Below are 113,698 nucleotides of genomic sequence, written 5' to 3' on the forward strand. Positions count from 1 at the left end.
TGGCGCCGCTCGAAGAGCTGCCGGCGCCGCAGCACCTGACGTTGTCGACGCGCGTGTGGATGGGCGTGCTGCGCACCTACCTCGTCGTCGCGGTAGGTCTCGTGATCGTGAAGGTCGTGCAGATGGCTATCCATTAACGTGCATCGGGCAGACGCAAGTCTGCCCCTTCTCTAGTGCGCACGGCCCCGTCTTTTTCGTGCAAGCGTATGCATACGGGCACGTGACGCGGCTTCTGCTCTCGACATGTCTTCATTTGCGGGGACTTCGATGCTCAGCCACCATGAGATTGGCACGCTGCTAACGCTTGCGAACGGGGAAATGCGGGTACGCACACTGGACCCGAACATGAGGGCATTGCAGAGTCGGAAGCTTGTCGAAACTCAGGAGCGAGCGCCTGACTGGATCACCGTGCGATTAACCGAGGCAGGACGGGCTCTGCTACGGCGCCTGCGGGTCGGGTCGTGATGGTTGACAGTCATTTGAAGCGATACATTTCGTACGCAGTTCGCAGCAGGTATCGGCTCCGGGACCGCGACTCTTCGGCGCGGACGGCCCGAGAGGGCCGCGTTAATGCTCAAGTATCCTGGCGGTCCGAATGGACATGGACAACGGCGTATCTAGCTTCGATTGGTCGACAGGCCCACGAATCTGCGCCCGAATGAAATGAGTGGAAGCGCGGACAGCGCGCCGAGGTACATACTCCGCCGTGCAAGTCAAATGACGCCACGGCGGCGCAGAGCAACGTCAGGTTCATTTGGCGAACGTGGCATAACAGGTCACTCAGTGGCATGAACTGAGAGCGAGCTCCGCCGCACCTTGGCAGGGCGTTTCGGGTTACCGTATCAGGCACCGACGATGAAAAAGCACATTCCACCGATATGCATGGTTTTTGCTCTGGTCTTGGTCATCGCATTCCAGTCCATAAATCAAAACCGTCCGGTTTTCACAACGAACACGACACGGGCTGTTACTGGCGTTTTCGCTGAAAACGCATTGCCGAATGTTGGAATTCACCACTGTTTGGTCTACGGGAAATACTGCCTTAGTAACGCATTACGCAGCCGATGACAGGAAACCGGTACTGAACGTCATGACGCGTATAGACCCTGTTTGCGGGCCGACGCTCGTAGAGGTAAATATTAATCGCCACTAACTCGCGCTTCGCTTGTCAAGCTGACCCAAGTAGTCAGTCCTCTACTGGAATCGAGCCGGTTCCAGGGTTTGTGCTCGGCGTCGGCTACCACGATGCCGTAAGCCCATGAACAGGTATGCGCCACGTCAGCTACTGTGTCGTTGCCCGTCGCTCATTCGCGTGCGTCAATGTAATGACACTCTGCTAACCTGAAAAAAGCCATGGGTAGCTCTGGAACCCGTTACGGCTCGATCACGCAATTCCTTCACTGGTGTACGGCAGTTCTTGACCTCGTCGCATCGTCTACGAGCCAGGCGGACGCGAACGGCGCGTGTATTCGTCCGTCCACGAGATAGACCGGCGATTCCACGAGACGCTTGGATCGTGTGTGTTCATGCTCGCCGTCATGGAACTCGGTGGCAATCCGTGGACTGCAGCGGGATTTTCGTTTCCGTTGTTTGCGGTCGGAGCCATCTTCCCGGCGATGCCATTCCTGTGGACGTCCGGCACCCCGGCGATCGTGCAGTGCGTAGGTCTGAGTACTTTTTGCATTGGCGGCCATCGGGGTGTTCACGTCACTGTTCAATGGCTGGCGCGTCATGAATGACCTCGCTCGAGTGTGGGGCTGGCGCGCCGGACGCAGGAGCTTTCGGGCAGACGTTTGCAAGCATGCGACCAGTGGCGCTGTATTCCGATGAGCCGCAGCGAACGCGACTGCGCGCGGTAGGCTGACGGGGCCAGACAGTTGCAGGCTCCCGATGGGATCTGTTTCACCTGGCCATGCGCCGCCGCGCTGCGGAGATGGCAATCCGTCGAGTCCAACCTTTCATGACGCGTCCGTGCGCAGCTGATCGTCCGAGTGCGGTCAACTGCCTGTGCGGAACCCATGAATTTAGTACGCTTGCCCGCGCCGGACCGCATCCTATACTTCGAGCGCTTCACAGACGCGGCGTTCTTCGCGAATGGCGAGGACACTCCGCTCTGTCCCCAAGCCTCCGTGTTCCTTGACATCAAGATCTTCTGCCTTCGTGAAAAGTATCGTGCGACGCCTGGCAGTTGCGCATCGAAGGCAATGCAGGGGCAATGAAATGATTTGCGATCCATCACATCTTTGCGCGTCCTGCAGTCTTCTGCTGAGTCATCCCGATTTCGATGTGACACACCCTCTGCGCGATGTCGGCGAACCGGCATATCTCGGCAGCATCCGCATCGAGTACTACCGCTGCCCGGGTTGCGGAGCTGAATGGTGCTGTTCATGTAGTCCTTTCGAAAACAGGGACGTTCATTGGACACTTCGCTGACATCGTAGGGCCTGCGGCGTGCCATTGCCCACGTCGCGCTGCTGCTGCAACGGCCGCGGGAGCTCGCATGGCGTTCACAAAAGCCCGCTGGCGAATTACCTCCCAACTGGACATGCGCGTGCCCACGCGTATGGCGCGGCCCGTGTCGATGTAATGCAACAGGCAAAGTGGGTTCCGATGAGTTCCGGTTCGTTTGAGCGGCTGCACCCGGGACGACGCACTGGACTTGTGTGATGACGGACCCGCGGCATGAAGGTTGCGCGCCATATTGCGGGACCGCTATCGGAGTATCAAATGAGACACAGCGTGACAGGGATTATTGTGCTTGCAGCGCTGCTGGCGCTGCTATCGGCTGCTGGATGCAAACGTGCCGACAACACCAGGGCACAGAGCGACACTGGCATGAGCAGTTCGCCTGCTGCGGCGAGCAGCGCTGCCGGCGCCAGTCAATGAGAGATGGCGCGCCGCTTCGGGCGAACGTTCCGCGGTGAGTCCAGCCACGCCAGTCCGAGCGATGAGCCGTCGCTCGGGTCATATGCGGACGGTGAATCAGGCTGGTACAAGTTGCAACGGGGCAGCAGGCCTTACCAGGCCTGAGCGACGCTTGCGGCGATCTATTGGCCGCTCCGGCCCGTGCTAGCCCGTGCGGTTGGCAAGCGTGCTGCGAAGGATTCACTGCGTTCAAAGTGATCCGGTCAGTTGTAACGCCTGCAGAAAACGGTCGCCGTAAGGCGGCTGCGATTGTGACGGACCCGCTCGCGCAAGGCTTGCGCGAGCAATGCCTCGCTGCGGGCCTGCGAAAGGATCATCATTCCGTAGCGCGGATGCGCGCCAGCGAACTCGAGTTCTGCAATCAGTTTCCAGTCCTCATAAAAGCGCGTGCGGTGGATGGCACGCCCTTGCGCGACCATCGCCTGCGCGACGCCCGTGGACTCCAGCAGTTCGAGTGCGCGGGGATTCACGACCTGAGCGCGCGATTCGGTGGCAGCCTGCGGAGCGGCATCGACGATGCGGGTGCGTATGCCCTGGTCAGCAAGAAAAAGTGCGGCCGCGAGACCGACCGGTCCAGCACCGATGACAGGCGTCGTGTCATTCATGGTCCATCTCCGCACGGTCACACCGCCGCGGGCGCGCATTCCATAACGTAATAAAAGCAGGGTCTTTGGCGGCCCTGACACGGGGCGCCCTCTCAATGGCAGCCCATCCAGGACTCATGAGGAGAGTGTCCGGCGCTTCCCGGTTTTGTCGGCGTGACGTTCTGCTCGCAACTATTGATCGCCTTGAACTTCAATGGAGGACGCTCAAGGTCGCTCTTAGGGAAAATGATTCGGCCGGCTAGCGGTGCCCCTTGTAATACGCATCAGCCTTGATCACTTCTACGCCGCGCCAGCCCCAATACACGCGATGCCGACTGATCCGACCGTTCTCAACGTCCATCGCTTCAACAAAGTCCATTTGCTCGCCGTTGGGCGTCGCGCGCGGGTATTCCCATATCAACCGGCGACCGTTCGTGAAATAGCCCTCGCGATGGAAGGAGCGGGCATCAGGCTTACGCGGCGCCGCGCTGTCAAGCAGTGAACGGATTCGCTCGCGCCCTTGAAGGACACCGTCGCTGCCGCCGAGCAGGTGAGGAACGAGTGGGCTTTCGAGTACCGCCTCCGGTGCATAGAGCGCGACCATCGCGTCGAGATCGTCGGTCGACCATGCGAGGTCCCATTGCTGGTAGATACGTTCGATCTCTGCGGCCACATCAGGAGGCAGAGCGGTTCGATTCAGATTGTCGGTCATCGTGAACTCCGGTTGAGCGGCGGCCAGTGCGGCGTTCGGCCGCCGACGTTCATTGATCGCGCCAGTGCCTCATTGCGGCGCTGCCGCGCGCGGAAGAGACTCCAGGGGTCTCGCGTTTCCCGCTGGCAATGGAAACAGGCGCGCATCATCTGATCCTGCCAGCCGCGACTCGCACTGCAAGGAAGGTGCGGAGCGCGTATCTGATGCCGCCGGAGGCCCCGGAAACTTTTGATCCCGGGCATGTGTCGCGAAGCTCTCGCAAGTACGGCCAGTTTGGGTGCGCGTTGAGTGGTGGGTCAGTCGAGACGAACCTGGAAGATGTCGGCCCTTCGAGCCCTTCTTTGCCCGCATTGACCCGGCCCAACACCGGGATAGCAGATATGAGGCTATGCGATTTCATCGGGTCCAGCATGGACGTCCTGGTCGACGACTGGATCGGGCAGATCCGTCCTCCCGGATTGATCTTGCGGCCGGCGACGGACCTGGAAGACTCTGGGTCTGGTGGCGCTAGCCGCCCTTGCCGGACGATGACGCGCCGTACATGGGCGGCGATGCAGGCAGGTAATGAAGATGCTGCGCCACGGACACCGGAACTTAGGGCGAAAGCATACCGACGATGGTAAGTGCGTAGACGATGGCCGCGATCGTTGCCACTATGCGAATCGGTCGCGCAACCGCCGAGTGGCCAACGACGATGTTGAGATAGAACCGGATGCGGAGCAGTCCGAGCAGCAACAGACGGGGCTTCTTCGGAGTGTGCAATCAACGTGCCTTGTCGCGGTCGCTGCAATGGAGCCTTGAATCGAATTCAATGCGGGATCGAGATAGATCATAACGGCGGGACTCCGTATTAAATGTGAAGCGAGCGCGTGAGCCGGCGCAACAGAAAGCAATCGCCATACACATCTTTTCGCGATCAGTGCAGGTCCAGAGACTCTTCAGGGCAGCGGTCACTCCGCCGCCCGCTCGCGTGCGCCGTCCGACACGCCGCCTCCACCAGGCTGCCGGGCTGTCAGGACTGCGGGCAACGACGGGTTCTCCGGTTGCGTGTAACGTGCCTGAATAGCAGCGCGAATGCGCAAACGGCTCTCGCAGGCATCCAGCGAGTCGTCCCGCTCTATCGCACGCGCTTCCGAGGCCAGATCGTCATCGCCGATCTGCTCTTCGAACCAACGCGAATAGTCGCCCTTCAGGCGATGGAATTGCCACGTGTCGACATCGATGCCTTCTGCCAGTTCGATGAAGAGCACCAGGTTATGTGCGCGCAGATTCAGCTTGCCCTGCGCGCCGCGAAAATAAAAACTGCGCTCGGGAATCAGCAAGCCTTCCGCGTATTTGCGGTGATGGCGCCGCTTTTCCTTGTTCCCCGGTTCGAGGCAAACCGCCTGCGGTGCGGCTGCGTCATTGACACGCCACAACAGCGCCTCGCCACGCTTAAGCAGCGCAGTGCCCGTACTTGCCCCTGGTGCCATCGAGGCCGGCAGCGGACGTGCGCTTACCGACGCGAAACTGTGCAGAGCCTCTTCGGCGTCATCGCCCATTGCCAGTACGACGCCGACTTGACGCAAGAATGCCGGCGCGAGCTGGTCGGGCGATACCGTTACGGCCAGCGCGGTTTCGAGCGTTTCGGGGATCGCCTGGCTCGCGCCTTCCCAAGCTGCCGGAAACAGATGATGTGCTTCGTCGAAAACGACCCAGTGCGGACGACCGGTGCGCGTGCGCAGGCGCTGAACGTGCAACAGCAGGTTCGCGCAGAAGACGGGGCGATCCGCCTGCGGCACGCGCAAAAGGTTGACGGCGACTACGGGTCGCGCTGGGCGGGTCAACAACTGCATCAGTTCTTCGACCGAAGGCGCGCTGTGCGTGTCGCCGAGCACGATAGTCATGTCGTCGTTGGCATAATCGCCCTCGGGATCGATCACGCACAACTGGCAGCCCGCGCCTGCGAGCCGCTCCAGCATGCCCGCCGTCACGGTAGACTTGCCGCAACCTGACGGGCCGACCAGCAGTGAGACGCTCCCTTGCAGCGGTAGCCACTCCCGGTTTTTCTCACGGTCTTGCTCGTGGCTCTTCTGATTGTCCTGCAAGGAACAGCGTGTCCCCAGCAGGACGCGACGGCGCGGCGATACGGCGGCGATGGCGCGCAGATCGTCGGCGAGCAGCATCCCGATCAACTCCGCGACGCCCGATCCGGCCGCCTCATGCATCACGGCGTCGGCATGCGTCTTCAATGCGGGCAGCGCGTTTGCGACTGCGATGCTCAGGCCGCATGCGCTGAGCAGGGCGTGATCGTTTTCCGCGTCACCGACACCAACCACGTTCAGCGGCGCCAATTCGAGTTCGTCGAGCGCCGCGTTTAGACCGCTTGCCTTCGAAACACCCGGCGCCAGGATCATCACCGCATCGCCGTTGAAAACGATCTGCAAGCCCAGACCGAGGTCGCGGATCACGTCGAGCGCGACGTGCTCGTGCGGCTTCACCGTCGCGACCAGCGTCTCGCCGATGCTGAACGCGCCGGGCGCGCGCCGCCGCAATTCGGCGACGAAGGCTTCCGGCGGGGCGGGCGAGAGCAGACGATGAGAGCCAGTGGCGGGGCAATAGAGGACGCCTCCGTTCTCGGCCACGACGCGCGAGAAAAGGTCGAGGCGCGGGCAGATCGCGAGAAGATCGTCGAGCTCGCGGCCGCTCGCGAGAACGGCGTGACGGCCCGATGCACGAAGACGTTCGACGGCGTCCCACGTCGAATCGGCGACGCGGCCGTCACTCGCCAGCGTATTGTCGTAGTCGGTGGCAAGCGCAAAGAATTGCATCGGGCCCTCCTGCGGGTCTTGGCGGAGCGCCTGACGATTACTCGTTACCGACGCCCTTTGATACGTCGGCGGCCCTCTGAAATTCCTGCGCGGGCAAATCATCGAGGCGTTACATCACGTCGTCGCACCGTTTGCTCTAGGGGTTTCAATAGGCACTCTTCAGCGCTCTCTGCATATCGAATTCACGAACACGCATCGCGCGTACCTAAACAGCCTCGAGGCACGCTTCGCCCCATCTTCTACTTCACCCAGTTCGCCGCGATAGCGCAAGCGGCCGAGCGGAAGCTTCCCGATCTCCGGGAAAGCGCAGGGCCCATCGAATGGCGCGGTTTCCGGAACCGGGCAACGCTTAGTCGACCGCCAGAAACCGCGCATCGCCGGAAAGGCTGTGTTTCGTACAGCCAGGCCTTGCACATGCGGAACGTCGTTTGCTGATCGAGCGACGTGTCGGCTGAGGGAATCAACCGGCAAGCAACTGAATCGGACAGTCTGACCGCCCGCATCAGAGACATTGGAAAGGAGGGGGTATGAGAATTCAATGTATAGAAATGGCGGAGCTGTCGATAACGCCGACGGTCGAATTCGATTCCGAAGGGCGATTCCTGTGGGTTGTCCGAGTCGCTCGGCGCGCGGACGGGTGTGACCGGTTCATCGAGCGCAAGGGAACGTGTGGCGCTGTCTCGCGTGACGACGCCCTTGATACCGGGCTGGATCAAGGTCAAGCTAGAGCCGTGATGTCCGTGCTGACATGTGCCGGCGCACACGTGCTGGCTCCGCGCGATGGGCAACACCGTTCGGCAATGGCGCGAGTTTGCGTAGATCTGAAGCGCGAGCGCGAGGCACGACATCGCCGCATCGTTGCGGTCTTTTGGGAGCCGGCGGTCGCGGACCGCCTGCCCGTCGTCCTCGCTCCGGCCTTGCCCCCAATGACCGTCGCCATCCGTTGAAGGCGCGGCACAGCCCGTGCTCGATTAGATGTGTCCTTTTCAACGTTTGGGAGAACTAAGTGAAGACGATTAAACGTATTGTCACAGTCACCGCGATTTTGACGTTTCCTGCTGCCGCTTTCGGGCAAGCTGCAGTGTCCACAAGCGATTCCCTGACCCGCGGCCAGGTCGGGCAGGATTTGATTCAGGTGGAGCAGGCGGGTTACGAACCGTCGGCGGGCGACCGGGCGTCTTATCCGCGCGACCTGCAGGCGGCTGAAGCGCGCGTTAGCGCCCAGCAGGTGGGCATCGCGGGCAGCGGCTATGGCGGCGTAAGCGCGGGCTCGTCGGAGTCGGCCGCGAAGCGGGCGCAGCCAATGAACGCCCCCGCTGGAATCAAGCCGGTCCACTTTGGGCACTGACACATAGGCTGTCACCTATACGTGCGCACTGCGGCGGTGCTCGCGCGGCGCAGCGGGCCGGGCAACAGGCCTGGCGCCTCGGTCGTGCCCAAGGCACTTTCGCGAATGAAGGCTGGCCACGCTCAGTGCGAAAAGCAACGCGCCTCGATCCGCAGCCGCGCGGAAGCCTGCTTGGGCGCAAGCGGCTCGAAACCGAGGGGCCGGATCACTTGCCCAGGCGCTCGATCAGCGCGTTGAGCAGTTCGATCGGCAGCGGGAAGACGATGGTGGAGTTCTTGTCGGCGGCGATGGTGGTGAGCGTCTGCAGATAGCGCAGTTGCATGGCCTGCGGCTGCTTCGCGAGGCATTGCGCGGCTTGCAGCAATTTTTCGGACGCCTGCAGTTCGCCTTCCGCGTGAATCACCTTGGCGCGGCGCTCGCGTTCGGCTTCGGCCTGACGGGCAATTGCGCGGATCATCGTTTCGTTCAGGTCCACGTGCTTGATCTCGACGTTCGACACCTTGATGCCCCATGCGTCCGTTTGCGCGTCGAGCACTTTCTGGATGTCGGCGTTCAGTTGCTCGCGCTCGGCGAGCAGGGCGTCGAGTTCGTGTTTGCCGAGCACGGCGCGCAGCGTGGTTTGCGCGAGCTGGCTCGTCGCGTCGATGTAGCGCGCGACCTGAATCACGGCCTTTTCCGGGTCTACCACGCGAAAATAGACCACGGCGTTGACCTTCACCGAAACGTTGTCGCGCGTGATGACGTCCTGCGAAGGCACGTCGAACACGACAGTGCGCAGGTCGATGCGCACCGCCACCTGCACCACGGGAATGATGAGCACGAGGCCCGGCCCCTTGACCTTCCAGAAGCGCCCGAGCATGAACACGACGCCGCGTTCGTACTCCTTGAAGATGCGGATGGACGACAAGGCGATCAGCACCAGCAGCGCGATCAGAAGGCCCGTGAAGCCGAACGTGAAGCCGATCATGAATGTTCTCCCTTCTCGTTTGCCTTGTCGTGTGCCGCGCCGTGCAGCGGGGTCACGGTGAGCGTGAGACCGCTGCGCGAGCTCACTTGCACGCGGCTGCCGGCGGCGAGCGGCGTGGCGCATGCCACGCGCCAACGCTCGCCGTGCACGCGCGCCCAGCCCGTCGACAAAGCTGCGTGGCCGGGCCGCGGGTCGGGGTGCAGGCCCTCGTCGATTACTTCGCCCGTGGCGCCTACCATCGCCTCAGCGCCGGTCACCACGGGCCGGCGCCGCGCGCGCAGCGCCACGCTCGAGACGGTGGCGACGAACGCCGCGCCGCCTAGCGCTAGGCCCGCGATGAGCGGGATGGGGATGCCGTAGCCGGGCGCGCCGGTGTCCATCAGCATGAGCGCGCCGATGGCGAACGCCACGATGCCGCCGAAGCCCAACACGCCAAAGGTCGGCAGAAATGCCTCCGCGATGAGGCATGCGAGCCCGAGCAGCACGAGCCCGAGGCCCGCGTAGTTCACGGGCAGCAGCTGCATGGCGAAGAGGCCCACCAGCAGGCAGGTCGCGCCCGCCACGCCGGGCAGCACGAAGCCTGGGTTGGCGAACTCGAAGAAGAGTCCGTAAATGCCGATGGTCAGCAGAATCAGCGCGACGTTCGGGTCGGCGACGATCGAGAGGAAGCGGTTGCGCCAGTCGGGCGCGACGACTTCGAGCGGCGCGTGCGCGGTGGCGACGCGCAGCGTTCCCGCCGTGGTTGTGACGGTGCGGCCGTCGAGCTGGCGCGCGAGATCGGCGGGGTCCAGCGCGATCAGATCGATCACGTGCTGGTCGCGTGCTTCTTCATCCGAGAGGCTCACAGCCTCGCGCACGGCGCGCTCGCCCCACGCGGCGTTGCGCCCGCGCAGTTGCGCAAGGCCGCGAATGTAGGCGGCGGAGTCGTGCATGACCTTGCGGGCTTCCGTCGATTCGTTGTCGTCGGCGTGCGTGGCCGAGGCGCCGGAGGCGGTCTCGGGAGCGCCTGGCGGGCCGCCTGGAAAACCACCGCCACCGCCACCGCCACCGCCACCGCCACCGCCACCGCCACCGCCACCGCCACCGCCACCGCCACCGCCACCGCCACCGCCACCGCCGCCGCCCACGCCGAGCTGCACCGGCGATGCCGCGCCGAGGTTCGTCCCCGGCGCCATGGCTGCGAAGTGGCTTGCGTAGACGATATAGGTGCCCGCGCTCGCGGCGCGCGCGCCGCCGGGAGCGACGAAGGTCGCTACGGGCACCGGCGAGGCGAGAATCGCCTTGATGATCTGGCGCATCGACGTGTCGAGGCCGCCGGGCGTATCCAGTTCGAGGATCGCAAGCGGCGCGCGCTCGCGCGCGGCTCGCTCCAGCGAGCGGACGATGAAATCGGCGCTGGCGGGCCCGATCGCGCCGTTCACCGTCATGACGACGACGGGGGGGCTCGGTGCCGCGAACGCAGCCGGCACGGCTAGCGCGGCCGCCACAGCGGCCCACGCGACCAGCAAGGCGACGAACACAACGGCGCGAGCAAGCCGCGCGGTGAGCGGATGGTGCGGGTGAGCGTGCGGCGCGTCGTGCACCGCGGCATGCGAGGGGCGATGATCGCGCATCGGAAGTCCGGAAGGTGGCGCACGTTCCGGCTCACAGATGGGGCAAGAGCCGATACCTCAAGATTAGGCGCTTTCCGCCCAAAGCGCGAACCGGCCCGAATGGCGGGAAAACGCGCCGAATGTTGTGCCGCACACGGATTGCACGGCTCCGAAAGCAATGGAGGAATCGGGATTTGGCGCGCCGCGCTGCGGCGCGAACATCTTGCGGCCGGCAAGTCGTTGCTATTGCAACTAAACGGCAAGAGGGCTGCGGAAGCGCACGGACCCATACGGCGACGAGCCCTATGGTCGCGCTTCGCTGCGGCGAGCTTCGAGGACGAACGGGATGTGGCCGCGTACCGCTCGAACGCGGTCGCGCATTTCATGCTTGTGCGCTACCAGGATTCGGTGCGGTGGCCATGGTGAAAGCTACGCGCTCACCCCCGGCGGGGTCTGGACGACCGGCCGGTCACGCGGGAACTGCGTGGCGTTGCGCAAGCCTATGACCGCGCACGCGCATTTCTGGCTGCGCCGGGATCACGGCCCGATGCGGCGCGCACGGATGCCTCCCGAATCGAGGCACGGCTGGGCGCCGCATAAAACCCGACCGCTCGATGCGGCCGCGTGTTACTTCTCGTCCCTCGTTTGTACGGGCAGGGACGCTTGCTGCAGTCAGGCGCGGATTAGTACCAGCGGCGCTGAGCTTCTGCGAGCAGTTCGCAGTATTCGAGGTGACGGTTCAGCGCTTCGGCGCCAAGACGACGCAGTGCAGCCAGAACTTGAGTCAGTTTTTCGACGATTGCACCCATGATTTCCTCTTTGCTAGGGTTAGTGCCTAAGGGATAACCCTTATTATAGAGATTTCAGGGCAGAATGCAAGGCGCGGGGAGCTAAGTGTGCGGTGCAGCAACACTTTTGATTCGCCCCTTATTGTCGTGTTAGCCGGCCCCGCCAACGCGACACCATGAAGCTCGCACACTCGCTCGTCGCCGCCGCACTTGCGGCCCTCGTTGCCGTTCCTGCGTTCTCGTTCGCCCAGTCGAGCCAACCGGTGACCCGTGCCGAAGTGAAGGCCGAACTCGTGCAACTCCAGAAGGCCGGCTACAACCGCGCCAGCGACAACACGCGATCCCCCGCGAACCTGCTGTTACCATGTGCTTGCGTGGCTACGCGGCTCACGCGAACGCTTTCACGTTCGAGTTCAAGGCGCATCCATGCGCATCAAGGCGCACTTCGCGCCCACACCCCGAAGCTCGCACGAGGTCAACATGCCGGGAACCCAGATCCCCACTTCCGCTCGTCCGCGCATGATCCTGTTCAGCGCGCGCCAGTACGACGTCGATACGTTCGCCGAGGCGAACAGCGCTTTCGAATATGAATTGCACTACCAGGAATCGCATCTCGACGCCGATACCGCCGTGATTGCCGATGGCTACGAGGTGGTGTGCCCTTTCGTCAACGATACGGTCGACGCCGCCACGCTCGAGCGCCTCCACAAGGGCGGCACGCGCCTCGTGGCGCTGCGCTCGGCAGGCTTCAATCACGTCGATCTGGCAGCGGCGCAGCGTCTTGGCATCACCGTCGCGAGAGTGCCCGCCTATTCGCCGCATGCGGTGGCCGAGCATGCCGTCGGGCTGATCCTCGCGCTCAACCGCAAGCTGCCGCGAGCCGTGTCGCGCACGCGCGAAGGCGACTTCTCGCTTGCCGGGCTGCTCGGTTTCGATCTGCATGGCAAGACGGCCGGCGTGATCGGCACGGGCATCATCGGCCGGTGTTTCGCGCGCATCATGGCAGGCTTCGGCATGCAGGTTCTCGCCCATGATCCCGGCCCGCCGGCCGCAGACTTGCTGGCGTTCGGCGCGCGTTACGTGCCGCTCGATACGTTGCTAGCGCAGTCCGACGTAGTGAGTCTGCATTGCCCGCTCGTGCCCGCAACCCGGCATCTGATCGACCGGCACGCGCTCGCGAAGATGAAGCGCGGCGCCATGCTCATCAATACCGGCCGCGGCGGCCTGGTGGAAAGCACCGCGCTCGTCGATGCGCTCAAGAGCGGCCAGTTGGGGCATCTCGGCCTCGACGTGTACGAGGAGGAAGGCGGCCTGTTCTTCGAGGACCACTCGGATGCGCCGCTGCAGGACGACGTGCTCGCGCGTCTCCTGATGTTTCCGAACGTGATCGTCACGTCGCACCAGGCGTTCTTCACGCGCGAGGCGATGAACGAGATCGCGCAAACGACGCTGCGCAACGTGGAGGCCTGGCGCAGCGGTTCGCCAGTCAACCTCGTGGACGCGCCGCACGGCTAGCGCGCAGCGCGCACGGCAACACATAAAAGCGAAGCGGGGCGCGCAAGCCGCCCCGCTTTTTTGCTTTCTTCTGCTCCGCGATCACGCCTCGACGACGCTGAGCGTGACGTCGATGTTGCCGCGCGTGGCCTTCGAGTACGGGCAGATCTGGTGTGCCGTTTCGACGATGCGCTGTGCCGTCTCGCGATCGACGCCCGGCAGGGTCACGTTCAGACGGCCGCGCAGCTTGAACGCGTCGTCCGCGTTGATGAGGTCGATCTCGGCGTCGACCGCCACGTCGCGCGGCAGCGTCGTGCCGAGTTTCGTGGCGGCGCGACCCATGGCGCCGATGAAGCACGCCGACCAGCCCGCCGCGAACATCTGCTCCGGGTTCGTGCCAGGTGCGCTCGATCCGGGCGGCGAGAGCTTCACGTCCAGACGCCCGTCTTCGCTGCGGGCCGCGCCATCGCGGCCGCCGGTGGTGTGGGTCTTGCCGGTGTACAGCACGTTTTCTGCCTGACTCATGGTATTTATCTCCTGGGGTTAGCGTCGTTGGGACAATGAATTAGCTGCCGCGGTACAGTTGCTGGATCGCGGCGAGCTGGCCGTCGTGCTGCGCCTGAACCAGTTCCTGGCGAACCTGTGCACGCGTGATCTTTGCGTTGGCCGCATTGCTGGCGGGCATCCATGCCGGACTTTGCTGTACCGAGGGTTGCGCGGCGACCGACTGGGCGGGCATGGCGGCGAAGGCCGGAGCGGCGGTGAGGACTGCGGCGCTGGCGGCGAAGGCGAGGGCGAGCTTCGAGACGTTCATGACTTTCTCCTGGGAAGGGTTCGGAAATCCGTCCGGTCAACAGCAAGTTCCGGCGTTGATGCATTACAACCACCGGACGTATCTGCCGTGTTTCATGAACGCCGCGTTTTGCAAGGGTATGTGTCTGGGGCCTGCGCTTATACATTGCGATACAAACGCGCCGCTCGTGCAATCCCGCTCACGCCGAATTGATCCTGGCACGCCGACGCTTTTTTGATTCGTTTTGTGTACGCGCTCGCAACAGACACATTGGGATACATGGCGCTTTTGCTGCCCGGTTATAAATTCACCGGGGCGTTTTGCCTGCCGCCGCGAGCGTGATCGACCGGTTCGAACGATCTGCTGCCGCCGGCTCATCAACGAGGCCAAGCCGTTCGGGCGCGGCCTGCATGCACAACAAGGAGAAATGGTCATGTCAGATCCCGTCAACGTCCGGCGCCGTCGCCTTCTCGGCACGTCGCTTGCCGGCCTCACGCTCGCGGACTTCGCATTCGGCGGTCTCGCGCACGCACAGTCGGCCGGCGGCACGGAAGGCAACTCGCGCACGGGCAACGGCGTCTCGTTCGGCCCGATCAAGCAGGTCAACGCAGGCCTGCTCAATGTGGGCTACGCCGAAGCGGGTCCGAAGAACGGTCCGGTTGTGATTTTGCTGCACGGTTGGCCGTACGACATTCATAGCTATGTCGAGGTCGCGCCGATGCTGGCCGCGTCGGGCTATCGCGTGCTCGTGCCGTATCTGCGCGGCTACGGCAGCACGCGCATTGTCTCCGACGACACGCCGCGCAACGGCCAGCAGGCCGTCACCGCCGTCGATCTCGTCGCGTTCATGGACGCCCTGAAGATCGATCAGGCCGTGCTGGGCGGCTACGACTGGGGCGCACGCACGGCGAACATCGTCGCGGCGCTGTGGCCCGAGCGCGTGAAGGGGATGGTCTCCGTGAGCGGCTATCTGATCGGCAGCCAGGAGGCGAACCGCAAGCCGCTGCCGCCGCAAGCCGAGCTGCAGTGGTGGTACCAGTTCTACTTCTCGACCGAGCGCGGCGTGCAGGGCTATGCCGCGAATCGCGATGCGTTCAACAAGCTGATCTGGCAACTCGCCTCGCCGAAGTGGAACTTCGACGACGCGACCTACGAGCGCAGCGCAGCGTCCTTCCAGAATCCGGACCACGTGGCCATCGTGATCTCCAACTACCGCTGGCGCCTCGGGCTCGTACAGGGCGAAGCGAAGTACGACAGCCTCGAGCAGCGTCTTGCCGCCGCGCCGGCCATCACCGTGCCGACCATCACGCTCGAAGGCGACGCCAACGGCGCGCCGCATCCCGCGCCGGCCGCTTACGCGAAGAAGTTCACGGGCAAGTATCTGCACCGCGATCTCGATGGCGGCATTGGCCACAATCTCCCCCAGGAAGCGCCCAAGGAGTTCGCGCAGGCCATCCTGCAAGTCACGCATCTGTGACGGGGGCCGCGATGCAAGCGCGTTTTCTCAAGCATCGCGCGCCCGTCGTGCTCGCACTGCGCGCGGCTCTCGCGCAGGTTCCCGCTGCGTGGGCCCAGTAAGGTACGCAAGCGCCGGGGCAGGCCGCATCGCCGGTCTACGGCTTGACGATTGCGCCCGGCTACCGCAAGTGGGAAATGATCGCGACTACTTGTTTACTCGATTTGCACCTTGACAGGGTGCAGGGGCTCCTGATTCAGGATCGGTGACATAATTCCGCAGTTGTCTTCACACTGATCGGGAGAGCCCCATGCAGCGGACATACCGTGGAAGTTGCCATTGCCAGTCGGTGAAGTTCGAAGCCCTAATCGATTTCAGCAAGGGCACGGGAAAATGCAACTGCAGTTTCTGCGGAAGGCTCCGCCTCTGGCTCGTCCAGGTTCGCCCGGAAGCATTCGTCCTGCTTTCGGGCGAAAGCGATCTCACGCATTACGAAGGGAAGAACCCGGTAGCCCACCATCCGTTCTGCAAACACTGCGGCGTGCATGTATTCGACCGCGTCGATATGCCGAATGGAACGGGTTACCCTTACATCAACGTGAATATCATGTGCATCGACGACTTCGACCTGAACGAAGCCCTCGATGCACCGATCTCCTATGCCAACGGTCTCGCGAATGATTGGGGCAATCCGCCTCCGGAGACGCGGCACCTTTGAGTGTCTCAGGGCGCTCGTCCCGCATGTTGAGCAATGCCGGGCTCGCGGGCGTCCAGCTGATGCCGCTCAGACGTGAACTGAACGAATTCGGCGCGAAACCGTGAAGGGTCATCGAGCGATCCGGCGTAGATCGTCACGATATCCGGCGCATGCTGTGGTGTGCCAAAGAGCAGGCTGCCGCAATGCGCACAGGAATTTCCTGTCGTTGGCATGCCGCTGCCGCCCGTTATTGTGTAAGAGCGGATTTCGCCTTCGAACGAGAATTCGGCCGCACTCACTACGACTACCGGCAACCCGGCCGATCCGGAAGCGCGCTGGCAATCGCGGCAGTGACAAACGAGCTGCGCGAACGCTGCGCCGCGAGCCTCGTATTGCACCGCGCCACACAGGCAGCGGCCTTTCCAGTCTGTCGACATCGGTCTTCTCCGTTTTTGCGGGTACGCGCGCATGTTACGCGTATAGTCGGTCTCTTCGCGCGCTGCTGCCGGATCTACGCGGGCAAACGCGTGATCGCCGCCGCCCCGCCAGCCGGAGCGGCGCCGCGCCAGCCGATCATCCCTGCTTGCCCTGAATGCCCAGCAGATCGCGAACTTTCTGCTCGGTCTGCGCGTAGTCGCCCTCGCCGAAGTGGGTATAAACGAGCTTGCCGTTCTGGTCGATGAGGTAGACCGCCGGCCAGTACTGATTGCCATAGGCGTTCCACGTCGCGTAACCGTTGTCCTGCGCGACAGGGTACGTAATGCCGTATTGCTTGATCGCCTTCTGCAGGTTGCCGGTGTCGCGCTCGAACGAATATTCGGGCGTATGCACGCCGACCACCACGAGACCCTTGTCGCGATAGCGCGCGTCCAGCTCCTTGATGTGCGGGATAGTGTGCGCGCAGTTGATGCAGTCGAAGGTCCAGAAGTCGACGAGCACGACTTTGCCGTGCAGTTGCTTGAGGTCGAGCGGCGGGCTGTTGAGCCAGTTGTTGATGCCGGTGAAGTCGGGCGCCTGCGCGCCGGTCTGCAGCGCGGCCGAGCCGCCCGACGGCGCTTCGCCCGAAGCGTACGCGGCGAGCCCGGCGGTGGCAGCGAGGCCGATGGCAACAGCGGCTATCTTGAGACGAGAGATCATGAGAGTTCTCCTTGTGTGGACGACGAGCGTATTGGACCGCTCCCACGTATCTGGCTCGTGTCCCGCTTGCGGCACTGTTGAAACGTAGTGTGTCGCCGGCGGGACGCGATACGTAGGGATACAAATCGTCCACTGCGCGGCCACAGCTTCGCGGGCCGCTGCACGCCGTGCGCGTGTTTGTATCCCTATGTATCCAGCCGCGTGCGCGATACATGACGATGCACGACGCCCGCGTTCCGGACATTCCCCGGATACATGCCCGCGCTGAAATACGGCACATGGCAAGTCCGCCGACATTCGTCTGGAGACCGAACTCATGTTACTCATCGTCATCGCATTCGTGGGCGGTGCGTTCACCGTCCTGAGCCCCTGCATCCTGCCGGTCGTGCCGTTCGTGTTCGCACGTTCCGAGGAGCCTTTCCTCACTGGCCGGCTGCCCATGCTGCTTGGCCTCGCGCTCACGTTCGCGCTGCTCACGGGGCTCGGCGCCGCCGGCCTGAACGGCGCGGCGCAGCTGAGCGAGTACGGCCGCTGGATCGCGCTCGGGCTCTTCGCGCTGTTTGGCGCGGCGCTCCTCTTTCCCGCGCTCGCCACGCGCCTTTCCGGCCCGCTCACGGTGCTCGCCGACCGCTTCATGGCGCGCTCGCAGGACGACGGCGCGTCGCGCCGCATCGGTTCCGCCGTGCTGCTCGGCGCCGCGACTGGCCTGCTGTGGGCGCCGTGCGCGGGGCCGATCCTCGGTCTCATCATCACCGGCGCGGCCCGCCACGGCGTGACCTGGCAGACGTGGGCCGCGCTCGCGGCCTATGCCGTGGGCGCCGCCAGTTCGCTCGCGGTGGTGGCGGGGCTCGGCCATCGCGCGATGGCTGCGCTCAAGCGCTCGCTCGGCGTGGGCGAGCATGTGCGGCGCGCGATGGGTGCGCTCGTGCTCCTCACGGTCGGCGCGATCGCGCTGGGCGTGGATACGCGCCTGCTTGCGCTGGTGCCGGGCGCGCCGACCAATGGCGTGGAAGCGCGCCTTGTCGATCTGCTTGCGAGCCCCGCTGCGGCACGGCAGACGCCGAGCGCGGAGCCAGCGCGTCATGAGGAGCGGGTAGCCCAGGCTCGTCCAGCGGTACGAGACGAACCAGCGGCCCACATCGTGCGCGTGTCGCTGCCGGCCCCGGCGCCCGCGGTCGATCTTCCGGTGGAAGGCCGCCTGCCGGCGCTCGACGGCGCGAACGCGTGGCTCAACTCCGCGCCGCTCACGCCCGAAGCGCTGCGCGGCAAGGTCGTGCTGGTCAACTTCTGGGCCTACTCGTGCATCAACTGCCTGCGAACCCTGCCGTATCTGAAGACGTGGGCCGATCGCTACCGTAACGACGGCCTCGTCGTGATCGGTGTGCACACGCCGGAATTCGGTTTCGAGCACGACACGGGCAACGTCAAGCGCGCGCTGGCCAATCTCGACATCCGCTATCCCGTCGCTGTGGACAGCGACTACCGCATCTGGAACGCCTTCGGCAACCAGTACTGGCCGGCGTTCTATCTCGTCGATGCTCAGGGGCGCGTGCGCTATCACCACTTCGGCGAAGGCGACTACGCGCAGGCCGAGCAGGCGATCCAGCGACTGCTGGCCGACAACGGCCGCGCCGCGCCCGCCGCCACGCCGACAGCACCGCAGTCAAGCGGCGCGCTGGCTCCCGCGGATCAACGCGACATCGGCTCGGGCGAAACGTATGTGGGGTATCGCGAGGCGCAGGGCAATGCGAACGCGCAGCGCGTGCAGGCCGATACGGCCGCCGCGTACACGTTGCCGGGGCAGCTCGGCTTGAACCAGTGGGCGTTCGGCGGGCAGTGGAACGTGGGCGCCGAGTCCGCCGTGGCGGGCGCGCCGCAGGCGAGCATTGCCTATCGCTTCCATGCGCGCGACCTGCATCTGGTGCTCGCGCCCACTGCCGACGGCAAGCCCGTGCGCTTTCGCGTCAGCATCGACGGCGCGCCTCCGGGAGCCGCGCATGGCGCCGACGTCGCAGCGGACGGCACCGGCGTCGCCACCAGCGCGCGCCTGTATCAGCTCGTGCGGCAGTCCGGCCGCATTGGAGATCACACCTTCGAGATCCGCTTTCTCGACCCGGGCGCGCACGTCTACAGCTTCACGTTCGGCTGATAAGCGCCACGCCACGCCGCACCGCCGTGCCCTCGCGGGCCGGCGGCGTTTGCGTTATGGCTGTGCCGCGCATCGCGGAGGGCTTTTTGTAGCGCAATGTATCTGCGCGCAATTCGGACACGTTCATATGCAAACCGCGCCCCAAATGGAAACACGGCAGATACATCGGGGCGTTCAAATACACCTACGCCAGCTCGATAAACCCCTCGCGCTGAACTGAACCCGGTTTGAACCCGATCGCTGTCTACCCCTTCCTCTTTGGAGAACCTCATGAAAGCCCTCAAGCTCCTCGCCCTCGCCGCTCTTGCCGCCGCCCCGGTTCTTTCGTTCGCTCAGTCGAACGAGCCCGTCACCCGTGCGCAGGTGCGCGCCGAACTCGTGCAGCTGCAGAAAGCCGGCTACAACCCGGCCGCCGACGAAACCCAATACCCGCGCAACATCCAGGCCGCGCTGGCGCGCGTGGAAGCCACGCAGGTCGCGCAGCAAGCCGCTTCGTCATCGTATGGCGGTGTGACGGCCGGCTCGTCCGATGCGTCCGCTCCGCGCAAGCCGCATCACGCCATGAACGGCACGAACGCCGCGCGCGCTGCGCAGGACGATATCCCCGGCCTCGGCCCGATCTACGCGCATTCGTAATCCGCCTTTCCCGACCCACCGAACGACCCGATAAGAGAAGAGAGAAAAACGATGGCTTCGATCAAGCAGATTTTTACGTCCGTGGCGTTCCTCGGCGGCCTCTTCGCGCTGCAAGCGGCGCATGCCGCGCCGCCGCAGGACCTGAAAGGCACCAACGTCGTGCTGGTGCACGGCGCGTTCGCCGACGGCTCCAGCTGGAACCGCGTGATTCCGCTCCTCGAAGCGCGCGGCCTGCACGTCGTCGCCGTGCAGAACCCCCTCAGCTCGCTCGCCGACGACGCTGCCGCAACGAAGCGCGTGATCGAGCAGCAGAAGGGCCCGGTCGTGCTGGTCGGCCACTCGTGGGCAGGCGTCGTGATCAGCGAAGCCGGCAACGACGAGAAGGTGAAGTCGCTCGTGTACGTGGCGGCCTTCGCGCCCGACAACGGCCAGTCGATCGCCGATATCACCCAGGGCCAGCCGGACGCGCCCTGGGCGAGCGAACTGCGCAAGGACTCGGCGGGCTACCTGACGCTTTCGGACAAGGCGATCCGCGAGGACTTCGCGCCCGACCTGCCGCCCGCACAGCAACGCATCGTGGCGGCGACCCAGGGCCCGTGGTTCAGCGGCGCCCTCTCGCAGAAGGTCACGCAGGCCGCGTGGCACGACAAGCCTTCGTACTTCGTCGTGACGACGCGCGACCGCATGATCTATCCCGCGCTGCAGGAATCGATGGCGAAGCACATCGGCGCAAAGGTGACACAAGTGAACGGCAGCCACGTCTCGATGCTGAGCCAGCCGAAGGCCGTGGCCGACGCGATCATCGACGCGGCGGAACACGCGCAGCAGGACGCAACGTAACTTGCCCGCGGCGGCCGTGCGGTGGAAGCGCTTCCACCTGCGCGACCGCTCGCCCGCCGCCGACATCGCACCCGAGGAGCACCTGAATGCAACGCTGGGTACAGGGACTGATAATCTGCACACTTCCGTCATCGTCCGGAAGGCCCGCCGTGCGCCCATTCAGTGCCCTCATCATGCTCGTCGGCGTCCTGCTCGCATCGGCAGGCTATGGCGCGACGTTCCTGTTCTCCATGCACGTGCGCGCCATCGGCGGGAACGATATCAACACCGGCGTGGCGCTCGCGGGCGCGGCGCTCGGCACCTTCGTGGGCGTCTCGCTCACGGGCTGGGTCGCCCAGCATGTGGGCGCGGCGCGCATGGCCGCGCTCGCGGCGCTCTGCGTGGGCGCGGGCGTGGTGAGTTTCGCGCTCGTCGAGCAGGTGAGCAGCTTCGACGTCGTGCCCGGCTTCCTCGTGGGCTTCGGCTGGGGCGCGTTCTGCCTCGCCGCGCCCATGGCGCTCGCCGAGCGCACGAACGACGCCGAGCGCGGCCTGTGGTTCCTGCGCTTCGCCACCATGCAGATGACGGGCATCGGCGGCAGTCCGGCGCTGGCGGGCTTTGCGATCCGCTTCTGGCGCATGCCGCTTGGCGGCGTGCTCTACACGATCGGCGGCCTGTGCGTGCTGGCGGCCGTCCTGCTCGAGCTGTTCGGCCGGCTCGCGCCGCACGTGCGCTCCAGTACCGCGACGCAAGAACCGGCCTCGCCGGACCCGTGGCTCCTGAAGATGGGCGTGATCGCCCGCACGCGCGCGGTGTATCCCATCGTCATCATCGCGCTGGGCGGCTGCGTGTTCTCGGGCCTCATGACGTTCCAGATGTCGCTCGTGCAAGGCACCGAGGCGAAGGCGACGACTTTCTTCAGCGTCTACACGGTGACGGTCATCGCCACGCGCTGGCTGCTCTCGCGCGTGGTCATCAAGATGCGCTCCGAAACCGCGACGAAAGTGCTGCTCGTCATGATGGTGATGGGCAGCGCGGCGATGTTCGTCGTGCCGTTTCACGTGCTGTTTCAATCGGCAGCCGCGGTGCTGCTGGGCACCGGGTACGGGCTCGCTTACCCGATCGTCCAGCTTCAGGCCGTCAACGACTCCGTCGCCGCGCACCGCCGCGCCGCGCTCACGTGGTTCGTCGCGGCGTACTTCGTCGGCGCGTTCGGGTTTCCGACCGTCGGCGGCTGGGTGCTGGTGCACGGCGGCCGCGCGGCGCTGCTCGCGCTCATCGCGGCATGCGGACTCGCGGCGCTCGGGCTGGCGGTTCTGCGCGACCGGCAGCGTGTCGAGACCTTATCGGCCAGCGCCTGAAAGGCCTGGCCACTCCCAATTTCCTAACGAACCGGAGGGATCGTGACTGAACTATGGCGTTTATCCGCAACTGAACTCGCCAAGCGGGTTCGCGCGCGCGAGGTGTCTGCACGCGAGGCCGCGAAGGCCGCGCTCGAGCGGCTGGAGGCCGTCAATCCACTCATCAACGCGGTGATCGACTACCGGCCCGAGTGGGTCTTCGAGCAGGCCGACAGAATCGACGCGGCGATAGCGCGCGGCGAAGACCCGGGGCCGCTCGCGGGGGTGCCCGTCACTACGAAGATCAACATCGACCAGGCGGGCTTCGCGACGACCAACGGCACGCGTCTGCAAAAGGATCTGATCGCGCAGGTCAACAGCCCCGCCGTCGAAAACCTCGTGCGTGCGGGTGCGGTGCTGCTCGGCCGCACCAATTCGCCGACCTTCGCGCTGCGCTGGTTCACGAGCAACCAGGTCCACGGGCATACGAAGAACCCGCGCAACGCATCGCTCACGCCGGGCGGCTCGAGCGGCGGTGCGGCGGCGGCGGTCACGGCCGGCATCGGGCATATCGCGCTCGGCACCGACATTGGCGGCTCGGTGCGCTACCCGGCCTATGCGTGCGGCGTGCATGGCCTGCGGCCCAGCATCGGGCGAGTGCCGGCGTTCAACGCGTCGTCGCCGGAGCGGCCGATCGGCGCGCAGATGATGTCGGGCGCGGGCCCGATGGCGCGTACGGTCGAGGACCTGCGCGTGGCGCTCGCGGCGCTTGCCGCGCCCGACCTGCGCGACCCGTGGTGGACGCCGGCGCCGCTCATCGGGCCCGACGCGCCGCGGCGCGCGGCGCTCTGCCTGCGCCCGGGCGGCATGAGCATCACGAAGGAGGTGGAGGATGCTTTGCTCGACGCCGGCCGCCGACTCGCCGACGCGGGCTGGACAGTCGAGCGGATCGACGACGTGCCGCTCCTGCGTGACGCCGGCGAAGTGCAGGAACGCCTGTGGCTCGGCGACGGCTTCCCGGCGCTCGCCGACGCCGTGGCGCGTGACGGCGACCCGGGCGCGCAGGCGGTGGTGGACGGCGTGCGCGCCAAGGTCGCGGCGATGCCCGAGAACGTGGTGGTCCCGTCGCTGGTGCGCCGCACGACGCTCACGCGCGCATGGCGCTTGTTCCTTGCGGAATATCCCGTGCTGCTGCTGCCGGTTTCGGGCGAACTGCCGTTCCCCGATAACCTCGACATGCAGGGCGCGGCGGGATTCCAGCGCGTGTGGGACGCCCAGCTGACCATGCGCGCATTGCCCGCGATGGGCTTGCCGGGGCTCGTCGTTTCGACGGGCATGGTGAAGGACGTGCCGGTTGGCGTGCAGATCGTCGCCGGGCACTTCCGCGAAGACCTGTGTCTGCTGGCTGGCCAGGCCATCGAGGAACGAGGCGCGCCGCCTTCGCCCATCGACCCGGCCATGTAAGCCGGGCGGGCGTTATGCGGGCTTCTTGACCACGGTGTCGTGAGGGGTGAGCGCCTGCCCTTCGCGGGTCTGCGGAAACATGGACAGCAACGGCTTGCCCGTTGCTTTGTCGATCAACCACGAATGCCGTTCGCCGCGCTCGAACAAATGGCGCTCGCCCCACTGCTGAAGCGCCACAATAACGGGGAAGAGGCTTTCCCCTTTCTTCGTTAGCACGTACTCCTGATAGGTCGTGCCGTCGGAGGCAGGCCGGGTTTCGAGAATGCCGGCCTCGACGAGATGGCTCAAACGGCCTGACAGGATATTGCGCGCCACGCCCAGATTGCGCTGAATGTCACCGAAGCGGTGAATGCCGTCGAAGACATCGCGCAGGATCATCAGCGACCACCGGTCGCCGATCACGTCGACCGAGCGCGCGACGGGGCAGGTTTCCTTCTGCATGGATTTGCGGCTTGCCATGGCGATTCTCTCTCTTGCTGGAACGTATTGACGTAATGCGTACGCCTCACGTAGTTGCATTTTAAAACCAGTCGACATACCATTCAATCAGTTTTGTTTTGAAACTGGATTGAAGATCATGGACGCGGATTCCGTTGCGCTTGCACCGCCGGCCCGCGGCGCTCCCGTGCAGCCGCGCGCGCCGTTGTCGCGCGGCCTCGTACTGCTGTTCGCCGTAGCCAGCGGTTTGAGCGTCGCCAATGTCTACTATGCGCAGCCCTTGCTGGACGCCCTGGCGCGCGATTTCGGCATCACGCGCGCCGCGGTTGGCGGCGTGGTCACGGCGACGCAGGCCGGTTGCGCGCTGGCGCTGCTGCTACTCGTGCCGTTGGGCGACAGGGTAGAGCGTAGCCGCCTGATGATCGTGCAATTGCTGGCGCTGGCGGGCGCGTTGGGCGTGGTCGGTCTCGCGCGATCCGTAACGGTGCTGCTGGCCGGCATGCTCGGTGTGGGTATGCTCGGCACGGCCATGACGCAGGGTTTGATCGCCTATGCGGCGGCCGCCGCCGCGCCCGACGAGCGCGGGCGCGTGGTGGGCGCAGCGGGCAGTGGCGTGTTCATCGGCCTGCTGCTGGCTCGCGTGTTCTCCGGCGGCGTGAGCGATCTTGCTGGCTGGCGCGGCGTGTATGGCTGTTCCGCCGCCGTCATGCTCGCGCTTGCCGTGCCGCTATGGCGGCGGCTTCCGAAACTGGCACGCGGTGAGCCAGGCACGATGAGCTATGTACAACTGATCATCTCGATGTTCGCGTTGCTGCGCTCGGATCGCGTGCTGCAGACGCGCGGCGTGCTCGCGCTGCTGATGTTCGCGACCCTCAATATCTTCTGGAGCGCGTTGGTGCTGCCGTCGAGTGCGCCGCCCTACAATTTTTCTCATACGGCGATCGGGGCCTTCGGCATAGCCGGGGCGGCGGGCGCGCTGGCCGCTGCGCGCGCGGGCCACTGGGCCGACCGGGGTTGGGGCCAGCGCACCAGTGCGGCCGCGCTGGCGCTGCTGTTGCTGGCGTGGTGGCCGCTCTCGATGCTGGGACACTCGCTATGGATGCTGCTGGTCGGCATCGTGCTGCTCGATCTCGGCGGTCAGGCGCTGCACGTGACCAATCAAAGCCTGATTTTTCGCAGCAACGCGCAACTTCATAGCCGGCTCGTGAGTCTTTACATGCTGTTCTATGCGGTTGGCAGCGGGCTGGGCGCGATCGGCACGACGGCGACGTATGCCGCGGCGGGCTGGCATGGTGTGTGTACGCTGGGCGCGGCCGTGAGTTTGCTGGCGCTCGTGTTCTGGGCCGTCACGGTGCGCAGCATGCCGCGCGTCCCCGTGCGCCTGTACGTCGAATTGAAGCCTGAATGGAAACTCGAACCGGGAGACATGGATGGATGAACTGAAACTGCTGGCGGATGCCGACGCACGCGGCCTGCGCTATCTCGAAGGCAACGCCACACGGCGTGTTTTCCCCTCGAACGAAGCCATCGCGGCGCTCAGTGCGTTCGACGAGCCGCTGCCCGCGAGCGGATTACCCGCCGAAGACACGCTGTCGCTGCTCGACCGCGTAGGCTCGCCGGCGACGACGGCTTCGAACGGTCCGCGCTATTTCGGCTTCGTGATCGGCGCGGCGCTGCCTGCAGCGGCCGCGGTCGAGCGGCTCATGCTGGCGTGGGATCAGTGCGCCTCCACGTTCGACAACTCGCCGGTCGCAGCCACGGTGGAACGCATCGCGGGACGCTGGGTGCTCGAAGCGCTCGACCTGCCACGCGAAAGCGCCGTGGGCTTCGGCACCAGCGCGACAGCGTGCACGCTCGGTGCGCTCGCTACCGCCCGGCGCGCGCTGCTCGCACGGCAAGGCTGGGACTTCGACCGCCAGGGGCTGATGGGCGCGCCCGAAATTAAGGTCGTGGTCTCGGAACTCGCTCACATTACGGTAAAGAAGGCGTTGCGCATCCTGGGCTTCGGGCTGGAGCGCATCGTCTACGCGGCCGTCGATGCTCACGGCGGCGTGGATGCGGCGCGACTCCCGCCGCTCGACGACCGCACGATCCTGTGCCTGCAGGCCGGCGAGGTGAATACCGGCGAATTCGACCCGTTTGCGCCGATCATCGCGCGTGCGCGGGAGGCCGGCGCGTGGGTGCATGTCGATGGCGCGTTCGGCCTGTGGGCGCGGACCTCGTCACTGGCGGCGCTGACCGAGGGTATCGAAGGGGCCGATAGCTGGACGACCGATGCGCACAAGTGGCTGAACACGCCGTACGACTGCGCCATGGTCATTTGCCGCGATGCAACGGCGCTCGCCGAGGCGATGAACAGCGACGCGGCCTATTTGTCTGCGAGCGCCGACGCGCAGAAGAACCTCACACTGGAGTTCTCGCGCCGCGCGCGCGGCATTCCCGTGTGGGCGGCGCTACGCACGCTCGGTCGCGAAGGTGTCGCGGCCATGGTCGAGCGCCATCACGCGCAGGCGCAGCGCATCGGCGCCGAACTCGAACGCCTGGGCTACGAGGTGCTCAACCGGGTCGTGCTGAACCAGGTGCTGTTCCGCGGCGCAACGGATGCCCAGACGCTGGCGCTGCGCAGCGCCGTGCAGGCTTCGGGCGAAACGTGGTTCGGCGGCACGATCTGGCAAGGGCGGCCTGCGTTGCGGATCAGCGTGTCGTCGTGGCGCACGCGGGATGAAGACATCGAGGCGCTCGTGCAGTTGCTGGCATCGCTGCGCGGCGATTCGCGTGCGCCGTAGCGAACACCGGCGACAACGTTGCGCGCACAGCGAAAGCCCATTCTCGAGTCAACGTAGCAACGCGAGACTCAGCGCGATACCGGCCGCGTAAGTGCCGAGCGCGCCGATAAATCGGGCGGGATTGGGTTTTGCCATCGAGGGAAACGCGACCAGCCCGACGACGAGCAAGCACCGGCAGACGGTCGCGGTCACGATCAGCGCGAGCGTTGCCGGCGAGGGCGAGTGTGTGCCCAGATAGAGAAACAGCGCGGCCAGGAAGGGCGCATATTCGGCCGTGTTCGCATGCGCGCGCACGAACTTGTGCAGCAGGCTGGCCGGGTCCGGCGCGCATCCCGAGAGCGTGCCTTCGCGAAAGCGAAGCATGGAAATGGACAGGCCGAGGCCAAACAGCAAAAGACCCAGCACGGCCACGCAGGCCAGCGCAATTCTGTCCATGACGGCCTCCCTGGCGAAAGAACGCGATGCGATTGTGGCGCGCGCTAGCCGACTTCCACGCGGTTGCGTCCGCTGTCTTTGGCCCGATAGAGCGCCACGTCCGCGCGTTTGACGATCGCACCGAAGTCATCCTCGCCCGGCAGGCGCTCCGTTACGCCGATGCTCACCGTAAACGGAACGGGCTTGCCCAGCCGCCATTGATGCTCGAAGTCCTGCTGCTCGATGGTCTGGCGCAATTCCTCGGCCACGGCCGTTGCCTGCTCGATATTGAACTCAGGCAGCGCGGCGACGAACTCTTCGCCGCCCCAGCGCGCAAACACGCCAATGCGCCTGTCGCTGTTCATCACGACTTTGGCCAGCACGCGCAGCACTTCGTCGCCGATGTCGTGCCCGTAGCTGTCGTTGATCTTCTTGAAGTAATCGATATCGAGAATAAAGACGGAAAGCGTTTTGTCGGCTTCGAGAAGCTGTTCAACGGTATCGGCAAATTCTCGGCGGTTCGGCAGGCCGGTCAGCTCGTCGGTGACGGCCTGCTTCTGAAGCAGATCCATCAAGCGAACGCGGTCGGCGATATCGCGAATCACGGCGGTGAATTCGATCAGCCCGCCCACGTTGATTTTCGAAATCGCAATTTCGACGGGCAACAGCGACCCATCCCGATGCAGCCCATACACGCGGTTGCGCTCGTCCATCTGCCGCGAGCGCACGGGCGAGCGCGCAAACAGGTGGACGTATTGCGAATGATTGGCGCGGTAGCGCTCGGGCAGAAGGTCCGTGATCGGTTGGCCGAGCATTTCTTCGGCAGAGTACCCGAACAGGTTTTCCGCGGCACGATTGAATAGCGTGATGCAATGCTGCTGGTCGATCGTGATGATGGCGTCGTAGGCTGCATCGACGACCGAACGAAAGCGCGACGTGCTGACTTCCAGTTCGTGCGTCAGCAACATCTTCGTGGTGATTTCAAGGCCTGTGACCATGATTTCGAGTACGGAGACACCGCTTTCGGCGTGGCGTATCGGCTTCAACGACAGGCGCCACCAGTGCGTTCCGTCCCTCAGGTCATAGGCTTGCTCGAGTTCCCGGGCGACGCCGGATTCGAAGCACTGGGTCAGCTTTTTGCGGAATTCGGTTCGGGCGTAGTTGGGAATGAGCGAATCGAACGGTGCCGGGAACGACTTGATCGCGCTGCGCCTGCCGCCCGTCATGCGCATGAAATGATCGTTGCAGGCCGAAACCACGAACTGGCCCCGCTCGTCGCGGCCGATCATGGCCACGCTCGCAGCGATTTCGTCGACGAAATCGCGCATCATGTTCGACCAGTCGGCCATCGAGCCTCCTTTGCCCGGTTGCCCAATACACTGACGATATAGTAGACCGCATTGCGCGGCGCGGCAGCGTAATGTGTCCCACGGACGTTTTCGAACATGCGGGTTCGCGCGCGTTCGGGCAGACCCCAGCGCGAAATCGGGGTGATTCGAAAACGCGAAGAATGCGAACGCCGAAGTCAGAATGGGAGGTAAATGCCGCGCTTTTTTACGGCATTTTTTCTTGTGCGAAGAAGAACGCCGCACCTACACTGGCGCGTCGACTTCGCCCGAGTCATTGCCATGTTTTGCCGCCCGCCGTTCAATCCTGTGTTTCTCCGCTAATCATGCCGATGCGTTTTCGAGGCTGGTTGAAGCTCGCGCTTCTCACGTTTTCCGTCGACCAGATACTGACCGCCGTGTTCGGCTACGTTACCGAGCAGATCGATCCGGGCATTTCGCACATCGAGACGGTGATCTTCAGCTGCATTACGTGCCTGCTCGTCAGCAACTGGCTGGTGACCGATGCGCGCGCCGCGTGGGCCACGGCAAAGAAGCAGGGCTTCATCGGGCCTGTACGAAGCGGTGGAAGTGCGCACGAAGCGCCACTCGAAATTGCCAACGCGTGCCCGCGACGCTGGCTCGTCGTGCTGCATCTCGAGTTGAATCCGCAGCTCGCACAAGGCATGTGAGATTTAGACACGACGCACCGCTATTTTTAACACCACTTTTACGCGTTCGGGAATACGCTGAAGTTGTGTTCACAACCTGCGAATAGCAATTCAAATCTCATGGCTTGCGCAAATCCCATCCCCCGTTACGAGATCGTGGCGCCGGCTCCGCGCCCGCGTGCAAAGGTCGTTCCGTTGCGGGCCCCGCGTGCCTGGCTCGAAGTCATGCTGACCGCGAATACCGAAGAAGCCGCGCGGGCGCATCTCGCGGCGCTGCTGCATTCCCCGCTCGGCGTCTACGTCGCGCAAACTGCCTTCGCGCGCGGCGCCATGCGTGTGCTACTCGATATCGCGCCCGAAGACATCGACTTCACGATGCATACGCTGTTAGGCAGCGTGCCGGAAGCCACGATCGGCGCGTTGCGCCCGCGCACCGGCAACAAGGGGGCCTGATATGTTCGAGGGAATCCGGTTGCCCATCGTGACGCCGTTGCGCGATGGCGAGTGGATGTCGAGGCGTTGTAACTCCTGACCGACAAATACGCGAGTGACGGCGTTGCCGGCATCGCCGTGCTCAGCACGACTGGCGAGGCGGCGCTCCTGAACGACGTGGAGCGCGTGACCGCCGCGCCTTCGCCCTGATTTCGCTTCGCGCCCGCGCCCACGCGGATTTTTTTTCGCGTTTTCGAACTTTCATCTTGTCGCGCTACTATCCCCCTACTGTGTCATGGGGAAACCACGAAGATGAAGTACGAGAACGCTCTGCAACGAGCGATCAAGGAGCGCCTCGAGCGCGCTATGGAGCTGGCCGAACTGTTCGGTCTGTTGATCATCGGCATTGGCACCGTGGCCGCCATGGGCGCCCTGATCTGGCATATGGTGCATTCGGACGGCGTGACGCTGACCGACCTGCTGCTGATGTTTCTCTACCTCGAGATCTTCGCCATGGTCGGGCAGTATCTCAAGGCTGGACAGCTGCCCGTTCGCTTCCCGCTGTATATCGCCATGGTGTCGATCGCGCGGGACCTCATCCTGCGCGCGGGCGCGAACACCGAGCTGCATTTGCTGGCGTCTGCGGGCGCGATCGTGCTGATCGCGCTGGGCGTGCTGATCATCCGCTTCGGGCAGGCGAAATATCCCAGCAACACCGATGAACGGCGCGTGGAAGAGGCGAAGTAGGCCGGTCCTGCTGAAGTCGTGCCGTTTTGAGTTATCGCAAGCAAACCGGCCCGAGCCGTGCGGCAATGGTGCGGCACGCGGCGAGCAGGGGTTCGATGTAGCTCTGCTGCGCATCCGCCTGGCGGCGGAACATCGGCATGCTGACGCTCACGCAGCCCACTGCGTGACCATCGGCGCCGAGAATCGCCGCGCCGTAACACCAGATCGACTGTTCGTTTTCTTCGCGGTCTTCCGCGTAGCCGCGTTGCGCCGTGAGTTCGATCTCGTCGCGGATCGCGTCGAGGTCGGTCATCGTATGCTCGGTGAAACGCACGCGCGGCGCCTGTGCGAGCATTGGCTCGCGCTCGGGCGGCGTGAGCGTGGCGAGCCAGGCCTTGCCGACCGAACTCGACGTGAGCGCCACGCGCGTGCCGATACGCGAAGCCATGCGCACGGCGTGCGGACTTTCGAGCTTTTCGATGTACACCATCGCGCCGTCGCTGGGCACGGCGAGGTGCACTGTTTCCGAGGTGGTGTTGCGCAGTTCCATGAGCGCGTCGACGGCGGCGATGCGCAGGTCGGATCGCTCCCAGCTGCGGCTCGCGAGATTCACGAGACGCGGCCCGAGCGCGAACGTATTGCCGCCGCCCACCGCCGCGACGAGACCTTCGGCTTGCAGCGCGGCGACGATGCGATGCACGGTCGGGCGCGGATAGCCGCTCGCGGCCACGAGCTTCGCGATGTTCGGCGGCGTGCTGGCATCAGCGATGAGCTGCAGCACGGCGATGAACTTCGAAAAGGCGGCCGTGCCGGCAACGCCCTTGGCGTCGCCGGATTGGGAGGAGGTGGGGGAATCAGTGGTCGACATCGGAAAGCTAGCGGGCGCCATGTGTGGCGCCATTATGCCCGCAATTCCTGCGGATCAGGCGCACAGATAGCCGCCGTCCACGGGCACGATCGCGCCCGTCATGAACGAAGCGGCGGGCGAGCAGAGAAACGCGGCCACGTTCGCGACTTCTTCGGGCTGCCCCCAACGCTTCATCGGCGTACGCTCGAGGATGCCCTGCGAGCGGCCGCCGTCGTCCTGCAGCGCCTGGGTGAGGGGCGTCGCGATCCAGCCGGGCGCGAGTGCATTCACACGGATATTGTCGGGCGCATAGGCAATGGCGAGCGAGCGCGTGAGCTGCGCCACGCCGCCCTTGCTGGCGCTATAGGCCGGCACGAGACCGCCGCCGAAAAAGCTCAGCATCGAAGCCGTGTTCACGATGCAGCCGGAAGAAGCCCTGAGCAGCTCGCGCGCGCTCGAACACACACGCATGGTGCCGTTGAGATTGATATCGAGCACGCGCTCGAACGCCTCGATCTGGTGCTCTTCGCCGCGGCTGATCACACCCGCGCAGTTCACGACGATATCGAGCCGCTCGAAGCCATTAACCAGTCGCGTCACGTCTTCGCTCGAACGCACGTCGAGCGAGGTGCGTTGCACGCCGGCATCGAGTACGTCTGGCGTGCCGGCGGGAGGCGGCAGGCCGGCGGCCGTGGTGTGTGCGCCGAGTTGTGCGAGCCGGTTGGCAATGGCCGCGCCGATGCCGGAGTGGCCGCCCGTCACGAGCGCGACCTTGCCCGCGAGAAAATTGTCCTTGAATGTCATGATGCGTAGTGCGTATGAACAGATGAATCAGGTGGGTTGGGTCGCTGCCGTCCGGCGCTCGTTTTCAGGCACGACTTCCCTGACGACGAAGAGATAGACGAACGCGGCGGCGAACGCCACCGCCGCGCTGATGAGCAGGGCGTTCACGAACGAATGCGTCTGGTCGACCACGATGCCGGTGATGACCGGCGCAAACGAGCCGCCGAAATAGCCGCCGAAGTTCTGCATGCTGCCGAGCGACGCCACGAGATGGCGCGGGGCCGCCACGCTCACGAGGGCCCAGGCTGCGCCGCTCGACATGTTCACGAAGAACATCGCGACGGAAACATAGGTAATGGCGAGCGCGGTGCTCGGCGTGTAGGCGGCCGGCACGGTGAAGGCCGCCGCGCCGATCAGCCCGACGCACAGCGGCCACTTGCGGCTGCGGATCGGCGCCATGCCGCGCTTGAGCAGGTAATCGGAAATAAAGCCGCTGCTGGCCATGCCGATCGTCCCGAACACATAGGGAATGGCGACGAGCCAGCCCGTATGCGCGATGGAGATATGGCGCTCCTTCTCCAGATAGCCGGGCAGCCAGGTGAGATAGAGCCACACCATGTAGATCACGCCCATGAAGCCGAAGATCATGCCCCACGTGTTGCGCTGCTTGAGCAGCATGCCCCATTCGGCGAAGCTCAGTGCGCTCTTCTTCGGTGCTTCGGTCGCGCCGTCTTCGAGCCATGCCGTTTCTTCGGACGTGAGCACGACCTGATCGCGGTTGCGATAGACCACATACCAGCCGACCGAGACGAGCACACCCAGCACACCCATGATGATGAACATCGGACGCCAGCCGAACGAGAGCATCAGCGCGGTGAGCAGTGGCGGCGCGATCATCGGCGCGATGGTCGAGGAGGAGACGAACGTGCCGGTTGGCGCGCCGCGTTCGCGCACGGCGAACCATTCGTGAATGACCTTGGCGCCCGCCGGAAAGAGCGGCGCTTCGGCGATGCCCAGCACCACGCGCGCCGCCAGAAAATGATTGAGCGTTTGAATGAAGCCCCCCGTGACCTGCGCGAGCGACCACACCAGCATGCCGAGCCCGAGCATCACGCGCGAGCCGAAACGGTCGAGCATCGCGCCCACCGGCAATTGCGCGAACGCATAGGCGAGCGAGAACGCCGAAAGCAGCAAGCCCATTTGCGAAGCGTTCAGATGCAGTTCCTCCGCCACCGAATGGTTGGCGATGGAAAGCGTGCTGCGGTCCAGATAGTTCACGATGCCCGCTATCGTCAGAAAGGCGATGGCGATCGTCTGGGTGCGTTTGAGCCGTTGCGATTTTTTGATCATGGGTCGTCTCCTTTTGGCTGTTATCGTGTGGGTGTCTTTGGGCGTGTATCAGTACGTGGCGCGGCCGCCGGAAAGATCGAATATCGCGCCGGTGCTGAACGTACAGGAATCCGAACAAAGCCATAGCGCGAGATCGGCGACTTCATCCACGGTGCCGAGCCGCCCGAGCGGACTCTTGTCGATCATCGTCTGCACATGGGCGGGCGCCATCTGCGCGAGCAGCGGTGTTTCTACGGCAGCGGGCGCAATGCCGTTGACGAGAATGCCCATCCGCGCGAGTTCCTTGCCGAGCGATTTGGTGAGCGCGATTACACCGGCCTTCGCCGCGCTGTAGGCGGACGCGTTCGGCGTGCCCTCCTTGCCCGCGAGCGATGCCACGTTGACGATGCGCCCCGAACCGGCGCGGCGCATGGCGGGCACGACGAAGCGGCAAACGTGATAGGTGCCCACCAGATTGACGTCGACGATGCGTTGCCATTCGGCGGGATCGTACGCATCGAGCGGCACGGTCGAACCGGCGAAACCCGCGTTGTTCACGAGGTAGTCGATGCGCCCGAACTCGGCGAGCGTCGCTGCCAGCGCCGCTTCGATCGTCTCGGGGCGCGTGACGTCGGCTTCGATGTGACGGGGCGCGTCCTGCGTATCCAGCGGGCCGGGCACGCGGTCCCAGTTGACCGTGCGCGCCCCGCCGCGCGCGAACGCATTGCAGATCGCGCGGCCGATGCCGCCCGCCGCGCCGGTCACGACGGCCACGCGCCCCGCGAAATCGTACCGGGCGCGGGTCATCGGATGAACTGGTCCACGTAATCCTCGCCAAGACCCACCGCCGCGTAATGCTTGCGGCACATGTCGATCTTCGTGAACACGTCCTCATAGCCCGTGTAGTTGCCCCACGGATCGCAATAGAACATCACGCCGTTGACCTGGAAGTAGGTGATCATCTCTTCGACGTCTTCCGGTACGTAGAGCGTATGCGTTTCGCCGGGCGGCTCGAACACGTAGCTGCCTTCGGTCGCTTCCCAGTCGTGCTCCAGATAGCGCCAGCGGCCCTTGAGCACCATGCCGTGAACGGCCTGCGGATGCCGATGCCTGCTCAGGACACCTGATTTACGCACGCGCAGCAAATTCATCCAGTAGCCCTGTGCCGTGTTCAGGCACAGCGGACGGAACCATACGTTCTCGGCCTGGGGTACCCACACGCGCTCGTCGGTGGGAATGGCGTGGGGAATGACGATTTCCTGCTGCGCTTCCTTGGGGAACGGAAGCTGATACGGCGTCATGGGGGAATAGGGCTTGTCCGTCATCAATTGCTCTCGTTATGTCCATAATATGGACGATAAGTCCACGATATGGTTCATTGTGCGGGAGGGATTTGATTAAGGTCAATGCCAGGGTTTCCCCGGGGCCGGCTGTCGTGCGCTTCAGAATTCAATGCCTTGCTTGTCGCACAGCGTTTCGATGAGCAGCCGCGCCGCGGGGGCGAGCGGCGCACCCTGGCGCGTGACCAGCTCATACGGTTCGCTGCGGGAAGCGAGGCGTAGCGGCAGGATGCAGGCCATCTCCTGGCTCGCGAAGAACTGCGCAACGTCGATCGACACCAGCGCGACGAACGAGGGATTGCCTTGCAGCAGCGCCAGCGTGGCGAACGCGGAGGTCGTTTCGAGCAGATGCGTGGGAAAGCGCAGTTCGGCCTCGCGAAACTCGCGTTCGAGCAACAGCCGCATGGGCATGTTGGCGCGGTAGACCACCCAGCGATACTTCTCCGTGTCCTTGAGCGTGAGCTTCTTCGCGCGGTGCAGCGGATGCCGCACGTTGGCGATCACGGCGAGCGTTTCGTCCTGCAGCTTGAGGCTCTCGTAGAGATGCGGCGTCTGGCTGACCGTGGTGCGGCAGATCGCGAGATCGAGCCGGCCCGCATCGATCTGGCTCAGCAGCGCAGCACTCGTGTCTTCGACGATTTCAACCGACATTTCCGGATGCGCCGCGATCAGCGTGGAAATCGCATCGGTCAGCAGCGGCACCGCGCCCATGATGACCCCCACCGCTACGCGTCCGCCACGCCCGCGCGAGAGTCCGACAAGCTCCTCGCGCAAATGCGTGAGATCGGTGTGGATCAGGCGCGCGTAGCGGATCGCGCAGTGACCGGCCTCGGTGGGCTCGAGACCTCGATTGGTGCGATTGAAGAGCGCGGTGCCAAAGGTCGTTTCGATCTCCTGCAATGCCTTGCTGGCGCCGGGCTGCGTGAGTGAGACCTGTTGGGCGGCCTTCAGCAGCGAGCCGTGATCGCCCAGGGCGATCAACAGCCGAAGTTGCTTCACATGGAGGCGGGAGATGATCGAGTTGAGCGACGGGGTCATGGGGTTGAGGAAAAGTTATAGCTGTATCAAATCTTCTCAATTACCGCGTATAAGGTGTCTCCCTATACTGGCCCAAAACAATAGCACCATGCGGCCGAAATGCGGTAATTGCATTGCCGTTGTCAGCGTTTGCCGCCGCAACGGCCAAATTCACTATAACTGAAGCTCAATCCTATGTCCCTCATCAACTACGTCACGCAAATCCAGTTCGATTTCGGCGCCATTCATTTGCTCCAGAACGAATGCGAACGTGTGGGCATCAGCCGGCCATTGATCGTCACGGACAAGGGCGTACGCGCGGCGGGGATCGTCGATAGGGTGCTGGGCGCGCTGGCAGGCGTTGCGCCAGCAACGATCTACGACGGTACCCCGCCCAATCCGAGCGAAGCGGCCGTGCGTGAGGCCGTGGCGGCCTATCTTGCAGGGGAGTGCAACGGCATCGTCGCCGTTGGCGGTGGCTCCGCCATTGACCTCGCCAAAGGCGTCGCCGTTTGCGCGACGCACGAAGGACCGCTGCAGCGCTTCGCGGTGATCGAAGGCGGCGCGGTGAACATTACGGCGAAGACGGCCCCGGTGATCGCCGTGCCGACGACCGCGGGCACCGGCAGCGAAGTGGGGCGCGGCGCCATTCTGATTCTCGACGACGGTCGCAAGGTCGGTGTGATCTCCCCGTACGTGGTGCCGCGCGTGGCGATTTGCGATCCGGAACTCACGCTGGGCTTGCCGCCCGGTTTGACGGCGGCGACGGGCATGGATGCGATCGCGCATTGCATGGAGACTTTTCTCGCGCCCGCCTTCAATCCGCCCGCGGACGGCATTGCGCTGGACGGCTTGTGGCGCGCGTGGCGTCACATCGAGCGCGCGACGCATGACGGCGGCGACCGCGTGGCGCGGCTGAATATGATGAGCGCATCGATGCAGGGCGCGCTTGCGTTCCAGAAGGGTCTGGGTTGCGTGCACAGCCTGAGCCATTCGCTCGGCGGCATCAACCCGCGTTTGCATCACGGCACGCTGAACGCGATTTTCCTGCCGGCTGTGCTGCGGTTCAACGAGGCAGCGCCTTCGGTGCGCGAGGAAGGCAAGCTCGACCGCCTCGCGACGGCAATGGGGCTAGGCAGCGGCGCCGAAGTGGCGCCTGCCGTGCGTACGATGACCGAGCGCCTGGGTTTGCCGACGGGCCTCGCGCAACTCGGTGTGAACGCCGGGCTGTTCCCCGAGATCATCAAGGGCGCGCTCAAGGATCACAGCCACAAGACCAATCCGCGCGAGGCCTCCGAAGACGATTACCGCGCCATGCTCGAATCGTCGATGTAAAGCGGCGCGGCGTTTTAGTCCCACGGCGGGGCGAGGCCCGTAGGGCGCACTTCACGACCGTTGCGTTCGAGCGCGGCGATCTGCACCATGTCGTCATCGTGAGTTCCAGCGTTTGCGCGAGCAGGTTGCTGGTCAGGTTCTCGCGCTTCGTCGAAGCGGGAATGATGGAGTAGTTCAGGCGCAGTGCCCAGGCGAGCGCCACCTGCGCGGGCGTGGCGTGGCGCCGTTCGGCAATCGCGCCGACGACCGGATCGCCGAGCACCTTGCCGTAGGCGAGCGTCATGTACGACGTCACGTGAATGCCTTCCTGCTTCAGGAACTCAACGAGCTTGCGATTCTGCAGATAAGGGCTCAACTCGATCTGGTTGGTCGCGATGTTTTCCTTGCCGACCACTGCGACAGCCTGCTTCGTCAGCTCGATATTGAAATTGGAAATGCCGATCTGTCCGGTCAGCCCTTGCAATTTCGCCTCGGCCAGTGCGCGCATGAATTCTTCGAGCGGTACGCCGTTGTTGGGCACGGGTCAATAAATCAGCGTGAGATCGACTGCGTCAGTGCGCAGCTTCTTCAGGCTCTCCTTCAGGCTCGGCACCAGCTTTTCACGCGCGTAGTTGTCGACCCAGATCTTGGTCGTGAGAAAGAGATTGTCGCGCGCGATGCCGGAAGCGGCGATCGCTTCGCCGACTTCGGCCTCGTTGCGGTAGATCTGCGCGGTATCGATGGCGCGGTAGCCGACTTCGAGGCCGTTACGCAGGGAGTCGATCACAGCCTGGCCTTGCAGGCGGAACGTGCCGAGGCCGAATGCGGGAATCTTGCGCATGTTGCTCTCCACAAAAAATGATTGGGTAACCTAATCGAAAATAGTGATTTAACGCGAGCGCCGGCTCATGACGATCCAGGACGAGGACGAGTGCAACGCCGCCAAGCGCGACGAACGCTGCAGCGTAGACCGAGGTCGCGGTCGAGCATGGCATCGTGCCTGGTGGGGCACCGGCTAGTTGGGCCACTTAGCCCGAAGCGTTCGCATGAGCGGAGTCCGGCGTTACCGCGGCTTCAACACTGTCGTCATATATTCCGTCGCGAATTCTGTGAATGCCTGCACGCGCAGCGGCAGCCGCCTTTGAACGGGATAGACGATTTGCGCGGCGAGTGGTTTCGCCTGCCATTTCGGCAAGACGCGCACGAGGCGGCCCGATATCAGATCCTCCTCGATCAGCCATTCCGGCAACACGGCCAGGCCCAGCCCCATGCGCGCGGCCTCGCGCATGCTTGTCACCCCCTCCGAGATCATCACGGGCTCGATCTGCAACGTATACGTTGCCGCGCCCGAATACAGCGTGACATCTCTCGAACCGCCGAATTGCCGGCTCGAAAGTGCGATCCACGGTAAGGCCTGGAGACTTTCCGGTTTGCTGGCGAACTTGTGATCCTTGAGGAAGGCGGGCGAGGCAACCGGATAGCGGCGGATCTCGCCCAGCGAGCGCGCCACGACGCGATCGTCAGTGAGCACGCCAGCGACGATACCCGCGTCGCAGCCCTCTTCGATCATGTGCAGCGGGCGGTTCGAATAGGCCAGCTCCATTCTCACTGCCGGGTGCGCCTGGATAAAGCTGCTGATCATCCGGCTCACCACGGACTGGCCAAAGTCGATGGTGGAGAACACGCGGATATTGCCGCTCAGCGCGCTCTGGTCGCGCCGCATGCGCTGCGCGGACTCCTCGGCTAGCGCGAGCAGCGCCTGGGCGTCGGCAAGGAATTGGTGGCCGGTTTCGGTGAGGCTCATGCGGTGCGTGTCGCGCCGCAGCAGCGCCGCGCCGCATTGATCTTCGAGCGAACGCAACTGGCGGCTCAGCGTGGGCTGGCTCAGATTCAGCTTGCGGGCCGCCGCGGAGATGCTGCCGCTCTCCACGATGGCAACGAAGGCCTGCAGCAGGCCCAGGTCGTTGAATATGGTCATACGCCGGGAGCATAACCGATATTCTGGCTATGCGGCTACCGTGGAGCGTTGGCTGGCGGGAAGATGCACCCATCGCATCACGTTGCATCACCCACCCAACCGGAACGGAGAGTCACCATGAGCACGCAAGCCAACACCAGCAAAGTCGCGATCGTCACCGGCGCTTCCCGCGGGATCGGCGCATCGATCGCCAGACGCCTCGCGGGCGAAGGCATCGCAGTCGTCGTCAACTACGCCGGCCGCGCCGCAGACGCCAATGCGGTCGTGGAGGACATCAAGGCCGCGGGCGGTCGCGCCGCGGCGATTCAGGCAGACGTGGCCGTGCCCGCCCAGGTGGCCGCAATGTTCGACCAGGCCATTACGCTCTTCGGCGGCGTGGATATCGTGGTGAACAACGCGGGCATCATGCAGCCGGGCCTCGTCAATCTGGCCGATACCGATGACGCCCTGTTCGACCGGCTCGTCGCGATCAACCTCAAGGGCACCTTCAATACGCTGCGCATTGCCGCGAAGAAGCTGCGCCAGGGCGGCCGCATCGTCAACTCTTCGAGCAGCATCCAGGCGCTCGCGCTGCCGGGCTACTCGGTGTACGCCGCCACCAAGGCTGCCGTGGAAGCGATGACCAACATCTTCGCCAAGGAACTGCGCGGCCGCAATATCACGGTGAATGCGGTCGCCCCCGGGCCTACCGCAACCGAACTGTTCCTCAAGGACAAGACGCCCGAGCAGATCGAACGCCTCGCAAAGATGCCGCCGCTCGAACGGCTCGGCCAGGCGGACGACATCGCCGAGGTGGTCTCGTTCCTTGTCGGCAACGGCGCAGGCTGGATCGACGGTCAAACGATCCGTGTGAACGGCGGCATTGTTTGATGTCCTGATCAAGCGTTTCATGACGAACAAGGAGCCCATCATGAAGAAGGTCATTGTCGTTACCGGCGCATCGAGCGGTTTTGGCCGCCTCGCTGCCGAAGCACTCGCGAGCGCCGGTCATACCGTCTACGCGTCCATGCGCGCGAGCGCCGGGCGCAACGCCCCGGTCGTCGCGCAGATGGCGGAATTTTCGCTGCACAAGGGCGTGGATCTGCGCACCGTCGAACTCGACGTGCAGTCACAGGCGTCCGTGGACGCGGGCATCGCCCGCGTAATTGCCACAAGCGGGCGTATCGATGTGATCGTCCACAACGCGGGCCACATGGCCTTCGGGCCGGCCGAAGCGTTCAGCCCGGAGCAGTATGCACACCTGTACGACATCAACGTGCTGGGCACGCAGCGGGTGAACCGCGCGGTGCTGCCGCACATGCGCGAGCGGCGGGAGGGCCTCGTGGTGTGGGTGTCGAGCAGCAGTTCCGCGGGCGGCACGCCGCCTTATCTCGCGCCGTATTTTGCGGCGAAGGCCGCCATGGATGCGATTGCGGTGCAGTACGCACGCGAGCTTGCGCGCTGGGGCATCGAAACGTCGATCATCGTGCCGGGCGCCTTCACCTCGGGCACGAATCACTTTTCGCATGCGGGCAGCCCGGAAGACAAGGGCGTCGTCGCCGCCTATGAAGCCGGCCCCTATGCCGGGTTCGGCGAGCAGATCCAGGAGGCGTTTGCCGCCATCGTGCCGCCGCAAGCCGACGTGGGCCTCGTGGCCGAGGCGATCGTCGATGTGGTCGATGCCCCCTTCGGGAAGCGGCCCTTCCGGGTGCACGTGGACCCGACCCAGGATGGCGCGGACGTTGGCTTTGCCGTACTGGACCGCGTGCGGGCGGAGATGCTGCATCGCGTGGGCCTCTCCGACCTGCTCGTGCCGCGCGGGCACGGCGACGCGTGATGCCACCGGCGGCGGGCGGCGGGGCGCGCTTACTCCGTGAGGCACTCCGACGCCTCGAGCCCGCGCAATGCCGCTTCGAACTCCTCGACAGGAATCGGGCGGCAGAACAGATAGCCCTGATACGCGTAACACCCGGCCGAGGCGAGGAAGGCGCGCTGCTCTTCGGTCTCGACCCCTTCGGCGATCACGCCGAGGCCCAGGCTGTGCGCGAGCGCCACGATGGTGCGGGCGATCGCGGCGTCGTTCGGGTCGACGAGGACATCGCGCACGAAGGATCGATCGATCTTCAGTTGAGCGAGCGGCAGGCGCCTCAAATACGAAAGCGACGAATAGCCGATGCCGAAGTCGTCGAGCGCGAAGACGACGCCGTTCGCCTTGAGCGCCTCCATCTTCTCGATGATCTCCTGCACGTTGTCGACCAGCACGCTTTCGGTCAACTCGAGCTTGAGCCGGTCCGCTCTTGCGCCAGTCTGTTCGAGCGTGGCCAGCACGCTTTGCACGAAGTCGGGCTGGTGCAGCTGCTGCGCGCTGACGTTGACCGCAATGGTCAGATGCTCCGTGTCGGGCTGCGTGGCCCAGCGCGCCAGCTGGGTGCAGGCCGCGCGCAGCACCCAGCTGCCCAGCTCGGCGATGAGCCCGGTTTCCTCGGCCACGGGAATGAAATCGGCCGGGTACACGAGCCCGCGCAGCGGATGACGCCAGCGTACCAGCGCCTCGACGCCGGTGACCCGGCCGCTGTCGATCTGCATCTGGTAGTGAAGCACGAACTCTTCGTTCTCGATGGCTTCGCGCAGTGCCGCTTCGAGCGCGGCACGTTCCACCACGACCGTCTGCATGTCGGGGTCGAAGAGGCGCACCGCGTTGCGTCCGCGTTCCTTGGACTTGTACATGGCGAGGTCGGCCTGCTTCATGAGGTCGTCTGTCGTCGCCTGCAAGCCCTTGAATACGGTTGCGCCGATGCTCGCCGTGCTGCGGTAGTCGATCTCGTCGAGTCGATAAGGATTCCCGAGCACGGCGAGAATCCGCTCGCCCAGGGCCTCGGCCTGGCGGGCCGCTTCGCAGGGAACGGGGTTCAGGTTCCCCACCACGACGACGAACTCGTCGCCGCCCACGCGCGCCACGGTGTCGCCCGCGGGTATGCTCGCCGCCAGGCGTTTGGCCACTTCCTGCAGCAGCAGGTCGCCCTTGTCGTGACCCAGTGTATCGTTCAGCGTCTTGAAGTGATCCAGATCGATGAACAGCAGGGCGCCGCTCGTGCCGTTTCTTGCGCTGTCGGTCAGGGCGTCTTTCAGGTTGTCGAGCAGCAGCGTGCGATTGGGCAAGCCGGTGAGCGCGTCGTAGAAGGCCAGCTCCTTGATGCGCTGGTCGGCGATCTTGCGCTCGGTGATGTCGCGCCCGCTCGTGCGGAAACCGATGAAGTCGCCTTTCGAGTCGGTAATCGGCACCCACGAGGCGCAGAGCCACATGAGCGAGCCGTCTTTGCGTACGCAGCGGAACTCCAGATTGTCGCCACGCGAGCCCAGTTGCGCGCCCCGGAACTCGGGCGCGACGTAGGAGGCATCGCCCGGATAGATCACGGTGCAGGCGAAGTCGCTCATGGCCATGCATTCGTCGACGGTATAGCCGATGTACTGCTCCACCGCCGAATTGATCCAGCGCGGCTTGCCTTCCGGCGACCACCAGATTTCCCAGTTGACCGTACAGTCCGCAATGGCGCGGAATTTTTCCTCGCTTTCGCGCAGTTCCTTCGTCATCGACGAGGCAAGACGTATCGCGCGGCTGCGGCCCGTCATCATGAGGCGCGTGAGCAGCGCGAGCAGCAGGCTCAGACCCGTTCCGGTGATTGCGATGAGCGTTGCCGCGTCGCGGCCGAAGCGCGCCTTGAAGCCGTCGCGCGCCATCAGCTTGAGCATCCAGTCGTGTCCGCAGACCACCAGATATTCGGTTGCCGAAAGATCGCTGGGCAGGTGAGGGGCCGGGGCACCCGACGTTCTGTAGAGCAACGCGTCCGGCGACGATTCCACGCCGTCGTAGATGGAGACCGAAAGGCCGGGCGGTTCCTCGCCGTAAAGGCTGGCAATGACGTCGTGCATGCGAAAGGACGCATAGACCCAGCCTACCAGCTGCGCCTGGCGTTCCGTGGCGTTTTCCGGCGCGGAACCGCGTGCGTAGACGGGCATGTACATCACGAAGCCGGGGTCGGCGCCGGGATCGGTGTCGACCGAGAGGCGCACCTTTCCTGAAATGGTCGCCATGCCGGTGTCGCGCGCCTGCTCCATGGCGCGCCGGCGCACCGGGTCGGCCCAGGCGTCGAAACCGGGCGCCGCGCGGTTGGCGCCGATATACGGCTCGCGCTGGATGATGGGTGCGTAGTTCGCGCGCGGACCGTCGGGCTCGATCGAGTAGCCCGGCACGCCGCGCTGCTGCATGGCCGCGATATGTGCGGCCTTTTGCGTTTGCGGCACCCACGCGACGATGCCGATGGCCTGGATGCCGGAAAAGTTGGCGTCGAGAGTGAGTGTATTGACGTACGCCCGGAACGCGTCGCGATCGACCTCGCCGGTGGCGGCAAAGAGGCTCTGCACGCCGCGCAGCAACAGCTGGTAAGTGCCCATGCGCTGTTCGATGCGGCTCACGACGTCGCCGAGTGAGTAATCGAACTGCGTCAGCAGTTCGTGGCGAGCCGCTTCCCGCTCGTGGTTCCAGAGCGTCCAGGTCACGCCGAGCGCGGCGGCGAGAACCAGTAGCGGGAGCAGAACGAGGCGCGTCCGGGTCATGGCGGCGTCTAGAAGGGGACCATCGAATCGGCGAGGTCAGGCTTGAAATACTTCGTGAAGATGCGCCGCACCGTGCCGTCCGCGATCATTTCGTTGACGAGGGCGCGCCACTTGTCCCGCTCCTCGGGCGAAAGCGCCTTCTTCGACATGATGAGTCCATGCGGAATGGGTGGATCGTCGAACTCCACGATATTGGTCACGCTCCGAATCTTCGCTTCATCGATGGCGGGATAATCGAACGGCTCGATGATCATTCCCTGAATGCGGCCAAGGATCAGCGCCTGGTAAAGCGGCTCGAGGCCCCCGGCCTGACTCACGCGGTTTTCGGCCGAGAGCGAATCGACCAGCCGGTTGGCCGACTCGCTATAGCGGAAGCTGCGGATCACGCCGAGCTGAAACTTGTCGTTGTGCTCGAAATCGGCCAGTTGATGAATGCCTGAATCCTTGCGAACCAGCAGATAGTACTTGTTGCTGAAGTACCAGGCAAAATCCGCGTATTGATTGCGCTCTTCGTTGGCAATGCCCGACAGACTGAAATCGAGCGCGCCCGATTCGATGAGCTTCCAGATGCGTGCGCGCGACATCAGGCTCACGCGAATCTGGCAGCCGCTGCGCCGCGCGAGGGCGTCAGCGAAGTCCTTGTCGATTCCCGTGTCGGTGTCGACGGAGTAGAGCAGCCCGTGATCGTGTAAGGCGAGCGTAAATGAGCGCGAGCAGTCGGGGCCCGCGGCAACCGCGGTGCCAATGCAACCGAGCGCGAGCAGCAGGCCGCCAAGGCAGGTTCGAATCACAGCGTCTCCGTTGCGTGTCAATGGCCCGATAGCGGTGCACTGGGCGGAAAACAGACTCCACGTCTTATCGGCAGCGTGCTTCAATTCTTGAGACAATTCCAATTGTTTTTTTTGCACGCTTTTCGTGCGGGCGCTGGGGTGTTCAGGTGGGACGATTGCCCGTGACCGCCAAGCGCAGAGGCCAAAAAAAAGCGCCGGCGCAAGGCCGACGCAATTTTCAAAACGGGTTCGTGTAAGGAGGGCCCAGCCGGAAGGTGGTGGAAGGTGGCCCTCGCAACGGACGATCTAGCCGATTCGCATAACGTTCAGTTCTCTTCCACCGGGTCGCGGTTCAGCATGCTTTGCGGAATCGACAGAATCAGAACGCAACTCACGAGCAGACAGGCGCCCAGCGCATAGGTGCCGTTGTTGATGTCGCCGGTCAGATCCTTCGCCACGCTGGTGATCATGGAACCCGTGAAGCCGGAGAGATTGCCGACCGAGTTGATGAGCGCAATACCGGCCGCCGCGGCCGTGCCTGAGAGAATCTGCCCTGGGAACGTCCAGTAAATCGGCATGAGCCCGAGAATCGCGCAGGTGGCGATCGTCAGGAATACGATCGAGAGCGGCACGTTGTGCGCGAAGAGTGCGCTCAGAATCAGGCCGCCGCCGCCGATACAGGCCGGAATGGCCGCATGCAGGCGGCGCTCGCCCGTCTTGCGCGAGTGTGACGCATTCCAGATCATGGCGACGACGGCGCTGAGATAGGGAATGGCGGTCAGCAAGCCGATGTTGAACGTGCTCTTCACACCGGAAGCCTTGATGATGGAAGGCAGCCAGAATGCCAGGCCATAGAAGCCGGTATTGAAGGTCAGCAGGATGAACGTCAGCAGCCAGACACGCGGGCTTTTCAGCGCTGCCACGGCGCTATGCGTTTTTTTCGCGCTTTCCTGTTCGAGATTCTTTTGCAGCACGGCTTTTTCGGCGGCGCTCAGCCATGTCGCCGACTGAATGCCGTCGCCCATGCGCAGCAGCACCACGAAGGCGACGAGAATCGAAGGAATGCCCTCGAGCAACAGCATCCACTGCCAGCCGCCCAGGCCGAACAGTCCATGCGTGTTTTCCATCAGCCAGCCCGAGATAATGCCGCCGAGCGTGAGGCTCACCGGAATGGCGATCAGGAACCCCGACATCGCGACGCTCTGGCGACGCGCCGGAAACCAGTAGTTCAGGTAAAGAATGATGCCGGGGAAAAACCCCGCTTCGCAGACGCCGAGCAGAAACCGCAGGATGTAGAACATCGTCGAGGTCTGCACGTGAAAGAAACTCGCGAGCGGCGCGATAAAGGCGAGCGACGAAGACACGATGCCCCACGTCACCATGATGCGCGCGATCCAGAAACGCGCGCCATAGCGATGCAGGAGCAGATTGCTCGGCATCTCGAAGAGGAAGTATCCCCAGAAGAAAATGCTTGCGCCCACCGCATAGATACTGTCGCTCAAACCGAGCGAATCGAGCATCTGCAGCTTGGCAAAGCCGACGTTTACGCGGTCGAGGTAGGCGACGACATAGCACAGAAGCAGAAGCGGCAAGATGCGCTTCAGTACCTTGCGGTACAGCCGTTCTTCGGCTTCGTTGACGGCGGCCGGCGAGTCCGCAATCTGGGTCAGGGTTGGCATGGGATGTGTCTCCTTTCACATATGCCTTTGAACGCTCCCGGTACTGGGGAGGCGATTCCACGAGCTTCGTGGTGTGCTTGCTGGATCTCTGCGCTGGCTGTGAACAGCGCATTGTTTGTTATCGGTAACACAGCGGGCGCTAAATTAGCATGAGACGAGGCGCCACGGCAAGTCGGTCGCCAGCGCCGAAGTCGGGAAAACGCGTGGTCTCACCTGGTGCACAGGGCGCGTGCAAAGTGCTAAGATCCAGAAATGTTACCGATAACAAATGGCGCGGACCTGCGTGCCACATCGTCGAGACAAGGAACAAGCAAGTGAGTGATATGACCCAGCCCAACGCACGGCGCCTGCGCAGCCAGGAATGGTTCGACGACCCGGCCCATGCGGACATGACCGCGCTCTATGTCGAGCGCTTCATGAATTACGGTCTGACCCGGGAAGAACTGCAATCGGGCCGCCCCATCATCGGCATTGCGCAAACGGGGAGCGATCTCGCCCCTTGCAACCGTCACCATATCGAGCTGGCGGCCCGCACGAAGGCGGGCATTCGCGACGCGGGCGGCATCCCAATGGAATTTCCGGTCCATCCGCTCGCCGAGCAGAGCCGCCGGCCCACGGCAGCGCTCGACCGCAATCTGGCCTATCTGGGTCTCGTCGAAATTCTTCACGGTTTCCCGCTCGATGGCGTGGTGCTGACCACGGGCTGCGACAAGACCACGCCTGCTTGCCTGATGGCCGCGGCAACGGTCGACATGCCCGCCATCGTGCTGTCGGGCGGCCCAATGCTCGACGGCTGGCATAACGGCCAGCGCGTCGGGTCGGGCACGGTCATCTGGCATGCGCGCAATCTGCTGGCAGCAGGCGAGATCGACTACGAGGGCTTCATGGAGCTCACGACGGCCTCGTCGCCCTCCATCGGCCACTGCAACACGATGGGTACGGCGTTGTCGATGAACAGCCTCGCCGAAGCGCTGGGCATGTCGCTGCCCGGCTGCGCCAGCATTCCGGCCGCTTACCGCGAGCGCGGCCAGATGGCGTACGCAACCGGCAAGCGCATTGTCGACCTCGTGCGCTATGACATGCGGCCTTCGCGCATCATGACGAAAGAGGCGTTCGAGAATGCCATCGTCGTGGCCTCTGCGCTGGGTGCGTCGACCAACTGCCCGCCGCACCTCATCGCGATCGCGCGGCACATGGGCATCGAGCTGAGCCTCGAAGACTGGCAACGCGTCGGCGAACAGGTGCCGCTCATCGTGAACTGCATGCCGGCAGGCGAGTATCTGGGCGAGAGCTTCCACCGCGCGGGCGGCGTGCCCGGCGTGCTGCGCGAACTCGATCGCGCGGGTCTCGTGCATCGCGAATGCCTCACGGTATCGGGCCGCACCATCGGCGCCATCGCCGACGGCACGCCCGAGCCCGATCGCGAAGTCATCAGGACAACCGATGACCCGCTCAAGCATGGCGCAGGCTTCATGGTGCTCTCGGGCAACTTCTTCGACAGCGCGATCATGAAGATGTCGGTGGTCGGCGACGCCTTCCGGCAAACCTATCTGAGCGAGCCGGGTGCGGAAAACACCTTCGAGGCACGCGCCATCGTGTTCGACGGTCCAGAGGACTACCATGCACGCATCAACGACCCGTCGCTCGAAATCGACCAGCACTGCATTCTGGTGATTCGCGGCACCGGCACGGTCGGCTATCCCGGCAGCGCCGAAGTGGTGAACATGGCGCCGCCGGCGGAACTCGTGCGCCAGGGCATCACGTCGCTGCCCACGCTGGGCGATGGCCGACAGAGCGGTACGTCGGCGAGCCCGTCGATCCTGAACATGTCGCCCGAGGCGGCGGTGGGCGGCGGCCTCGCGCTGCTGCAAACAGGCGACCGCATTCGTGTGGATCTGAACGCGCGCAGCGTGAACGTGCTGGTCGACGAAGCCGAGCTGGCGCGCCGCCGCGAGACGGCGCACTTCGAGGTGCCGCCTGCACAGACGCCCTGGCAGGAGCTTTACCGCAAGACGGTGGGGCAATTGTCCACGGGCGGATGCCTCGAACCCGCCACGCTTTATCTGAAAGTGATCGCCGAGCGCGGCAACCCGCGCCATTCGCATTAACCGGACACTCAACTGGACGCACCATGACCTCGAACACCCCCTCAAACTGGCTTCCCGGCGATGTCGGGCAGGCGCTGCTCGTTGGCCGCGTGTGGCGCAAGGCAGGCGAGCATGAAGGCCCCTCCGTCGTGCTCGTGCGCAACGGCGAAGTCATCGATATCACGGCCAGCGCGCCGACCACCGCGGATCTGTTCGACCGCGAGGACCTCGCGCAATTCGCGCGCACCGTGAGCGGCGAATCGCTCGGCCCGGTGGAAAAGCTGATCGAAGCGAATCTGCCCGGCAGCGGGGAGCCAGCGCTGCGTCTGCTCGCGCCCAACGACGTGCAGGCCATCAAGGCCTGCGGCGTGACGTTCGCGGTGAGCCTGATCGAGCGCGTGATCGAAGAGCAGGCGGGCGGCGATCCCGCGAAAGCGCAGGAAGTGCGCGAAACCATCGCGGCCACGATCGGCACCGATCTCTCGAAGATCAAGCCGGGCTCGGACGAAGCGATGAAGCTCAAGGCGGAACTCGAGCGGCGCGGCGCGTGGTCCCAGTACATGGAAGTGGGCATCGGGCCCGACGCGGAAGTGTTTTCGAAGTCGCAGCCCATGTCAGCGGTGGGCTTTGGCGCGGCTGTCGGCTTGCTGGCCGCTTCGGTCTGGAACAACCCCGAGCCGGAAATCGTGCTGGCCGTGAACAGCCGCGGCGAGATTGTCGGCGCGACGCTCGGCAACGACGTCAATCTGCGCGACATCGAAGGCCGCTCGGCGCTGCTGCTCGGCAAGTGCAAGGACAATAACGCCTCGTGCGCGATCGGCCCGTTCGTGCGTCTGTTCGACGAGTCGTTCAGCCTCGACACGGTGCGCAAGACGAGCGTCGCGCTGCGCGTGGAGGGCACGGACGACGACTTCGTCCTGGAAGGCATCAGCCACATGAGCGAAATCAGCCGCGATCCGGCCGACCTCGTGGCGCAGACGTGGGGCCCGCATCACCAGTATCCCGACGGCTTCATGCTGTTTCTCGGCACCATGTTCTCGCCGATCAAGGATCGCGACACGCAAGGCGGCGGCTTTACGCACCACCTTGGCGACAAGGTCACCATTTCCGCGCCGGAACTCGGCGCGCTGATCAACACCGTGCAATTGAGCACGGCTCTCGCGCCGTGGAACTTCGGCGTGCGCGCGCTCTATCGCAATCTGGCCGCGCGCGGATTGCTGTGAGCCACTGAATCGGGAAACGCGACATGAACCAGTTCGACAATTACATCGGCGGCCAGTGGGTGCGCGGCGCTACGGCATCCACCAACATCAATCCCTCCAATCTCGACGACGCGATCGGCGAGTTCGCGCAGGCAGACGACGCGCAGACGCGCGACGCCATCGCCGCCGCGCGCAAGGCCTTTGCGCAATGGTCGCTCTCCACGCCGCAGCAACGCTTCGATCTGCTCGACCAGGTGGGCAGTGTCATTCTCGCGCGCAAGGCCGAGTTGGGCCGCGTGCTGGCGCGCGAAGAGGGCAAGACGCTGCCCGAGGCCATCGGCGAGGTGGGCCGCGCGGCGCAGATCTTCAAGTTCTTCGCCGGCGAGGCGCTGCGCCTTGGCGGCGAGATCGTGCCTTCGGTGCGGCCCGGCATGACCGTCGAGGTGACGCGCGAGCCGATCGGCGTGATCGGGCTCATTACGCCCTGGAACTTTCCGATCGCCATTCCCGCCTGGAAGATCGCGCCCGCGTTGGCCTATGGCAACACGGTCGTCATCAAGCCCGCCGACCTCGTGCCGGCCAGCACGTGGGAGCTCGTGAAAATCATTGCGGAAGCGGGCGCGCCGGCCGGCGTGATCAACCTCGTGATGGGGCGCGGCTCGGTGGTGGGCGAGGCGATCGTCAGCTCGCCCGATGTCGATGCCGTGAGTTTCACCGGCTCGGTCCCGACGGGCCGCGCGATCGGCGCGAAGTGTTTTGCAACGGGCAAGAAGTTCCAGCTGGAAATGGGCGGCAAGAATCCCATGGTCGTGCTCGACGACGCCAATCTCGACGTCGCCGTGGACGCCTGCATCAACGGCGCATTCTTCTCGACGGGGCAGCGCTGCACGGCGTCGAGCCGCCTCATCGTGACCGAAGGCATTCACGACCGTTTCATCGAAGCGATGAAGGCGCGCATGAAAACGCTGAAGACGGGCGACGCGCTGGCGGACGGCACGCATATCGGGCCGGTGGTGGACGACAAGCAGCTTCAGCAGGACGAGCGCTACATTGCGATCGCGCGTGAAGAGGGCGGCGAGGTGTACGGCGGCGAGCGTGTGGAAGGCGCCACGCGCGGCTACTTCCTTGCCCCCGCGCTGATCACCGGCACGACATCGCAAATGCGCATCAACCGCGAAGAAGTGTTCGGCCCCGTCGCCTCGGTCATCAAGGTGAAGGACTATCACGAGGCGCTCGCCGTGGCGAACGACACGGAGTTCGGTCTGTCGGCCGGCATCTGCACGACTTCGCTCAGTCATGCCAACCATTTCCGCCGCCATGTGCAGGCCGGCATGGTGATGGTGAACACCGCGACGGCGGGCGTGGACTATCACGTGCCGTTCGGCGGCCGCAAGGGTTCGAGCTACGGCCCGCGCGAGCAGGGCAGCTACGCTCGCGAGTTTTACACCACGGTCAAGACGGCGTACGTCAATCCGGGCGCAGTGTGAAGCCGCGCGGGCGGCGTACGGAAGACGCCGCCCGCGCCGGTGTTCAGATCATGCCGTGCACCACGGAGTGGGCGAGCCGCAGAAGATCGTCGAATTGCGTGACCAGTTCGAAACACACGAGAAATGTGAATGCGGCAGCCGCCCCGGGAAAGCGCACCATCAGGCGCAGAGCGGGCTCGGCGGTCCGCTTCCTGACTGCGTCGCGCGTCATCAGCCAGGTAATCACCACGCCGATTGCGGCGCCCGCGATCAAATCCGTGGGGTAGTGATAGCCCAGATACGCACGCGGCAGGCAGATAATGAGTACCACGTATAACATCACCAGCGCGCCGACCACACGCCATACCAGCAAGATCCCCATCGCAATCGCCACCCACAGCATGGCGTGATCGCTCGGGAACGAACTGAAGTCGGTGAGCCCGGCCGCCCGCAGCGACGACGAGGCGAAATGCAGATGCAGATCGGGATTGAATAGCGGCCGTTGGCGGAACGGCAGAAAACGCGCGAGGAGGCGTCCCACGGCGAGCGCGATCAGGCCGCTCGTCACCGTGGCGATCATCATCTCGCGCCGCCACTCGCGCCGCTCGTTCGGCTGAAACCAGATCCACCAGATGAGCGGGATGAGGAAATACCCCTTGAACGTATAGAGTCCCACCATCACCCGGATCGCATGATTGAGCAGTGGCGGCAGATCGACTTGGGTGAGGGCTCCCAGAATGACGGTATCGAAGCTGTTCATTTATTGTGGGCCATTCCGCTGACTTATTTACGAATGAGCAAGGCGGCCGGAAACGGAGGTCTCCGGCCGCCTTGGGGCCCGATGTTCCAGGCGCTAGCCATCGTAAGTTTCAATTCAGCGCGCATAGGTAAAGAATCGAAAGCAAGTGTAAATCGTGCTTGCTCCCCGCCCTCACTGCGCCGCAGCGGCAGGCATCGTCCTGTGCGGCGTGCCTGCCGGCCCGCTGTTACGCCCCGTCACATATCGTTTCGTTTCAAAACGAACCTTGCCGCACAACGTGTCCGTTATCGGGCATGACCCCACATCGTTTCGGGCGATTTGCCCGGTTTCATCGCCTAGCCAGGCAGCAGGGAGCCGCTGCGCAGCGGCGTGGCGCCTGCCACCCACGCCACTTCCATCCCCGCCGTGGCGAAGCGCGTGCGTTGGCGTGCGTACAGCATGCCGGTCACGGAGCTCGTGATCGTGACGACGCGATCGGTCAGCGGATCGACCACATCGGCAATCGGCTGACCCGGTTCGACCCTCACGCCAACCGGCGTGCGGAACACGAGCACGCCGGAGGCCGGCGCAATGAGCGTTTCGGCGCCCGCGAACGGCGTGGCCGCGTATTCGAGCGCAGGCAGCGGCGCGGGCGTGCCCTCGATCACACCGCGATGCGTGAGGTAGTTGACGATGGCGTTCGCGTCGCGTTCGGCGAAGTCGTAGCTCACGTCTGCCTGGCCGCGCAACTCGATCGTCACGGACACCGCACCGTTGGGAATCGGAAAGCGTTCGCCGTAGCGCTCGCGCAGCGCGGACCAGCAGAAGCTGTGAATCTCGTCGAAGGGACTGCCGTCCGAATTGAGCGCGAAGAGCGACGCCTTCGCTTCGAGATAGCGCGCGAGCGGCTCGACATCGGCCCACAGGTCGGGGTTCGTGTAGAGATGCATCGCACCTTCGAAGTCGCAATGCAGGTCGAGCACGACATCGGCGTCGTACGACAGGCGTTGAAGCGCAAGACGCTGCGAGCCGAGTTCCGTGGTGGGCGTCTGTTCGTCGAGCGCCTCGCGCATCGCAGCGCGCACGACGGCCACGTTCTGCTGTGCGTCGCCGCTCAGGCGAGAGCCGACACGCGGGAGCACGAGTTCGGCGAGATCGTGGAAGTGGCGGTTGAAGTTGGCCGCGGTGCCGCTTTCGAAACGGCCGAGCAGCTGACCGAGCAGGCGCTGATTGAGGCCGATAGGATTGGGCACGGGCACGACGACGACCTCGCCGCGCAGCTTGCCTGCGGCTTCGAGCGCGGCGAGGCGTTGGCGCAGGGCCCAGGCGACGAGCATGCCCGGCAGTTCGTCGGCGTGCAGCGACGACTGGATGTAGATCTTCTGTGCGCCGGTGGGGCCGTAGTGGAAGCTCGTAAGGTGCCGCGCGGTGCCGAGCGCCGGCGAAATGAGCGGATGGGTCTGGATCTGCATGATGGCGTGAGGACGGAAGTTGCGGGCGGCGGAAAGGGCAAAAGGCGCGGGAGTGTCCCGCGCCTTCGTCGCTAATCGTGTGCTCCGGTCAGACTCAGGAACCGTACACGTCGAATGCGAAGTAGCGCGATTCGATCTTCTTGTACGTGCCGTCCTTGAGCATGTCCGCGAGTGCCTTGTCGATCTTTGCCTTCAGGTCGGCGTCGTCCTTGCGCAGGCCGATGGCGGCGCCGTTGCCGAGAATGCCGCTGGGATCGCTCAGTTCGCCGTTCGTGAACGCGAAGCCTGCGCCGCGCGGGGTCTTCAGGAAGCTCAGGTCGGCTTGCACGGCGTCTTGCAGCGCGGCGTCGAGGCGGCCCGAGAGCAGGTCCGCATAGACCTGGTCCTGATCCTGGTAAGGCACGATCTTCACACCGTTCGGCGCCCAATTGGCTTTTGCGTAGGCTTCCTGGGTCGTGCCCTGTTCGACGCCGACCGTCTTGCCCTTCAACGAATCCGCCGTGGGCTGGAGGCTCGAGCCCTTCTTCGCGACGAGACGGCTAGGCGTGTGGAAGACTTTTGAGGAGAACGCGATTTGCGCTTCGCGCTGCGGCGTCATCGACATCGAGGAGAGGACGGCGTCGAACTTCTTCGCCTTGAGCGCCGGAATCATGCCGTCGAATTCGCTTTCCACCCACACGCACTTCGCGTTGATGCGTTTGCAGATTTCGTTGCCGACGTCGATGTCGAAGCCGACCAGCTTGCCGTCCGTGCTCTTCGATTCGAACGGGGGATAACTTGCGTCCACGCCAAAGCGGACGGTGGTCCAGTCCTTCGCACAGACCGAGGTGGCGACGGCGAGCATCGCAATGCACAGGGCAAACTTCTTCATTGACGTGGAGTCTCCAATATATCTTTCGACGCCGCCATGACGGATGGCGGCATGGTCAACAGCGGGCTGTCACGTCAGCCGTGTTGTATAGACAAGATAACGGCTCTCACATATTGAGACAACTAGGGTTTTTGCTGGCGGAAGGTGTAAACGTGCTGACACGTGCGCGGTGCACGTGGGAAAGGACGGCGGCAGGCGGATTGGAGCGTGCGTTGTAAGTGCTTATTGGCTAGACAACTTTGATGGGCCTAGCCTGGCATGGCCGAACAGGACTGCTGTCGCAGGGAGGGAGCGACGGACTTTGCACACGTAGGGAGAGGCAGGCGCGCGCATGAGGTTGCGCGCGCAACGAACAAGAGCTGGCGGGCGCGCCGATCAATCGTCGTCGCCGTGGTGATGTTCCCAGCCACGATGACGGCCGTGGTCGTGCCAGTGGTGTTCGCCTTCGTCGTGGTCGTAGCGGTAGTAGCCGTAGGCCGGGGCCGGTTCGTAAACCGCAGCGGGCGGTGCCGCATACACGACGGGCGGCGGTGCCTCGTACACCGGCTCGGGCGCGGCATAGACCGGACCGGGAACGCCGAGATAAACACCGATATCGGCATGGGCGGATGCCGCTGTGCTGACACACGTCCCTGCGAGTCCTGCGAGAAGATAAAACGTCAGGCGATTCATGATGATCTCTATTCCAGTCAACGGACGCGGTTGCGATGGAAGCGGATTCTAGTCGCTGGGCTTACGGACGGGATGCGCAGATTTGTCAATCGTGTAACCGCTGGTAAGGCCGCGCGAAAAAATAGCGAGCTTAAGGTTCTCATAAGGTAGTTGCGCGGATCTGAATGTCCGGTTGTGTGGGGCCGCCGCTTTGGGGCCATTACACGGTTGTGCCTTTGCCATTACCCTATAGAGGTTGCTCGCGTCCGGGACAGGTTGCCCATGTGCACCGACGATCGAACTGCTACGCAAGCCTCCATGCCTGAATTCCGGACGCAGGGCGATGTCTGCTCGTTCGGGAATCAAGCCGTTGCATTGCGCTGGACACTCGAGGACGAACACCTCACTCGCTTCTCGCTCGTCGATTGCGCAAGAGCATGCGAGCTGCCGATCGTCGCGCCGTTCACGCTGACGTTCGCAGATGGCACCACGCTCGGTCTGGCCGGATTGCGGGTGCTTGCACCAGTACGGGAAGACGCGCTCGCGGCCAACCCGCACGCATCGCGCCTGGCCGAACGCGTTGAGGGCCAGCGCGTGAGCATCACGCTGGGCGACGCCCAGGGGCGTCTCGCGATTCAATGGAGCGTAGAGCAGCGCGACGGCGCGCGATATCTGCGCATGACGCTAAACGTGACGGCCCTGCGCCTGGACGAAGCCATTGGCGTCGTTTCATTGCTGCAGGCGCGCGCTGCCGCCGCGCAGACCGGCAGTGAACGCAAGGGCACGCCGGTCGTCGCGGGCAGCTTCTATCTGGGCTTCGAGTTGCCGCTTGCAACCAGCCACGTGGAGGCAGATAGCATCGCTTTTACGCTGCATCGCGCGTTGCCGCTGGAAAAGAACCGGACGCTGACTTACTCCGCCGTGGCCGGCGTGGCTCGCGACGGACAGTTGCGGCGTGATTTCTCCACATACCTCGAGCAGGAGCGCGCTCGCCCATATCAGCCGTTTCTGCACTACAACAGCTGGTGGGATATCGGTTATCTCACGCCTTATACGCAGGAGCAGGCGCTGGAGCGTATCGACGCAATCGGCCACGAGTTACATACCGCGCGCGGCGTGCAGATCGATTCGTTTCTTTTCGACGATGGCTGGGACGACCTTGGCGGCGGCTGGCATTTCAGCCAGGCGTTTCCTCATGGCTTTGCGCCGCTGCGCGACGCGGCGGCGCGCTATGGCGGCGCGCCCGGCGTTTGGCTGTCTCCCTGGGGCGGCTATTGCGCGCCGAAGGACGAACGCGTCACGCACGGCCGCGCCACGGGCTATGAGGTCATCGACAATGGCTTTGCGTTATCGGGGCCTCGCTATTACGAGCGCTTTCACGAAGTCGTGATGAGCCTGCTCGCGACAGACGGCGTGAACCAGTTCAAGTTCGACGGCACGGGCAACGCGGACCGTGTATTTCCAGGCAGCCTTTTCGATAGCGACTGGGACGCGGCAATCCAGCTCATCGGCGACATTCGCGCGGCGAAACCGGCAACCTTCATCAATCTCTCGACCGGCACGCATCCCTCGCCGTTCTGGCTGCGCTACGTCGACGCGATCTGGCGGGGCGGCGGTGACGACGGTCAGGCGGGCAGCGGCACGAACCGCGAGCGCTGGATCACGTATCGCGACGCGCAGACGTACCGCAACGTCGTGCTGCGCGGCCCGCTCTTTCCGCTCAATTCCCTGATGCTGCACGGCATTGTGCTGGCACAGTGCAATCCGCGCCTGAATGCGCCGGCAGGCGACGCATTCGCGCACGAGGTGCGGTCCTTCTTCGCGAGCGGTACGCAATTGCAGGAGCTATACATCACGCCTTCGCTGCTGGGCGAAGACGACTGGAACGTGCTCGCGCAAGCGGCCCGGTGGGCGCGCGCGAACAGCGATGTATTGCGCGACAGCCACTGGATCGGCGGCGCGCCCGACGAAGCGGCAATCTACGGCTGGGCCGCGTGGGCGCCGCACAAGGCATTCGTCACACTGCGCAATCCGCACGATCAGGCGCAGCGCTTTGCACTGGCGCTGCGGCATCAACTGGAATTGCCGGCCGAGGCGGCAGGACGATTTCTTGCGCGGAGTCTCTGGCATGCAGGCAAGAGCAGCATTCCCGCAATACTGGACGCGGACGTGCCGTGCGAAATCCAGCTCGCGTCATTCGAAGTGCTCACGCTGGAACTGCTGCCGACTGCTGGGGGCTAATACAACGCATTCGCCAGATGCACCGGCTTCGCTTCGATCTGGTGCAGGTCGAAGATCAGCACCTCGTTCTCGCCTTGCGTGAGCCACGGCGCGGGGCAAAACAAGCGCTGTTGCGGGCCGATACTCCAGTAGCGTCCGAGATTGTGCCCATTGACCCAGACCACGCCCTTGGCCCAGTGGCTCATATCGAGCCAGGTGTCGCCGATTTCATCGAGAACCAGGCGCGCCTTGAAAAAGAGCCCGGGTTTCAGCGGATTCGTGCAGCGTGCATCCAACCCGGCGACGTACGCCTCATCCATCGGTAGCAAAAAGACTTCCCATTCCTCGAGCGATGAAACGGACCCGTCGGCGTATTGCATTTTCACGGGCTCCAGCAGGCCTTTGCGGTCGACGATTGCAGGCCCGAAGTTGACGCGGCCCATGGCCTCTACCAGGATCTCCAACGCGCCGGACGCGGCGGCGGGCAATGCGAGCGGCGCGCGATGCGTCACGCGTAGCCGCTGTGAATAGTCGTGCGGAATCCACGCACGCGAGACGCCGCCCGCGTAGCGCTCGCCGACGAAGACCGTTGCATAGTCGTGAACGCCGCTGATATCCAGCGCGTCAGCGGGTTGCGACCGCAACGTTTTTCGATACAGCATGAAGCCGAATGGCTGGCCGTAGTGCTCGAACGGCAACGGAGCGACACTTGGCAAGGGCGCGGGGAGGTTGTCCCAGATCGAGGCATAGAGGGTGGGCGTCAGGGTGTGGCCCGCGACCGTGGGTATGGCGTCCGGGATCTCCGGCAACGGCTCGGCCAGGTAATGGGCGATGATGTCGCGATACTTCAGGTATTTCGCGGTGGCGGCCCCTTGCTCGTTAATTGGCGCGCCATAGTCGTAGCTCGTGATATCGGGTTGATAGTTGCCCGACTCGTCCATATTCGCGCCGGCATAAAAGCCAAAACTCGTGCCGCCGTGAATGACATAGAGGTTGAACGACAATTGCGACTGCATGAATGCACTCAAGATGGCGGAAAGATCGTAATGAAGTCCCGCGAATTCAGGCTCGCCCCAATGCGTCAGCCAGCCCGGGTAGACCTCGCCCGCCATCGCGGGAACGGCAGGAAACGCGCGTCGCACCGTGGCGATTTGCGCCGCGTTGCCGTTGCTCAATGCAATGGCGCCACCCGTCACCGTCGTGCGATTGCGTTCGAGTTGCGCGAGGCCGTCCTCGGTGTAGAAGGGCCCCGTTACGCCGCCCCGTAGCCAGAGCTGCCGCAGTTCTTCGAGGTAAGCGGGATTACTTGCGTACGAACCGAATTCATTCTCTATCTGGATCATCAGGATCGGCCCGCCTGCATCGATCATCAACGGCTTGATGCGGGGAACCAGTTCGCCGATGTAGCGCGCAACCGCAGCCATGTAACGGGCATCGCTGGCGGAGTCGGTGCGAAGCTGGATGTCCGGTTCGCTCAGCAGGTAAGCGGGAAGGCCTCCCAGGTCCCACTCGGCGCAAACGTAAGGGCCCGGACGCAGCAGCACCCACAGCGCTTCTTGCTGACACAGACGGATAAAGGCTTCGAGATCGCGGTTGCCGCTTTTGAAGTCGAACACGCCCCTGCGCGTCTCGTGGTAGTTCCACATGATGTACAGCGCAATGCAGTTCATGCCCATCGCTTTGGCCATGCGAATGCGATGCAGCCAGTACTCGCGTGGTATGCGCGCGGGATGCATCTCGCCGCTGCGAATCTGCAAGGGCTCGCCGTCGAGCAGGAAGTGCTCGCCGTTGGGACTGAACGAGAAGGTGTGGCCGCGTTCGAGGCTCACGGTGCAATCGCGCCCTTGTATTTGCACACTCACGCACTATACTTCGACGGCTGATAGTAGAACGCTTAATTTCGCTTAAGCCTATAATTCGGCAAGAATACGCGCAAGTCAGATATGCCGAGCTATGTAACCGTATTGACGCAGTTACATTCGAATATGAAAAAGCGTGCTATTTTTCCGATTGCCAGTTCAACGCTTCTCGTCGCGGCGGGAATTTTCTGCATCGTCTTGTCACTCTCGACAAGGTCCCTGATCGGAACGCTTTTCATCGCAAGGATGCTGCTGTTCTGCGGCTTCGTGCATGCCTTGAATCTGTTCACGACGAAGGACTGGAAACTCGCTATCAGGCGCATTCCGCCAGTCATCGTGCCCATACTCATCGGCATTCTCATTCTGGTCAATGACAGCGCACGGGCTCGCGGGCTTACCGTGATGCTGATGATCTTTTTCGTGCTCGACGGCTTCTTCAAGATCATTGCTTCCGTCGGGCAGGACGTGAAGATCAACAACATCGGCATTGTCAGTGCAGCGCTGTCTTTCCTGCTCGCCATTTTTCTGGCCGCCAATTTTCCGAGCGTGCCGTTGCCCTTGCTCGGATTGTTCCTCGGGCTGGATCTCATTTCCATGGCCGTGGTGCCGTTTGGCGGCCGGGAGCGCAGGCGCGACCTGATCTGACCTGACGAAAGCGCAGTCGGCGGCCGCGTCACGGCCGCGCATCACGTTTCGCGCGCACACGGTATCGCCATCGATGCCCGTGTCAGTGTGCGGTTGCCGTTTTACACACGCAAAACCGACGGAGGCGATTCATGATCTTCGCAAATGGCTTTACGTTTTCGAACTTTATTATCGATACGTTTTCGATATTCATGTTCATTCTGTGGTTCTGGCTGTTCATCACGATCACGAGCGACCTGTTCCGTCGAACCGATATATCGGGCTTCCTGAAGATCGTCTGGGTGATCTTTCTGATTGTTTTGCCCTATATCGGCATATTTGCCTATGTCCTCACGCAAGGCAGGGACATGGCGCATCGCAACCAGGAACGGGCGCAGAAGGCGCGCGAAGAACTGCGCCACATAGTGGGCTACAGTGTCGCGGACGAAATCGAGAAGCTCGACAAGCTGAAAACGACAGGCTCGATTACCGACGACGAGTACAAGCGCCTGCGCGCGCGGCTCGTCGAATGAGAAGGGCAGCAGGCATGGCAACCGTCCATGCCTGAATCATGCAGCAAGCACGGGCTACGGCAACGTAGCCCGTCGCGTCATCCGGTCATTCAGTACCCGAAACGATCTTCGAGATCCTCCAGTTGCTTCTCGTCACCAGCACGTAGTCGCCGTTCACGCCAAGCCATTGCTGGCCGCGCTTCGGTGCGTCCAGGTTATGCGACTTCCAGTCTTTCATCTGGTAGTTGTAATGCCGATACTTCGAGGGAACCTGTTGGCCCTCATGCCAGTCGCGATGCGGCATGGTCGGCATGACCTGCTGGCGACCTGTCCCCTGGCTTTGGTCTGCACCCGATGCTGCGTCTTGCGCCATTGCGGAAGAGGCAACACCGAGGAGGAGCGCAGCGATGACTGAGAGGACGAGTTGGCTTTTCATGATTCGATCTCCGGAGGCAAGAAGATGATTGACGTCACCATGACTATGGCTTCTTCGGTTATAGAACATCCCGAAATCCGTGATATCCAGTTGTGCGAACGTGCCCTTAAAAGCGTATGGGCAAAGGCTGGAAAACGAACGAATCTAGCGGTGTGAATAAGGGTGTGAAGCGTCTATCCATAGTAGTAAACGGAATTCCGACTTCAAGTAATTTACGAGTGGTTGATTTTGCGGCGGTTTTGCGTAATTCCTGTGAATGCATGAAAGCGCTGCTTGTTAGATAACGATCGAAACATTATGCGTTTTTCGCGCGCTTGAGCATTCGCGAATTGCGCACATCGGGGGCTCTGATTTGCAGTTTGAGTGAACATCGCAATGATCCGGTCGGGTACGGCGCAATGAGCCATTCGGGGCGCGCGCGTACCGTCTCTATTTTTCGGTGGAGCCTCGCGTGCCAAACTGCGAACCCAGACGCTGCAGACCGTGGCTGATCGGCATTGCGGCAATGTTGCTGCTGGCGGGCAACGGTTGCCGCGACAGGCAAGCTCAGAGCGGCGCGGCGCCACCGCCGCCGAGCGTGCTCGTCGTAACGGTTGCGGCGCAAACGATTCCCCGCGAGATCGAACTGCCGGGGCGGATCGAAGCGATCCGTTCGGCGGAAGTGCGCGCACGCGTGGACGGGATCGTCGAGCGGCGGCTCTTCGAGGAGGGCACCGACGTGCGCGCCGGGGCGCCGCTCTTTCTGATCGATTCGCGCGACTACGAGGCTGCATTGCAGCAGGCCCAGGCCGCGCTCAACCGGGCCCGGGCCGTGCAGGGCAATGCGGCCTCGGAGGTGGCGCGCTTCAAGCCGCTGGTGGCACGCCAGGTCGTGAGCGCCCAGGAGTTCGAGGCCGCGACGGCCGCACTGCAGCAGGCCGACGCGAATGTTGCGGATGCACGCGCCGCGGTGACGCTCGCGCAGCTTCGCCTCGATCGATGCACGGTTCGCGCGCCGATAGCGGGCCGTGTGGGGCGCGCGCTCGTCACCGAAGGCGCGCTGGTCAGTGCTGCGGGCGCAACCTTGCTCACGCAGGTCAACCAGCTAACGCCGGTGAATGCCGTTTTTACGCAGTCGAATATTTCGTTGCTGGAAGTACGCAAACAGATCGCGTCAGGCACGCTCGCGGCGCCGGCCGCCCGCGCGCAAGTGTGGCTCACGCTCGGGAACGGCGACGACTATGGCGAGCCGGGCGTGCTCGACTTCACCGATCTCGTCGTCGATCCTTCCACCGGGACGCAGGTGCTGCGCGCGCGCTTCAGCAATGCATCGCGCATCTTGTTGCCGGGGCAGTTCGTGCGCGGGCGCGTCGTGATCGGGACGATACCGAACGGCCTCGTCGTCCCCGCGCGCGCCGTGCAGTTCGACAGCAACGGTGCGAACCTCTCGCTCGTCGCCGACGACGGCACCGTCGTGCGCCGCAATGTCGTGCTCGGCCCGCAGGAAGCGGGGCAATGGGTCGTGAAGGATGGGCTGGAGCCGGGTGAGCGCGTCATCGTCGACGGCTGGCAAAGGGTGCAGCCGGGGCAGCGCGTGGACGCCCAACCCTTCACCGCGCCGGCCCACTCCTGAGCGGCGCGCCTCATGAACCGATTCTTCGTCTACCGGCCAGTCTTCGCGTGGGTCGTTGCGCTCTTCGTCACGCTCTTCGGCGCCCTCGCGCTCATGCTGCTGCCGGTCGAGCAGTACCCCGACGTCGCGCCGCCCTCGCTCACGATATCGGCGGTCTATAGCGGTGCCGACGCGAACACGCTGGACCGCACGGTGACGTCGATCATCGAAGACGAGATGAACGGCGTCGAGAATTTCCTCTACATGTCGTCGCAGAGCCGCTCGAACGGCACGGCGCAGATCACCGTCACGCTCAGGCCCGGCACGAATCTCGACGTCGCGCTCTCGCAGGTCCAGGACCGCCTGAGCCGCGTGGAGCCCCGCCTGCCGCTGGAGGTGAGGCAGGTGGGCGTGAGCGTCACGAAGGCGTCGTCCGGCTTTCTGATGCTCATTGCGCTGCAGTCCGCCGATGGTTCGATCCCGGCTGTCGAGCTGGGCAACTTTGCGGCCAATAACATCGTCAACGAATTACGCCGCATTCCCGGCGTCGGCGATGCACAGCTGTTCGGTTCGTCGTATGCCATGCGGATATGGATCGATCCGGAAAAACTGAGCAGCTTCGGGATTTCGGCAATCGAAGTGATGACGGCCATCCAGGAGCAGAACAGCCAGACTGCGGGCGGCAGCCTCGGCGACCAGCCCATTGCGCCGGGCGCCGAACTCAATGCGCAGATCGTCATGCGCGGCCGCTTTTCTACGCCCGAGCAGTTCCGCGAGGTCATCGTGCGCTCGAACCCGGATGGCTCGACGGTGCGTGTGGGCGACGTCGCACGCGTGGAGCTGGGCAACGACAGCTATGGCTTTCGCTTTCGCGTGAACGGCAGGGAGTCCGCCGGGATCGCCATCCAGCTTGCGAGCGGAGCGAACGCGCTGGCCGTGGCGAGCGCCGTCCGGCAGCGCCTCACGCAATTGCAGCCGACTTTCCCGAAGGGCGTGGCATGGGTCGTGCCGTTCGACACGACGCCGTTCATCACGACCTCGCTGAGCGGCGTGCTGCGCACGATGGTCGAGGCGTTGCTGCTCGTGACGGTCATCGTGTTCCTCTTCCTGCAGAAATGGCGCGCGACGCTCATCCCCACGCTGGTCGTGCCGATCGCGCTGATCGGCACGTGTGTCGGTATTTATTTGTTCGGACTCTCCATCAATCTGCTTTCGCTGTTCGCCATGGTCGTGGCGATCGGTATTCTCAACGACGACGCGATCGTGGTGGTGGAAAGCGTCGAGCGCGTGATCCAGGAAGAGGGACTCGGTTCGCGGCGCGCGACCGTCAAGGCCGTCGGGCAGATTGCGGGCGCCGCCATTGCGAGCACACTCGTGCTCATTGCGGTGTTCGTTCCCATGGCGTTTTTTCCGGGCTCGACGGGCGCGATCTATCGCCAGTTCTCGGTCACGCTCACCGTTTCGATCTTTCTGTCGACCCTGCTCGCGCTGACGCTGGGCGTGGCCATGTCGGCAACGCTGCTGGGCAGCCGGACGAAGACCAGTGACGGCACAGGCAAGCCCGGCGCCACACACTGGCCGGCCCGCACGCAACAGCGCGTGTTCGATGCCTTCAATCGCGGCATGGAAAACGCCACCGAGCGCTACGTGCTGGCCGTGCAGGCCATGCTGCGCAAGCCGGTGCGTTGGCTCCTCGTCTTCGTCGTGGTGTGCGCGGCGACCGGTTTCTTCTTCACCCAGTTGCCGCGCGGCTTCATTCCGGGCGAGGACCAAGGGCACATTTTCGTCGCGTACACGGCGGCGCCGGGCGCGACGGCGCAGCGCACGCAACAGGTCGTCGATCAGGTCGAGGCCTTTCTCAGGCAGCAGCCGCAGGTGCGCAATATCGCATCCGTCACGGGATTCAGCTTCTTCGGCCAGGGACAGTCGGCGGCAATGTCGTTCGTCGACCTGAAGCCGTGGTCGGAGCGGCCGGGCGCGGCCAATTCTGCGGGGGCGCTGGTGGCGCGCGCGAACGCGGCGTTGCGCAATATTCCTCAAGCGCTCGTCTTCGCGCTCGATCCGCCGGCCATTCCCGCGCTCGGCAATGCGAGCGGCTTCACGATGAAGATACTCGACCGCAGCGGCGTGGGCGGCGCGGCGCTGCAGCAGGCGAGCGCGCGCATGCTGGCGGAGGCCGCGCGCAGTCCCTTGCTGGTGGGCGTGCGTCCCGACGGTTTGCCGCCCGCGCCACAGCTCTATGTTGATATCGACCGCGTGAAGGCGCGCGCGCTGGGGCTGCAGATCGGTCAGGTGAACAGCGCGCTCGCGCTCGCATTCGGTTCGAACTACGTGAACGATTTCGTCTACGAGGGGAACGTGCTGCGCGTGCTCATGCAAGCCGACGCCGACCAGCGCATGAGGCCCGAGGATATCGGCGCGCTGCGGCTGCGCAACAACGTGGGGGAGTTGGTGCCGTTCTCGGCGTTCACGAGCGTGCACTGGAGCGCGGGACCGCAGCAGGTCGAACGCTACAACGGCTTTCCCTCGGCCACGATCTCCGGGCAGGCGGCGCCGGGCCGTTCGAGCGGCGCGGCACTCGCGGAGATGGAGCGCATTGCTGACCACGTGCTTACCGGCAGCCTGACCTACGAATGGACCGGCACGGCGTTCGAGGAACAGCAGGCGGCCGGGCAGATCGGTGCGCTGCTGCTGCTTTCCCTCGTCGTGGTGTTCCTGCTGCTCGCCGCGCTCTACGAGAGCTGGGCGATTCCCGTTGCCGTGCTGCTCATCATTCCGCTGGGCGTGCTGGGCGCGGTTCTCTTCACCATGGCGCGGCGTTTTTCCGCAGACATCTACTTCAATATCGGTCTCGTGACCATCATCGGGCTCGCGGCGAAAAACGCCATTCTGATCGTGGAGTTCGCGATCAAGGAGGAGGCCGGTGGCAGCGATACGGTGAGCGCAGCGGTGAACGGTGCGCGTCAGCGCCTGCGGCCGATCCTGATGACGAGCGTGACCTTCGTGCTCGGCATGCTGCCGCTCGTGCTCGCCACGGGCGCGGGCGCGGCGGGCAGGCAGGCGGTGGGCACGGGCATCATGGGCAGCATGCTCACGGCCACGCTGTTCGGTATCTTCTTCACGCCCGTGTTCTATGTGGTGGCGCGCCGATGGTTGAGCCGCAAACGGACGCGCGACGATGACGAAGAAGACGCGCGGCCCGCGGGAGCGCACGATGCTTAAGACTGCCAGGTGGACGGCGATCACCGCGTGCCTGACGCTCGCGTCGTGCAACTTCGCGCCTCGCTACCAGCAGCCCGATTTGCCGGTTGCGCAAAGCTATGAGAGTGCGGATATCGCCGCGCCGGGCGGCGAGCGGCTCGCTTCAGAGCTGACGTGGGAGACCTTCTTTCGCGACCCGGCGCTCAGGCAGCTGATCGCCATGGCGCTTGCGCATAATCGCGATCTGGCGGCATCGGTTGCGCGCATCGGGCAGGCTCAGGCGCTTTATCGCGTGCAGCGCTCCGCGCAGTTTCCACAAGTGGCCGTGGGCGCGGACGCAACCCGCACCAAAACCCCGCTCAACTCCATCGAGCCCGAGCTGCCCAACAACAACACGTCGATTCACGTGAACCAGTACAGCGTGCAGGTGGCCGTCACGTCGTTCGAACTCGACTTCTGGGGGCGCGTGGCCAACCAGAGCGAGTCGGCGCGGCGAAACTATCTGGCGACGGTGGAGGCGAACGAAGCGTTTCGCCTCTCGCTCATCAGCAATGTGGCCGCGACGTACTACGCGATCCTTTCTGGCAACGAGGGCATCGACCTCGCGCAGCACACGCTGCAAACGCGCCAGTATGCGCTGGAGGTCGCGCGGCTGCGCCTCGAAGCGGGCGCGACCTCGCTCGTGGACTACGAGCAGGCGCGCATTCTCGTTACGCAGGCACAGACGCAGCTTGCCGAGCTGCAAAGAACGACAGGCCAGCAGCGCGATCAGTTGGCGGTCCTGATCGGCGGTCCCTTGCCGGATGCCGCGGACATGACGCAACGCCACGCGCTGGCCGACGCGGACCAGTTCGGCACGCTCGACGCGGGCCTGCCTTCTTCGCTGCTGGCGCTGCGCCCCGATATTCGCGCGGCCGAGCAGTCGCTGCGAGCCGCCGACGCCGATATCGGCGCCGCGCGTGCGGACTATTTTCCGCGTGTTTCGCTCACGGGCAATTTCGGCTATGTGTCTCCCGAGTTGAGCGACCTGTTCGTGCCCGGCAAGCAGGCATGGCTCATCTCCGGGTTCGTCGCGCTGCCGATCTTCGACGCGGGGCGCCGCAGCGCGCAAGTGCGTCTGTCCGAAGCGCGTCAGACCGAACTCGTGGCGAACTACCAGAAAGCCGTTCAGGTGGCGTTCCGCGAAGTCTCCGACGCGCTGATCGCGCGCCAGCGCCTACAGGAGCAAATCGCGGCACAGGAGCGCGCGGTGGCCTCCGAGTCGCGCCTGGCGGAGGCCGCGGAACTGCGCTACGAGAACGGCATTTCCATCTACCTGGAAGTGGTCGATGCGAAGCGCAGCCTGTTCGCGGCGCAACAGCAACTGATCCAGCTACGCGCTGCGGCGCTGCAAAACGGCGCTTCGCTCTATGTGGCGCTGGGAGGCGGGCAGGACGCGCGCCCGGCCGAGCACGCAGGCGCCGCTTCCGGTAGTGTCGTCACCCCGTAGCCGCGCGGGTCAAGCGCCACAGATGGCGACGCGGTTGCGGCCGCGCGCTTTCGCATCGTACAGCGCCTGATCCGCCGCCTGGATGACCTGCGTGACATCGACATCCCGATCCGGCGACCAGCTTGCGTAGCCGATGCTTGCTGTGACGCGCCCGTACTCGCTGCCCGCATGCTCGATCGCGAGGTCGCTGATCGCATGGCGGATTTTCTCGGCGATCGCGCTCGTAAAGCTCGAGGTTGCGCTCGATGTCGCGTTCGGCGATGAGCGCAACGTTGCGCGAGTTCTCCCGGGCGCGCTCCAGGGCGTCGTGGCGGCTCTCGTAGAGCACCGTCGCACAGAGCGACGCCATGATGAAGGCGACCGCGAGGCTGCCATAGAAAATCGCGCGCGGCCCGGTGAGCCATCTGAGCAGGTTAGCGCTGGTGAACGCCGGCCGCATGGCTCCCTTCCAGGTAAGACTGCGCGCTCGCTGCGTCCACAGGGCGAGAGAACCAGTAGCCCTGTGCCTCGTTACAGCCGTTCTCGATCAGGAATTCCAGTTGCCGCAGCGTTTCCACGCCCTCCGCCACCACGCGCATGCCGAGCGTATGGCCGAGCGCGAGCACAGCCTTCACGATGACCTCGTCCGCGCGCGAGTGGCCAATGCCCTTCACGAACGACATGTCGAGCTTGAGGCGATCGGGCATGAAGCTGCGAATATAGCCGAGGCTCGAATAGCCCGAGCCGAAGTCGTCGATGGCGACCGAGAGCCCCATCTCGCGAAGGGCACGCAGCGTGGCGAGCGAACGGGGCGCCATGAGCACGCCTTCGGTGATTTCCAGCTCGATATTGCGCGGGCTCACGCCGGTACGCGCCAGCGTTTGCGCCATCATCGCGGGCAAGTCCGCACGCACGAACTGGACCGGCGAAACGTTGACCGAAACCACGATGTCCGGGTGCTCGCGCGCCCATTCGCGGGCCTGGCGGCAGGCCTCCTCGAACACGAACTCGCCGATCTGCACAATCAGGCCGTTTTCCTCGGCGAGCGGCACGAACAGCGCCGGGCTCACCTGGCCGCGCTCTGCGTCGTGCCAGCGAACGAGCGCCTCGAAACCCATCGTCTCGCCTGTCCTCGGGTTGACTCTCGGCTGCCACGCAACGGCAAACGCGCGCGACGCCACGGCTAGCCGCAACGCCTGCGCGAGGCTCGCCCGCTCCAGGTTCTGCATGGCGATAGCCATGTCGAATACCTGCATGCTGCCGGGTCCCATCGACTTGGCGCGGTACATGGCGGAGTCGGCGTACTTGAGCAGCGAGTCGGGATCGCTCGAATGATCGGGGAACACGGCGAGGCCGACACAGGCGAGCGGCACGATGACCTTGTTGCCGATCAGCAGGCCATGTGTCAAGGATTCCTGCATGCTTGCCGCTGCGGCGACGAAGTGATCGACGCTGCCCCGGCCGTACAGCACGGCGACGAACTCGTCGCCCGCATAGCGGGAAACCATTTCGCCCTGGGCGATATTGGCGGAAAGGCGGCGCGCGACTTCGCACAATACCTCGTCGCCCGCGGTATGGCCGAGCGAGTCGTTGATCTCCTTGAAGTTGTCGAGGTCGATGAACACCAGCGCGAACTTCTGCTGCGCGTCGAGCGCCGTGCGGACCAGTTCGCGCAATCGCGCCTTGAGGCCGAGCCGGTTCGGCAGATGCGTGAGCGAGTCCTCGTTGGCCTGCAGGCGCAACTGCTCCTGATAGCGGATGCGCTCGGAAACGTCGTTGAACACGGTCACGCAGTGCGTGGGGCGATTGCGCTCGTCGAGCACCGGCGCGACATGCAGCTCGATCCAGTAGGGCGAGCCGTCGGGCCGGCAGCATTTGAGCAGACCCTCGCCTTCGCGCTCCGATTGCATGGCAGTGCGAACGATATTGGCATCGGCGGACGCTTTATCGCAATCGAGCATGTCCCAGTGCCCGGCGCCATTCGCTGTAGCCACGGCGCGGCCGGTGATGCGCTCGAACTCCGCGTTGGCGTACGTAACGATGCTTTCGCCATCGACCTTTTGCGAAATGATCACAGCGTTTCTCGAAGCCTCCAGCGCCCGGCTGCGAATGCGCAAATGCTCTCTCGCCTGTTCGTGCGCGGTGACGTCGTGCGCAGTGATGAAACACGCGTCCTGACCCGCATAGTCCAGCAGATGCCAGGCGATATCGACGTGGATCACTTCTCCGTCGATGCGCACGTGCCGGCGCACGCCGCCTGCTCCGCTTTGCGCCCCGGAATTGACGTAGCCGTGCAGATCGCGGCGGAACGCACCGGTTTCGGCCTGCAGGCGGAGTTGCTCGACCGACATGGCTCTGAGTTGTTGAAGGCTCGCGCCGTATTGGCGCTGGGCCGCGGCGTTGGCGGTGAGGATCGCGTAGGAGCGCACATCGAAAATGAGCATCGCAACCGGATGCTGCTCGAAGTACTCGCGAAAGCGCCGCTCGGCCTCGAGCGCGACGATCTTCGCGGCGCTGCGGGAAAGCGCGGTGCGGTGGCTCGTAAACAACGTGAAGAGCAACAGCAATGCGCCGGCTGTCGCCGTGCCGATCAGCGAGATCTTTTGCCGCGCGAGCTGCGCCTGCGCGCTGAACTGCACGACCTTGATCTGCTCGCGCTGCTCGGAGCGCAGCTCGGTGAGCAGCGACATGATGGAGCTGAGCGTTTCGTTCGCGCGCTGCATCAGGGCGGGGTCGAGCCTCGCGCCCGCGTCTGCGAGCGCGATATTGCGCGCGGCCGCGTCGAGCTGCTCGGGCCAGATGGCGCTCAACTGCCGCAACTCGCGGATCGTGCGCTCGTTGCGCGGCGCGCCGGCAAAGTCGTGCTCGAGCCGGTCGTAAGTACCGGCCACGACTGCGGCCCGCTTGATCGGCCACGCGCGCGACGTATAGCCCGCCGTGCCCACGCCTTTGAGGAAGTCCGTATTCGCCGCGATGTGCAGCGTGAGCAGGGCTTCGAGTTCCGACGTGGTGTTCAGTTCCTGGCGAAGCCGCGAGTCGGCCGTGCCGCGCGACAGGTTCGCGCTCAGTATCGCGCCGATTGCCACGCAGACGATCAGCGCCACGGCCAGCGCTACGGCGACGCCCTTGCCGGGCGCGCGGGACGGGGCCTGTGGAGGGGTTCCGGATAGTTCTACGTTCATCGCCACGCAACGCGATTCGGCACATCGCCACTCGCGCCGCGTTGCTCGGCCGGAGTGGGCAGGTTACTGGTGAATGCACCCGCATCAGCGCGGGAGGCGGGCAGAGGGGCCATGTGTTCCAGGCATGCAGACCGCGAAGGCACGGCAAGTCCGTGATCGGTCGATACTGTCTGAATAACGGGTATTCCGCGTGCCTCTTTGATGGGTGTTTTTACCTAGAGGCCTGGATGCTGGCGCTACGTGTGGGGCAGGCATCCGGAACGCATTCGATGCCCGTGCTTCAATACGTTCATTGGCGTGAAGGGAGCGCGCACGGTCCCGTCGTTTTGCCCCTCGCTTCTGCCCCTGGTTTTTGCCCCCGGTTACTCGTTCAAGGGACTCTCATGAAGAAACTCGTCAACGATCCGTCGTCAGTGGTGCACGAAATGCTCGAGGGCATTGCGCGTACTGCGCCGCATGTCGCCGTGCTCGGCAACGAAAACGTGCTCGTTCGCAACCCGCTGCCCAGCCCGGCCGAGCGCAACGTCGCCGTGATTTCGGGTGGCGGCAGCGGCCACGAGCCCGCGCATGGCGGTTACGTCGGACAAGGCATGCTCACCGCCGCCGTGTGCGGCGAAGTGTTCACGTCGCCCTCCACCGACGCCGTGCTGGCCGCAATTCGCGCGAGCGCGGGTCCGAACGGCGCGCTGCTCATCGTGAAGAACTACACGGGGGACCGGCTCAATTTCGGCCTCGCGGCCGAACTGGCGCGAGCCGAGGGTATTCCGGTCGAAATCGTCATCGTGGCCGACGACGTGTCGCTGCGCGGGCATACGGAGCGCAATCAGCGGCGCGGCATTGCGGGGACGGTGCTCGTGCACAAGATCGCGGGCGCGGCGGCGGCGCGGGGCGACGCGCTGGGCCTCGTGGCCGCGATTGCGCGCGGCGTGGCCGAGAATCTCGGCACGATGGGCGTGGCGCTCGATGGCTGCACGCTGCCCGGCGCTCAGCAAGCCGGCTTTCGCCTCGCCGACGACGAGATCGAACTCGGCATGGGCATCCACGGCGAGAAAGGCGTGGAGCGCACGGTGCCGATGGCGGCGGGCGAATTGACGGAAACGCTGCTCGCCAACATCGTCGAAGACCTGGCGTTGAAAGGCGGCGAGCGCGTGGCGCTGCTCGTGAACGGACTGGGCGCGACACCGGCGATGGAGCTGGCGATCATCATGCGCGATGCATTCGAGAGCCTGAATCGCCGTCACGTGACCGTCGAGCGGGCATGGACCGGCACGTTTCTCTCGGCGCTCGACATGCCGGGCTGTTCGATCTCCGTGCTGCGGCTCGACGATGCGAAGCTGGCGCTGCTCGACGCCGCCACCGAAGCGCGCGCGTGGCCCGGCGTCGGCACGGTCAACCGGCGAATCCGCGTCGAGCCGGCGTTTTCGGCAGCCGATGCGGGCGCCGAGTCGGGCGCGACGCCTGCGGACGCGGCGAGCGTTGCATGGGCGCAGCGTCTGAAGCCGGCGCTCGATGCCGTTGCGCACGCATTGATCGAGAACGAAGCGATTTTTACGGACCTCGATTCCCGAGCCGGCGACGGCGATCTGGGCGCGAGCATGCAGCGCGCCGCGCAGGCCATGCTCGCCCTACCCCCGGGCGCGCTCGGCTCGCCGGGCAGCGCGCTCGCCGCGCTCGGCACGGCATTGCGCCGTGCGATAGCAGGCAGTTCCGGGCCGTTCTACGCAACGGCGCTGTTGCGCGCCTCGCGCACGCTCGGCGAGCAAGCGCAGCCCGGCGCGCTGGATTGGGCGGCAGCCATGCGCGCTGCGGCTCAGGCGATCAGCGAACTGGGCGGCGCGAAACCCGGCGACCGCACGATGCTCGATGCGCTCGTACCCGCCGTCGATGCGTTGGAAAGCGCCTTAAAGTCGGCGCGCCCCGTGGGCGAGGCGTGGGCGCAGGCGGTGAGCGCCGCGGAGTCCGGTGCGAAAAGCACGGCGCAAATGACGCCGCGCGCGGGCCGGGCAAGCTATCTCGGCGCGCGGGCGATCGGGACGCCCGATGGCGGGGCGGTGGTGGTGGCGTGCTGGCTCAAGGCGCTGCAGCCGCATATCGGCGCGGCGTGAGGCGCGGCAGCGGCCCAGCGCGTGGCTCAAAGCACTTCGAAAATGCTGTAGTGCGGGCCGCCCGGAACGGACGGCACGATGCGGACGCGGCGCAACGAGCATTGCGCCGCCGTGCGCCCGCCGATTGTCCAGCAGACGGCGTCGCGCCGAAGCGATCGTGGCGTTTGGCAGGCATTTCTCGTCAAACCCGAACTTGCCGTATCGTCTGAAGCACAAACTGCCGCTTACGCCCTATGTGCGCGCAGCATTCCGGGGCAGCGACGAAAAGCATGACTCGGATTTCCCGATTCATCAGTCGAACTCGCAGGCCGCGGTGAGCCTGTGATGCGCCCATTACGTCCTCATCAATCACAGCAGGAGTCAGTCATGTCACGCACAGTCAGGTTTGCACGAGCAGGCGGCCCGGAAGTACTGCAATTCGTGGACGAACCGGTACGCGCCCCCGGCCAGGGCGAAGTTCGCATCAACGTGAAAGCCATTGGCCTGAATCGCGCGGAATCGATGTGGCGCGCCGACCAGTACATCGAACCCGTGCGCTTTCCGGCAGGACTCGGGTACGAAGCGGCCGGCATCGTCGACGCCGTGGGCGAGGGAGTAGTCGGCATCGCACCGGGAGACAAGGTCAACGTGATCCCGTCGTTTTCGATGAATCAGTACTTCACGTATGGAGAAAGCATCGTCGTGCCGGACTATGCAGTCGTCAGGCATCCTGAATCGCTTTCGTTCGCTGAGGCCGCGTCGGTGTGGATGATGTTCGTCACCGCATACGGCGCGTTGATCGAAGATGCGAAGGTGGGCGCCGGCGATTACGTCGTCGTGCCGGCCGCGTCGAGCAGCGTCGGACTCGCGGCGATCCAGATCGCGAACTACGCCGGTGCGACGTCGATCGCAGTCACGCGTCACGCCGCCAAGAAACAGCCGTTGCTCGACGCAGGCGCGGCGCACGTGGTCGTGACCGACGAGACGGATCTGCTGGACGAAATCATGCGCATCACCGGCGGCAAGGGGGCGCGTGTCGTTTTCGATCCGGTCGGTGGCCCGAACTTCGCGAAGCTGATCTCGGCGCTGTCTTTCCAGGGGATCGCGTATCTCTACGGCGCGCTCGATGAACGTGCCACGACGCTGCCCGTGCTGGAGATGATCGCGAAGGTCGTGAGCGTGAAGGCCCACAACATCTGGCTCACCAGCGGCGACGCAGAGCGCCGCAAGGCCGCGGTGGAATACGTGCTAAAGGGACTCGAAAGCGGCGCGCTCAAGCCCGTCATCGATCGCACGTTCACGTTCGACCAGATTGTGGATGCACACCGCTACCTCGAAACCAATGGGCAGTTCGGCAAGATCGTGGTGACGGTGTAGTCTGCCGATGCGCGGCGCCCAGCATCGGCAAAAACGATCAGCAATAACCGGTGCGAAGCGCCGCTGCCCAGTCGGGCCGGCCATTGGCGGCCGCACGTTCGGCCGCCGCGTGCCCGTCGTACTCCACGGCGCGAAACTCCACGTCCCAGCCGCGCGCGGTACGGGTGACGCTCGCGTAGCGCGCATGCGGCGTCCCCGTTTCCATACGATGCGCAAACGGATGCGTGTCTTCGTATGCGGGCAGGCCGACGCTGCCTGGGTTTACGATGAGGCGGCCGTCGGCCGGCTGCATCGTGCGCGCGAGATGCGTATGGCCGCACAAGATCAACGCCGCCTCGACTTCGGCCGCGCGGCGTCTGACCTCGCTATGCGTGGCCGTTCGGCATCCGCTGGCCGTGACGGTTTCGAGGAAACAGGAGAGGTCGTCCTGCGGCGTGCCGTGCACGAGCAGCACGTCGCTTTCGAGCCATAGCGTGGCAGGCAATGCGCCGACCCATTCCAGCTGTGCTTCGCTCAGCACGCCGCGCAAAGCGGTCCGACGGCCCCATGCGAGTGCCATCCGCGCCAAGCAGCTGTCTTTCGTGGTTGCCGCGTATCGTGGGCAACCCAAGCTGCATCAACCGGTCCGCCGTTTGCGCGATCACCGACATGACCGCCGAGCACATCGAGGTAATTAAACCGCTCATTCCGCTCAAGCGCGCGGCGGACCCGGACGAGATTGCCGGGCTCGTTGCGTGGCTCGCGCGCAAGGAGTCCGGCTATATGACGGGGTCGAGCCTCACCATCGACGGCGGCATGGCGCTGTGAGCGCGCGTGGTGGCGGGCACTCAGGCCCGTGGGGCGTAGACGTTGCACCAGCCGTCGGCGGCCACTGCCTTGCCCGGGAACATCGGGCACGCGCCCGAGGCGTCGGCCGCCGCGCCCGCATAGAAGCGGCAACTCGCGCAGCGCTGACCCGCTGCGTACTTCGGAAACTTGCCTGCGTCGACGCTACTGGCTTTGGCGCGGTAGCCCAGCGACTTCGCGGTGGTGTCGTTCTCGTCGACGAGGGCGGGGCCCGCGAGTGCGCGCCCGGCCGTGGCGAGCGCGGCGCAAAGACCGGCGGTGTGAAGGATGAAGGTTCTGCGATTGCGGGAGATCATGCTGGTTTCCTGAGTTGCGTTAGTGGCGCGGTCCGGCGTTGAGCGGCGTGGTCGACAATTGCGCGGCTTCGGAAGTCAGCTTCGCGTCGCCCGTGTCATAGCCGTTCGTGTAGAGCAGGAAGGCCATCAAATCGGCGTACTCCTGATCGGTCATCTTGCCTGGGCGGTCGGCCGGCATGTTGGTCGACATGTACTGATAGATGCCGCCGATGGTCAAATGCGAATTCGCAGCCGGGGCGAAGGCCGGGCCGCTCAGCGCGGGCGCTGTAATGCCCTCGAGTTGCGCGCCGTGGCATTTCGCACAGGATTCCGAATAAAGATGCTGGCCGTGCTCGACCTGTTCGTGATCGAATGCGGGCGCGTTGCCGCCAGTCGTTGCAGCGACCTTGATGATGGCGCCTGGGCCGTGCATGGCGCTGCGCCCATACGAGGCTTTCGTGCTTTCGAGCGATGGCGCACTCGAATGCGCCTCGCTCGCGGCGCTATCCGGCAGCGTCCAGCCGCGCGTGAGTGCGGCGAGACGGCCGTCTTCGTTCATGCGTGCAAGGGCGTCGTCGATGCGCGATTGCAGCGCACGCATGCCGGCCCCGGAAGCGAACACGAGATGCCAGTCGGCATACGGCGAGGCCGTCGCCGCGACCGCGAATTGATGTTGCGGATGCGCGCGCTGGTAAGCCACGACGGCCGGATACCAGACGATCGCGCGCTGCGCGCGCCCTTTCGCGACCGCGTCGACGGTCAGTTCGGAGGTGTTCTCCAGGTCGAAGCGCGCGTTCTTCTCCTGCACGGCGATGAGTTGCGACGGGCTCGACCAGGTCGCCGCGACCGTTTCCTTGCCGTCGGCAGCGGGCGTGGCGGCGCGCGGGTGGCGTAGCGTGACGCTGACATAGCCCGAGCGCAAGTAGCCTTGCGAGAAAATCATCTGCGAACCCGACGCATCGGCGACGCTCGAGCGCGGGAAGCCCGCAACGAGATCGCAGTCGCGGCCCAGCGCGCTGGCGAGTTCGTGCGCCGAGATGCCGTCGTCGCCGCCATCGTCGTCGATGCCGTGGGTGACGAACGTCGCAACCACGCCAGCGGTTTTCAGCACGGCGCGCGCGACGGCCTGGTCGAGCGCGGCCGTGGGGCTGCCCGGCAACGTGCAGACACGCACGGCGTTCGCCGCCGCATGGGCGCTGGTATGCGCGCCGCCTGCCGCGAGCGCGGCGGCCACGGCGAGCCAGGTGATCCGGATAGTCATGATCGTGTGTTCCAGTGAAGTCGGGGCCGCACGCAAGCGCGGTGGCTTGCGCACAAGCGTGCGGCGAAAGGCGAGAACGTCGTTCAGCCCAGGTTCAGCCCCGGTCCAGTGCGAACACGTAGAGCGTGCCGCCGCGCGGGACATCCTTTGCCACATCGGCCATCGGGCCGCCCCAAATCGGATTCGCGCCGCCGTAGCCCGCAAGCACGGCGACATACTCCTTGCCGTCGACTTCGAACACGGAAGGCTGCGCGATGATGCCGCTCGCGAGCTGCGGGCTTTCCCAGAGCACCTTGCCGGTCGCGACGTCGAACGCATAGAGATGGCCGTCGAGCGAGCCGCTGAACGCGAGACCGCTGGCTGTGGTCGCCACGCCGCCGTTCCAGGGCATCTTGCTCCAGTGGCCCCAGAGCTTCTTGCCGGTGTTCACGTCGATGGCCTGCAGTTCGCCATAGCCTTCGCTGCCCGGTTCAGGCTTGATTTCGAAGCCTTCGCCGAGATAGGGGAGACCTTCCATATAGCTCACCGACTTGCCCGAGAGGCTCATGCACGCGTGCAGCGAAGGCACCACGGCAATGTGCCGCTCCGGATCGTAGGACACCGACCACCAGTTCTTGCCGCCCAGAAAGCTCGGGCAGGTATCGATGGTCGTGCCGGCCTTCGGGTATTTCGACGGGTCCTGAATCGGCTTGCCGTCGTCCGTGTAGCCCGTGACCGAGCTCGCCTTCACGAATGGCTCCGCGTAGATCAGCTTGCCCGTTTGGCGGTCGATGGCGTGGAAGAAGCCGTTGCGGTCGGCGTGGATGATGGCGTCGTAATCCTTGCCCTTGTACTGGATGTTCGCGAGGATCGGCGTGTTGACGCCGTCATAGTCCCATGTGTCGTTGCTCGTGTACTGGTAATGCCATTTGAGCTTGCCGTTCTTCGGGTCGAGCGCGAGTAGCGAATCGGAGTACAGATTGTCTCCGGGGCGCAGCGCGGCGAGCCACGGGCCGGGGTTGCCCACGCCCCAGTACAGCGTGCGGCTCGCGGCGTCGTAGGTGCCGGTTAGCCACGCGGCGCCGCCGCCGTGCGCCTGCATGCCGTCGGGCCAGGTCTCCGCGCCTTTTTCGCCTGAGCCCGGAATGGTGTAGCGCTTCCACACGATCGCGCCGTCGTCGGGGTTCAGCGCGGCGATATAGCCGCGAATGCCGTACTCGCCGCCCGAGGTGCCCACGACGATCGAGCCGTCGAGCGCAAGCGGCGCGAGCGAGAACGCGTAGCCGAGGCCCGGTTCGAACATCTGCTTCTTCCAGACCACGTCGCCGGTCTTCGCGTCGAGTGCGGCGATTTCGCCGCTCAGCATGGCGATATAGACGTTCTTGCCGTACAGCGCCACGCCGCGGTTCACCACGTCGCAGCACGCGGTCTTGAACGACTCCGCGCCGAGCTTCGGCTCGTATTTCCAGAGTTGCGTACCCGTCTTTGCATCGAAGGCGTAGACGTTGTCTTTCGGCGTACTGACGAAGAGATAGTTGCCGTTGACGATGGGCGTCGCCTCGAAACCCTGCTTCAGTTCGGCGGGGAACTGGTAGCTCCACGCCTGTTTGAGCTCGCCGACGTTCGACGCGTCGATCTGCTTGAGCGGCGAGTGCGACTGGCCGTTGTAGCTGCGGTAGTACGTGAGCCAGCCCGGGTCGCTTTGCGCGCGGGTCAGGCGGTCATAGGTCACGGGCGGATAGTCCGAGGCGGCATCCACTGGGCCCGCGTTCAAGGACATCGCCGCTGCGATGGCCATGGCGCAGGTCGCAAGCCGGCTTGCCGCAGCCGAGCGTCTCTTCATCTTCGTCTCCTGAATATTTGTCGATGCACGGCCGGGAAGCGGTCAGGCTGGATGTGCGGGGGATGGGGCCGGTCCGGGTGCGCTGCCGTTCTTGCAAGTCGTATGCCATTCGCCGCGAAGCGTTGCGTGTCGGGCGATGCAGCCCGTTGACCGGCTTCCCGGCGAGGTGCCCCGTGCGTGGCCGATGTGTTGCATTCCGGTACAGGCCGCCGCGAAAAGTGTTGGCGAACGTGACAGTGGGCCGGTCGCGCCGAAGGACGCTGCGCGCAATCGCGCGTGCCGATGCACGCTGGCACGTTCCTGGCTAGATCACGGCAAAGAGGAGACGGTTGTGTGCGCAGCGGTCGGCGCTCGACGCTACGGCGTCGAGCTACACGAGCGCGAAAAAAACAGATGGAGACGAAAGTTGATTCCAAAGAAGGCGGTGGGCGCCAGGCGCGCGTATGCGACGCTCGGCACGAGCCTCGCCCTGGGCGCGCTGTGCTGCGGTACATCCACGCTGGCCATCGCGCAGGCACAGAGCGCAGCGGATAACAGCGCGGCGAGCGCGACGGCGGCCCCGCTCGTTCTGCCCGCTGTCGTGGTGGTCGGCACGACGCCGCTGCTCGGCATCGGTACGCCGCTCGCGAAGGTGCCGGCCAACGTGCAGACCGTGAACGCGCAGGACATCGCGACACAGCACCGCGAAACGCTGACCGACTTTTTCGCCGCGAACCTGCCGGGCGTGAGTGTGACCGACGCACAAGGCAATCCTTTCCAGATGAACCTGAACTATCGCGGCTTCACGGCATCGCCGGTGCTTGGCACCCCTCAGGGATTGTCGGTGTTCGTCGACGGCGTGCGCGTGAACGAGCCGTTTGGCGACGTGGTGAACTGGGACCTGATACCGACCGGCGCGATCGACAAGATCCAACTCATTCCAGGCTCGAATCCTGTCTACGGCCTCAACACGCTGGGCGGCGCCATCGCGATCACGACGAAGAACGGGCGCACGAGCCCCGGCGGCGACATCGATCTATCGGGCGGCTCATGGGGACGCAAGAGTGCGCAGTTCGAGCAGGGCGGCACGCTCGGGCCGCATGTTGACTACTACGCGAACGCGAACGTCACAAACGACAACGGCTGGGCCGACCACAACGCGAGCCGCGTGCGCCAGGGATTCGGCAAGCTGCGCTACACCGACGACGACACGACGCTCTCGATCTCGGGCGGCGGCGCGGACAACCAGCTATACGGCAGCCAGACCATTCCGCGCTCGTTTCTGGACAACCCGAAACAGGCCTACACGTTTCCGGACCTGAACCGCAACAGCGTGGGCTACCTCACACTCTCGGGCGAACACTTCTTCAACGACAACGTGGAGTTGAGCGGCAACGCTTACTATCGGCACCTGCGCAACGAGAACGTGAGCAGCAACAACAACACCGATTACGGCTCGATCGACGCGGACGGCAACGTCGATACGCTGGAGGGCAGCAACGTCGATTCCATCGTCACGACGGACAGCTTTGGCGCGAGCCTGCAGCTGACGCTGCTCGGCAAGCTGGGCGGCATCGGGAGCCAGCTCGTTGCGGGCGTGGCGGCGGACTTCGCGAACTCGCACTACGTCTCGTCTTCGCAGAATGCCGCCTTCACGCCCGACCGCGCGACGGTCGGTATCGGCGATTTCGTTCAGCAGACCGATGCAAAAACACGCAACGCTAACTATGGCCTCTACCTGAACGAGACGCTCACGCTCACGCCGCAATGGACGCTCACGCTGTCGGGGCGCTACGACTGGGCGAGCGCGCGCATCGCAGACGAAAGCGGCGTGCAGCCGCTGCTCGACGGCTATCACACGTTCTCGCGCTTCAATCCCGCAGTGGGGCTCAACTGGAATCCGCTGCCCACCGTCACGGTCTACGCGACCTACAACGAAGGCATGCGCGCGCCCACCGCAATCGAGCTTGCGTGCGCGGACCCCGCTGCGCCGTGCTCGCTGCCGAACGACTTCGTGGCCGATCCGGCGCTGCAGCCTGTGGTCTCGAAGACTTTCGAGGCCGGTGCGCGCGGTCGTATCGGCTCGCAGACAACGTGGAGCGCCGCCGCATTCAGCACCACGCTCTCCAACGACATCGAGTTCGTGAGCGCGGCGGGCAGCACGCAGGGCTACTTTCAGAATGTCGGCAAGACGCGCCGCCAGGGTGTCGAGCTGGCGGGTCACACGGCGTTCGGCCCCGTTGGCATCAGCCTGAACTACAGCTACGTGGACGCGACCTACCGCTCGACATGGACCGAACAAAGCTCCGCGAATTCGTCGGCGGATGCGAACGGCGTCATCACGGTGCGGCCGGGCGACCACGTGCCCGGCATTCCGGCGCATGCCGTCAAGCTGCGGCTCGATTACGCGGCCACGGCGCAATGGAGCATCGGCACGAACATCACATGGCGCAGCGGCGTGTATGCGCAAGGCGACGAAAACAATCAGGATGCCAATGGAAAGATCGCGGGCTATGTGCTCGTGGATCTCGACACGCGCTATCGCGTCACAAAGCGGCTGGAGGTCTACGCGAACGTGACGAACCTGTTCGACAAGCGTTATGCGAGCTTCGGCGTGCTGGGCCAGAACTTCTTCAACGGGCCCGGCCACACGTTCGACGGCGCGAATCCGGTGAACGAGCAATTCGTCGGACAAGGCGCGCCGCGCGGTTTTTGGGTGGGCCTGCATTACGCATGGGATTGAAGGGATGTGCTGCATATGCGCGCATCGGGGTGAGTCCGCATTCCTCCACGCGGGCCATTTGCGGTAATACATAGGCTGGCGAATCGCTGCGGCGCGTGTTTCGATCGACGCACGTTGCGTTGCATACGATTCGCTTACACAGCGTGTTGCGCGTCGCGTGCGCGTTCGGCGCAAACCGGCTGGCTGGATTCGATGGCCGGATGGCCCGGAGCTTGCTAATAGAGGACACCGAGAAATACCGAAGTGTCCGGCAAGGTACCGGCCAATCGTGGAGGAGAGCATGCGCGACGACGTACAGATGGCCGCGGGGCAAGCGGTCCAGATGTCCAATGGCTGGCCCGCACCGGCTATCCAGAAGGCACACGAGCGCTCGGAGACCTTCGGTCTGCGCGCGAGCGCGAGACCGGATTACGACGTGCTTTCGGGCGCGGGGCTCGAACTCAAGCGCGAGCAGAACCGCGTGCTGTGCATGCATGCCACGCCTGTCATGGAGACGCTGCACGAGCAGATCGTCAACACGCAAAGCATGATCGTGCTGACCAATGCCGAAGGCTTGATCCTGCATTCGATCGGCGACGACGATTTCCTCCAGCGCGCCGAAAAGGTCGCGCTGCGGCCGGGCGCCAACTGGGCCGAGGACCGCCAGGGCACCAACGCGATCGGCACCGCGCTCGCCGAGCGCTGCGCGATGGTCGTGCACGGCGACCAGCATTACCTCGCGGCGAACCGCTTCCTCACCTGCTCGAGCGTGCCGATCTTCGACCCATACGGCGACGTGATCGGCGTGCTGGACGTGACGGGCGATCATCGCAGCTATCACCAGCACACCATGGCGCTCGCGCGCATGTCAGTGCAAATGATTGAGAATCATTTGTTTGCGACGACTTTTCAGGAGACGCTGCAGGTCTCGTTTCATGGCCGCCCGGAATTCCTCGGCACACTCATGGAAGGCATCGCCGCCTTCACCTGCGACGGGCGTTTTCTCTCGGCCAACCGCAGCGCGCAGTTTCAGCTCGGCCTCTCGCTCGCCGCGCTGCGCGCTCATACGCTCTCGTCGCTATTCCAGACCACCAGCGCGCAGCTGATCGACAGTATGCGTGCGGGGTTGGAATCGCACTTCATGCTCAATCTGGCGAGCGGGGCGGTGGTTTGCGCGCGCGTGCAGTTCAGGCGCGCCACGTTGGCCGAAGGCGCCCGACCCGTTGCGGTGCATGGCTCGGCTGTGCAGCCGGCCGCCTATGCAACGGCGCAGCCGCCTTCCATGGGCCTCTCGCGCCTGAGCTACCTCGACACGGGCGATCCGCAAGTGGCGCTCGTGATCGCGAAGGTGCGCAAGGTGATCGGCAAGGACATCCCGGTTCTCGTCACCGGCGAAACCGGCACGGGCAAGGAGCTGCTCGCCCAGGCCATTCACAACGATTCGCCGCGCCGCGACCAGCCGTTCGTGGCGGTGAATTGCGCGTCGATTCCGGAAACGCTGATTGAATCGGAGCTGTTCGGCTACGAGGAGGGTGCATTTACCGGCGCGCGGCGCAAGGGCGCGGTGGGCAAGTTGTTGCAGGCGAACGGCGGCACGCTGTTTCTCGACGAGATCGGCGACATGCCGTATCCGCTGCAAGTGCGCCTCTTGCGTGTGCTGCAGGAGCGCATGGTCAATCCGCTCGGCTCGACGAAGACCATCCCCGTCGATATCTCGATCATCTGCGCGACGCACCGCGACTTGCGAGAGATGATCGCGCAGAACCGTTTTCGCGAGGACCTGTATTACCGGCTCAATGGCCTCGTGGTGCGGCTGCCGCCGCTGCGCGACCGCACGGATCTCGCGGTCGTGATTCAAAAGCTCTTGCACCGGGAATCGCACGGGCGTACCAACGTGCAGCCACTCAGCGTCGCAGCGGAGGTGATGGCGCTGTTCGAGCGCTGCGCGTGGCCCGGCAACTTCCGCCAGCTCGGCAACCTGCTGCGCACGGCCGCAGCCATGGTCGACGATGACGGCCAGATCCGGCGCGAGCACCTGCCCGACGACTTCTTCGACGATCTGCGCTGCTGCGGCCAGACCCAGGCATTGCCCCCGGCGCATGCCCGCGCGGAGCCGCTGGTGCCGGAGGATGCGCGCCTTGAAGACGTGACCGCCTCGACGATCGCGGCCACACTCGCGCGCCATGGCGGCAACGTGTCGGCTGCGGCGCGGGCGTTGGGCGTGTCGCGCAATACCATCTACCGCAAGATGCCCGCTGCCGATCCCGGTCGCGGTTCGGGCGACGCCTGAAGCGCCATTCGCGCGCGCGGCCAGGCCACTTCCTGTCTCCTCCTCTGTCCCACGGGTGTTGCATCCTGTAGCACCCGTGTTCCGAAACGCAACACTCCTTCCCGCGCCGGCAGCACTGGCCGCATCGAGCGAACGCTGGCTCACACCGGCATGCCCCTTGCTTTAAAGAGACTGGCCGCACATTCGATGCGGTATGCAGCCTCAATCTCAAACAAGGAGACATGTCATGCAGTGGACGACCCCCGCTTATACCGACTTGCGTTTCGGCTTCGAAATCACGATGTATATCGCCAACCGCTGAGCGCACGGCAGCGTGCCGCCCGCGCGGCTATCGGGGCGTGGCGGGCGGCATGCAGCGAGAACGATCATGAAGATCAGGATACTGGGTTCAGGCGCGGGCGGCGGCCTGCCGCAATGGAACTGCAACTGCGCGAATTGCCGCCGCGCGCGGCAGGCGTGCAGCGATGTGCTGCCGCGCACGCAGTCGTCGATCGCTGTGAGCGGCGACGGCGCGGACTGGGTGCTCGTCAATGCGTCGCCGGATCTGCTTGCACAGTTGCGCTCGCACTCCGATCTGCAGCCCGCTCGCGCAACGCGCGATAGCGCGCTAGCGGCTGTCGTGCTGACCGACGCGCAGATCGACCACGTAACGGGCCTGCTGATGCTGCGCGAACGCACGTCGCCGTTGCTGCTCTATGCGTGTGCGCCGGTGCTCGACGATCTGTCGAGCGGGTTGCCGCTCGTACCGCTGCTCGGCCACTACTGCGGCGTGGAGGCACATACGGTCGCGCCGGGCGAGCCGTTCACGGTTGCCGCTTGCGCCGGCCTGCGTTTTACCGCGCTGCCCGTGGAGAGCAAGCCGCCGCCATATTCGCCACGCCGCGAGGCATCCGCGCCGGGCGACAATATCGCACTCTTGATCGAGGATATCGCAGCGGGCACGCGTGCGTTCTATGCGCCGGGTCTGGCGCAGATGAGCACCGACGTGCTCGGCACCATGCGCCAAGCCGACCTCGTGCTCGTGGACGGCACGTTCTGGACCACCACCGAAATGATCGACCTCGGCCTCTCGACGAAGCACGCGGTCGACATGGGGCATCTCGCGCAGCGCGGTGACGACGGCCGGCCGGGCATGATCGACTGGCTCGACACGTTGCCGCGCGGCACGCGCAAGGTGCTCACGCATATCAACAACACCAATCCGATTCTCGACCCGCATTCCGTCGAGCACGCCCAACTGCGTGCACACGGCATCGACGTGGCCCACGACGGTATGCAGTTTCAGGTATGACGATGAACGCACCTCTCAAGCTTGAAAACACGCACGAAATATCATGGACTGCGAATGAATTCGAATCGCGTCTTCGTGCCCTCGAATCGCGCTATCACATCCACCATCCATTCAACCGCATGCTCAACGGCGGGCGTTGCTCGCCCGCGCAGATCCGCGGGTGGGTCGCGAACCGCTTTTACTATCAGATCAACATTCCGCTCAAGGATGCGGCGATTCTTTCGAACTGCCCCGACCGTGCCACGCGCCGCCGCTGGATCCAGCGTCTGACCGACCACGACGGGCAAGGCGAGAACGAAGGCGGCATCGAAGCCTGGGTGCGCCTGGGCGATGCCGTTGGCGTCGATCCGGACACGATGTGGTCGCAACGACTCGTGCTGCCCGGCGTGCGCTTCGCGGTCGATGCCTACGTGAATTTCGCGCGGCGCGCGCCGTGGCAGGAGGGTGTGTGTTCGTCGCTTACCGAGATGTTCGCACCGCAGATTCATCTGGACCGGCTCGCGGGTTGGCCTTCGCATTACCCGTGGATCGAGCCGCAAGGCCTTCAGTATTTTCGCAGCCGCGTGCCGCTCGCGCAGCGCGACGTCGAACACGGGCTCGAAGTGACGCTGAGCCATTTCCGCACGCCCGCCGAACAGCAGCGTGCGGTGGAGATCCTGCAGTTCAAGCTCGACATTCTCTGGTCGATCCTCGATGCAGTCGAAAAGGCGTGGCCCATATGAATCCGATAGTGCCCGATGCAGGCAGCGGCGTGCCGCTGCGCCCGCGCTTGCGCGGCATGTACCGCTTGCAGTGGGAGGCGGCCCAGGACGCCTACGTTCTGCTCTATCCCGAAGGGATGGTGCAGCTCAATTCGAGCGCGGGCGAGATACTCGCGCGTTGTGACGGCGCGCATGAACTCGACGAGATCATCGGCGAGCTGGAGCGGCTTTTCAGTACCTCCGAGCTGGCGCCCGACGTCTATCGCTTTCTCGATCACGCGCGGCTGCGCGGCTGGCTCGACTGACATGGCGACCGCTCCTGCCCCCCTGCCCAAGCCGCTCTGGCTGCTCGCCGAGCTGACTTACCGCTGCCCGCTGCATTGCGCGTTCTGCTACAACCCGGTGGACTTCTCGCGGCACGGCGAAGAACTCGACACCGAAACATGGCGCGCGACCATCAGCGCCGCTCGCGAACTGGGCGCGGCGCAGATCGGCTTTTCCGGCGGCGAGCCGCTGCTGCGCGACGACCTGGAAGCGCTCGTCGCGCATGCGCGCCAGCTTGGCTTCTATACGAACGTGATCACGTCCGGGATCGGCTTGAACGTTGAGCGCATCGAGAGGCTCAAGGCGGCCGGGCTCGATCATATTCAGGTGTCGATGCAGGATTCCACACGCGAACTCAACGACTTTCTCACGAGCACGCGCACGTTCGAACTGAAGCGCAACGTTGCGCGGCTCGTGAAGGCGCATGGCTATCCCATGGTCCTCAACTGCGTGCTGCATCGTTTCAATCTGCCGCACATCGCGCAGATCATCGACATGGCGCTCGAACTGGGCGCCGACTATCTGGAGCTCGCGAACACGCAGTATTACGGCTGGGCCATGCTGAATCGCGACCAGTTGATGCCCACCGCCGAGCAGCTTCGCGAAGCGGAGGAGACCGTGAACCGCTATCGCGCCCGGATTGGCGATCGGTGCCGCATTTTGTTCGTCGTGCCCGACTACTTCGAACAGCGGCCCAAAGCGTGCATGAGCGGCTGGGGCAGCGTGTTTCTCGGCGTGGCACCCGACGGCGCGGCGTTGCCTTGCCACGCGGCACGTTCGTTGCCGGGCCTCGTGTTGCCGAACGTGCGCGACGTGCCGCTGCGGCAGATTTGGTACGAGAGCGAAGCGTTCAACACGTTTCGCGGCGATGGCTGGATGCGCGACCCCTGCCGCAGTTGCGACGAGCGTCACGCCGATCATGGCGGTTGCCGATGCCAGGCCTACCTCCTGACCGGCGACGCCGCCGCGGTCGACCCGGTGTGCGGGAAGTCGCCGCATCACGACCGCATCGTGCAGGCCGTGGAATTCGCAAGACGGCCAACGCGCGACGACGAGCGGCCGATCGTGTTCCGCAGCCGGCAGAACTCGCTCGCGCTTTGAGTGGAGAATCGACATGGCGTCGGTCGTTGCGCGCTTCGATCGCGGTGAGCCTGCGGCGTTCGGCCAGCACCCGTTCGGGCGGCGTGCCGCAATCGCCGGTGTGGTCGCGGGCGTGCTCGCGCTGCATGCCGCGCTGATTGCGGTGGCGCGATGGGAGGCGCCCGCGTCGCACGCGATGCCGGTGCGCGTGAGGGTCGTTGACGCCGTGCTGATCGCGCCGATTCCGCCTGTGTCGAACAAGAACGAAGCGCCTGCGCGAACGTCTTCGCCGAGCCGACCCACTCACGAAGCAATCCAGAATAATCGTGTGCAGTCGGCTAGAACCCGTCCACCTGCGCCTGTGCGTGCGCAAAGCATTGCACGCACGCCGCCGCCGCTAACGCCACCACCGTCCGCACATGCTGCCCCCGAAGCCGCGACGCCGACGGAGCGCATAGCTGGACCGCAGCCGCGATCGCAACCTGCGCCCGTCGCTCAGGCACCTGCCGTGGACGTGCCGCGCCGCGTCGCCCATCTGGATTGCGCGCTCACGAAGCCCGACTACCCCGCGCAGTCCTTGCGCCGCGCCGAGGCGGGCACGGCCATCATCGAAGTCGATACCGCAGCGGACGGCCACGTAGTCGCCGCGCGTGTAGCGACGACCAGCGGCTACGCGAGGCTCGACGAAGCGGCGCGCGACGCGGCGCTCGCGAGCCGCTGCCAGCCCTATGCCGAGGACGGCAAGGCGGCGCCAGCGCGTGCCGACGTGCCGTTCACGTTCACCCTCAGCGAATGAAACGGAGGATCTCATGCCAACCTATGGAATCGCGCACCTGTGGACCCAGGGCGATCCAATGACGCGCTTCGTGGCGGCGCTGCTCATCGCGATGTCGGTCGTGTCGTGGTCGGTGATCGTAGTGAAGGCGTTCGAGTTCGCGCGTCTGCGCCGCCATTCGGGCTTCGCGCAAAGACGCTTCCGGGAAGCCGTCGACGCCGACGATGGCGTCGATGCATTGGGGCCCGCGGGCACGCCGTTCTTCGAGTTGGCCAGCGCAGGCCAGCGCGCGCTGGCGCACCACGGGGCGAGCGGCGCTGCGCATCGCGGGCGCGTCGACTTGAGCGAGTGGTTGCTGCGCAGCCTCAGGGCTTCGGTGAACGAGAGCTCGACGCGTCTTCAGCGCGGTCTCGGCCTGCTTGCCTCGATCGGCAGCACGGCGCCTTTTGTCGGCCTCCTCGGCACCGTGTGGGGCATCTACCATGCGCTGCTCGCACTCGGCGCGAGTGGCGACGCCAGTCTCGAACACGTCGCGGGGCCGGTTGGCGAGGCGCTCATCATGACGGCGCTCGGCCTGTGCGTGGCGATTCCCGCCGTGCTTGGGTATCACGCGCTTGCGCGTGTTTCGCGCGATATCGTCGCGCAGCTCAACCGCTTCGCATACGGCGTACACGCGCTGTTGCTCACAGGCAGCGCGCCTGCGCCGCGTGGGACGATGAAGGAACGGGTATGAACGACGATCGCGATCTGGAAGACGAAGCGATGCCGACGGCCGACATCAACATGACGCCGCTCATCGACGTGATGCTCGTGCTGCTCGTCATCTTCATGGTGACGCTGCCGGTTCTGCACCATGCTGCGCAGCTGGCGTTGCCGCGCGCGAGCAGCCAGCGTGAGGACCTGGCCGCGCCGCACGTCGACATCGTCGTCGATGCGCTTGGCCACATGAGCTGGAACGGGCAGCCTGTTCAGGAGTCCGCTCTATCGGCGCGGCTGGTAGAAGCCGCGCGGCTCACGCCGCAGCCTGAAATCCGGCTCTCGGCCGATCGCGCCACGCCGTACGGGCGTGTCGCGAAGCAGCTCTCGGCGGCGAGCGCCGCGGGACTCGCGAAGGTCGGCTTCGTGACCGAGCCGGACCCGCCGCGGCGTGGCCAGTAACGACTAAAGCTTCATGCGCTGCAGCACGCGATCTTTGAGCACAAAGCGATGAAACAGCGCCGCGGCCACATGCAGGCAAATGAACGCGAACAGCACCCACGCGAGCACGCTGTGGACGTCGCCCATGGCGTGCCCGAACGACGACCCCGCAGGGGAGAGCGCGGGCAGCGGAATGGCGCCGAACAGCGTGACGTCCCACGCGCGCGACGACGCGTTGATCCAGCCGAGCATGGGCACCGCGATGAGCAGTGCGTAGAGGCCGGCATGGGTGAGGGCTGCCACGGCACGCATGAACGGCGTCTGGTCGTCGGGCGGCGGGCGATGGGTGGCGCGCCAGAGCAGACGGCACACCATGGCGGCGACGAGCGCCGTGCCGACGCCCAGGTGCCACGCAATTTCGCCGACGGGGCGCGTGTCGCGGTGCACATCGGGCATGGTCCAGCCGATCACGAACTGCGCCGCGACGAGTGCGACGACGAGCCAGTGAAGCAGGCGCGCTACGAGGTCGTAGCGCGAATCGGCAGCGATTTGCATGGGCGCTCCGTGCTCAGAAAGGGTCGGTTGAAAGCGCCGATTCTAGCGTGCCGAGATTAACGGATCATTAACTGTGCAGCTTGCCGGTCACCCTTAAAGCCACGTTCCCCCTTGGCGCTCGTTCGGCTCCTGGGCAAGCGCGTCGAAATCGTGGATCCAGTCCAGATGATTGAGCACGCCCTCGCGCGAGCCGAGCCGGGCGTTGCGTTCCTGCGCAGCGGGGCCGTCGGGCAGATGCAGCACGTCCGCCGTGGTGATCGAAGCGTACTGCACCTTGCGCGTGCGGCCCCGGCGCAGGCGCTCGTAGGCTTGCTGCGCTTCGCGCCAGTTACCCGAGCCCGCCTTCGCCAGCTGGTCGGCCAGCACCACGGCATCCTCGATCGACTGGTTCGCGCCCTGGCCGTGGTGCGGCACGAGCGCATGCGCGGCGTCGCCGATCAACGTGATGCGGCCCTTGCTCCAGCGGCCGAGCGGCGGGCGGTGGAACAACCCCCAGCGCTGGCTGATCGGCACAGCGGTGATCATCTGCACGACGGCCGGGTGCCAGTCCCTGAAAAGGCGCAGTTGCTCGCCTTCCTGGGCAGGCATGACCCACTCGCGCGACGGCCACGGCGACGGATGGCGCTCCACCAGCAGGAAGTTCTGGTCGCCCTTGTCGCCAATCGGATAGTGCAGCAGATGGCCGCCCGGCCCGACCCAGAACTGAATGGTCTCGGGATCGGGCAACAGGTCCGTGCGCTCCGCGGCCACCACGCCGCGAAAGCCCGAGCAGCCCGAATACAGCGCGTCGTCGTAACCCAGCATCCAGCGCCGGATGACCGAGCGCGCGCCGTCCGCCCCGATCACGAGATCGGCATCGACGTGTTCACCGTTGGCGAACGTCAGGCTCACGTGGTCGGGTTGCTGCGCGAGATCGACGAGCCGATGGCTGAGTTTGATGCGCTCGAGCCCGACCGCGCCCGACAGCACCGCTTGCAGATCGGCGCGATGCACGCCCCAGTACGAGCCGCCGAATTGCCCGCGGGAGTCCGGTGCGCCGCGATGGTGGCCGATCACCGCGCCACTGCGGCCGTCACGATAGACGAGGCCCGGCACTTCCGCGCAGACTTTCTCGAAGGCCGGGCGCAGGCCCATGCGCTCGTAGAAGCGCGTGGCGTTGGCCGAGAGGGCGACGGCCGCGCCCACTTCGCGCAGCTCGTCGGTCTGCTCGAAGAGCTGCGCGTCGATGCCATGCTCGCGCAGCGCGAGAGCCAGTGTGAGGCCGCCGATGCCAGCGCCGACGATCGCAATCTTCAGATCACGTGATTTCATGACTGTGTCTCCGATATTCATATAGGTGGGGTCGGCTGGCGCTGCTTCATCACGCTCACACCGTGTCCGTATTCTCGGCAGCCGCTTCTCATTCCACAATAAAATGGAAGGAATCTGCTTCATCACTGGATTGAATGAATGGAACTGGGCGACATCGATCTCAATCTGCTGCTGCTTTTTCATCGGCTCATGCGCGAGCGGCGCGTGGCGAGCGTGGCCGAGCAGATGAACATGAGCCAGCCCGGCGTGAGCAACGCGCTCGCGAAGCTGCGCCGCCTGCTGGGCGATCCGCTCTTCGTGCGCGGGCCGGGCGGCGTGGTGCCCACGCCGTTCGCGCTGCGTCTCGCAGAGCCGGTCGCGCAGGCACTCGCCACGCTGCACGGCGCGCTCAATCCCGTGACCGGGTTCGATCCGTTGCGCGCCACGCGCACCATGACGATCGGCATGACCGACATCGGCGAGGTCGTGTTCCTGCCCGCGCTGCTCGAGCGCCTCGCGCGCGAAGCGCCGGGCGTCGCGCTCAACACCGTGCGCAATACGGGCGTCAATCTCAGCGAAGAGATGGCCGACGGCCGGGTCGATCTCGCCATCGGATTGCTGCCGCAACTCAAAGGCGGCTTCTATCAGCGGCGTCTCTTCGATCAGCGCTATGTCTGCCTCTTCCGGCGCGGGCATCCGCTAGAGAATGCGCCGCTCACGCTCGCGGCCTGGCGCGAGGCCGAGCATCTGGTGGTGGTGTCGGCGGGCACGGGGCACGGACAGGTCGACGAATGGCTGAAACGGCGCGGCGTGAAGCGCCAGGTGCGGCTCTCGGTGCCGCACTTCATGAGCGTGGGCTACATCCTCGAGCGCACCGATCTGATCGCCACGGTGCCGGAGCGGCTGGCGCTGCAACTGGCGAAGCCGTTTTCGCTGAGCCTGAGCGCGCTGCCCATGAAGCTGCCCGCCGCGCCGATTCATTTGCTCTGGCACGCGCGCGTGCAGCACGACGAAGGCAATCGCTGGCTGCGCGAACGCGTGATCGAACTCTTCGCGGATGGCGGCGGGCAAGCGCGCAAGGGTAGCGGCGCGGCCCGCGCCTAAGCCTCGAACGATCCCGCTAGCGGAATTTGCCTGCGCGCTGCGTGGCCGCGGGCAACTGCCGTGTTTCGCGCACCGAACGCGGATGCCACAGGCGCGCGCCGCCTTCGATGCCGCGGTCGTTCGGCACGGTGGCCACGTTCGGCGGCAGATCGAACGTGAGGCGCGCCGCGTTGCCGCCGCCTATCCAGAGCTTGTCGTAGTGCACGAGCGAGTCGAGTATGCCGATGATCTTCTCGACGCGCGCGTTCCAGCGCTTGTTCCCCGCCTTGCTGCGCGCGGCGTCGCCGATGTACTCGTCGTAGGCGCGCTTCCGGCTGACCGGATGATGCGCGAGTTCGAGGTGCGGCATCAGTTCGCCATCACGGAACATGGCCGTGCCTACCCCCGTGCCGAGCGTCATCACGAATTCGAGGCCTTGCCCTTCGATCGCGGCGAGGCCCTGCATTTCCGCGTCGTTGATCATGCGCACCGACGCAATGCCCAGGCGCTCGCCGAGCATCTGCGCGAGCGGCACGTCGTTCCAGTCGTCGGGGCCGAGATGCGGCGCCGTGATCACATGATTGTTGCGCACGACACCAGGAAAGCCGATCGAAACGTGGGTCGCCGGATACTGCTTGAGCAGCGGGCCGACGAGCGTCGCGAGCGTTTCGACCAGCAAGGCGGGCGGGCACGGATGCGGTGTCGCCACGCGCACGCGCTGCGTGCGCATTGCGCCGCTCGCGTCGATGATCGCGGCCTTCAGGCCCGTTCCGCCAACGTCGATCGCGAGAATATTTTCGATGTCGTTCGAGGTGTGCGTTGCACTTACCGCGCTTTTCACAGCGCTTTTCTTCACCGCTTTTTCGATTTTGGTCATACGTTCTCCTTGGCTGTCTGGTTCACGTCTTCTTCGCCGGCGCCGGCGCGAGGGTGCGCCACGCGCGGCCGTCGCGCGCGAGCAGTGCATCCGCCTGCGCCGGGCCTTCGCTGCCCGCGGCGTACTCGTACACGGGAAGCGCGGCGTCGAGTTCCGGGTGCAATACGCCATCCACCGTCGACCATGCCGCCTCAATGCCATCGGCGCGTTGAAAGAGCGTCTGGTCGCCGAGCATGCAATCGTAGAGCAGGGTTTCGTAGCCGACATTGGCACGCTCCGCGAAGAAGTCGTCGTAGTCGAACGACGAATGCACCGGGCCGATCTGCACGACTGGCCCCGGCGTCTTCACGTTGAAGTCGAAGCTCGTGCCATGCGACGGATCGATGCGCAGCGTCAGCACGTTGGGCGTGAGCGTATCGACCGGCGTGTCGCGAAAGAGCAGAAACGGCACGCTCTTCAGCTGCACCGAAATCTCCGTGCGCCGCGCGGCGAGGCGCTTGCCGGTGCGCAGATAGAACGGCACGCCCGCCCAGCGCCAGTTGTCGATCTGCACGCGAGCGGCGGCATAGGTTTCGGTGCGGCTGTCCTGCGCCACGTCCGGTTCTTCGCGGTAGCCCACGCCCGCCGGGCCCTTCGCGTATTGACCGAACACCACGTCGTCGGGCGTGAGCGGCTTGAGCGCATCGAAGATGTCGGCCTTCTTGTTGCGCACGGCTTCGGCGTCGAACGAGTTGGGCGGCTCCATGGCGACCATGCCGAGCAGCTGAAACAGGTGATTGGGCACCATGTCGCGAAACGCGCCGGTCTGCTCGTAGAACTTGCCGCGGCCTTCCACGCCGATCACTTCCGAAGCCGTGATCTGCACGCTGTCGATGTACTCGCGCCGCCAGACGGGCTCGAACATGGCGTTGGCGAAGCGCAGCGCGAGTATGCTCTGCACCGTGTCCTTGCCGAGGAAGTGGTCGATGCGATAGACCTGCGATTCGCTCGCGAAGCGCAGCACATGCTCGTTCAAGTCGCGCGCCGAAGCGAGATCGGCGCCGAAGGGCTTTTCGATCACGATGCGGCGGAACGCGCCGTTGCTGTCGTTGCCCTCGTCGAGCAGCCCCGCCTTGCCGAGACGCTCGATAATCGGCTTGAAGAAGCGCGCGCCCACGGCGAGGTAGAACACGACGTTGCCGCGCGACTTGCCGTTCAGCTGCTGCGCGAGGCGCTCGAACGCGCTGTCGTCCTCGAATTCGCCTGCCATGTAGGTGAGCCGCTGCGCGACCCAGTCCCACGCCTCGTCGTCGAGCTTGCCGGCGTGGAAGGTACTCGCCTTGTCGGCGGCGAATTTCTCCAGCGCGGCGTGCAGATCGTCGACCCACGCCTTCGTTTCGCGCTCGCCATGATTCACGCCGATGATCTTCATGCCGTCGTCGAGCAGGCGGTCGACGGCGAGGTTGTAGAGCGCCGGCATCAAAAGGCGCTTGGTCAGATCGCCGCCCGCGCCGAAGATCACGAGCGTGCAGGGCGGTGCGGGATGCTTGCCAACGGGCGAGGCGGGCGCGGCCGGTGCGCCGTGCGGATGCGCAGGCACTTTCGCGCTGGGGGCCGCGCGGGAAGCTTCGTTGGAAGCGTGGGGCTGGGTCGCGGGGTGAGTCGGTTTCGTCGACATGATTTCGCTTCAGTGGGCCGAAATGAATACAGCGAGCAAGTCCGGTTCCTTGACTGACCGAGTTTGCGCGCATTGAGTTCATTCCGCCATCGAAGGCGTTTTGTAATATCGTGGGCACTCATGTCACGCCGTTCTCCCCCGCGCTGATTGCGCAATTCGCAGTACCCTTACCGGCGGCGGCAACTTCGACCAGGCTGATTGAACCGACCCGAGGATGGTGGCTATGTCCGATAAGCACTCCCCCGACGAAAAAGATCCCCATGATCCGCAGGGCATGCGCGGCGGACTCACGAACTACGGCGACACCGACTTCTCGCTGTTCCTTCGCAAGGCCTTCATCAAGGGCGCCGGATATACCGACGACGCGCTGGCGCGACCCGTCATCGGCATCACGAACACGGGCAGCGCGTACAACCCGTGCCATGGCAACGCGCCTCAGCTTCTCGAGGCGCTCAAGCGCGGCATTCTGCTGGCGGGCGGCTTGCCGATGGAATTCCCGACCATTTCCATCCACGAAAGCTTTTCGCAGCCAACCAGCATGTTCATGCGCAACCTCATGTCGATGGATACGGAGGAGATGATTCGCGCGCAGCCCATGGATGCGGTCGTGCTCATCGGCGGCTGTGACAAGACGGTGCCCGCCCAGTTGATGGGCGCGGCGTCGGCGGGCATTCCGGCCATTCAGCTCGTTACCGGGTCGATGATGACGGGCGCGCATCGCGGCGAGCGCGTCGGCGCGTGTACGGATTGCCGCCGCTACTGGGGCAAGTTTCGCGCGGGCGAAGTCACGGCGGACGAGATCGCCGAGGTGAACGACCGCCTCGTGCCGAGCGTCGGCACCTGTGCCGTCATGGGCACGGCCAGCACGATGGCTTGCGTGGCGGAAGCCATGGGCATGACGATGCCGGGCGGGGCCTCGCCTCCAGCGGTGAGCTCGGACCGCATGCGCGTGGCCGAGCAGACCGGCGCGCAAGTCGTGGAGATGGCGCGACGGCGGCTCACCATCGACCAGGTGCTCAGCGCCGAGTCGTTCGAAAACGGCTTGCGGGTGCTGCTGGCCATCGGCGGGTCGACCAACGGCATCGTGCATCTCGCAGCGATTGCCGGGCGCATGGGCTTCGACATCGATCTGGACGCCGTGGACCGTATGGGCCGCGAAACGCCGGTGCTGCTCAACCTGAAGCCGTCCGGCGAGCACTACATGGAAGATTTTCATCGGGCGGGCGGTATGGCCACGCTGCTCCATGAACTGAAGCCCTTGCTGCATCTCGACGCCATGACCGTGACCGGCCGCACCCTCGGAGAGGAGATGGAGCGCGCCGGGCCGCGCTTCGCGCAGGACGTGGTGAAGCCGCTCACCGCGCCCATTTACCCGCAGGGCGGCTTGGCCGTGTTGCGCGGCAATCTCGCGCCGGGTGGCGCGGTCATCAAGCAATCGGCCGCCTCGGCGGCGCTCATGGAGCACGAGGGCCGCGCGGTGGTGTTCGAGGACGCGACCGATATGGCGCACCGCATCGACTCCGACGATCTCGACGTCCACGCCGACGACGTGATCGTCCTCAAGCGCATCGGACCCAAAGGCGCGCCGGGCATGCCCGAGGCCGGCTACATCCCGATCCCGAAGAAGCTGGCGCGGGCCGGGGTGAAGGACATGGTGCGGATTTCGGACGGACGCATGAGCGGCACGGCATTCGGAACCATCGTGCTGCACGTCACGCCGGAAGCCGCCATCGGCGGCCCGCTAGCGCAGGTCCGTAACGGCGACCGCATCCGCTTGAGCGTGGCCAACCGCGAGATTACGCTGCTCGTGGACGAAGACGAACTGCGGCGCCGGGCGCAGGCGAACCCGGTGACTGCGCCCACGGCAAGCCGCGGTTATCACAAGCTCTTTCTCGACACCGTGACCCAGGCAGACAAGGGCGCCGATTTCGATTTCCTCAGGGCGGTCGAATCGCGTGGCGCAGTGCCCAGGAAGTAGCTTGCGGGCCGGGAGAGCCGGGTGGCCGCACTTCTTGCCCGGCGTCCTGATTTCGGTATAATGAAAGCTCGTTCGGAATAGCGAACAAGAAACACCATGCAGCAGCAAAGCATCCAGAGTCGGACTGACCGACGCCAACCTGCCCTCCCGGGCAAGGTGGAAGCCCTCGAGGCGATGCGGCCGATTCACGGCAACGAAACGGGAACAGCCTGGCTGGCACCGGTTCGATCAACCTTCATCCGGAGCCACCATGCATCAAGATATCTCCTCCTCGTCGACCGTCTGTGAAGACCTGTCGCACTGCCTCCCCGGTTTCACGCTCACTCACACCGTGCATCTGGTGTCCGGTCTGGATCTCGGCGTCGTGTCGACCGCCGCCGGCGTGCTCGACGGCGAACAGGTGGTCGTCGACCGATGGGCCGTGACCCGCTTCGGCGACGTGCTCGAGCAAAAAATCGTATTTGGCGACATGACCGAACGGCGGGCGGCCCGGCTGCGCGAACGGCTCGCGGCCGTCGACGGCGTGTTGCGCGCGAAGATAGAGCATCATTTCGTGCGCGCCCGCTGAAACCAAAGGCTGGCGTCGCCGATGCACTTAACGAGGAGCCAGGGTGCCAGACACCAGCGTTGAACAAGGGCAACACTCACGCGTCTTTGTCGCGGACATCGGCGGCTCCTACATCAGGCTCGGTGTATCGGACCGTCCGCGCAGCGTGCGCCTCGTCGAAAGCGTGCCGACCCCCGTCGACAGTTGGGAGGCGTTCGGCGCGACCCTCGAAGCCCTGGCGGCCCGGCATATTGGCGAGACCCGCTCGCCTCTCGTCATCTCGATGGCAGGCGCGATCGATCCCGCAAGCGGCGTGATTTGCGCGTCCAACGTCCCATGTGTCTCGGGCCGCGTGCTCGGCGCGGAGTTGTCCTCCCGGCTCAAGCGGCGCATACGCATTGCAAACGACGCGGACTGCCTCGCGTTGGCCGAGGCCGTCGAGGGCGCGGGTGCCGGCCACGATGTCGTGTTCGGCGTGGTCCTCGGCTCGGGTGTCGGCGGCGGGCTGGTCGTGGGCGGCCGCGTGGTGGGCGGCGCGAGCGGCATAGCGGGAGAGTGGGGCCACGGGCTGCCGGTCAGCACGCACGTCGACTTCGACGGCATGGGCCACGCGGAGCCCGTGATGGCATTGCGTTGCGGCTGCGGGCGAGTGGGATGCGTCGACACCATCGGCGCGGCACGCGGTCTGGAACGGCTCCACGCACTCCTGAACGACGAGCAGAAAGACAGCCACACCCTTCTCGACGACTGGCAGCAAGGCGGCGAGCGCGCGCGGCGCACCGTTTGCGCGTGGCTCGCGCTGGTATGCGAACCGCTCGCAGCCGTGGTCAATATCACGGGCGCTTCGGTCGTCCCGGTTTGCGGCGGCCTTTCAAATGTGGCCCCATTGATCGACGCGCTGGACGCGGCCGTGCGCAAGCGCACGCTGCGGCAGTTTCGCGAACGCGTCGTCGTTCCGGGCGCATTCCGGCAGGACGGCGGACTCATCGGTGCGGCCATCATCGCGCGGCAGGACGACTGGCGCGAGCCGTAGCGCGCCGTGTTCGCCCGCACAGGAAAAACGGGCTTCCGACGCCTAAACTAATCTATGAAGCCAGACGGCTATCGGTCAGCGTTTCGGTCAGCGGCTACCGGGGTAAGCATCATGAAAGCGCGTGAATTGTGCAGACTCCTGCTCGTGCTCGTGGCGCTATGCATCAGCGCCGGGGCAAGCGCGGGTCGAGGCGGCGGTTGGGTGCATGGCGGCGGTGGCGGCTGGGGCGGCGGTGGTGGCGGCGGCTGGGGAGGCGGCTACGGCGGCGCGAATCACAGCAGCGGCTGGAGCGGCGGCTACCACGGTGGCTATAACGGCGGCGCCTGGTATCACGGCGGTTATTACCACGGCGGCTACTACCATGGCGGCTACTACCACGGCTACGGCTGGTATCACGGCGGCCACTATCACGGCTGGTATGGCTGTTGCGGATCGGCGAGCGTCGGCTTCTACTTCGGCCCCGGCTTCATCTACGGCTCTCCGTTCTATCCGTACTACTATCCGCCGTACGTCGCGAGCGTCTACTACCCCTACGTTTCCGGCGACTTCTCGCAGCCCACGCAGTGGATCGAACAAGGCCAGGGCCAGGCTCAGTACCAGGCAGAGCCCCAGTACGGCGGCGCCAATATGTACGATCAAAACGAGCAGTACGGGCAAGGCGATCAAACCGGCCAGGGCGGCCAGGGCGGCGAGGCGCCATACGGCGTGTGGTACTACTGCGTCGCGTCGCAGACCTACTACCCGTACGTGCGGACCTGCCCAGGCGGCTGGCAGCAGGTGCCCGCGCGGCCACCTGACAGTTGAATGACTGCGCGTCAGCGCACCGCGTAGCGTTCGGCGTCGGCGTGCCGGAACGTCAGGCCATGGCCGTGGCGCGCGAGGTCGGGCGCGATATGTCCGGCGTGCAGGCGCGGCGCGCCCTCGAACAGCATGGCCTCGATGCGCGCGTGATCGTGAAACCATTCGATATGCACGAGGCGCCGCGCCGAGCATGCCACGTGCAGATGCAGCGCCGGCGCGCAATGCGCGGAGAGCGGCGTATGCCACGCATCGCACAGCGCGTCGGCCTGCAGAAAGCCGGTGATGCCGCAGCAGCGCGTGGCGTCGGCCTGCAGCACATCCACGGCGTGGGTTTCCAGCAGCGCGCGGAAGTCGTCTGCCGTATAGCCGTATTCGCCCGCGGCGAGCGCCATGCGCGCGGGCAGGGCGGCGCGCAGCGCGGCGAGGCCGCGGCGGTCGTCCGAAGAAAGCGGCTCTTCGAACCACTGCACGTCCTCTTGCGCGAAGCATTGCGCGAGCCGCTGCGCCTCCTCGATCTCATAGGCGCCGTTGGCGTCGACGAAGAGGCCCGCCGTGCTGCCTATCGCCTGGCGCGCCGCCGCCACGCGCGCCGGATCGTCGGCCGGGTGCGAGCCGACTTTCATCTTGACCCACGCGCAGCCGTCGTTCTCGACCCAGCCGCGCAACTGCTTCGTGAGCGTTTTCAGGTCGTAGCTCGTGAAGCCGCCGCTGCCGTACACCGGCACGCGCTCGCGCTGCATGCCGAGCAGCGCGCACAGCGGGATGCCGAGCGCCTTCGCCTTGAGGTCCCAGAGCGCGGCATCGACGGCCGATATTGCGCAGGCCGCGAGGCCCGGCCGGCCGATGTTGCGCACGGCCCGCTGCATTTCGAGGTTGATGCGCGCGGTGTCGAAGAGGTCGTGCTGGCGCACGGCGTCGCCGAGCACGCTCTCCACGAGCGCTGTGGCGCCCGCATGCGCATAGGTATAGCCCACGCCGGTGAAGCCGAGCGCATCGATTTCAACCAGCACGAGCGTGGTGGAACGCCAGGCGATGGTGCCGTCCGCTTCGGGCAGGTCGGTGGGGATCGTATAGGCGCGCGCTTCGAGGCGCGTCAATCGGGTGGCATTCATGATGTCTCGCGCGCGTGGCTCACAGCAGCTTGTCGAGCGTGATCGGGAGATCGCGCACGCGCTTGCCCGTGGCGTTGTAGATCGCGTTCGCCACGGCGGCGGCCACGCCCACCACGCCGATCTCGCCCACCCCCTTCGCGCCGAGTGGGTTCACCACGTCGTCGTGCTCGTCCACGAACAGCACGTCGATCTCGCCGACGTCGCGATTCACCGGCACGTGATATTCCGCGAGGTTGTGATTCATGATGCGCCCGAGCGTATGGTCGAACTGCGCTTCTTCGTGCAACGCCATACCGATGCCCCATACCACGCCCCCGGCGATCTGGTTCGCGGCCGTCTTCGGGTTGACGATGCGGCCCGCCGCAACGGCGCTCACCACGCGCGCCACGCGCACCATGCCGAGCGCTTCGTCCACGCGCACTTCGGCGAACACGGCCGAATGCGTCGCCATGGAATACTGCTTCTGGAGCGCCTCGGGCTTCAGTGTGACCTGCGCTTCGAGCGTTTTCATGCCCGCGTCGGCGAGAACGTCGGCAATGCGGGCGCGCGTTTCGGGCCGGCCGGCGCTCTCGCTCAACTTCACCTCACCGCGTTCGATCACGAGCGCTTCGTCCAGCATGCCGGGGTCGAGATTGGCGAACGCCACGCCGCCGTGCGCGGGCAACAGTTGCGCGAGGCGCGAGCGCAGCTGCGTGCAGGCGAGCGATGCGGCGCTGCCCACCGAAGCCACGGTCCACGAGCCGCCTTCGATCGGCGCGGGCGGTAGCGATGTGTCGCCGAGCGTGAACTCGACATCGTCGATGGCCATGTGCAGCGCGTCGGCGGCGATCTGCGAAATGGCGGTGTAGGTGCCGGTGCCGATATCGGCCGTGGCGCTGGCGAGTTCGAGCCGCCCTTGCGCGTTGAGGACGGCGCGCACGGTCGCTTCGGTCTGCAATGCCTCCCACATGCCCGTGGCCATGCCGTAGCCCACCAGTTCGTGGCCCTCGCGCATGGCGCGCGGCGTCGCAATGCGCGCGCCCCAGCCAAAACGCTCGGCGCCTTGCGCGTAGCAGTCGAGCAGCGCCTTGCTCGAATACGGCAACTGCTTGTTCGCGTCCTCGTCGGCGTAGTTGCGGATGCGCAGTTCGAGCGGGTCCATGTCCAGCGCGACGGCCAGTTCGTCCAGGGCGCATTCGAGCGCGTAGAGACCTTGCGCGGCGCCGGGCGCACGCATATCGAGCGGCGTGTACACGTCGAGCCGCCCCAGCTTGTAGCCGAGCTGGACGTGCGGCGCGCGATACAGCCGGCCCGACCAGTTGACGACCACGTCGGTGAAGTCCTCGAACTGCGAGGTTTCTCCCACGGCTTCGTGGATGATCGCTTCGAGGCGGCCATCGCGTTGCGCGGCAAGCGCAACGTGCTGGATCGAGGCGGGCCGGTGTCCGAAGGTGAACATCTGCGCGCGCGTGAGTGCCACCCGCACGGGCAGGCGCAGCACGCGCGCCGCCATCATCGCCAGCGGCAGATGGTATTGCGGCCGCAGGCCGGAGCCAAACGCGCCGCCCACGAACGGCGAAATCACGCGTACGCGGTCCTGAGACAGGCCGAAGACCTTCATCAGGTACTGCTGAGTATTGCTCACGCCTTGAGTCTTTTCGTAGACGATGTAACGCCCGTCGGCGGAAGGCACGACGGTGCAGCCGTGCATCTCCATAGGCTGATGAAACTCCGCGGGTATGCTGTAAAACGCGTCGGTGCGGGCGGAAGCGCGCGCGAGCGCCCGGTACGCGTGGCCGCGCGGTGCCGGCGGCGGCTCGAAGCCGCCCTTCTCGGTGGAGGGGTCGACCGCATGCTCCAGGGCGCGGGCCAGTTCGGTCTGATGCGCCTCGCTGCGATAACGCACGCGCACGAGCGAAGCCGCGTAGTGCGCGAGTTCGGGCGTCTGCGCCACCACGAGCGCGACGGGCTGGCCCGCGAAGGCGACGTGCGTGTCGGCGAGCGGGCGAAACGGCTTGCCGCCCGGTGCGATCTGATCCTTCCAGGCCGCGTCGTCTTCGGCGAGCGTGGGGCGGTTCTCGTGCGTGAGCACGTGCAGCACGCCTGGCAGCGCGAGCGCCGCGGACGCGTCGATGGCGACGATCTTGCCGCGCGCGATGGTGGCGTTGACGACCGCGCCGTGCACGAGCCCTGTGGCCGTGAACTCGGCGGCGTAGCGCGCGGCGCCCGTGACCTTGCTGCGGCCATCCACGCGCGAGAGCGGCGCGCCGATGCGTGCGACCGGGTTCGCGTCGCGGCGAGCTTCATAGGCGGTACTCATGCTGATTCCTCCCCGGAGTCTTCTGCGCCATCGCCCTCGGCTCGGGGCGCCAGCGCCTGTTCGAATGCGCGCACGATCGCACGTCGCGCGAGATCCACCTTGAACGCATTGCCGGGGCGCGGGTCGGCGTGCGCGATCACGGCGTCGGCGTAGCGTTCGATGGCGCGTGTATCGTCGACAGCGCGGCCGATCAGACGCTGTTCCGCTTCGCGATCCCGCCAGGGCTTGTGCGCGACGCCGCCCAGCGCGCAGCCTAGCGCGCGCATCGTGCCGTCCTCCACGCGCACGCCGAGCGCGACCGAAACGAGCGCGAACGCATACGACTGGCGATCGCGCAGCTTCAGATACGTGAAGTGCTGCGCATAGCCCTCGCGCGGCAATTCGACGGCGGTGATGAGTTCCTCGTCGGCGAGCGTTGTTTCGCGGTGCGGTGTGTGACCGGGCAGGCGGTGCAGGCTGTCGAAGGGCAGCGTGCGCGTGCCGCGCCGGCCCGCCACGTGCAGCGTGGCGTCGAGCGCTTCGAGCGCGACGCACATGTCCGATGGATGCGTGGCGATGCAGTGTTCGCTCGCGCCGAAGATCGCGTGCATGCGGTTGACGCCGTCCAGCGCGGCGCAGCCGGTGCCCGGCGCGCGCTTGTTGCAGCACGTGGCGGGATCGTAGAAGTAGAGGCAGCGCGTGCGCTGAAGCAGATTGCCGCCCACGGTCGCCGCGTTGCGGATCTGCGCGGACGCCCCGGCGAGCAGCGCCTGCGCGAGCAGCGGATAGCGCTCGATCACGCGCGCGTCCCATGCCAACGCGCTATTGGTGGCGAGCGCGCCAATGCGCAAGCCGCCGTCCTGCGTCGCCTCGATGTCGCGCAGCGGCAGCCGTGTGATGTCGATGATCGCGGCGGGGCGCATGACGTCCTCACGCATCAGATCGACGAGATTCGTGCCACCGGCGAGGAATTCGGCGCCGGGGGTGGCGTAGTGCAGCCGCACGGCGTCGTCCACGCTCTTCGCGCGAGCGTACGAGAAGCGGTTCATGGTGCGTCTCCTTCGTCCTCTTCGCCGCCGGCGAGGTCCTGCGCGCGGCGCACGCCTTCCACGGCGTTCGCGATGTTCACGTATGCCCCGCAGCGGCAAAGATTGCCGCTCATTTGCTCGCGCACGTCGTCGCGGCAATGCGCGTGGCCTTCGGCGAGCAGCCCCACGGCCGAGCAGATCTGGCCCGGCGTGCAGTAGCCGCACTGAAACGCATCGTGGTCGATGAAGGCCTGCTGCACGGGGTGCAGCGCGCCGTCTTGCGCGAGTCCCTCGATCGTCGTGACGTCCGCGCCGTCGTGCGACACGGCGAGCGCGAGACACGCGTTGATGCGCACGCCGTTCAGGAGCACCGTGCACGCGCCGCATTGGCCGTGATCGCAACCTTTCTTCGTGCCGGTGAGATGAAGCTGCTCGCGCAGCAGGTCGAGCAGGCTGGTCCACGGTTCCACGTGCAGCGCGTGGTGCGCGCCGTTGATCGTGAGTTCGATCGGCACGGCTTCGCTGCGAAGATGCGTGTCATCGTGCCTCGCCTTTGCGTCGTGTGCGCGCGGCGCGGGGTTGCGGGTGGCTGTGTGCATAACGGCCTCGTTATCAGGGCGGGTTGGGCTGGAATGGTCGCGATCATGCAATGCGCAATGCGCTTGCCTGGTGGTTCGGGTGCGTGCGGGGGCCCGATCGCGCCCTCGAACCTACCTCGAACCTATAGCGGATGCTCACCGTGTTCCGGCAACTCGGGCTCGAAAAACACCCAGCGCGCCGCAGGAAACGCCGCCTGCAAGGCGTTTTCGACACGGTCGATGATGCGCACCAGCTCGACGGCGTCGCAGCGCTCGGCGAGTTCGGCCTGGACTGCTACCAGCAGGCTGTCCGACCAGCGCAGCACGACGAGGCTGACCACGCGGCCGATCTCGGGGCGCGCTTCGAGCCACGCGCGCATGTCCCGGCGCACGCTCGCGCGCGCCGCTTCGCCCACGATCAGCGACTTGATCTCGCGAAGCGCGAACACGGCCGCCGCCATCATCACGCCGCCCACGCCGATGCTGCCGAGCGCGTCGAAGCCCGGCCAGCCGGTGAGGGCGGCCAGCCCCGTGCCGGCAATCGAGACGACGAGGCTTGCGAGCGCCGCGGCGTCCTCGCCGATCGAGAGCATGTTCTCCAGTTCGCCGGTTTCGCGAAACCAGCGCCATAGACCGCCCGCGCGGCGCCGCCGGTCGACGGAGCGGATCGATGCGCGCAACGCGGTGCCCTCGGCGAGCGCCGCAACGGCCAGCACGCCAAGGGCGATCTGCACATGATCGACGCCGCTGTGATGCCAGAGCCGCCATGCACCGATCGCCATCGAAAGCAGGCCGCCCACGAAGAAAAACTGCAGCGCGACGAGCATGGCGTAGAAGTGCGTCTCGCGGCCAAAGCCAAGCGGATGCTGTTCGTCGGGCCGGTTGCGGGCCGCGCGCCGGCCCGCAATGAGCAAAAACTGATTCAGGCAGTCGGCGCTGGAGTGCGCGGCCTCGGCAAGCGTGGCGCCCGAATTCGTGTAGGCCGCGGCGGCGAACTTGCACAGCGCCACCACGACGTTGGACGCGAGCGCGTAGTAGACGGCGCGCGGGACCTTCACGCTGGCCTGCCCAGTCGCGCCGCGCTCCATCAGGACCCCGGGATGTCGCGCGCCGCAACGTCTATCGTCTTGGTCCATGCAGCCATCGTGCCTCCCGTTCACCCCCTTATTGCGGGCGCGCAAATCGCATGCCCCCTGCGCGCGTGCGCCGGCGCGATTGCGAGGGCACATCGCTTGCGCTCCGGATGATGTTGTCGCTCGCCTTCACCTTGTGGCGAGCCATTCGGAACACTCACCAGGAGCCACCCCATGACAAAACACAAAAGCCCTCAAGGCAAGCATCAGCCCACCGACGCGAAATCGCAGAGCCTCGAATCGTTTCGCGCGCATGCGGACGGCGAGGCGCTGCGCACCAACCAGGGCGTGAAGATCGCCGATAACCAGAACACCTTGCGTGCAGGTGCGCGCGGCCCTTCGCTGCTCGAAGACTTCATCATGCGCGAGAAGATCACGCACTTCGACCACGAACGGATTCCCGAGCGCATCGTTCACGCGCGCGGTTCCGCTGCGCATGGGGTTTTTCGTGTATACGAGTCGCAAGCCGAACTCACGCGCGCGGGCTTTTTGCAGGACCCCGCCAAGGAAACGCCTGTCTACGTGCGATTTTCGACAGTGCAGGGGCCGCGCGGCTCGTCGGACACCGTGCGCGACATACGCGGCTTCGCCACCAAGTTCTACACGGACGAGGGCAATTTCGATCTGGTGGGCAACAACGTGCCCGTATTCTTCATTCAGGACGCGATCAAGTTCCCCGACTTCGTGCATGCGGTGAAGCCCGAGGCCCCCGACGAAATGCCCACGGGCGGCACCGCCCACGATACGTTCTGGGACTTCGTCTCGCTCGTGCCGGAAAGCGCGCACACGGTCATCTGGGCCATGTCCGACCGCGCGATCCCGCGCAGCCTGCGCACCATGGAAGGGTTCGGAGTGCATACGTTTCGCTTCGTCAATGCCAAGGGCCACGCGCGCTTCATCAAGTGGCACTGGCGGCCCGTGCTGGGCTCGTACTCGCTGCTGTGGGACGAAGCGCAGAAGATCGCTGGCAAGGACCCCGACTTTCATCGGCGCGACTTGTGGGAGGCGATCGAGCGCGGCGACTATCCCGAGTTCGAACTGGGCGTGCAGGTCATCGAAGAGAGCGACGAACACAGCTTCGATTTCGATCTGCTCGACCCGACCAAGCTCGTGCCCGAAGAAGAGGTGCCGGTGAAGATCATCGGCAAGATGACGCTCAACCGCAATCCGGACAACTTCTTCGCGGAAACGGAGCAGGTCGCGTTCCATCCCGGCCATATCGTGCCGGGCATCGATTTCACGAACGATCCCTTGCTGCAAGGGCGTTTGTTCTCCTATACCGATACGCAGATCAGCCGTCTTGGCGGCCCGAACTTTCACGAGATTCCGATCAACCGGCCGGTTTGCCCGTACCAGAACAATCAGCGCGATGCGATGCACCGTCAAACCGTCAACGTCGGCCAGGCTTCGTACGAACCGAATTCGGTGAGCGGCGGGTGGCCGAAGGAAACGCAGCCGAAGGACGGCGGCTTCGAAAGCTACCAGGAACGCATGGACGGCGTGAAGATACGCGTGCGCAGCGAGTCGTTCGCGGACCACTTCTCGCAGGCCACGATGTTCTACCACAGCATGTCGGAGCCGGAGAAGGACCATATCAAGGCCGCCTATACCTTCGAACTGGGCAAGGTCACGAAGCCCGAAATACGCGAACGCCAGGTCAACGCCATTCTCGCTAACATCGACGCGGACCTCGCTGCGAGCGTGGCGCAGGCGCTCGGCTTGCCGAAACCAAAAGCCGGCGCCAAACCAGGCAAGCCGCGCACGGCCAGTTCGCCCGCGCTCAGCCTGCTCAACCGCGTGCAGCCCGGCATCAAGGCGCGCAAGATCGCCTTGCTCACCGCGCCCGGCGCGGACCCGGCCATGCTCACGCGGCTGCGCGATGCCTTTGCGCTGGAGGGCGCAACGGCGCTCGTCATCGCGCCCACGCTCGCGCCGATCGGCGATCTCGCGCCCGATGCGACTATCACCGGCATGCCCTCCGTCATGTTCGACGCGGTGTTCGTCCCCGGCGGCGAGAAGGCCACGGAGGCATTGACGCAGTCGGGCGATGCGCGTCATTTCGTGCTCGAAGCGTTCAAGCATCTGAAGGCGATCGGCTCGGTCGATACGGGGCGGCTCGTGCTGTCCGCCGCGCAGTTGCCCGATCGCGCGGACGGCGTCGCGAACGGCGATGAAGCCGAACTCGAGCGCGTGCTCAAGGAATTCATCGAAGCGGCAGGGCAGCATCGCGTATGGTCGCGCGTGGCGCAGACGCTGGCGGTGCCGGCGTGAGCGTCAACGGGAGGGCACAAGCAAATGGACAAGCCGGCTACACGATCGAAGAACGCGCGCAGCGACGCGCAATCGCAGTTCTCGCGCTATGCGCAGCCGCTGGTGAGGGAAGCGCTTGCGCGTGTCGCCGCGCTCGACACCGAGCCGGAAACGATGCACCGGCTGCGCGTCGCGTTGCGGCGGCTGCGCACGCTGTTGTGGGCGTGGCGGCCGCTGCTCGGGCGCGCGAGGATCGAGCCGCAGCGGGCGTTTCTCAAGCGTGCGGCGTCGGCCGCGGGCGAGGTGCGCGATTGGGACATTGCCGTCGCGCTGCTCGGCACGGACGGCGGCGCACTCGCGAACGGGCACCTTGCGCCGGTACGACAAGCGGCGCGCGAGCACGCCCGGCAGACGCTTTCTGCCGCCGATCTCAAGCACGCGCTGCGCGACATGCTGCATGAGGTGAACCGCGCGTTGAACACGTCGCCGCGCCGCACGCCGCTCAAGCGCCTCGCGCGCGAACGCGTGCGAGCGGCGCGCCGGTCGCTGGCTAAGCGCATGCGGCGAGCGCGCAGCGCAAAACGCCGCGATTACGCCTCGTGGCACGAGGTGCGCAAGGGGGCGAAGCGCCTGCGCTATCTGCTCGAGTTCTTCGGATCGATACTGCCGCGCCGCGAAAACCGGGGCATGAAGTCGCTCAAGAAACTTCAGGATCGTTTCGGCAAGCTAAACGATGCGGTCGCGAGCGAACACCTGCTCGCGCAACATCGCGAGATCTTCCCGGACGGTGCGAAGGCCGATGCCGCGCTCGCGACGCTGCGTCGCGAACGCAAGAAGCGCCGGCGAATGGCGGCAAAGCTGCTCGATTAGCGCGGCGGTGGAGGGGCGGACGAGGCGATCGGCCCCGCTTGCTCCCACCCGCCGCCCAGCGCCTTGTACAACGCCACGAGGTCGGTGCATACCTGCAGTTGCTCCTGCTGCGCGTTCTGCTCGGCGCTGCTCAGTTGGCGCTGCGCATCGAGCACGTCGATGAACGAGACAATGCCCTTGCGATAGCTCTCGCGTGCGAGATCGAACGCGTGGCGCTGGGCTGCCGCACTCTCGTCGAGCGAGACGAGGCGCGTCTGATCGGTGCGATACACATCGAGCGCGTTGTTCACGTCGCGCAGCGCATCGAGCACGGTTTTGCGGTAATCGAGCGCGGCTTCGACCTGTTGGAGCTTCGACAGCCTCAAGTTCGACACGAGCGCGCCGCCCTGGAAGACGGGCAGCGATACGCTCGGCCCCCATGACCAGAAAAGGTTCGCCCAGTGCGTGAGATCGTGCGGCGAGGTCGCGCGCGTGCCGACCTGCCCGGTGAGCGAGATGTCCGGATAGAACTGCGCCACGGCCACGCCCACGTTGGCCGTGGCCGCGTGCAGCGAAGCTTCGGCGCGGCGGATGTCGGGGCGCCGGCGCGCGAGCGTGGCGGGCAGCCCGACCGGCACTGCGGGCGGCGTGCCGGGCAGTATGCCGGGCGGCGTGAGTTCGGTGTCGAGCGCGCCCGGCGCTTCGCCTACGAGCACCGCGAGCGCGTTGAGCGACTGCGCGATCTGCTGATCGTATTGCGGCAGCAGCGCCTCGGTTTGCGTGCGCTCGGCGTGCGCGCGCGCGACGTCGAGTTCGCTTTCGAGGCCGTGCATCGCGGCGCTGCGCGCGAGGTCCTCGGTCTCGCGCTGCTCGGCGACGAGGTTCTGGGCCGTCGCGTGCAGCATCTGGGCGCCGCGCAGCTGCAGGTAGGTCTCGGCCACTTCGGCTTCCAGCGAGACCTGCGCATCGCGTTGCGACTCGAGCGCGACATCGGCCTGCGCATTTGCGGCTTCGACCGAGCGTCGCACGCGCCCGAAGAGGTCGAGTTCCCATGACGCGTCGAAGCCCGCTTGCCACAGGTCCACGGGCGCGGTGAGCCGGTCGAGCGCGCTTTGCGCGCCGCGCTCCACGCCTGGGCCCGCACCCGGCGCGATCTGGTTGATGGGCGAGTTGGGCGCGCCGAGCGCATCGACCTTGTTGTAGACGCCCGCCGATTCGAGCAGGCCCTTCGCGCCCAGTTGTTCGCGCTTGTAGCTCGCGCTCGCGCGCACGTTCGGCAGACCTTGTGCGGCGGCCTGCTGGGTTCGTTCGCGTGCTTGCGCGATGCGCACGACCGCGATCTGCAGATCGGGGTTGTCGCTCAATGCGCGCTCGATCAGGGCGTCGAGCGCGGGGTCGCCGAAGCCGCGCCACCACTGCGGATCGGGATTCGATTCGACGGTGGGCGTCGATGCGCCGCCCGGTCCGTTCGCCGTGCGTTGCGTCGCATGCCAGTCTGCGGGCGCGTTGGCCTGCGGCGGCTGGAAGTCGGGGCCTACGGTGCAGGCACACAGTGAAGCGGCGACAATGACGGCGAGCGCTCGCATGTCAATGGCCTCCTGAACCCGCCGCTTTCGAGGGCGAGAACAACAGCGCGAGCGGCGCGAACACCGCGCAGAAGCAGGCGAGTATGCCAAATACGTCGATATAGGCAAGGATGGTGGCCTGTGAAACGAAGGTCTCGTAGAGATGGCCGCTCGCCGTCTGCATGGCGTGCGCGAGCGGCGTTCCGGTGCTTTGCATGACCGTTTGCGCCTCGCGCGCGAGTGTGTCCTGGTAGTTCTGCGAGAACGGCGACATATGGGCCGAAAGATGCGCCATCCATGCCTGCGAGCGCTCGCGAATCAACGCGGTGGAGACCGAAATGCCGATCGAGCCGGCCACGTTGCGGAACATGGTGAACAGTGCGGAGGCGTCGTTATTGAGCTCCTTCGGCACGGTCAGGTAAGCGAGCGTCGTGACAGGCACGAACAGGAATCCGATGGCGAGCGACTGCGCGCTGCGCAGCTTCACGAGCGTGAGGTAGTCGATATCGGGCGTGAGCGTGCGCGCGTAGATGAGCGCCACGGTGAGCATGATGAAGCCGGTCAGGATGAGCATGCGCGTCTGGATATGCGGCATCAACCGGCTGACGATGGGAATCTCCATCGTGATGAGCAGCGCGCCCGGTGACAGCACGAGGCCCGCGAGGGTGGCGGTGTAGCCGAGCTGCTGCTGTGCGAGTTGCGGAATGATCACGGCGCTGCCATAGAGCACGGCGGCGAACGCGGCGATCATGCAGCAGCCCAGCGCGAAATTGCGGTCGCGCAGGCAGCGCAGATCCACGACGGGATGCTTCGCGTAGATGAGGCGCAAGGTTGCGCCCACGATGCCGAGCACCGCGAGCACGGCGAAGGTGACGATGAACGGCGACGAGAACCAGTCGTCGTCCTCGCCGCGATCGAGCGTGACCTGCAGGCAGCCGAGACCCAGGGCGATGAGCCCGATGCCCCAGAAGTCGACCGTGCGCCAGTTCATGCGTTGGTGTGTCTCGCGTTTGACCCATGGCGGGTCTTCCACGAGCTGGAACACGGCGAGGGTCGTGAGAATGCCGACCGGCACGTTGAGCAGGAAGACCCAGCGCCATGAGACGTGGTCGGTGATCCAGCCGCCCAGCGTCGGGCCGAGCACAGGGGCGACGACGATGGCGACGGCGGAGATCGAAAACGCGCGGCCGCGCTGGCTGGGTTCGAAGGTGTCGAGGATGATGGACTGCTGGTTCGGCTGCAGGCCGCCGCCAAAGAAGCCTTGCGCCACGCGGAAGATCACGAGCTGGCCGAGGCTCGTGGCGACGCCGCACAGGAAAGAGCACACCGTGAACGCGACGATGCAGAGCATGAAATAGCGCTTGCGGCCGAGCACGCGGGCGAAGAACGCCGAGATGGGCAGCACGATGCCATTGGCGACGAGGTAGGACGTCAGCACCCAGGTAGCCTCGTCGTAGCTCGCCGACATCGTGCCGGCGATATGGGGCAGCGCGACGTTCACGATGGTCGTGTCGAGCACTTCCATGAACGCGGCGAGCGTGACCGCGATCGCGATGAGCCAGGGGTTGCCGGCGGGGCGCCAGTTGCTCTGCGAATCGCTCATGGCCGCGCCCTCAGTCCGCCAGATACACCGTAGGCTCGACCGAAAGCCCCAGCGGCAGCGGCCGGTTCCCCGGCAAGCCGCTGTCGATCACGATCTTCACCGGCACGCGCTGCACGATCTTGACGAAATTGCCCGTCGCGTTCTCGGCGGGGAACGCCGAAAAGCGCGAGCCGCTGCCGAGCTGGATGCTATCCACGTGGCCGCGTAATTCGAGCTTCGGGTAGGCGTCCACGCTGATCTTGACCTTGTCGCCCGGGCGCATGCGCGTGAGTTGGGACTCCTTGAAATTGGCGGTGATCCACATTTGCGGCGTGACGATGGAAAAAAGCGACGTGCCCGCCTGCAAGAACGTGCCGTACTGCACATTGCGGCGCGTGACCCAGCCATCGGAGGGCGCGCGCATGTCGCACCAGGCGAGGTTCAGTTCCGCCGTGTCGAGCTGCGCCTCGGCCTGCGCCACCTCTTCGCGGCGCGCCTCCACGGCGGCCACGGCCTGGCGGATCTGCTGCGGCACGAGGCTCGCCGTCTTCAGTTGGGCACGGGCGCTCATGACGCCGGCATGCGACACGCGCTGCTGGTCGTTGGCCGTGTCGATGTTCTGTTGCGTGGTTGCGCGGGGATCGACGCCGTGCTGGCGTTCGTAGTCGGCCTGCGCGCGCGCGTAGTTCGCGCTGGCTGTTTCGATCTGCGCCCGCGCCTGGTCGTACTGCGCGGGGTACTGCACACGCGCGATGTCGAGCTGCGCTTGCGCGGAAAGCAACTGGGCCTTCGCGAGGCCGAGTTGCGCGCGCGCCTGGTCGACCTGGGCCGCGTAGTCGCGCCGGTCGATCTCGACCATCAGGTCGCCCTTGTGCACGTAGACGTTGTCGTCGACGTTGAGTTGCGTCACATAGCCCGATACCTTCGGGGCGATGGTGATGGCGTTGCCGTCGGTATAGGCGTCGTCGGTGCTGACCTCGTTGCGCGTGACGAACCACCAGACAAGCGCGCCAATGGCGATCACGAGCAGCACGATGCCGATCACGATGAGCGGCTTCTTGCCGGGTCGCTTGCGGCCCTGATTGTCATTCTTCTCACTGCGGTTCGCACCGTTTTTCGATTTTTCGGCATCCGTGCGGCGCGCTTTGCCCCGGTGTGCGCGCGACCAGGCGCCCACGCCGCCCGAGCCTTCTTGCTCAGCCATGCGCGGCTCCTGGCTCACCGTTGAAATCGGCTGAATGGGGGAAGGCTTTCATGCGGGTCCCGGTGGATTCGATTTGCGCGAAAAGGGCAACTCCCTGCAGGCAGCAATCGCTATGCCTATGCAGAGGGTGTCGAACGAAAAAAGACGCGCGTCGAGGCGCAAAAGCCGCCAGTCTCACCCGGCGCCAGGTTCGGCGTTTGCGCGGGTGACGCCAACACGGCAAACGACTCGGACTATCCGTAAGGAGAACGGCACATGGCGACGACTACGGTGAGCGACTTCATCATCGAGCGGCTGCACGAATGGGGCGTGCGACGCATCTACGGCTATCCTGGCGACGGCATCAACGGCATGTTCGGCGCGCTGCAGCGCGCGCAGGGCAAGATTGAATTCGTGCAGGCGCGCCACGAGGAAATGGCCGCCTTCATGGCGAGCGCCCACGCCAAGTTCACGGGCGAACTGGGCGTGTGCATCGCCACGTCGGGGCCGGGCGCGGCACACCTGCTCACGGGGCTCTATGACGCGCGGCTCGACCACATGCCCGTGCTGGCCATTGCGGGCCAGCAGGCGCGCGCCGCGCTCGGCGCGCATTATCAGCAGGAACTCGACCTCGTCTCGATGTTCAAGGACGTCGCGGGCGCCTACGTGCAGCAGCCCAGCGTGCCTGCGCAGGTACGCCACGTGGTGGACCGCGCAGTGCGCATCGCACTCTCGCGGCGCACGGTCACGGCCATGGTGCTGCCCAACGACTTGCAGGAACTCGAATATGAGCCGCCCGCGCGCAAGCACGGCACGGCGCATTCCGGCGTGGGCTACAGCGCACCCGAAGTGGTGCCGCGCGAGGCCGACCTCAAGCACGCGGCCGAGGTGCTCAACGCGGGCCACCGGGTGGCGATACTCGTCGGCGCGGGCGCGATGCACGCCGGCGACGAGGTGCTCGCCGTGGCCGAGCGCCTGCACGCGGGCGTTGCCAAAGCGTTGCTCGGCAAAGCCGTGGTGCCCGACGACATTCCCTGGGTGACGGGCAGCATCGGCCTGCTCGGCACCAAGCCGACCGACGAGATGATGTCCTCTTGCGACACCTTGCTGATGATTGGCTCCGGCTTCCCGTATTCGGAATTCCTGCCGAAGGAAGGCGACGCACGCGCGGTGCAGATCGACATCGACGCGGGCATGCTCAGCGTGCGCTATCCGATGGAGGTGAGCCTCGTGGGCGACAGCGCGGCCACGCTGCGCGCGCTCTTGCCGCTGCTCGAGCAGAAGAACGCCGGGAGCTGGCGCAACCGCCTCATCCATGCTGGCGAGCGCTGGCAGCGCGTGCTCGAGGATCGCGCGCACGCGGCGACGAGCGGCAAGGTGAACCCGCAGCGCGTGGTGACCGAGCTGTCGCCGCGTCTGCCCGATGGCGCGATCGTCACGAGCGACTCGGGTTCGTGCGCGAACTGGTATGCGCGCGACCTCAAGATCCGGCGCGGCATGATGTGTTCGCTGTCGGGCGGTCTCGCCTCGATGGGGGCGGCCGTTCCCTATGCCATCGCGGCGAAGTTCGCGCATCCCGAACGGCCCGTGATCGCGCTCGTGGGCGACGGCGCCATGCAGATGAACAACATGGCCGAACTCGTGACCGTGGCGAAGTACTGGCGCCAATGGGCGAGCCCGCGCTGGATCTGTTGCGTGTTCAACAACGAGGACCTGAATCAGGTGACCTGGGAGCAGCGCGTGATGCAGGGCGACGCGAAATTCGAAGCCTCGCAGGACATTCCCAATGTGCCGTATCACCGTTTTGCGGAACTGGTGGGGCTCACGGGCATCTACGTGGACAACGCGGAGCAGCTGGGCGACGCCTGGGACCAGGCGCTCGCATCGCCGCGCCCCGTGGTGCTCGAAGTGAAGACCGATCCCGACGTGCCGCCGCTGCCGCCGCACGTGACGATCGAGCAGGCGCGCCATTTCGCGCGCGCGCTCATGGAAGGCGACCCGGACGAGGGCGGCGTGATTGCGAACACGGCGCGCCAGGTGATGGCGAGCGTCATTCCGGGCAAGAAGTGATGGGCGCACAAGGAGCCATCGATGGACGCTGATATTCCCGAGACGATGCTCGCGTGGCGCGTGCCGCGCTTTGGCGGCGTAGAGTCGTTGCGCCAGGAAAGCCTGAGCGTGCCCGAGCCCGCGCATGGAGAAGTGCTGATCGAAGTGCAGGCTGCCGCGCTCAATCCCGTCGATCTCAAGACGCTGCAAGGCCGCTATCCGCTCGTTACGGAAGGCGATTTGCCGTATACGCTGGGCCGCGACGTGACGGGCGTGGTGGTGAGCAGGGGCGAGGGCGCACAGGCATGGCCGCAAGGCGCGCGCGTCTGCGCGTTCGTGGGCCAGGGGTCTGGCGCGCTCGCCGATTACGTAGTGGTCGACGCAACCGCGCTGGCGGGCGCGCCTGCAACCTGCGCCGTGGACGCGGCGGCCGCCATTCCGCTCGCCGCGCTCACGGCGTGGCAGGGTTTGTTCGAGCACGGCAAGCTGCAAGGCGGCGAGCGCGTGCTGATTCAAGGCGCGAGCGGCGGCGTCGGGCGCTTCGCCGTGCAGTTCGCGCGCCATTGCGGCGC

Annotated in this window: 95 protein-coding genes, 4 pseudogenes and 1 riboswitch (1 of these 100 cut by a window edge); of the genes and pseudogenes, 51 read left to right on the plus strand and 48 right to left on the minus strand. The window is 65.1% G+C overall.

Annotated features, from left to right (window positions below; translation table 11 throughout):
* Nucleotides 1-1,541 precede the first annotated feature (1,541 nt).
* A pseudogene (locus tag AB3X99_RS14815) lies at nt 1,542-1,722 on the plus strand (VIT1/CCC1 transporter family protein); the annotation flags it as partial.
* A gap of 1,406 nt (nt 1,723-3,128) precedes the next feature.
* On the opposite strand, the gene AB3X99_RS14820 reads toward AB3X99_RS14815, so the two are convergent.
* From AB3X99_RS14820 to AB3X99_RS14830, 3 genes are all read right to left on the minus strand, one after another.
* The gene (locus AB3X99_RS14820; protein WP_368617352.1) at nt 3,129-3,530 is read right to left on the minus strand and encodes an FAD-dependent oxidoreductase; all 402 of its coding nucleotides are present in this window, start codon (nt 3,528-3,530) and stop codon (nt 3,129-3,131) included.
* A 238-nt stretch (nt 3,531-3,768) separates the two neighbouring features.
* Nucleotides 3,769-4,221 carry a nuclear transport factor 2 family protein gene (locus tag AB3X99_RS14825; RefSeq protein ID WP_342948338.1) on the minus strand — a complete coding sequence of 151 codons (453 nt, stop codon included), beginning with the start codon at nt 4,219-4,221 and terminating at the stop codon, nt 3,769-3,771.
* 950 nt (nt 4,222-5,171) lie between these two features.
* Complete coding sequence (locus AB3X99_RS14830) at nt 5,172-7,031, minus strand: HAD hydrolase family protein (RefSeq protein ID WP_368617353.1); 1,860 nt, start codon at nt 7,029-7,031, stop codon at nt 5,172-5,174.
* A 1,006-nt stretch (nt 7,032-8,037) separates the two neighbouring features.
* On the opposite strand from AB3X99_RS14830, the gene AB3X99_RS14835 reads away from it, so the two are divergent.
* The gene (locus tag AB3X99_RS14835) at nt 8,038-8,379 is read left to right on the plus strand and encodes a DUF4148 domain-containing protein (RefSeq protein WP_368617354.1); all 342 of its coding nucleotides are present in this window, start codon (nt 8,038-8,040) and stop codon (nt 8,377-8,379) included.
* 205 nt (nt 8,380-8,584) lie between these two features.
* On the opposite strand, the gene AB3X99_RS14840 is transcribed toward AB3X99_RS14835, so the two are convergent.
* The 3 genes from AB3X99_RS14840 to AB3X99_RS14850 form a co-directional block, all read right to left on the minus strand.
* Nucleotides 8,585-9,346, minus strand: a complete 762-nt coding sequence (locus tag AB3X99_RS14840) for a slipin family protein (RefSeq protein ID WP_069262378.1) — start codon at nt 9,344-9,346, stop codon at nt 8,585-8,587.
* A complete protein-coding gene (locus AB3X99_RS14845) occupies nt 9,343-10,959 on the minus strand; it encodes a nodulation protein NfeD (protein WP_368617355.1) in 1,617 nt (538 codons plus the stop codon). Before AB3X99_RS14845 ends, AB3X99_RS14840 begins: the two co-directional genes overlap by 4 nt.
* A 662-nt stretch (nt 10,960-11,621) precedes the next feature.
* Nucleotides 11,622-11,747 (minus strand): hypothetical protein, encoded by a 126-nt coding sequence (locus AB3X99_RS14850; RefSeq protein ID WP_256094506.1) that lies wholly within the window; start codon nt 11,745-11,747, stop codon nt 11,622-11,624.
* Between the two features lie 155 nt (nt 11,748-11,902).
* Here AB3X99_RS14850 and AB3X99_RS14855 point away from each other — a divergent pair, with 155 nt between their 5' ends.
* Both AB3X99_RS14855 and AB3X99_RS14860 read left to right on the plus strand, forming a co-directional pair.
* Complete coding sequence (locus AB3X99_RS14855) at nt 11,903-12,316, plus strand: DUF4148 domain-containing protein (protein ID WP_342948333.1); 414 nt, start codon at nt 11,903-11,905, stop codon at nt 12,314-12,316.
* Nucleotides 12,207-13,241 (plus strand): 2-hydroxyacid dehydrogenase, encoded by a 1,035-nt coding sequence (locus AB3X99_RS14860; RefSeq protein ID WP_368617356.1) that lies wholly within the window; start codon nt 12,207-12,209, stop codon nt 13,239-13,241. Before AB3X99_RS14855 ends, AB3X99_RS14860 begins: the two co-directional genes overlap by 110 nt.
* Nucleotides 13,242-13,322: 81 nt before the next feature.
* Here AB3X99_RS14860 and AB3X99_RS14865 read toward each other — a convergent pair whose 3' ends face one another.
* Both AB3X99_RS14865 and AB3X99_RS14870 read right to left on the minus strand, forming a co-directional pair.
* Complete coding sequence (locus AB3X99_RS14865) at nt 13,323-13,745, minus strand: organic hydroperoxide resistance protein (RefSeq protein WP_368617357.1); 423 nt, start codon at nt 13,743-13,745, stop codon at nt 13,323-13,325.
* Nucleotides 13,746-13,785: 40 nt separating this feature from the next.
* Nucleotides 13,786-14,034 (minus strand): DUF4148 domain-containing protein, encoded by a 249-nt coding sequence (locus tag AB3X99_RS14870; RefSeq protein WP_069262375.1) that lies wholly within the window; start codon nt 14,032-14,034, stop codon nt 13,786-13,788.
* Nucleotides 14,035-14,446: 412 nt separating this feature from the next.
* On the opposite strand from AB3X99_RS14870, the gene AB3X99_RS14875 reads away from it, so the two are divergent.
* Both AB3X99_RS14875 and AB3X99_RS14880 read left to right on the plus strand, forming a co-directional pair.
* Nucleotides 14,447-15,490 carry an alpha/beta fold hydrolase gene (locus tag AB3X99_RS14875; RefSeq protein ID WP_368617358.1) on the plus strand — a complete coding sequence of 348 codons (1,044 nt, stop codon included), beginning with the start codon at nt 14,447-14,449 and terminating at the stop codon, nt 15,488-15,490.
* A gap of 289 nt (nt 15,491-15,779) precedes the next feature.
* Nucleotides 15,780-16,187, plus strand: coding sequence for a GFA family protein (locus tag AB3X99_RS14880; protein WP_368617359.1), 408 nt, complete (start codon nt 15,780-15,782; stop codon nt 16,185-16,187).
* Between the two features lie 5 nt (nt 16,188-16,192).
* Here AB3X99_RS14880 and AB3X99_RS14885 read toward each other — a convergent pair whose 3' ends face one another.
* Nucleotides 16,193-16,636 (minus strand): GFA family protein, encoded by a 444-nt coding sequence (locus AB3X99_RS14885; RefSeq protein WP_368617360.1) that lies wholly within the window; start codon nt 16,634-16,636, stop codon nt 16,193-16,195.
* A 103-nt stretch (nt 16,637-16,739) separates the two neighbouring features.
* Entirely contained in the window at nt 16,740-17,303 is a 564-nt protein-coding gene (locus AB3X99_RS14890) for a thioredoxin family protein (protein WP_254314756.1), read from the minus strand.
* Between the two features lie 316 nt (nt 17,304-17,619).
* Between AB3X99_RS14890 and AB3X99_RS14895 the strand changes: the two genes are divergently transcribed.
* The 5 genes from AB3X99_RS14895 to AB3X99_RS14915 all read left to right on the plus strand — a co-directional run bounded on the left by AB3X99_RS14895 (nt 17,620) and on the right by AB3X99_RS14915 (nt 23,711).
* The gene (locus AB3X99_RS14895) at nt 17,620-19,452 is read left to right on the plus strand and encodes a redoxin family protein (RefSeq protein WP_368617361.1); all 1,833 of its coding nucleotides are present in this window, start codon (nt 17,620-17,622) and stop codon (nt 19,450-19,452) included.
* 270 nt (nt 19,453-19,722) lie between these two features.
* On the plus strand, nt 19,723-20,088 hold the full coding sequence (locus tag AB3X99_RS14900; RefSeq protein ID WP_368604718.1) for a DUF4148 domain-containing protein: 366 nt from the start codon (nt 19,723-19,725) through the stop codon (nt 20,086-20,088).
* Nucleotides 20,089-20,139: 51 nt separating this feature from the next.
* Nucleotides 20,140-20,928 carry an alpha/beta fold hydrolase gene (locus tag AB3X99_RS14905; protein WP_368617362.1) on the plus strand — a complete coding sequence of 263 codons (789 nt, stop codon included), beginning with the start codon at nt 20,140-20,142 and terminating at the stop codon, nt 20,926-20,928.
* A gap of 149 nt (nt 20,929-21,077) precedes the next feature.
* A complete protein-coding gene (locus tag AB3X99_RS14910; RefSeq protein WP_368617363.1) occupies nt 21,078-22,268 on the plus strand; it encodes an MFS transporter in 1,191 nt (396 codons plus the stop codon).
* A 42-nt stretch (nt 22,269-22,310) separates the two neighbouring features.
* Entirely contained in the window at nt 22,311-23,711 is a 1,401-nt protein-coding gene (locus AB3X99_RS14915; RefSeq protein ID WP_368617364.1) for an amidase family protein, read from the plus strand.
* Nucleotides 23,712-23,723: 12 nt separating this feature from the next.
* Here the strand turns inward: AB3X99_RS14915 and AB3X99_RS14920 are convergent, their stop codons facing one another.
* Nucleotides 23,724-24,170 (minus strand): winged helix-turn-helix transcriptional regulator, encoded by a 447-nt coding sequence (locus tag AB3X99_RS14920; RefSeq protein WP_368617580.1) that lies wholly within the window; start codon nt 24,168-24,170, stop codon nt 23,724-23,726.
* Nucleotides 24,171-24,288: 118 nt separating this feature from the next.
* On the opposite strand from AB3X99_RS14920, the gene AB3X99_RS14925 reads away from it, so the two are divergent.
* Entirely contained in the window at nt 24,289-25,587 is a 1,299-nt protein-coding gene (locus tag AB3X99_RS14925; protein WP_368617365.1) for an MFS transporter, read from the plus strand.
* The gene (locus tag AB3X99_RS14930; RefSeq protein WP_368617366.1) at nt 25,580-26,935 is read left to right on the plus strand and encodes an aspartate aminotransferase family protein; all 1,356 of its coding nucleotides are present in this window, start codon (nt 25,580-25,582) and stop codon (nt 26,933-26,935) included. Before AB3X99_RS14925 ends, AB3X99_RS14930 begins: the two co-directional genes overlap by 8 nt.
* A 48-nt stretch (nt 26,936-26,983) precedes the next feature.
* Here the strand turns inward: AB3X99_RS14930 and AB3X99_RS14935 are convergent, their stop codons facing one another.
* Both AB3X99_RS14935 and AB3X99_RS14940 read right to left on the minus strand, forming a co-directional pair.
* Nucleotides 26,984-27,370: an MAPEG family protein gene (locus tag AB3X99_RS14935; RefSeq protein ID WP_368617367.1), complete on the minus strand. Its 387-nt coding sequence runs from the start codon at nt 27,368-27,370 to the stop codon at nt 26,984-26,986.
* A 44-nt stretch (nt 27,371-27,414) separates the two neighbouring features.
* Nucleotides 27,415-28,698 (minus strand): sensor domain-containing diguanylate cyclase, encoded by a 1,284-nt coding sequence (locus AB3X99_RS14940; protein WP_069262360.1) that lies wholly within the window; start codon nt 28,696-28,698, stop codon nt 27,415-27,417.
* 347 nt (nt 28,699-29,045) lie between these two features.
* Here AB3X99_RS14940 and AB3X99_RS14945 point away from each other — a divergent pair, with 347 nt between their 5' ends.
* The 3 genes from AB3X99_RS14945 (at nt 29,046) to AB3X99_RS14955 (ending at nt 30,524) form a co-directional block, all read left to right on the plus strand.
* The gene (locus AB3X99_RS14945; RefSeq protein ID WP_368617368.1) at nt 29,046-29,366 is read left to right on the plus strand and encodes a hypothetical protein; all 321 of its coding nucleotides are present in this window, start codon (nt 29,046-29,048) and stop codon (nt 29,364-29,366) included.
* A gap of 204 nt (nt 29,367-29,570) precedes the next feature.
* Entirely contained in the window at nt 29,571-29,798 is a 228-nt protein-coding gene (locus AB3X99_RS14950; protein WP_368617369.1) for a hypothetical protein, read from the plus strand.
* 291 nt (nt 29,799-30,089) lie between these two features.
* The gene (locus AB3X99_RS14955) at nt 30,090-30,524 is read left to right on the plus strand and encodes a phosphate-starvation-inducible protein PsiE (RefSeq protein ID WP_069262357.1); all 435 of its coding nucleotides are present in this window, start codon (nt 30,090-30,092) and stop codon (nt 30,522-30,524) included.
* A 31-nt stretch (nt 30,525-30,555) separates the two neighbouring features.
* On the opposite strand, the gene AB3X99_RS14960 is transcribed toward AB3X99_RS14955, so the two are convergent.
* From AB3X99_RS14960 to AB3X99_RS14985, 6 genes are all read right to left on the minus strand, one after another.
* Nucleotides 30,556-31,371 carry an IclR family transcriptional regulator gene (locus AB3X99_RS14960; RefSeq protein WP_069262446.1) on the minus strand — a complete coding sequence of 272 codons (816 nt, stop codon included), beginning with the start codon at nt 31,369-31,371 and terminating at the stop codon, nt 30,556-30,558.
* 54 nt (nt 31,372-31,425) lie between these two features.
* A complete protein-coding gene (locus tag AB3X99_RS14965) occupies nt 31,426-32,154 on the minus strand; it encodes an SDR family NAD(P)-dependent oxidoreductase (RefSeq protein WP_368617370.1) in 729 nt (242 codons plus the stop codon).
* A 27-nt stretch (nt 32,155-32,181) separates the two neighbouring features.
* On the minus strand, nt 32,182-33,483 hold the full coding sequence (locus tag AB3X99_RS14970) for an MFS transporter (RefSeq protein WP_342948317.1): 1,302 nt from the start codon (nt 33,481-33,483) through the stop codon (nt 32,182-32,184).
* 48 nt (nt 33,484-33,531) lie between these two features.
* A complete protein-coding gene (locus tag AB3X99_RS14975) occupies nt 33,532-34,269 on the minus strand; it encodes an SDR family NAD(P)-dependent oxidoreductase (RefSeq protein ID WP_342948316.1) in 738 nt (245 codons plus the stop codon).
* Nucleotides 34,266-34,787, minus strand: coding sequence for a 2,4'-dihydroxyacetophenone dioxygenase family protein (locus tag AB3X99_RS14980; RefSeq protein WP_069262353.1), 522 nt, complete (start codon nt 34,785-34,787; stop codon nt 34,266-34,268). The genes AB3X99_RS14975 and AB3X99_RS14980 overlap by 4 nt, the downstream gene beginning before the upstream one ends.
* Before the next feature lie 117 nt (nt 34,788-34,904).
* Nucleotides 34,905-35,840 (minus strand): LysR family transcriptional regulator, encoded by a 936-nt coding sequence (locus AB3X99_RS14985; protein ID WP_069262352.1) that lies wholly within the window; start codon nt 35,838-35,840, stop codon nt 34,905-34,907.
* A 174-nt stretch (nt 35,841-36,014) separates the two neighbouring features.
* On the opposite strand from AB3X99_RS14985, the gene AB3X99_RS14990 reads away from it, so the two are divergent.
* Nucleotides 36,015-37,154, plus strand: coding sequence for an iron-containing alcohol dehydrogenase (locus AB3X99_RS14990; protein WP_368617371.1), 1,140 nt, complete (start codon nt 36,015-36,017; stop codon nt 37,152-37,154).
* 14 nt (nt 37,155-37,168) lie between these two features.
* Here AB3X99_RS14990 and dkgB read toward each other — a convergent pair.
* Nucleotides 37,169-37,974 (minus strand): annotated as a pseudogene (dkgB, locus tag AB3X99_RS14995) (2,5-didehydrogluconate reductase DkgB).
* Between the two features lie 222 nt (nt 37,975-38,196).
* Entirely contained in the window at nt 38,197-39,111 is a 915-nt protein-coding gene (locus tag AB3X99_RS15000; protein WP_368604709.1) for a LysR family transcriptional regulator, read from the minus strand.
* A 117-nt stretch (nt 39,112-39,228) separates the two neighbouring features.
* Between AB3X99_RS15000 and AB3X99_RS15005 the strand changes: the two genes are divergently transcribed.
* Nucleotides 39,229-39,981, plus strand: coding sequence for an SDR family oxidoreductase (locus AB3X99_RS15005; RefSeq protein WP_368617372.1), 753 nt, complete (start codon nt 39,229-39,231; stop codon nt 39,979-39,981).
* A 40-nt stretch (nt 39,982-40,021) separates the two neighbouring features.
* A complete protein-coding gene (locus tag AB3X99_RS15010; RefSeq protein ID WP_069262445.1) occupies nt 40,022-40,927 on the plus strand; it encodes an SDR family oxidoreductase in 906 nt (301 codons plus the stop codon).
* 29 nt (nt 40,928-40,956) lie between these two features.
* Here AB3X99_RS15010 and AB3X99_RS15015 read toward each other — a convergent pair whose 3' ends face one another.
* From AB3X99_RS15015 to AB3X99_RS15025, 3 genes are all read right to left on the minus strand, one after another.
* Entirely contained in the window at nt 40,957-43,704 is a 2,748-nt protein-coding gene (locus AB3X99_RS15015) for an EAL domain-containing protein (RefSeq protein WP_342948312.1), read from the minus strand.
* An 8-nt stretch (nt 43,705-43,712) separates the two neighbouring features.
* Nucleotides 43,713-44,495 carry an ABC transporter substrate-binding protein gene (locus AB3X99_RS15020; protein ID WP_069262347.1) on the minus strand — a complete coding sequence of 261 codons (783 nt, stop codon included), beginning with the start codon at nt 44,493-44,495 and terminating at the stop codon, nt 43,713-43,715.
* A 305-nt stretch (nt 44,496-44,800) separates the two neighbouring features.
* The gene (locus AB3X99_RS15025) at nt 44,801-46,153 is read right to left on the minus strand and encodes an MFS transporter (RefSeq protein WP_368617373.1); all 1,353 of its coding nucleotides are present in this window, start codon (nt 46,151-46,153) and stop codon (nt 44,801-44,803) included.
* 323 nt (nt 46,154-46,476) lie between these two features.
* On the opposite strand from AB3X99_RS15025, the gene AB3X99_RS15030 reads away from it, so the two are divergent.
* Genes AB3X99_RS15030 through AB3X99_RS15040 form a run of 3 tightly spaced genes read left to right on the plus strand, consistent with a single transcriptional unit; the run spans nt 46,477 to nt 50,929 of the window.
* A complete protein-coding gene (locus tag AB3X99_RS15030; protein ID WP_342948370.1) occupies nt 46,477-48,261 on the plus strand; it encodes an IlvD/Edd family dehydratase in 1,785 nt (594 codons plus the stop codon).
* 23 nt (nt 48,262-48,284) lie between these two features.
* Entirely contained in the window at nt 48,285-49,463 is a 1,179-nt protein-coding gene (locus AB3X99_RS15035; protein WP_342948310.1) for a fumarylacetoacetate hydrolase family protein, read from the plus strand.
* 23 nt (nt 49,464-49,486) lie between these two features.
* A complete protein-coding gene (locus tag AB3X99_RS15040) occupies nt 49,487-50,929 on the plus strand; it encodes an aldehyde dehydrogenase family protein (RefSeq protein WP_342948309.1) in 1,443 nt (480 codons plus the stop codon).
* 43 nt (nt 50,930-50,972) lie between these two features.
* On the opposite strand, the gene AB3X99_RS15045 is transcribed toward AB3X99_RS15040, so the two are convergent.
* From AB3X99_RS15045 to AB3X99_RS15060, 4 genes are all read right to left on the minus strand, one after another.
* A complete protein-coding gene (locus AB3X99_RS15045; RefSeq protein WP_342948308.1) occupies nt 50,973-51,668 on the minus strand; it encodes a phosphatase PAP2 family protein in 696 nt (231 codons plus the stop codon).
* Nucleotides 51,669-52,003: 335 nt separating this feature from the next.
* Entirely contained in the window at nt 52,004-53,119 is a 1,116-nt protein-coding gene (locus AB3X99_RS15050; protein WP_368617374.1) for a succinylglutamate desuccinylase/aspartoacylase family protein, read from the minus strand.
* A 94-nt stretch (nt 53,120-53,213) separates the two neighbouring features.
* Entirely contained in the window at nt 53,214-53,990 is a 777-nt protein-coding gene (locus AB3X99_RS15055; protein WP_342948306.1) for an ABC transporter substrate-binding protein, read from the minus strand.
* Nucleotides 53,991-54,365: 375 nt separating this feature from the next.
* The gene (locus AB3X99_RS15060) at nt 54,366-54,662 is read right to left on the minus strand and encodes a hypothetical protein (protein WP_069262339.1); all 297 of its coding nucleotides are present in this window, start codon (nt 54,660-54,662) and stop codon (nt 54,366-54,368) included.
* Nucleotides 54,663-54,959: 297 nt separating this feature from the next.
* Between AB3X99_RS15060 and AB3X99_RS15065 the strand changes: the two genes are divergently transcribed.
* On the plus strand, nt 54,960-56,882 hold the full coding sequence (locus AB3X99_RS15065) for an enterotoxin (protein ID WP_368617375.1): 1,923 nt from the start codon (nt 54,960-54,962) through the stop codon (nt 56,880-56,882).
* Here the strand turns inward: AB3X99_RS15065 and AB3X99_RS15070 are convergent.
* On the minus strand, nt 56,879-58,690 hold the full coding sequence (locus AB3X99_RS15070) for a beta-galactosidase (protein WP_368617376.1): 1,812 nt from the start codon (nt 58,688-58,690) through the stop codon (nt 56,879-56,881). The two genes, AB3X99_RS15065 and AB3X99_RS15070, sit on opposite strands and share 4 nt — an antisense overlap.
* Nucleotides 58,691-58,846: 156 nt before the next feature.
* Here AB3X99_RS15070 and AB3X99_RS15075 point away from each other — a divergent pair, with 156 nt between their 5' ends.
* Nucleotides 58,847-59,365: a DUF308 domain-containing protein gene (locus AB3X99_RS15075; protein WP_254318469.1), complete on the plus strand. Its 519-nt coding sequence runs from the start codon at nt 58,847-58,849 to the stop codon at nt 59,363-59,365.
* A 131-nt stretch (nt 59,366-59,496) separates the two neighbouring features.
* Nucleotides 59,497-59,877 carry an SHOCT domain-containing protein gene (locus tag AB3X99_RS15080; protein ID WP_069262336.1) on the plus strand — a complete coding sequence of 127 codons (381 nt, stop codon included), beginning with the start codon at nt 59,497-59,499 and terminating at the stop codon, nt 59,875-59,877.
* Nucleotides 59,878-59,962: 85 nt separating this feature from the next.
* Here AB3X99_RS15080 and AB3X99_RS15085 read toward each other — a convergent pair whose 3' ends face one another.
* The gene (locus tag AB3X99_RS15085; protein ID WP_069262335.1) at nt 59,963-60,292 is read right to left on the minus strand and encodes an RcnB family protein; all 330 of its coding nucleotides are present in this window, start codon (nt 60,290-60,292) and stop codon (nt 59,963-59,965) included.
* 24 nt (nt 60,293-60,316) lie between these two features.
* Between AB3X99_RS15085 and AB3X99_RS15090 the strand changes: the two genes are divergently transcribed.
* From AB3X99_RS15090 to AB3X99_RS15105, 4 genes are all read left to right on the plus strand, one after another.
* Nucleotides 60,317-60,448, plus strand: a complete 132-nt coding sequence (locus tag AB3X99_RS15090; protein WP_256094503.1) for a hypothetical protein — start codon at nt 60,317-60,319, stop codon at nt 60,446-60,448.
* 295 nt (nt 60,449-60,743) lie between these two features.
* Nucleotides 60,744-61,904: an efflux RND transporter periplasmic adaptor subunit gene (locus AB3X99_RS15095; RefSeq protein WP_368617377.1), complete on the plus strand. Its 1,161-nt coding sequence runs from the start codon at nt 60,744-60,746 to the stop codon at nt 61,902-61,904.
* Between the two features lie 12 nt (nt 61,905-61,916).
* Nucleotides 61,917-65,105, plus strand: coding sequence for a multidrug efflux RND transporter permease subunit (locus AB3X99_RS15100; protein ID WP_368617378.1), 3,189 nt, complete (start codon nt 61,917-61,919; stop codon nt 65,103-65,105).
* Nucleotides 65,062-66,573 (plus strand): efflux transporter outer membrane subunit, encoded by a 1,512-nt coding sequence (locus tag AB3X99_RS15105; RefSeq protein WP_368617379.1) that lies wholly within the window; start codon nt 65,062-65,064, stop codon nt 66,571-66,573. The genes AB3X99_RS15100 and AB3X99_RS15105 overlap by 44 nt, the downstream gene beginning before the upstream one ends.
* Before the next feature lie 9 nt (nt 66,574-66,582).
* Here the strand turns inward: AB3X99_RS15105 and AB3X99_RS15110 are convergent.
* Together AB3X99_RS15110 and AB3X99_RS15115 are read right to left on the minus strand one after the other, a co-directional pair.
* Nucleotides 66,583-66,789 (minus strand): annotated as a pseudogene (locus AB3X99_RS15110) (GGDEF domain-containing protein); the annotation flags it as partial.
* A 197-nt stretch (nt 66,790-66,986) separates the two neighbouring features.
* Nucleotides 66,987-69,734, minus strand: coding sequence for a putative bifunctional diguanylate cyclase/phosphodiesterase (locus tag AB3X99_RS15115; protein ID WP_368617380.1), 2,748 nt, complete (start codon nt 69,732-69,734; stop codon nt 66,987-66,989).
* A 383-nt stretch (nt 69,735-70,117) separates the two neighbouring features.
* Between AB3X99_RS15115 and AB3X99_RS15120 the strand changes: the two genes are divergently transcribed.
* Complete coding sequence (locus AB3X99_RS15120) at nt 70,118-71,839, plus strand: dihydroxyacetone kinase family protein (RefSeq protein ID WP_368617381.1); 1,722 nt, start codon at nt 70,118-70,120, stop codon at nt 71,837-71,839.
* A gap of 366 nt (nt 71,840-72,205) precedes the next feature.
* Entirely contained in the window at nt 72,206-73,195 is a 990-nt protein-coding gene (locus AB3X99_RS15125) for a zinc-dependent alcohol dehydrogenase family protein (RefSeq protein ID WP_368617382.1), read from the plus strand.
* 37 nt (nt 73,196-73,232) lie between these two features.
* Here the strand turns inward: AB3X99_RS15125 and AB3X99_RS15130 are convergent.
* Nucleotides 73,233-73,833: pseudogene (locus AB3X99_RS15130) on the minus strand (metallophosphoesterase); the annotation flags it as partial.
* Nucleotides 73,834-73,843: 10 nt separating this feature from the next.
* Between AB3X99_RS15130 and AB3X99_RS15135 the strand changes: the two are divergent.
* On the plus strand, nt 73,844-74,002 hold the full coding sequence (locus AB3X99_RS15135; RefSeq protein ID WP_368604693.1) for an SDR family oxidoreductase: 159 nt from the start codon (nt 73,844-73,846) through the stop codon (nt 74,000-74,002).
* 20 nt (nt 74,003-74,022) lie between these two features.
* Here AB3X99_RS15135 and AB3X99_RS15140 read toward each other — a convergent pair whose 3' ends face one another.
* The 3 genes from AB3X99_RS15140 to AB3X99_RS15150 form a co-directional block, all read right to left on the minus strand.
* Nucleotides 74,023-74,337, minus strand: a complete 315-nt coding sequence (locus AB3X99_RS15140) for a high-potential iron-sulfur protein (protein ID WP_069262325.1) — start codon at nt 74,335-74,337, stop codon at nt 74,023-74,025.
* A 19-nt stretch (nt 74,338-74,356) separates the two neighbouring features.
* Nucleotides 74,357-75,577 (minus strand): c-type cytochrome, encoded by a 1,221-nt coding sequence (locus AB3X99_RS15145; RefSeq protein ID WP_368617383.1) that lies wholly within the window; start codon nt 75,575-75,577, stop codon nt 74,357-74,359.
* 94 nt (nt 75,578-75,671) lie between these two features.
* Entirely contained in the window at nt 75,672-77,399 is a 1,728-nt protein-coding gene (locus tag AB3X99_RS15150; RefSeq protein ID WP_368604691.1) for a methanol/ethanol family PQQ-dependent dehydrogenase, read from the minus strand.
* 469 nt (nt 77,400-77,868) lie between these two features.
* On the opposite strand from AB3X99_RS15150, the gene AB3X99_RS15155 reads away from it, so the two are divergent.
* The 10 genes from AB3X99_RS15155 (at nt 77,869) to AB3X99_RS15200 (ending at nt 87,719) form a co-directional block, all read left to right on the plus strand.
* Entirely contained in the window at nt 77,869-80,121 is a 2,253-nt protein-coding gene (locus tag AB3X99_RS15155) for a TonB-dependent receptor (protein WP_368617581.1), read from the plus strand.
* 280 nt (nt 80,122-80,401) lie between these two features.
* On the plus strand, nt 80,402-82,390 hold the full coding sequence (locus AB3X99_RS15160) for a sigma-54-dependent Fis family transcriptional regulator (protein ID WP_368617384.1): 1,989 nt from the start codon (nt 80,402-80,404) through the stop codon (nt 82,388-82,390).
* Nucleotides 82,391-82,616: 226 nt separating this feature from the next.
* Nucleotides 82,617-82,691, plus strand: a complete 75-nt coding sequence (gene pqqA / locus AB3X99_RS15165; RefSeq protein WP_006410019.1) for a pyrroloquinoline quinone precursor peptide PqqA — start codon at nt 82,617-82,619, stop codon at nt 82,689-82,691.
* Nucleotides 82,692-82,757: 66 nt separating this feature from the next.
* Nucleotides 82,758-83,681 (plus strand): pyrroloquinoline quinone biosynthesis protein PqqB, encoded by a 924-nt coding sequence (pqqB, locus tag AB3X99_RS15170; RefSeq protein ID WP_368617385.1) that lies wholly within the window; start codon nt 82,758-82,760, stop codon nt 83,679-83,681.
* A gap of 2 nt (nt 83,682-83,683) precedes the next feature.
* Nucleotides 83,684-84,403 (plus strand): pyrroloquinoline-quinone synthase PqqC, encoded by a 720-nt coding sequence (gene pqqC, locus AB3X99_RS15175; RefSeq protein ID WP_368617386.1) that lies wholly within the window; start codon nt 83,684-83,686, stop codon nt 84,401-84,403.
* The gene (pqqD, locus tag AB3X99_RS15180) at nt 84,400-84,687 is read left to right on the plus strand and encodes a pyrroloquinoline quinone biosynthesis peptide chaperone PqqD (RefSeq protein WP_069262319.1); all 288 of its coding nucleotides are present in this window, start codon (nt 84,400-84,402) and stop codon (nt 84,685-84,687) included. Before pqqC ends, pqqD begins: the two co-directional genes overlap by 4 nt.
* Nucleotide 84,688: 1 nt before the next feature.
* Nucleotides 84,689-85,807: a pyrroloquinoline quinone biosynthesis protein PqqE gene (gene pqqE / locus AB3X99_RS15185; protein WP_368617387.1), complete on the plus strand. Its 1,119-nt coding sequence runs from the start codon at nt 84,689-84,691 to the stop codon at nt 85,805-85,807.
* A 13-nt stretch (nt 85,808-85,820) separates the two neighbouring features.
* Nucleotides 85,821-86,582 carry a TonB family protein gene (locus AB3X99_RS15190; RefSeq protein ID WP_368617388.1) on the plus strand — a complete coding sequence of 254 codons (762 nt, stop codon included), beginning with the start codon at nt 85,821-85,823 and terminating at the stop codon, nt 86,580-86,582.
* A 13-nt stretch (nt 86,583-86,595) separates the two neighbouring features.
* Nucleotides 86,596-87,294, plus strand: coding sequence for a MotA/TolQ/ExbB proton channel family protein (locus AB3X99_RS15195; protein WP_069262316.1), 699 nt, complete (start codon nt 86,596-86,598; stop codon nt 87,292-87,294).
* Nucleotides 87,291-87,719, plus strand: coding sequence for a biopolymer transporter ExbD (locus AB3X99_RS15200; RefSeq protein ID WP_069262315.1), 429 nt, complete (start codon nt 87,291-87,293; stop codon nt 87,717-87,719). The genes AB3X99_RS15195 and AB3X99_RS15200 overlap by 4 nt, the downstream gene beginning before the upstream one ends.
* A 3-nt stretch (nt 87,720-87,722) precedes the next feature.
* Here AB3X99_RS15200 and AB3X99_RS15205 read toward each other — a convergent pair whose 3' ends face one another.
* Together AB3X99_RS15205 and AB3X99_RS15210 are read right to left on the minus strand one after the other, a co-directional pair.
* Entirely contained in the window at nt 87,723-88,247 is a 525-nt protein-coding gene (locus AB3X99_RS15205; RefSeq protein WP_368617582.1) for a cytochrome b, read from the minus strand.
* A gap of 99 nt (nt 88,248-88,346) precedes the next feature.
* Nucleotides 88,347-89,564, minus strand: coding sequence for an FAD-dependent monooxygenase (locus tag AB3X99_RS15210; protein ID WP_368617389.1), 1,218 nt, complete (start codon nt 89,562-89,564; stop codon nt 88,347-88,349).
* Between the two features lie 138 nt (nt 89,565-89,702).
* Between AB3X99_RS15210 and AB3X99_RS15215 the strand changes: the two genes are divergently transcribed.
* Entirely contained in the window at nt 89,703-90,647 is a 945-nt protein-coding gene (locus AB3X99_RS15215; protein ID WP_069262312.1) for a LysR family transcriptional regulator, read from the plus strand.
* A gap of 16 nt (nt 90,648-90,663) precedes the next feature.
* Here the strand turns inward: AB3X99_RS15215 and AB3X99_RS15220 are convergent, their stop codons facing one another.
* Entirely contained in the window at nt 90,664-91,503 is an 840-nt protein-coding gene (locus AB3X99_RS15220) for an ROK family protein (protein WP_083245078.1), read from the minus strand.
* A 22-nt stretch (nt 91,504-91,525) separates the two neighbouring features.
* Nucleotides 91,526-93,160, minus strand: a complete 1,635-nt coding sequence (zwf, locus tag AB3X99_RS15225) for a glucose-6-phosphate dehydrogenase (protein WP_368617390.1) — start codon at nt 93,158-93,160, stop codon at nt 91,526-91,528.
* Nucleotides 93,161-93,383: 223 nt separating this feature from the next.
* Between zwf and AB3X99_RS15230 the strand changes: the two genes are divergently transcribed.
* From AB3X99_RS15230 to AB3X99_RS15245, 4 genes are all read left to right on the plus strand, one after another.
* Nucleotides 93,384-95,138 carry an IlvD/Edd family dehydratase gene (locus tag AB3X99_RS15230; RefSeq protein WP_368617391.1) on the plus strand — a complete coding sequence of 585 codons (1,755 nt, stop codon included), beginning with the start codon at nt 93,384-93,386 and terminating at the stop codon, nt 95,136-95,138.
* Nucleotides 95,139-95,242: 104 nt separating this feature from the next.
* Nucleotides 95,243-95,346, plus strand: a riboswitch (SAM-I-IV-variant riboswitch).
* Between the two features lie 42 nt (nt 95,347-95,388).
* A complete protein-coding gene (locus AB3X99_RS15235) occupies nt 95,389-95,706 on the plus strand; it encodes a hypothetical protein (RefSeq protein WP_368617392.1) in 318 nt (105 codons plus the stop codon).
* A 43-nt stretch (nt 95,707-95,749) separates the two neighbouring features.
* Nucleotides 95,750-96,718, plus strand: a complete 969-nt coding sequence (locus AB3X99_RS15240; protein ID WP_368617393.1) for an ROK family protein — start codon at nt 95,750-95,752, stop codon at nt 96,716-96,718.
* A 111-nt stretch (nt 96,719-96,829) separates the two neighbouring features.
* Entirely contained in the window at nt 96,830-97,522 is a 693-nt protein-coding gene (locus AB3X99_RS15245) for a hypothetical protein (protein ID WP_368617394.1), read from the plus strand.
* 11 nt (nt 97,523-97,533) lie between these two features.
* Here AB3X99_RS15245 and AB3X99_RS15250 read toward each other — a convergent pair whose 3' ends face one another.
* The 5 genes from AB3X99_RS15250 to AB3X99_RS15270 form a co-directional block, all read right to left on the minus strand.
* A complete protein-coding gene (locus AB3X99_RS15250; RefSeq protein ID WP_342948292.1) occupies nt 97,534-98,631 on the minus strand; it encodes an enolase C-terminal domain-like protein in 1,098 nt (365 codons plus the stop codon).
* A 19-nt stretch (nt 98,632-98,650) separates the two neighbouring features.
* Nucleotides 98,651-100,930, minus strand: a complete 2,280-nt coding sequence (locus AB3X99_RS15255) for a xanthine dehydrogenase family protein molybdopterin-binding subunit (protein ID WP_368617395.1) — start codon at nt 100,928-100,930, stop codon at nt 98,651-98,653.
* Entirely contained in the window at nt 100,927-101,958 is a 1,032-nt protein-coding gene (locus tag AB3X99_RS15260; RefSeq protein ID WP_368617396.1) for a xanthine dehydrogenase family protein subunit M, read from the minus strand. The genes AB3X99_RS15255 and AB3X99_RS15260 overlap by 4 nt, the downstream gene beginning before the upstream one ends.
* Nucleotides 101,955-102,536 (minus strand): (2Fe-2S)-binding protein, encoded by a 582-nt coding sequence (locus tag AB3X99_RS15265; RefSeq protein ID WP_368617397.1) that lies wholly within the window; start codon nt 102,534-102,536, stop codon nt 101,955-101,957. Before AB3X99_RS15265 ends, AB3X99_RS15260 begins: the two co-directional genes overlap by 4 nt.
* 122 nt (nt 102,537-102,658) lie before the next feature.
* A complete protein-coding gene (locus AB3X99_RS15270; RefSeq protein ID WP_342948289.1) occupies nt 102,659-103,651 on the minus strand; it encodes a cation diffusion facilitator family transporter in 993 nt (330 codons plus the stop codon).
* 171 nt (nt 103,652-103,822) lie between these two features.
* Here AB3X99_RS15270 and katE point away from each other — a divergent pair, with 171 nt between their 5' ends.
* On the plus strand, nt 103,823-105,919 hold the full coding sequence (katE, locus tag AB3X99_RS15275; protein WP_368617398.1) for a catalase HPII: 2,097 nt from the start codon (nt 103,823-103,825) through the stop codon (nt 105,917-105,919).
* 24 nt (nt 105,920-105,943) lie between these two features.
* Complete coding sequence (locus tag AB3X99_RS15280) at nt 105,944-106,768, plus strand: CHAD domain-containing protein (protein WP_368617399.1); 825 nt, start codon at nt 105,944-105,946, stop codon at nt 106,766-106,768.
* Here AB3X99_RS15280 and AB3X99_RS15285 read toward each other — a convergent pair.
* From AB3X99_RS15285 to AB3X99_RS15295, 3 genes are read right to left on the minus strand one after another with little or no spacing between them, the layout of a single operon-like run.
* On the minus strand, nt 106,765-108,333 hold the full coding sequence (locus AB3X99_RS15285) for an efflux transporter outer membrane subunit (RefSeq protein ID WP_368617400.1): 1,569 nt from the start codon (nt 108,331-108,333) through the stop codon (nt 106,765-106,767). The two genes, AB3X99_RS15280 and AB3X99_RS15285, sit on opposite strands and share 4 nt — an antisense overlap.
* 1 nt (nt 108,334) lies before the next feature.
* Nucleotides 108,335-109,915: a DHA2 family efflux MFS transporter permease subunit gene (locus AB3X99_RS15290; protein ID WP_368617401.1), complete on the minus strand. Its 1,581-nt coding sequence runs from the start codon at nt 109,913-109,915 to the stop codon at nt 108,335-108,337.
* Between the two features lie 10 nt (nt 109,916-109,925).
* Complete coding sequence (locus tag AB3X99_RS15295; protein WP_368617402.1) at nt 109,926-111,098, minus strand: HlyD family secretion protein; 1,173 nt, start codon at nt 111,096-111,098, stop codon at nt 109,926-109,928.
* A gap of 255 nt (nt 111,099-111,353) precedes the next feature.
* Between AB3X99_RS15295 and AB3X99_RS15300 the strand changes: the two genes are divergently transcribed.
* Together AB3X99_RS15300 and AB3X99_RS15305 are read left to right on the plus strand one after the other, a co-directional pair.
* The gene (locus AB3X99_RS15300) at nt 111,354-113,147 is read left to right on the plus strand and encodes a thiamine pyrophosphate-requiring protein (protein ID WP_368604670.1); all 1,794 of its coding nucleotides are present in this window, start codon (nt 111,354-111,356) and stop codon (nt 113,145-113,147) included.
* Nucleotides 113,148-113,168: 21 nt separating this feature from the next.
* On the plus strand, nt 113,169-113,698 hold the 5' portion of the coding sequence (locus AB3X99_RS15305; RefSeq protein WP_069262296.1) for an NADP-dependent oxidoreductase. Its footprint extends 436 nt past the window's final position; only the first 530 of its 966 coding nucleotides appear in the window; its start codon is at nt 113,169-113,171; its stop codon lies beyond the right edge, outside the window.

This window comes from Paraburkholderia sp. BR10882, assembly GCF_040948855.1.
In the GTDB taxonomy this organism is placed as follows: domain Bacteria; phylum Pseudomonadota; class Gammaproteobacteria; order Burkholderiales; family Burkholderiaceae; genus Paraburkholderia; species Paraburkholderia nodosa_A.

What these genes read in the sequence shown, in the direction of transcription:
- AB3X99_RS15075 (WP_254318469.1), top strand. Translation starts at nt 58,847, where the DNA reads ATGAAAAAGCGTGCTATTTTTCCGATTGCCAGTTCAACGCTTCTCGTC.
- AB3X99_RS15035 (WP_342948310.1), top strand. Translation starts at nt 48,285, where the DNA reads ATGACCTCGAACACCCCCTCAAACTGGCTTCCCGGCGATGTCGGGCAG.
- AB3X99_RS15045 (WP_342948308.1), bottom strand. Translation starts at nt 51,668, where the DNA reads ATGAACAGCTTCGATACCGTCATTCTGGGAGCCCTCACCCAAGTCGAT.
- AB3X99_RS15190 (WP_368617388.1), top strand. Translation starts at nt 85,821, where the DNA reads ATGGCGTCGGTCGTTGCGCGCTTCGATCGCGGTGAGCCTGCGGCGTTC.
- AB3X99_RS14895 (WP_368617361.1), top strand. Translation starts at nt 17,620, where the DNA reads ATGTTACTCATCGTCATCGCATTCGTGGGCGGTGCGTTCACCGTCCTG.
- AB3X99_RS14905 (WP_368617362.1), top strand. Translation starts at nt 20,140, where the DNA reads ATGGCTTCGATCAAGCAGATTTTTACGTCCGTGGCGTTCCTCGGCGGC.
- pqqB (WP_368617385.1), top strand. Translation starts at nt 82,758, where the DNA reads ATGAAGATCAGGATACTGGGTTCAGGCGCGGGCGGCGGCCTGCCGCAA.
- AB3X99_RS15230 (WP_368617391.1), top strand. Translation starts at nt 93,384, where the DNA reads ATGTCCGATAAGCACTCCCCCGACGAAAAAGATCCCCATGATCCGCAG.
- AB3X99_RS15050 (WP_368617374.1), bottom strand. Translation starts at nt 53,119, where the DNA reads ATGCAGATCCAGACCCATCCGCTCATTTCGCCGGCGCTCGGCACCGCG.
- AB3X99_RS14860 (WP_368617356.1), top strand. Translation starts at nt 12,207, where the DNA reads ATGCCGGGAACCCAGATCCCCACTTCCGCTCGTCCGCGCATGATCCTG.
- AB3X99_RS14875 (WP_368617358.1), top strand. Translation starts at nt 14,447, where the DNA reads ATGTCAGATCCCGTCAACGTCCGGCGCCGTCGCCTTCTCGGCACGTCG.
- AB3X99_RS15200 (WP_069262315.1), top strand. Translation starts at nt 87,291, where the DNA reads ATGAACGACGATCGCGATCTGGAAGACGAAGCGATGCCGACGGCCGAC.
- AB3X99_RS15055 (WP_342948306.1), bottom strand. Translation starts at nt 53,990, where the DNA reads ATGAAGAAGTTTGCCCTGTGCATTGCGATGCTCGCCGTCGCCACCTCG.
- AB3X99_RS15065 (WP_368617375.1), top strand. Translation starts at nt 54,960, where the DNA reads ATGCCTGAATTCCGGACGCAGGGCGATGTCTGCTCGTTCGGGAATCAA.
- AB3X99_RS15105 (WP_368617379.1), top strand. Translation starts at nt 65,062, where the DNA reads ATGACGAAGAAGACGCGCGGCCCGCGGGAGCGCACGATGCTTAAGACT.
- AB3X99_RS15115 (WP_368617380.1), bottom strand. Translation starts at nt 69,734, where the DNA reads ATGAACGTAGAACTATCCGGAACCCCTCCACAGGCCCCGTCCCGCGCG.
- AB3X99_RS15255 (WP_368617395.1), bottom strand. Translation starts at nt 100,930, where the DNA reads ATGAGTACCGCCTATGAAGCTCGCCGCGACGCGAACCCGGTCGCACGC.
- AB3X99_RS14935 (WP_368617367.1), bottom strand. Translation starts at nt 27,370, where the DNA reads ATGGACAGAATTGCGCTGGCCTGCGTGGCCGTGCTGGGTCTTTTGCTG.
- AB3X99_RS14820 (WP_368617352.1), bottom strand. Translation starts at nt 3,530, where the DNA reads ATGAATGACACGACGCCTGTCATCGGTGCTGGACCGGTCGGTCTCGCG.
- AB3X99_RS15160 (WP_368617384.1), top strand. Translation starts at nt 80,402, where the DNA reads ATGCGCGACGACGTACAGATGGCCGCGGGGCAAGCGGTCCAGATGTCC.
- pqqE (WP_368617387.1), top strand. Translation starts at nt 84,689, where the DNA reads ATGGCGACCGCTCCTGCCCCCCTGCCCAAGCCGCTCTGGCTGCTCGCC.
- AB3X99_RS15120 (WP_368617381.1), top strand. Translation starts at nt 70,118, where the DNA reads ATGAAGAAACTCGTCAACGATCCGTCGTCAGTGGTGCACGAAATGCTC.
- AB3X99_RS14980 (WP_069262353.1), bottom strand. Translation starts at nt 34,787, where the DNA reads ATGACGGACAAGCCCTATTCCCCCATGACGCCGTATCAGCTTCCGTTC.
- AB3X99_RS15245 (WP_368617394.1), top strand. Translation starts at nt 96,830, where the DNA reads ATGAAAGCGCGTGAATTGTGCAGACTCCTGCTCGTGCTCGTGGCGCTA.
- AB3X99_RS14930 (WP_368617366.1), top strand. Translation starts at nt 25,580, where the DNA reads ATGGATGAACTGAAACTGCTGGCGGATGCCGACGCACGCGGCCTGCGC.
- AB3X99_RS15145 (WP_368617383.1), bottom strand. Translation starts at nt 75,577, where the DNA reads ATGACTATCCGGATCACCTGGCTCGCCGTGGCCGCCGCGCTCGCGGCA.
- AB3X99_RS15285 (WP_368617400.1), bottom strand. Translation starts at nt 108,333, where the DNA reads ATGCGAGCGCTCGCCGTCATTGTCGCCGCTTCACTGTGTGCCTGCACC.
- AB3X99_RS15135 (WP_368604693.1), top strand. Translation starts at nt 73,844, where the DNA reads ATGACCGCCGAGCACATCGAGGTAATTAAACCGCTCATTCCGCTCAAG.
- AB3X99_RS14970 (WP_342948317.1), bottom strand. Translation starts at nt 33,483, where the DNA reads ATGATCAAAAAATCGCAACGGCTCAAACGCACCCAGACGATCGCCATC.
- AB3X99_RS14940 (WP_069262360.1), bottom strand. Translation starts at nt 28,698, where the DNA reads ATGGCCGACTGGTCGAACATGATGCGCGATTTCGTCGACGAAATCGCT.
- AB3X99_RS14850 (WP_256094506.1), bottom strand. Translation starts at nt 11,747, where the DNA reads ATGGGTGCAATCGTCGAAAAACTGACTCAAGTTCTGGCTGCACTGCGT.
- AB3X99_RS14865 (WP_368617357.1), bottom strand. Translation starts at nt 13,745, where the DNA reads ATGAGTCAGGCAGAAAACGTGCTGTACACCGGCAAGACCCACACCACC.
- AB3X99_RS14955 (WP_069262357.1), top strand. Translation starts at nt 30,090, where the DNA reads ATGAAGTACGAGAACGCTCTGCAACGAGCGATCAAGGAGCGCCTCGAG.
- AB3X99_RS14845 (WP_368617355.1), bottom strand. Translation starts at nt 10,959, where the DNA reads ATGCGCGATCATCGCCCCTCGCATGCCGCGGTGCACGACGCGCCGCAC.
- AB3X99_RS15265 (WP_368617397.1), bottom strand. Translation starts at nt 102,536, where the DNA reads ATGCACACAGCCACCCGCAACCCCGCGCCGCGCGCACACGACGCAAAG.
- AB3X99_RS15290 (WP_368617401.1), bottom strand. Translation starts at nt 109,915, where the DNA reads ATGAGCGATTCGCAGAGCAACTGGCGCCCCGCCGGCAACCCCTGGCTC.
- AB3X99_RS14830 (WP_368617353.1), bottom strand. Translation starts at nt 7,031, where the DNA reads ATGCAATTCTTTGCGCTTGCCACCGACTACGACAATACGCTGGCGAGT.
- AB3X99_RS14840 (WP_069262378.1), bottom strand. Translation starts at nt 9,346, where the DNA reads ATGATCGGCTTCACGTTCGGCTTCACGGGCCTTCTGATCGCGCTGCTG.
- AB3X99_RS14880 (WP_368617359.1), top strand. Translation starts at nt 15,780, where the DNA reads ATGCAGCGGACATACCGTGGAAGTTGCCATTGCCAGTCGGTGAAGTTC.
- AB3X99_RS14990 (WP_368617371.1), top strand. Translation starts at nt 36,015, where the DNA reads ATGTCCCTCATCAACTACGTCACGCAAATCCAGTTCGATTTCGGCGCC.
- AB3X99_RS15215 (WP_069262312.1), top strand. Translation starts at nt 89,703, where the DNA reads ATGGAACTGGGCGACATCGATCTCAATCTGCTGCTGCTTTTTCATCGG.
- AB3X99_RS15140 (WP_069262325.1), bottom strand. Translation starts at nt 74,337, where the DNA reads ATGATCTCCCGCAATCGCAGAACCTTCATCCTTCACACCGCCGGTCTT.
- AB3X99_RS15220 (WP_083245078.1), bottom strand. Translation starts at nt 91,503, where the DNA reads ATGACCAAAATCGAAAAAGCGGTGAAGAAAAGCGCTGTGAAAAGCGCG.
- AB3X99_RS15025 (WP_368617373.1), bottom strand. Translation starts at nt 46,153, where the DNA reads ATGCCAACCCTGACCCAGATTGCGGACTCGCCGGCCGCCGTCAACGAA.
- AB3X99_RS15280 (WP_368617399.1), top strand. Translation starts at nt 105,944, where the DNA reads ATGGACAAGCCGGCTACACGATCGAAGAACGCGCGCAGCGACGCGCAA.
- AB3X99_RS14960 (WP_069262446.1), bottom strand. Translation starts at nt 31,371, where the DNA reads ATGTCGACCACTGATTCCCCCACCTCCTCCCAATCCGGCGACGCCAAG.
- AB3X99_RS15150 (WP_368604691.1), bottom strand. Translation starts at nt 77,399, where the DNA reads ATGAAGAGACGCTCGGCTGCGGCAAGCCGGCTTGCGACCTGCGCCATG.
- AB3X99_RS15270 (WP_342948289.1), bottom strand. Translation starts at nt 103,651, where the DNA reads ATGGACCAAGACGATAGACGTTGCGGCGCGCGACATCCCGGGGTCCTG.
- AB3X99_RS14965 (WP_368617370.1), bottom strand. Translation starts at nt 32,154, where the DNA reads ATGACATTCAAGGACAATTTTCTCGCGGGCAAGGTCGCGCTCGTGACG.
- AB3X99_RS15125 (WP_368617382.1), top strand. Translation starts at nt 72,206, where the DNA reads ATGTCACGCACAGTCAGGTTTGCACGAGCAGGCGGCCCGGAAGTACTG.
- AB3X99_RS14975 (WP_342948316.1), bottom strand. Translation starts at nt 34,269, where the DNA reads ATGACCCGCGCCCGGTACGATTTCGCGGGGCGCGTGGCCGTCGTGACC.
- AB3X99_RS14900 (WP_368604718.1), top strand. Translation starts at nt 19,723, where the DNA reads ATGAAAGCCCTCAAGCTCCTCGCCCTCGCCGCTCTTGCCGCCGCCCCG.
- AB3X99_RS15100 (WP_368617378.1), top strand. Translation starts at nt 61,917, where the DNA reads ATGAACCGATTCTTCGTCTACCGGCCAGTCTTCGCGTGGGTCGTTGCG.
- AB3X99_RS15080 (WP_069262336.1), top strand. Translation starts at nt 59,497, where the DNA reads ATGATCTTCGCAAATGGCTTTACGTTTTCGAACTTTATTATCGATACG.
- AB3X99_RS15300 (WP_368604670.1), top strand. Translation starts at nt 111,354, where the DNA reads ATGGCGACGACTACGGTGAGCGACTTCATCATCGAGCGGCTGCACGAA.
- AB3X99_RS15090 (WP_256094503.1), top strand. Translation starts at nt 60,317, where the DNA reads ATGATTGACGTCACCATGACTATGGCTTCTTCGGTTATAGAACATCCC.
- AB3X99_RS14825 (WP_342948338.1), bottom strand. Translation starts at nt 4,221, where the DNA reads ATGACCGACAATCTGAATCGAACCGCTCTGCCTCCTGATGTGGCCGCA.
- zwf (WP_368617390.1), bottom strand. Translation starts at nt 93,160, where the DNA reads ATGTCGACGAAACCGACTCACCCCGCGACCCAGCCCCACGCTTCCAAC.
- AB3X99_RS15000 (WP_368604709.1), bottom strand. Translation starts at nt 39,111, where the DNA reads ATGACCATATTCAACGACCTGGGCCTGCTGCAGGCCTTCGTTGCCATC.
- AB3X99_RS14925 (WP_368617365.1), top strand. Translation starts at nt 24,289, where the DNA reads ATGGACGCGGATTCCGTTGCGCTTGCACCGCCGGCCCGCGGCGCTCCC.
- AB3X99_RS15005 (WP_368617372.1), top strand. Translation starts at nt 39,229, where the DNA reads ATGAGCACGCAAGCCAACACCAGCAAAGTCGCGATCGTCACCGGCGCT.
- AB3X99_RS14890 (WP_254314756.1), bottom strand. Translation starts at nt 17,303, where the DNA reads ATGATCTCTCGTCTCAAGATAGCCGCTGTTGCCATCGGCCTCGCTGCC.
- AB3X99_RS15260 (WP_368617396.1), bottom strand. Translation starts at nt 101,958, where the DNA reads ATGAACCGCTTCTCGTACGCTCGCGCGAAGAGCGTGGACGACGCCGTG.
- AB3X99_RS15295 (WP_368617402.1), bottom strand. Translation starts at nt 111,098, where the DNA reads ATGGCTGAGCAAGAAGGCTCGGGCGGCGTGGGCGCCTGGTCGCGCGCA.
- AB3X99_RS14920 (WP_368617580.1), bottom strand. Translation starts at nt 24,170, where the DNA reads ATGGCAAGCCGCAAATCCATGCAGAAGGAAACCTGCCCCGTCGCGCGC.
- AB3X99_RS14950 (WP_368617369.1), top strand. Translation starts at nt 29,571, where the DNA reads ATGCTGACCGCGAATACCGAAGAAGCCGCGCGGGCGCATCTCGCGGCG.
- pqqD (WP_069262319.1), top strand. Translation starts at nt 84,400, where the DNA reads ATGAATCCGATAGTGCCCGATGCAGGCAGCGGCGTGCCGCTGCGCCCG.
- AB3X99_RS15250 (WP_342948292.1), bottom strand. Translation starts at nt 98,631, where the DNA reads ATGAATGCCACCCGATTGACGCGCCTCGAAGCGCGCGCCTATACGATC.
- AB3X99_RS15210 (WP_368617389.1), bottom strand. Translation starts at nt 89,564, where the DNA reads ATGAAATCACGTGATCTGAAGATTGCGATCGTCGGCGCTGGCATCGGC.
- AB3X99_RS15040 (WP_342948309.1), top strand. Translation starts at nt 49,487, where the DNA reads ATGAACCAGTTCGACAATTACATCGGCGGCCAGTGGGTGCGCGGCGCT.
- katE (WP_368617398.1), top strand. Translation starts at nt 103,823, where the DNA reads ATGACAAAACACAAAAGCCCTCAAGGCAAGCATCAGCCCACCGACGCG.
- AB3X99_RS15085 (WP_069262335.1), bottom strand. Translation starts at nt 60,292, where the DNA reads ATGAAAAGCCAACTCGTCCTCTCAGTCATCGCTGCGCTCCTCCTCGGT.
- pqqC (WP_368617386.1), top strand. Translation starts at nt 83,684, where the DNA reads ATGAACGCACCTCTCAAGCTTGAAAACACGCACGAAATATCATGGACT.
- AB3X99_RS14885 (WP_368617360.1), bottom strand. Translation starts at nt 16,636, where the DNA reads ATGCGCGCGTACCCGCAAAAACGGAGAAGACCGATGTCGACAGACTGG.
- AB3X99_RS14855 (WP_342948333.1), top strand. Translation starts at nt 11,903, where the DNA reads ATGAAGCTCGCACACTCGCTCGTCGCCGCCGCACTTGCGGCCCTCGTT.
- AB3X99_RS15030 (WP_342948370.1), top strand. Translation starts at nt 46,477, where the DNA reads ATGACCCAGCCCAACGCACGGCGCCTGCGCAGCCAGGAATGGTTCGAC.
- AB3X99_RS14985 (WP_069262352.1), bottom strand. Translation starts at nt 35,840, where the DNA reads ATGACCCCGTCGCTCAACTCGATCATCTCCCGCCTCCATGTGAAGCAA.
- AB3X99_RS15060 (WP_069262339.1), bottom strand. Translation starts at nt 54,662, where the DNA reads ATGAATCGCCTGACGTTTTATCTTCTCGCAGGACTCGCAGGGACGTGT.
- AB3X99_RS15010 (WP_069262445.1), top strand. Translation starts at nt 40,022, where the DNA reads ATGAAGAAGGTCATTGTCGTTACCGGCGCATCGAGCGGTTTTGGCCGC.
- AB3X99_RS14870 (WP_069262375.1), bottom strand. Translation starts at nt 14,034, where the DNA reads ATGAACGTCTCGAAGCTCGCCCTCGCCTTCGCCGCCAGCGCCGCAGTC.
- AB3X99_RS15015 (WP_342948312.1), bottom strand. Translation starts at nt 43,704, where the DNA reads ATGACCCGGACGCGCCTCGTTCTGCTCCCGCTACTGGTTCTCGCCGCC.
- AB3X99_RS15195 (WP_069262316.1), top strand. Translation starts at nt 86,596, where the DNA reads ATGCCAACCTATGGAATCGCGCACCTGTGGACCCAGGGCGATCCAATG.
- AB3X99_RS15235 (WP_368617392.1), top strand. Translation starts at nt 95,389, where the DNA reads ATGCATCAAGATATCTCCTCCTCGTCGACCGTCTGTGAAGACCTGTCG.